The 109,606-nt window shown below is 65.1% G+C and carries 100 protein-coding genes and 3 tRNA genes; 50 read left to right on the top strand and 53 right to left on the bottom strand.

Annotation, left to right across the window (positions count from 1 at the left end):
• Positions 1–379 precede the first annotated feature (379 nt).
• Together acpA and VIF40_RS07695 are read right to left on the bottom strand one after the other, a co-directional pair.
• A complete protein-coding gene (gene acpA / locus VIF40_RS07700) occupies positions 380–1,831 on the bottom strand; it encodes an acid phosphatase (RefSeq protein ID WP_331936943.1) in 1,452 nt (483 codons plus the stop codon).
• Positions 1,832–2,027: 196 nt separating this feature from the next.
• Positions 2,028–3,092, bottom strand: a complete 1,065-nt coding sequence (locus tag VIF40_RS07695) for a cytochrome-c peroxidase (protein WP_331936942.1) — start codon at positions 3,090–3,092, stop codon at positions 2,028–2,030.
• A gap of 393 nt (positions 3,093–3,485) precedes the next feature.
• Between VIF40_RS07695 and VIF40_RS07690 the strand changes: the two genes are divergently transcribed.
• From VIF40_RS07690 to VIF40_RS07675, 4 genes are read left to right on the top strand one after another with little or no spacing between them, the layout of a single operon-like run.
• The gene (locus VIF40_RS07690) at positions 3,486–4,655 is read left to right on the top strand and encodes a cytochrome-c peroxidase (protein WP_331936941.1); all 1,170 of its coding nucleotides are present in this window, start codon (positions 3,486–3,488) and stop codon (positions 4,653–4,655) included.
• A 38-nt stretch (positions 4,656–4,693) separates the two neighbouring features.
• Entirely contained in the window at positions 4,694–5,767 is a 1,074-nt protein-coding gene (locus VIF40_RS07685; RefSeq protein ID WP_331936940.1) for a metallophosphoesterase family protein, read from the top strand.
• A gap of 12 nt (positions 5,768–5,779) precedes the next feature.
• Entirely contained in the window at positions 5,780–6,181 is a 402-nt protein-coding gene (locus VIF40_RS07680; protein ID WP_331936939.1) for a cytochrome C, read from the top strand.
• Between the two features lie 26 nt (positions 6,182–6,207).
• Positions 6,208–6,462: a hypothetical protein gene (locus VIF40_RS07675; protein ID WP_331936938.1), complete on the top strand. Its 255-nt coding sequence runs from the start codon at positions 6,208–6,210 to the stop codon at positions 6,460–6,462.
• A gap of 7 nt (positions 6,463–6,469) precedes the next feature.
• Here VIF40_RS07675 and VIF40_RS07670 read toward each other — a convergent pair whose 3' ends face one another.
• From VIF40_RS07670 to VIF40_RS07650, 5 genes are all read right to left on the bottom strand, one after another.
• Complete coding sequence (locus tag VIF40_RS07670) at positions 6,470–6,742, bottom strand: hypothetical protein (RefSeq protein WP_331936937.1); 273 nt, start codon at positions 6,740–6,742, stop codon at positions 6,470–6,472.
• A gap of 146 nt (positions 6,743–6,888) precedes the next feature.
• Entirely contained in the window at positions 6,889–7,272 is a 384-nt protein-coding gene (locus tag VIF40_RS07665; RefSeq protein WP_331936936.1) for a hypothetical protein, read from the bottom strand.
• Positions 7,273–7,400: 128 nt separating this feature from the next.
• Complete coding sequence (locus tag VIF40_RS07660; protein ID WP_331936935.1) at positions 7,401–8,321, bottom strand: ketopantoate reductase family protein; 921 nt, start codon at positions 8,319–8,321, stop codon at positions 7,401–7,403.
• Between the two features lies 1 nt (position 8,322).
• Entirely contained in the window at positions 8,323–9,813 is a 1,491-nt protein-coding gene (gene guaB / locus VIF40_RS07655) for an IMP dehydrogenase (protein ID WP_331936934.1), read from the bottom strand.
• A gap of 211 nt (positions 9,814–10,024) precedes the next feature.
• Complete coding sequence (locus VIF40_RS07650; protein ID WP_331936933.1) at positions 10,025–11,833, bottom strand: ABC transporter transmembrane domain-containing protein; 1,809 nt, start codon at positions 11,831–11,833, stop codon at positions 10,025–10,027.
• Positions 11,834–12,128: 295 nt separating this feature from the next.
• Between VIF40_RS07650 and VIF40_RS07645 the strand changes: the two genes are divergently transcribed.
• Positions 12,129–12,299 (top strand): hypothetical protein, encoded by a 171-nt coding sequence (locus VIF40_RS07645; RefSeq protein ID WP_331936932.1) that lies wholly within the window; start codon positions 12,129–12,131, stop codon positions 12,297–12,299.
• 223 nt (positions 12,300–12,522) lie between these two features.
• Here VIF40_RS07645 and VIF40_RS07640 read toward each other — a convergent pair whose 3' ends face one another.
• Entirely contained in the window at positions 12,523–13,239 is a 717-nt protein-coding gene (locus tag VIF40_RS07640) for a DUF1013 domain-containing protein (RefSeq protein WP_331936931.1), read from the bottom strand.
• A gap of 240 nt (positions 13,240–13,479) precedes the next feature.
• The gene (locus VIF40_RS07635) at positions 13,480–14,562 is read right to left on the bottom strand and encodes a hypothetical protein (RefSeq protein ID WP_331936930.1); all 1,083 of its coding nucleotides are present in this window, start codon (positions 14,560–14,562) and stop codon (positions 13,480–13,482) included.
• 303 nt (positions 14,563–14,865) lie between these two features.
• Here VIF40_RS07635 and topA point away from each other — a divergent pair, with 303 nt between their 5' ends.
• Positions 14,866–17,802 carry a type I DNA topoisomerase gene (gene topA / locus VIF40_RS07630; RefSeq protein ID WP_331936929.1) on the top strand — a complete coding sequence of 979 codons (2,937 nt, stop codon included), beginning with the start codon at positions 14,866–14,868 and terminating at the stop codon, positions 17,800–17,802.
• Between the two features lie 36 nt (positions 17,803–17,838).
• Here the strand turns inward: topA and VIF40_RS07625 are convergent, their stop codons facing one another.
• Positions 17,839–19,680, bottom strand: a complete 1,842-nt coding sequence (locus VIF40_RS07625; protein ID WP_331936928.1) for a TadE/TadG family type IV pilus assembly protein — start codon at positions 19,678–19,680, stop codon at positions 17,839–17,841.
• Between the two features lie 85 nt (positions 19,681–19,765).
• On the opposite strand from VIF40_RS07625, the gene rnr reads away from it, so the two are divergent.
• From rnr to VIF40_RS07585, 8 genes are all read left to right on the top strand, one after another.
• Positions 19,766–22,069: a ribonuclease R gene (gene rnr / locus VIF40_RS07620; protein ID WP_414684768.1), complete on the top strand. Its 2,304-nt coding sequence runs from the start codon at positions 19,766–19,768 to the stop codon at positions 22,067–22,069.
• Positions 22,070–22,188: 119 nt separating this feature from the next.
• On the top strand, positions 22,189–24,033 hold the full coding sequence (locus VIF40_RS07615) for a nitrilase-related carbon-nitrogen hydrolase (RefSeq protein WP_331936927.1): 1,845 nt from the start codon (positions 22,189–22,191) through the stop codon (positions 24,031–24,033).
• A gap of 268 nt (positions 24,034–24,301) precedes the next feature.
• Positions 24,302–24,469: a 50S ribosomal protein L33 gene (gene rpmG, locus VIF40_RS07610; RefSeq protein WP_108918013.1), complete on the top strand. Its 168-nt coding sequence runs from the start codon at positions 24,302–24,304 to the stop codon at positions 24,467–24,469.
• 526 nt (positions 24,470–24,995) lie between these two features.
• Positions 24,996–25,193 carry a hypothetical protein gene (locus VIF40_RS07605; protein WP_331936926.1) on the top strand — a complete coding sequence of 66 codons (198 nt, stop codon included), beginning with the start codon at positions 24,996–24,998 and terminating at the stop codon, positions 25,191–25,193.
• A gap of 31 nt (positions 25,194–25,224) precedes the next feature.
• Positions 25,225–25,626 (top strand): hypothetical protein, encoded by a 402-nt coding sequence (locus VIF40_RS07600; RefSeq protein ID WP_331936925.1) that lies wholly within the window; start codon positions 25,225–25,227, stop codon positions 25,624–25,626.
• Between the two features lie 59 nt (positions 25,627–25,685).
• Positions 25,686–26,432, top strand: coding sequence for a 3-deoxy-manno-octulosonate cytidylyltransferase (locus tag VIF40_RS07595; RefSeq protein ID WP_331936945.1), 747 nt, complete (start codon positions 25,686–25,688; stop codon positions 26,430–26,432).
• On the top strand, positions 26,429–27,298 hold the full coding sequence (locus VIF40_RS07590) for a prephenate dehydratase (RefSeq protein ID WP_331936924.1): 870 nt from the start codon (positions 26,429–26,431) through the stop codon (positions 27,296–27,298). Before VIF40_RS07595 ends, VIF40_RS07590 begins: the two co-directional genes overlap by 4 nt.
• A gap of 60 nt (positions 27,299–27,358) precedes the next feature.
• A complete protein-coding gene (locus tag VIF40_RS07585) occupies positions 27,359–27,790 on the top strand; it encodes an HIT family protein (RefSeq protein ID WP_331936923.1) in 432 nt (143 codons plus the stop codon).
• A gap of 6 nt (positions 27,791–27,796) precedes the next feature.
• Here the strand turns inward: VIF40_RS07585 and VIF40_RS07580 are convergent, their stop codons facing one another.
• From VIF40_RS07580 to VIF40_RS07540, 9 genes are all read right to left on the bottom strand, one after another.
• On the bottom strand, positions 27,797–28,960 hold the full coding sequence (locus VIF40_RS07580) for an acyltransferase (RefSeq protein ID WP_331936922.1): 1,164 nt from the start codon (positions 28,958–28,960) through the stop codon (positions 27,797–27,799).
• A gap of 135 nt (positions 28,961–29,095) precedes the next feature.
• Positions 29,096–29,386: a DUF3175 domain-containing protein gene (locus VIF40_RS07575; RefSeq protein ID WP_331936921.1), complete on the bottom strand. Its 291-nt coding sequence runs from the start codon at positions 29,384–29,386 to the stop codon at positions 29,096–29,098.
• A complete protein-coding gene (locus VIF40_RS07570) occupies positions 29,383–29,826 on the bottom strand; it encodes a CBS domain-containing protein (RefSeq protein ID WP_331936944.1) in 444 nt (147 codons plus the stop codon). The genes VIF40_RS07575 and VIF40_RS07570 overlap by 4 nt, the downstream gene beginning before the upstream one ends.
• A gap of 74 nt (positions 29,827–29,900) precedes the next feature.
• On the bottom strand, positions 29,901–31,166 hold the full coding sequence (locus tag VIF40_RS07565) for an MgtC/SapB family protein (RefSeq protein ID WP_331936920.1): 1,266 nt from the start codon (positions 31,164–31,166) through the stop codon (positions 29,901–29,903).
• 32 nt (positions 31,167–31,198) lie between these two features.
• The gene (gene ligD, locus VIF40_RS07560) at positions 31,199–32,074 is read right to left on the bottom strand and encodes a non-homologous end-joining DNA ligase (RefSeq protein WP_331936919.1); all 876 of its coding nucleotides are present in this window, start codon (positions 32,072–32,074) and stop codon (positions 31,199–31,201) included.
• 186 nt (positions 32,075–32,260) lie between these two features.
• Positions 32,261–33,847, bottom strand: coding sequence for a non-homologous end-joining DNA ligase (ligD, locus tag VIF40_RS07555; protein WP_331936918.1), 1,587 nt, complete (start codon positions 33,845–33,847; stop codon positions 32,261–32,263).
• Positions 33,848–33,909: 62 nt separating this feature from the next.
• A complete protein-coding gene (locus VIF40_RS07550; RefSeq protein ID WP_331936917.1) occupies positions 33,910–34,818 on the bottom strand; it encodes a Ku protein in 909 nt (302 codons plus the stop codon).
• A 29-nt stretch (positions 34,819–34,847) separates the two neighbouring features.
• Positions 34,848–35,747 carry a YihY/virulence factor BrkB family protein gene (locus tag VIF40_RS07545; protein WP_331936916.1) on the bottom strand — a complete coding sequence of 300 codons (900 nt, stop codon included), beginning with the start codon at positions 35,745–35,747 and terminating at the stop codon, positions 34,848–34,850.
• A gap of 136 nt (positions 35,748–35,883) precedes the next feature.
• The gene (locus VIF40_RS07540) at positions 35,884–36,060 is read right to left on the bottom strand and encodes a DUF1328 domain-containing protein (protein ID WP_331936915.1); all 177 of its coding nucleotides are present in this window, start codon (positions 36,058–36,060) and stop codon (positions 35,884–35,886) included.
• A gap of 144 nt (positions 36,061–36,204) precedes the next feature.
• Between VIF40_RS07540 and VIF40_RS07535 the strand changes: the two genes are divergently transcribed.
• Positions 36,205–37,425 (top strand): NADH-quinone oxidoreductase subunit D, encoded by a 1,221-nt coding sequence (locus VIF40_RS07535; RefSeq protein ID WP_331936914.1) that lies wholly within the window; start codon positions 36,205–36,207, stop codon positions 37,423–37,425.
• 12 nt (positions 37,426–37,437) lie between these two features.
• Positions 37,438–37,803, top strand: a complete 366-nt coding sequence (locus tag VIF40_RS07530; RefSeq protein ID WP_331936913.1) for a 4a-hydroxytetrahydrobiopterin dehydratase — start codon at positions 37,438–37,440, stop codon at positions 37,801–37,803.
• Positions 37,804–38,296: 493 nt separating this feature from the next.
• Here VIF40_RS07530 and VIF40_RS07525 read toward each other — a convergent pair whose 3' ends face one another.
• The 7 genes from VIF40_RS07525 to VIF40_RS07495 form a co-directional block, all read right to left on the bottom strand.
• Positions 38,297–38,920, bottom strand: a complete 624-nt coding sequence (locus tag VIF40_RS07525; protein ID WP_331936912.1) for a hypothetical protein — start codon at positions 38,918–38,920, stop codon at positions 38,297–38,299.
• Between the two features lie 546 nt (positions 38,921–39,466).
• Positions 39,467–40,000, bottom strand: a complete 534-nt coding sequence (locus VIF40_RS07520) for a hypothetical protein (protein WP_331936911.1) — start codon at positions 39,998–40,000, stop codon at positions 39,467–39,469.
• 684 nt (positions 40,001–40,684) lie between these two features.
• The gene (locus tag VIF40_RS07515) at positions 40,685–41,350 is read right to left on the bottom strand and encodes a hypothetical protein (protein ID WP_331936910.1); all 666 of its coding nucleotides are present in this window, start codon (positions 41,348–41,350) and stop codon (positions 40,685–40,687) included.
• Positions 41,347–43,389 carry an ATP-dependent DNA helicase gene (locus VIF40_RS07510; RefSeq protein ID WP_331936909.1) on the bottom strand — a complete coding sequence of 681 codons (2,043 nt, stop codon included), beginning with the start codon at positions 43,387–43,389 and terminating at the stop codon, positions 41,347–41,349. Before VIF40_RS07510 ends, VIF40_RS07515 begins: the two co-directional genes overlap by 4 nt.
• Positions 43,390–43,523: 134 nt before the next feature.
• Positions 43,524–43,976: a hypothetical protein gene (locus VIF40_RS07505; RefSeq protein ID WP_216281825.1), complete on the bottom strand. Its 453-nt coding sequence runs from the start codon at positions 43,974–43,976 to the stop codon at positions 43,524–43,526.
• Positions 43,973–47,017, bottom strand: a complete 3,045-nt coding sequence (locus tag VIF40_RS07500) for a VPA1269 family protein (protein WP_331936908.1) — start codon at positions 47,015–47,017, stop codon at positions 43,973–43,975. The genes VIF40_RS07505 and VIF40_RS07500 overlap by 4 nt, the downstream gene beginning before the upstream one ends.
• A complete protein-coding gene (locus tag VIF40_RS07495; RefSeq protein ID WP_331936907.1) occupies positions 47,011–48,621 on the bottom strand; it encodes a hypothetical protein in 1,611 nt (536 codons plus the stop codon). Before VIF40_RS07495 ends, VIF40_RS07500 begins: the two co-directional genes overlap by 7 nt.
• A gap of 257 nt (positions 48,622–48,878) precedes the next feature.
• On the opposite strand from VIF40_RS07495, the gene VIF40_RS07490 reads away from it, so the two are divergent.
• Positions 48,879–48,967 (top strand) — tRNA-Arg (locus VIF40_RS07490).
• 102 nt (positions 48,968–49,069) lie between these two features.
• On the opposite strand, the gene VIF40_RS07485 is transcribed toward VIF40_RS07490, so the two are convergent.
• Positions 49,070–50,056, bottom strand: coding sequence for a Tim44 domain-containing protein (locus VIF40_RS07485; protein ID WP_331936906.1), 987 nt, complete (start codon positions 50,054–50,056; stop codon positions 49,070–49,072).
• Between the two features lie 214 nt (positions 50,057–50,270).
• On the opposite strand from VIF40_RS07485, the gene VIF40_RS07480 reads away from it, so the two are divergent.
• Both VIF40_RS07480 and VIF40_RS07475 read left to right on the top strand, forming a co-directional pair.
• A complete protein-coding gene (locus VIF40_RS07480; RefSeq protein WP_331936905.1) occupies positions 50,271–50,780 on the top strand; it encodes a dihydrofolate reductase in 510 nt (169 codons plus the stop codon).
• A 92-nt stretch (positions 50,781–50,872) separates the two neighbouring features.
• Positions 50,873–50,949 (top strand) — tRNA-Pro (locus tag VIF40_RS07475).
• Positions 50,950–51,147: 198 nt separating this feature from the next.
• On the opposite strand, the gene VIF40_RS07470 is transcribed toward VIF40_RS07475, so the two are convergent.
• Entirely contained in the window at positions 51,148–51,963 is an 816-nt protein-coding gene (locus VIF40_RS07470) for a hypothetical protein (RefSeq protein WP_331936904.1), read from the bottom strand.
• 182 nt (positions 51,964–52,145) lie between these two features.
• On the opposite strand from VIF40_RS07470, the gene ybgC reads away from it, so the two are divergent.
• From ybgC to tolB, 5 genes are all read left to right on the top strand, one after another.
• Positions 52,146–52,571, top strand: a complete 426-nt coding sequence (ybgC, locus tag VIF40_RS07465) for a tol-pal system-associated acyl-CoA thioesterase (RefSeq protein ID WP_331936903.1) — start codon at positions 52,146–52,148, stop codon at positions 52,569–52,571.
• 236 nt (positions 52,572–52,807) lie between these two features.
• On the top strand, positions 52,808–53,545 hold the full coding sequence (gene tolQ / locus VIF40_RS07460; RefSeq protein WP_331936902.1) for a protein TolQ: 738 nt from the start codon (positions 52,808–52,810) through the stop codon (positions 53,543–53,545).
• A 16-nt stretch (positions 53,546–53,561) separates the two neighbouring features.
• The gene (locus tag VIF40_RS07455) at positions 53,562–54,011 is read left to right on the top strand and encodes a biopolymer transporter ExbD (RefSeq protein ID WP_331936901.1); all 450 of its coding nucleotides are present in this window, start codon (positions 53,562–53,564) and stop codon (positions 54,009–54,011) included.
• Positions 54,012–54,020: 9 nt separating this feature from the next.
• Positions 54,021–55,343, top strand: a complete 1,323-nt coding sequence (locus tag VIF40_RS07450) for a cell envelope biogenesis protein TolA (RefSeq protein ID WP_331936900.1) — start codon at positions 54,021–54,023, stop codon at positions 55,341–55,343.
• A 53-nt stretch (positions 55,344–55,396) separates the two neighbouring features.
• Positions 55,397–56,710, top strand: a complete 1,314-nt coding sequence (gene tolB, locus VIF40_RS07445) for a Tol-Pal system beta propeller repeat protein TolB (protein WP_331936899.1) — start codon at positions 55,397–55,399, stop codon at positions 56,708–56,710.
• A 133-nt stretch (positions 56,711–56,843) separates the two neighbouring features.
• Here tolB and VIF40_RS07440 read toward each other — a convergent pair whose 3' ends face one another.
• From VIF40_RS07440 to VIF40_RS07420, 5 genes are read right to left on the bottom strand one after another with little or no spacing between them, the layout of a single operon-like run.
• On the bottom strand, positions 56,844–57,875 hold the full coding sequence (locus tag VIF40_RS07440) for a biotin-dependent carboxyltransferase family protein (protein ID WP_331936898.1): 1,032 nt from the start codon (positions 57,873–57,875) through the stop codon (positions 56,844–56,846).
• Entirely contained in the window at positions 57,872–58,597 is a 726-nt protein-coding gene (locus VIF40_RS07435) for an allophanate hydrolase subunit 1 (protein ID WP_331936897.1), read from the bottom strand. The genes VIF40_RS07440 and VIF40_RS07435 overlap by 4 nt, the downstream gene beginning before the upstream one ends.
• A 4-nt stretch (positions 58,598–58,601) precedes the next feature.
• Positions 58,602–59,369, bottom strand: a complete 768-nt coding sequence (locus tag VIF40_RS07430; RefSeq protein ID WP_331936896.1) for a 5-oxoprolinase subunit PxpA — start codon at positions 59,367–59,369, stop codon at positions 58,602–58,604.
• Positions 59,366–59,839, bottom strand: coding sequence for a nucleoside deaminase (locus tag VIF40_RS07425; protein ID WP_331936895.1), 474 nt, complete (start codon positions 59,837–59,839; stop codon positions 59,366–59,368). The genes VIF40_RS07430 and VIF40_RS07425 overlap by 4 nt, the downstream gene beginning before the upstream one ends.
• A gap of 39 nt (positions 59,840–59,878) precedes the next feature.
• Positions 59,879–62,650, bottom strand: coding sequence for a histidine kinase dimerization/phospho-acceptor domain-containing protein (locus VIF40_RS07420; RefSeq protein WP_331936894.1), 2,772 nt, complete (start codon positions 62,648–62,650; stop codon positions 59,879–59,881).
• 380 nt (positions 62,651–63,030) lie between these two features.
• Here VIF40_RS07420 and VIF40_RS07415 point away from each other — a divergent pair, with 380 nt between their 5' ends.
• Entirely contained in the window at positions 63,031–63,390 is a 360-nt protein-coding gene (locus VIF40_RS07415; protein WP_331936893.1) for a phasin, read from the top strand.
• A 148-nt stretch (positions 63,391–63,538) separates the two neighbouring features.
• Positions 63,539–64,153: a phasin family protein gene (locus VIF40_RS07410; RefSeq protein WP_331936892.1), complete on the top strand. Its 615-nt coding sequence runs from the start codon at positions 63,539–63,541 to the stop codon at positions 64,151–64,153.
• Between the two features lie 51 nt (positions 64,154–64,204).
• Here the strand turns inward: VIF40_RS07410 and VIF40_RS07405 are convergent, their stop codons facing one another.
• From VIF40_RS07405 to VIF40_RS07390, 4 genes are all read right to left on the bottom strand, one after another.
• Positions 64,205–65,047, bottom strand: a complete 843-nt coding sequence (locus VIF40_RS07405) for a shikimate dehydrogenase (RefSeq protein WP_331936891.1) — start codon at positions 65,045–65,047, stop codon at positions 64,205–64,207.
• 147 nt (positions 65,048–65,194) lie between these two features.
• Positions 65,195–66,181, bottom strand: a complete 987-nt coding sequence (bioB, locus tag VIF40_RS07400) for a biotin synthase BioB (protein ID WP_331936890.1) — start codon at positions 66,179–66,181, stop codon at positions 65,195–65,197.
• Positions 66,182–66,206: 25 nt separating this feature from the next.
• A complete protein-coding gene (locus VIF40_RS07395; RefSeq protein ID WP_331936889.1) occupies positions 66,207–66,740 on the bottom strand; it encodes a hypothetical protein in 534 nt (177 codons plus the stop codon).
• A gap of 123 nt (positions 66,741–66,863) precedes the next feature.
• Positions 66,864–67,493 carry an NYN domain-containing protein gene (locus VIF40_RS07390; RefSeq protein WP_331936888.1) on the bottom strand — a complete coding sequence of 210 codons (630 nt, stop codon included), beginning with the start codon at positions 67,491–67,493 and terminating at the stop codon, positions 66,864–66,866.
• Positions 67,494–67,782: 289 nt separating this feature from the next.
• Between VIF40_RS07390 and ppc the strand changes: the two genes are divergently transcribed.
• Both ppc and VIF40_RS07380 read left to right on the top strand, forming a co-directional pair.
• Positions 67,783–70,542, top strand: a complete 2,760-nt coding sequence (gene ppc / locus VIF40_RS07385) for a phosphoenolpyruvate carboxylase (protein WP_331936887.1) — start codon at positions 67,783–67,785, stop codon at positions 70,540–70,542.
• An 88-nt stretch (positions 70,543–70,630) separates the two neighbouring features.
• A complete protein-coding gene (locus VIF40_RS07380; RefSeq protein ID WP_331936886.1) occupies positions 70,631–73,708 on the top strand; it encodes an autotransporter outer membrane beta-barrel domain-containing protein in 3,078 nt (1,025 codons plus the stop codon).
• Between the two features lie 16 nt (positions 73,709–73,724).
• Here the strand turns inward: VIF40_RS07380 and VIF40_RS07375 are convergent, their stop codons facing one another.
• Together VIF40_RS07375 and galE are read right to left on the bottom strand one after the other, a co-directional pair.
• Positions 73,725–74,633, bottom strand: coding sequence for a hypothetical protein (locus tag VIF40_RS07375; protein ID WP_331936885.1), 909 nt, complete (start codon positions 74,631–74,633; stop codon positions 73,725–73,727).
• Positions 74,634–74,803: 170 nt separating this feature from the next.
• Complete coding sequence (galE, locus tag VIF40_RS07370) at positions 74,804–75,799, bottom strand: UDP-glucose 4-epimerase GalE (RefSeq protein WP_331936884.1); 996 nt, start codon at positions 75,797–75,799, stop codon at positions 74,804–74,806.
• A gap of 197 nt (positions 75,800–75,996) precedes the next feature.
• Here galE and VIF40_RS07365 point away from each other — a divergent pair, with 197 nt between their 5' ends.
• The 3 genes from VIF40_RS07365 to VIF40_RS07355 all read left to right on the top strand — a co-directional run bounded on the left by VIF40_RS07365 (position 75,997) and on the right by VIF40_RS07355 (position 77,919).
• Positions 75,997–76,881 (top strand): UTP--glucose-1-phosphate uridylyltransferase, encoded by an 885-nt coding sequence (locus VIF40_RS07365; RefSeq protein ID WP_331936883.1) that lies wholly within the window; start codon positions 75,997–75,999, stop codon positions 76,879–76,881.
• Between the two features lie 266 nt (positions 76,882–77,147).
• The gene (locus VIF40_RS07360) at positions 77,148–77,426 is read left to right on the top strand and encodes a DUF4160 domain-containing protein (RefSeq protein WP_331936882.1); all 279 of its coding nucleotides are present in this window, start codon (positions 77,148–77,150) and stop codon (positions 77,424–77,426) included.
• Entirely contained in the window at positions 77,380–77,919 is a 540-nt protein-coding gene (locus tag VIF40_RS07355) for a helix-turn-helix domain-containing protein (protein ID WP_331936881.1), read from the top strand. Before VIF40_RS07360 ends, VIF40_RS07355 begins: the two co-directional genes overlap by 47 nt.
• A gap of 66 nt (positions 77,920–77,985) precedes the next feature.
• On the opposite strand, the gene irrA is transcribed toward VIF40_RS07355, so the two are convergent.
• A complete protein-coding gene (irrA, locus tag VIF40_RS07350; protein ID WP_331936880.1) occupies positions 77,986–78,468 on the bottom strand; it encodes an iron response transcriptional regulator IrrA in 483 nt (160 codons plus the stop codon).
• Between the two features lie 198 nt (positions 78,469–78,666).
• Between irrA and VIF40_RS07345 the strand changes: the two genes are divergently transcribed.
• Both VIF40_RS07345 and VIF40_RS07340 read left to right on the top strand, forming a co-directional pair.
• Positions 78,667–79,851 (top strand): lytic murein transglycosylase, encoded by a 1,185-nt coding sequence (locus VIF40_RS07345; RefSeq protein ID WP_331936879.1) that lies wholly within the window; start codon positions 78,667–78,669, stop codon positions 79,849–79,851.
• Between the two features lie 145 nt (positions 79,852–79,996).
• The gene (locus VIF40_RS07340; RefSeq protein ID WP_331936878.1) at positions 79,997–80,665 is read left to right on the top strand and encodes a cyclic nucleotide-binding domain-containing protein; all 669 of its coding nucleotides are present in this window, start codon (positions 79,997–79,999) and stop codon (positions 80,663–80,665) included.
• Positions 80,666–80,705: 40 nt separating this feature from the next.
• On the opposite strand, the gene VIF40_RS07335 is transcribed toward VIF40_RS07340, so the two are convergent.
• The 6 genes from VIF40_RS07335 to VIF40_RS07310 form a co-directional block, all read right to left on the bottom strand.
• Positions 80,706–80,927 (bottom strand): formate dehydrogenase subunit delta, encoded by a 222-nt coding sequence (locus VIF40_RS07335; RefSeq protein ID WP_331936877.1) that lies wholly within the window; start codon positions 80,925–80,927, stop codon positions 80,706–80,708.
• A complete protein-coding gene (gene fdhD, locus VIF40_RS07330; protein WP_331936876.1) occupies positions 80,917–81,747 on the bottom strand; it encodes a formate dehydrogenase accessory sulfurtransferase FdhD in 831 nt (276 codons plus the stop codon). Before fdhD ends, VIF40_RS07335 begins: the two co-directional genes overlap by 11 nt.
• A gap of 223 nt (positions 81,748–81,970) precedes the next feature.
• The gene (gene fdhF, locus VIF40_RS07325; protein WP_331936875.1) at positions 81,971–84,841 is read right to left on the bottom strand and encodes a formate dehydrogenase subunit alpha; all 2,871 of its coding nucleotides are present in this window, start codon (positions 84,839–84,841) and stop codon (positions 81,971–81,973) included.
• Positions 84,842–84,852: 11 nt separating this feature from the next.
• Positions 84,853–86,406 (bottom strand): formate dehydrogenase beta subunit, encoded by a 1,554-nt coding sequence (locus VIF40_RS07320; protein WP_331936874.1) that lies wholly within the window; start codon positions 86,404–86,406, stop codon positions 84,853–84,855.
• Positions 86,403–86,879 carry a formate dehydrogenase subunit gamma gene (locus VIF40_RS07315; RefSeq protein WP_331936873.1) on the bottom strand — a complete coding sequence of 159 codons (477 nt, stop codon included), beginning with the start codon at positions 86,877–86,879 and terminating at the stop codon, positions 86,403–86,405. The genes VIF40_RS07320 and VIF40_RS07315 overlap by 4 nt, the downstream gene beginning before the upstream one ends.
• A 126-nt stretch (positions 86,880–87,005) precedes the next feature.
• Positions 87,006–87,908 (bottom strand): LysR family transcriptional regulator, encoded by a 903-nt coding sequence (locus VIF40_RS07310; RefSeq protein ID WP_331936872.1) that lies wholly within the window; start codon positions 87,906–87,908, stop codon positions 87,006–87,008.
• Positions 87,909–88,519: 611 nt separating this feature from the next.
• On the opposite strand from VIF40_RS07310, the gene VIF40_RS07305 reads away from it, so the two are divergent.
• Positions 88,520–89,200 (top strand): class I SAM-dependent methyltransferase, encoded by a 681-nt coding sequence (locus tag VIF40_RS07305; RefSeq protein WP_331936871.1) that lies wholly within the window; start codon positions 88,520–88,522, stop codon positions 89,198–89,200.
• Positions 89,201–89,234: 34 nt separating this feature from the next.
• Here the strand turns inward: VIF40_RS07305 and VIF40_RS07300 are convergent, their stop codons facing one another.
• Positions 89,235–90,545, bottom strand: coding sequence for an acyltransferase (locus VIF40_RS07300; protein WP_331936870.1), 1,311 nt, complete (start codon positions 90,543–90,545; stop codon positions 89,235–89,237).
• Between the two features lie 240 nt (positions 90,546–90,785).
• Here VIF40_RS07300 and proS point away from each other — a divergent pair, with 240 nt between their 5' ends.
• The 16 genes from proS (at position 90,786) to VIF40_RS07220 (ending at position 105,286) form a co-directional block, all read left to right on the top strand.
• Positions 90,786–92,333 (top strand): proline--tRNA ligase, encoded by a 1,548-nt coding sequence (gene proS / locus VIF40_RS07295; RefSeq protein WP_331936869.1) that lies wholly within the window; start codon positions 90,786–90,788, stop codon positions 92,331–92,333.
• A gap of 192 nt (positions 92,334–92,525) precedes the next feature.
• The gene (locus VIF40_RS07290; RefSeq protein WP_331936868.1) at positions 92,526–92,867 is read left to right on the top strand and encodes an antitoxin Xre/MbcA/ParS toxin-binding domain-containing protein; all 342 of its coding nucleotides are present in this window, start codon (positions 92,526–92,528) and stop codon (positions 92,865–92,867) included.
• Positions 92,867–93,439 (top strand): RES family NAD+ phosphorylase, encoded by a 573-nt coding sequence (locus tag VIF40_RS07285; protein WP_331936867.1) that lies wholly within the window; start codon positions 92,867–92,869, stop codon positions 93,437–93,439. Before VIF40_RS07290 ends, VIF40_RS07285 begins: the two co-directional genes overlap by 1 nt.
• A 146-nt stretch (positions 93,440–93,585) precedes the next feature.
• Positions 93,586–93,828: a hypothetical protein gene (locus VIF40_RS07280; RefSeq protein WP_331936866.1), complete on the top strand. Its 243-nt coding sequence runs from the start codon at positions 93,586–93,588 to the stop codon at positions 93,826–93,828.
• Between the two features lie 173 nt (positions 93,829–94,001).
• Complete coding sequence (locus tag VIF40_RS07275; protein WP_331936865.1) at positions 94,002–94,394, top strand: hypothetical protein; 393 nt, start codon at positions 94,002–94,004, stop codon at positions 94,392–94,394.
• A gap of 23 nt (positions 94,395–94,417) precedes the next feature.
• Positions 94,418–94,792, top strand: a complete 375-nt coding sequence (locus VIF40_RS07270) for a hypothetical protein (RefSeq protein ID WP_331936864.1) — start codon at positions 94,418–94,420, stop codon at positions 94,790–94,792.
• A 48-nt stretch (positions 94,793–94,840) separates the two neighbouring features.
• Positions 94,841–95,242 (top strand): hypothetical protein, encoded by a 402-nt coding sequence (locus VIF40_RS07265; protein ID WP_331936863.1) that lies wholly within the window; start codon positions 94,841–94,843, stop codon positions 95,240–95,242.
• Positions 95,243–95,576: 334 nt separating this feature from the next.
• Entirely contained in the window at positions 95,577–97,154 is a 1,578-nt protein-coding gene (locus VIF40_RS07260) for a serine hydrolase (protein WP_331936862.1), read from the top strand.
• Positions 97,155–97,161: 7 nt separating this feature from the next.
• A complete protein-coding gene (locus VIF40_RS07255) occupies positions 97,162–98,349 on the top strand; it encodes a GTP-binding protein (protein WP_331936861.1) in 1,188 nt (395 codons plus the stop codon).
• Positions 98,350–98,379: 30 nt separating this feature from the next.
• Positions 98,380–98,958, top strand: coding sequence for a pyridoxamine 5'-phosphate oxidase family protein (locus tag VIF40_RS07250; protein WP_331936860.1), 579 nt, complete (start codon positions 98,380–98,382; stop codon positions 98,956–98,958).
• 12 nt (positions 98,959–98,970) lie between these two features.
• Positions 98,971–100,836, top strand: coding sequence for a potassium transporter Kup (locus tag VIF40_RS07245; RefSeq protein ID WP_331936859.1), 1,866 nt, complete (start codon positions 98,971–98,973; stop codon positions 100,834–100,836).
• A gap of 2 nt (positions 100,837–100,838) precedes the next feature.
• Positions 100,839–101,594: a ComF family protein gene (locus VIF40_RS07240; RefSeq protein WP_331936858.1), complete on the top strand. Its 756-nt coding sequence runs from the start codon at positions 100,839–100,841 to the stop codon at positions 101,592–101,594.
• Positions 101,595–101,662: 68 nt separating this feature from the next.
• Positions 101,663–101,935: a glutaredoxin 3 gene (gene grxC, locus VIF40_RS07235; protein WP_331936857.1), complete on the top strand. Its 273-nt coding sequence runs from the start codon at positions 101,663–101,665 to the stop codon at positions 101,933–101,935.
• Positions 101,932–102,366, top strand: a complete 435-nt coding sequence (locus VIF40_RS07230) for a DUF1178 family protein (RefSeq protein ID WP_331936856.1) — start codon at positions 101,932–101,934, stop codon at positions 102,364–102,366. The genes grxC and VIF40_RS07230 overlap by 4 nt, the downstream gene beginning before the upstream one ends.
• Before the next feature lie 165 nt (positions 102,367–102,531).
• Positions 102,532–105,045 (top strand): TonB-dependent receptor, encoded by a 2,514-nt coding sequence (locus VIF40_RS07225; protein ID WP_331936855.1) that lies wholly within the window; start codon positions 102,532–102,534, stop codon positions 105,043–105,045.
• A 165-nt stretch (positions 105,046–105,210) separates the two neighbouring features.
• Positions 105,211–105,286: transfer RNA gene (locus tag VIF40_RS07220), tRNA-Phe, on the top strand.
• A gap of 671 nt (positions 105,287–105,957) precedes the next feature.
• Here VIF40_RS07220 and VIF40_RS07215 read toward each other — a convergent pair.
• From VIF40_RS07215 to VIF40_RS07190, 6 genes are all read right to left on the bottom strand, one after another.
• Positions 105,958–106,551: a hypothetical protein gene (locus tag VIF40_RS07215; protein WP_331936854.1), complete on the bottom strand. Its 594-nt coding sequence runs from the start codon at positions 106,549–106,551 to the stop codon at positions 105,958–105,960.
• A gap of 2 nt (positions 106,552–106,553) precedes the next feature.
• Positions 106,554–107,264 (bottom strand): glycosyltransferase family A protein, encoded by a 711-nt coding sequence (locus VIF40_RS07210; protein ID WP_331936853.1) that lies wholly within the window; start codon positions 107,262–107,264, stop codon positions 106,554–106,556.
• 55 nt (positions 107,265–107,319) lie between these two features.
• Positions 107,320–107,694 carry a hypothetical protein gene (locus tag VIF40_RS07205; protein ID WP_331936852.1) on the bottom strand — a complete coding sequence of 125 codons (375 nt, stop codon included), beginning with the start codon at positions 107,692–107,694 and terminating at the stop codon, positions 107,320–107,322.
• A 56-nt stretch (positions 107,695–107,750) separates the two neighbouring features.
• Positions 107,751–108,491, bottom strand: coding sequence for a lytic transglycosylase domain-containing protein (locus tag VIF40_RS07200; RefSeq protein WP_331936851.1), 741 nt, complete (start codon positions 108,489–108,491; stop codon positions 107,751–107,753).
• Complete coding sequence (locus tag VIF40_RS07195) at positions 108,488–108,901, bottom strand: hypothetical protein (RefSeq protein ID WP_331936850.1); 414 nt, start codon at positions 108,899–108,901, stop codon at positions 108,488–108,490. The genes VIF40_RS07200 and VIF40_RS07195 overlap by 4 nt, the downstream gene beginning before the upstream one ends.
• 143 nt (positions 108,902–109,044) lie before the next feature.
• On the bottom strand, positions 109,045–109,500 hold the full coding sequence (locus VIF40_RS07190; protein WP_331936849.1) for a hypothetical protein: 456 nt from the start codon (positions 109,498–109,500) through the stop codon (positions 109,045–109,047).
• Positions 109,501–109,606 lie beyond the last annotated feature (106 nt).

Below are 109,606 nucleotides of genomic sequence, written 5' to 3'. Positions count from 1 at the left end.
ACGAATTCTTTCGAAATCGCCGCGCGAAACGAAAACCCCGAACGCCCTCGCGCCTCCCAGCGCCAAACCATCCGAAACGCCCTCGTTCGGCGAGGCGCAACCATTTCCGTTCCGCCCAATAATGACAATATCCAATAGGGTGGGTCAAAACAATCTATAGAGTAGTAGATGGCGCTCTTACAGGTAGTTTATGCGGCGCCGCAATTTCGGGCGGTCCTATCCGCGCCGGAACCCCTCCGAATCCCGTGCGACGATATGAACTGAGCATTATTCAGAATGTTGTGGCATGAGCTGCGCCTATCGATCAGGCGCCGCTGCCTCGAACACACCTCCCCGGCCGGGCTGTGACAGAATGACTTGAGCCGCAGCGCGGCGCCGTTCAGCGGGTGGCGCTTCCCGGCGCTGCAATGGTCGTCTCGAGCGCATTGCGCAGATCCGCCGCGCCTCTGTCGCGCGCGGTGAGCGGCGCCAATCCGAAACGCGTCTCGATCGTCGCCAGAATCGACGCCGTGTCATAGATCGTGCGATCGACGAATCCCTTTTTCGCAAAGGGTGACAGAATCAGCGTCGGCACGCGCGTTCCGGGACCGAAGCGGTCGATGGTCGGCGGCGCGACATGATCCCAGGCGCCGCCGTTCTCGTCGGCGGTGACGATGATCAGCATGTCCTTCCAATTCGGGCTGCGCCGCAGCCGGGCGACGACCTCCGCGAGATGCGCGTCGCCGGTCTTCAGATCGGCGTAATTGGGATGCTCGTTGAATTTGCCGACCGGCTTGTAGAAGGACACGGCGGGCAGCGTCCCCTCCTCCGCGGCGGCGAAGAAGTCGTCGGCGTCCTTCAGATGCCGCTCACGCGCCTGCGTGCCGTCCGCGAAATTCGCGAAATAGAGGAAGGGCTGGTGATGCGTCTGGAAAAACTCCGGCGCGGCGCGCTGGCGAATGCGCCCGGCGCGCATTTCGTTCCAGCCGCCGGCGTACCAGGCCCATGACACGCCCGTTTCGGAAAGTCGGTCGCCGATCGTCGGCAGCGTCTGCGGCGGCAGGCCGAACCCGGGCGGCGTGGCCGCATCGAGCGGCGACAGCGGCGTCGGCGGCTGCAGCGTGCTCACCGCATAGCCGTCGCTGGTCACCGGGCCGGGCTTTCGATAGCGCGGCGCGCCGAGCCGCGCGCTGCTCGGCGAATCCGCGGCGCGGGCGAGCAAGCCGGTCGTCTCGTCGACCTCGGCGATCAGCGACGGCGGCGCCGCGGGAAACGTCGGCGTGCAGGCGCAGACGAGGAACATATGATTGACGAAGGAGCCGCCGAAGGCGCCGTGGAAGAAATGATCGGCGAGCGTGAACTCCTCCGCGAGACGCCATTGCGCGAGCGAGCGGCCGTCGTAATAGCCCATGACCAGCCCGCCGGCTCCGGAAACGGCGGCGAAACGGTCCATCTTGCCGCCGTCGATCTGCTCCTTCTCCTGGAAGAAGTCATGCGTCAGATCCGGCGTCTTCTCGGCATTGGGCAGAAAGGCGTCGATCGGGAAAGGCGCATTGGGAAGCACCGCGGGAAAGCGGCCGTCGACGCCCTTCTCGCCGCGAATGGGCGGCAGCTCGCCGAACGGCTTGCCGTCGACGTCGATCTGGGCGAAGCGATCGGCGCCGATGCCGAGCCCCTCGGCGCCGGGATAGAGGCCGAAGACATTATCGAAGCTGCGGTTCTCCGTGTAGATCACGACGATATGGCCGATCGCGGCGAAAGGATTCGACGCCTCCTGTGCGAGAGCGGAGCCGCCGAGGCCGAGGAGCAGCGGCCAGACGGAGGCTTTGGCGAAAACTCGTGAGAGCGTCATGCGCGGCTCCGTTTCGAAATGGCCGTGTCGAAGCATAAGAACACAAACGTACGATTTCGTGACTGCAAAGGCGTGACCGCAAGAAAAATTCATGACCTTGCAAGAAAAAAATTCGTGACCTTGCAAGAAAAAGCCTCCGCGCGAGACTGCGCGGAGGCTCTGCCTATGCTCGGGCGAGGAACGCTCCGAGGAGCGCTCAGTGAGCCATTTTCATGCCGAAATCCTGCTGCGGATGCGGCGTCGCATTGGTGCGCGCCGGCAGGAGCGGATAGTCGACATGCGGCTGCTCGCCGGTCAGCGCGCCCAGGAAGGCGACGATCGCCGTGGTCTCGTCCGGCGCGAGCTCGACGCCGAGCTGGCTTTTCGCCATGATCGAGACCGCCTCCTCCAGCGTCCACACCTGGCCGGTGTGGAAGTAGGGAGCGCGCAGCGCGACATTGCGCAGCGGCGCGACGCGGAAGGAGAACACATCCGCCGGGCTCTTGGTGACGGCGAAGCGTCCCTTGTCGGCATCCGGCAGAACGGCCGGCGCCGGCTTCTCCACCCCGCCGAACTGCATGTAGCTGCCGCCGCCGACGTTCACGCCGTCGTGGCAGCCGCTACACCCCTTGTCCATGAAGAGGCGCAGGCCCTTCTTCTGGGTCGCGTCGAGCGCCGCCTCGTCGCCGCCGAGGAATTTGTCCAGGCGCGAGTTGGGCGTCACCAGCGTCGATTCGAAGGCCTCGACCGCCTTGGCGAAATTGTCGAAATTGGCGGCCTTGCTATCGCCGGGGAACGCCTTCTGGAAGGAGGCGACATAGCCCGGGATGCTGTTCAGCGTCGCCTCGACATTGGCGGGCGTGTTGTTCATCTCGACGCCGGCCTGCACCGGCCCCTTGGCCTGCGCCTTCAGATCCTCGGCGCGGCCGTCCCAGAACTGGGCGACGTTGAACACGGCGTTGAGAACGGTCGGCGCGCGACGCGGGCCCTTCTGCCAGCCATGGCCGACAGAGGTCGAGCCGGCGTCGACGCCGCCGAGGCTCAGATTGTGGCACGAGTTGCAGCTGATGAGCTGGCTCGAGGAGATGCGCGGATCGAAGAACAGCTGCTTGCCGAGCTCGATTTTGGCGGGCGTGAGGTCGTTGTTCTTGACGGCCTTGGCGGCCGCGGCCGGGGTGATGGGCTTGAAGACGGCGTTGGCGTCCGTCCGCAGATCGCCGGCGATGGCGGCGAACGGGAACAGCGCCAGCACGCTCAGCGTGGCGATGAATGCACGTGACATTTTCCGAGGGCTCCTCCGATTGGGAAACGAGCGTGCGCTGCGAAACAGCCTCGGCCCGAACCGCCGCCCGCCTACCACAAGCTGGGCTCTCGGGCAAAGGCGATTATGCAGCAAATTACGAGAAATCATGTAATTGCAACTATAACGCTGCTATTTTCGCGAATATGTCGAATTGGCGACACCTCTGCCGCCGCAGATATTGCTTTCGCCCCGGAGCGCGCAAATATTTTTGCGCTGCACAGCTCCAGTTGCTGGCCGAGGCGAAGATGAAATCTCTCCGCGAATCGTGAGAAGCCTTGCCGATTAGAAAAATTCCAGGCAGGATCGAGACCATCGCGCCGATGAAAAGAAGCGGGTCCATCCGACAGGGCGCGACGAGTCGGGGAGGAAGACATGGCCGTGCGCAAGCGCGCCGCGACGATGCTCGCGGCAATGCTCAGTCTTTCGAACGCGGGTTTCGCGAACGTGGGTTTCGCGGGCGTCGCTGTCGCCGAGCCGCTGGGCCTGCCTCCGGTCCCCATCCCCCCGGACAATCCGCAGTCGAGCGACAAGATCGCCCTCGGCAATCGGCTGTTCCACGATCTGCGTTTCTCCTCGGACGGCGCGGTCGCCTGCGCCACCTGCCACAAGGACGACCACGCCTTCACCGACAGTCCGCTGCGCACCTCCGAGGGGATCCGCGCCTCCGACGGAATCGGCAAGAAGACCGGCACGCGCAATGCGCCGACGATCATCAACTCGGCCTATTTCACGACGCTGTTCTGGGACGGACGCTCCGCCTCGCTCGAGGATCAGTCGCAGCACCCTTTCCTCAATCCCGTCGAGATGGGCTTGGCCACGCATGAGCCGATCCTCGCCATAGCGCGCACCGATCCCTTTTATGTCGAGCTTTTCAAAAAAGCCTTCGGCAAGACCGGCGACGGCGTGACGATGGAGGAGGTGAAGAAGGCCATCGCCGCCTATGAGCGCACCATCGTCTCCGCCGATTCGCCTTTCGACCACTGGCGCTTCGGCCATCAGGAGAATGCGATATCGGAGGCCGCCAAGCGCGGCTTCGAGGTGTTCGTCGGCCAGGGCCGTTGCGTCTCCTGCCATGTGATCGAGCAGGATCAGGCGCTGTTCACCGACAATCGCTTTCACAATATCGGCGTCGGCATCAATCGGGCGCAATTCGACGTGCCGCGTCTCTCCGCCGAATTCCTGACCGCCAAGGCGAAAGGCGCGGACGTCGACAAGGCCGTGCTGACCGACCCTAAAACCTCCGAGCTCGGACGTTTCGCCGTCACCGACCAATTCGACGTCATCGGCGCCTTCAAGACGCCGACTCTGCGCAATGTCGCGGTGACCGCGCCCTATATGCACGACGGCTCGCTGAGGACGCTGAAGGATGTCGTCAAGCATTATAATAATGGCGGCCGCAGCGAGGGCGATCCGGCCCAGGTGAATGATTATCTCTCCGGCGGCATTCGCCCGCTGAACCTCACCGAGCAGCAGATGGACGATCTCGTCGCCTTCATGGAGACGCTCACCACGCCGGCCTATTTCGGCGCCAAAACGAGATGAGCTGAACGCGGCGCGATCGCGAAAAGGGAGCCGAGCAGATGAGCGAATTCGTCACCAGACGCAGCGTGCTCGCCGGAGCCGGCGCCGGCGCGGCGCTGACCACTCTGCCGATCAGCATGGTCACGCTCGCCTTCGGCGGCGAGCGGGAGGACTTCACCTTCACCTATATTTCCGACGCGCATATCCAGCAGATCAAAGGCGCGAGCTTCGTGCGCAATTGGGACCAGGGGCTGAAACGCGCCGTCGCCGAGGCCAATCTGGTGAGGCCGGAATCCGATTTCGTCATCTTCGGCGGCGATCTCGCCCAGCTCGGCAAGCGCGAGGAGCTCGACCACGGCGCCGAAATGCTCTCCAAGCTGAAAGGCAGACTGCACGCCGTCATGGGCGAGCACGATTATTATCTCGACCTCGGCGATTATTGGAGCAAGCTCTACGGCCCGCATTATTACAGCTTCGATCATAAGGGCGTGCATTTTGTCGTGCTGAACTCGATTTTGACCAGCGAGCAATGGACCTTCCATCGCTGGCCGACGGCCGAGCAGCGCATGCTGGAGATGGCCGGGCTCGACAATCCCAATGGCTCGCCCTTCATGGTCGGCGACAAGCAGCGCAAATGGCTCGCCAATGATCTCGCCAAGCTGGACAAGAAGACGCCGCTCGTCGTCTTCTCCCATTCGCCGCTGCAAAAGATCTACAAGGGCTGGAATTTCTGGACCGACGACGCCGAGGAGGTGCAGGCGCTGCTCGCGCCCTTCGACAGCGTCAATGTCATCTACGGCCATGTCCATCAGATCCAATACAATCAGATCGGCAACATCAGCTTCAATTCGGTGATGGCGACAGCCTGGCCCTGGCCCTATCCGCAGAGCTATGCGCAGGCGGAGAGCCATCTGCCCGTGCTCACCATTCCGATGAACCGCGCCGATCCCTTCTTCGAGCGCGACGCCACCGGCTGGCAGCTGATCGACATGGGCTCTGGCCGCGTCACCGCGCGCTATCAGCTCTGGGACAATGATCAGCGCACCGTCGCCTTCGATCACAAGGCCGGGCATCCGGTCGATGTCGCCTATCAGGAGCCGACGCAGCGTCGTCTGCCGCAAAATCAATATTGATCGGAGTTCGCAATGCTTCGCTCGACACTGCTTCTCGCTCTCGGCCTCGCGACGATCGGCGCGACGGCGACGCGCGCCGACGAATTCACCAAGACCGATATCGAGCGCTATCAGAAGGAATTCGATCTGGTGGCGGCGAAAGGCCGCGAGCTATGGACGAGCGGCGCGCTCGGGACCAATGGCGTCGCCTGCGCGCAATGTCACCCCAACGCCGCCAACACGCACCCCGAGACCTATCCGAAGTTCCAGAAGCAGCTCGGCAAGGTGGCGCAGCTGTTCGAGATGGTGAATTGGTGCATTCGCAATCCGCTCCAGGGCGCCAATCTCGCGCCCGACGATCCGCGCATGACGGCGCTCGTCTCCTACATCACATTCGAGCGGCGCGGCGTGAAGCTCGCGCCGGGTCAGCATTGAGGACGGCGGGATCGAGGAGACGCGCCATGTCGAAATCCTTCGCTCTCGCCCTGCCCGCTCTGCTGATCGCGGGCGCAGCCTTGGCCGCGGCAAGCGACCAGCCGGGCGCGGACGCGGCCGGCGTCGCCGGCGCATCGGCCCCGGTCGAGGCCGCAGCGGCGCCGTCGCCCTGCGCGGGCTGCAGCGGTCACGACTGCGCCAAATGTCCGATGGCGCTCGCAGCCGCGGCGGCGCAGGAGAGCGCGCCCGCGCCCGCGCCGATCCGTTGCAGCGTCGACTGAAGCGTTTCTACTCCGACGCCGTCGCCACGACCGGCGAGGCGACGAAGGGAATGCCGAAAAAGCTCTCGTCGTCGGCGCCCGCGGCCTTGTGCAGCTCGAAGGCGTCCTTCCAAAAGGCCGTCTCCGAGTCATCGGCCGGGCGGTAGGTGCATTTGGCGTCAGATTGGCCGGCTTGGAGCCATTTCCGGCTGTTGCGCACGAAGCGATCGAGCGCTTTCTGATCGGTCGGGCGAATGACGCATCTGGGGACGCCATCGACCATGACGACTTGCGGCAGCATGTCCGATCTCCGACAAAGGGCCGAGTCCCCGTGAAAGGACCGAGGCCCGTCTGATTGCTTGTCTCAGAATTAGATAGCAATCGACGTGCCATGCGCCGGCCAGCGCAGCCCATGCCCCCTTCGGCTCAGCCCATTTCCCCTTCGGCTCAGCCGATGTAATCCTGCACCACATTGCTGAGAATGCGGTTCACATCGTCGACGGTGGAGAGGTCGTAGCGGCTGGTTTTCTCGCCCGTCGCCTCGTCGTCGCGCTCGAATTTCGGATGGCCGAAACGGATCGTCGTTCCCTCGATCTCGAAGGGAATCGGCAGCGGCTCCTTCAGCGGGCGCGAAACGAAGAGCAGACCCATCGCCTTCTGCTCGACGGCGCTCGCCTTCAGCGCCAGATCGACGCCGAACTTCGGGCCGATATCCTTCTTGATCGAATCGTCGAGAAAAGCGATCCAGCGGAAAAAGCTGTCGAAATTGCGCCGCGCAGCGGCGAGCACCTGCTCCTCCGCCTTGGCGAGGCTCGCGCTCGGATCGGTCATTTGTCTTGTCCCCGGTCGCCGGCGCCCGTCGCCTGGCAGTCCGGGATTTACGCGAATTTCGTGCCGCTAGCGCGCTTTCTACGTCAACGGAATCGTTCCGGCGGTGAAAACTCGCTCCGAATGAACGGCTAGACCGCGCGGGCGATCTCATAGGCGTGAACATGCGTCGCGGCGATCTCCAGAACGGGCGCCTCCACGCCGGCCCGATGCGCGCGCGCGAGCATGTCGCCGAGTATATGCTCGCCCTCCGTGCGCCCTCCCCGCTCGATGTCGCGCAGCATGGAGGATTTGAGCGGCGAGCCGCGCCGCATCAATTCCACGCGGAGCGCGGCGAATGTCTCCGTCTGCGGCGCGTGGCGCTCGGCGCGCGCGACGCTCTCGCATTCGGCGAGAAGGCGCAGGATCAGCGCCTCGCCCGCGGGCGTCTCCAGCACGGTCCCTATGCTCGCGCGCATGAGGCTGGTGATTCCGGCGAACGTCGCCAAAAACACGAATTTATCCCAGAGCTCCTGCTCTATCTCGCTCGAAAGACGCGCCTCGACGGGCGTCTGCGCGAAAGCGGCGTGCAATTCCGCGAGCCGGGCGTCCGTCCCGCCGTCGCGCGCGCCGAAATCGATGCGGTTCAATTCGCCGAAATGCCGGATGACGCCACCCTCGTCGAGCGTCGCGCTGATCCGCGCCACGCCGCCGAAGACATGCGCCTGCGGAAAGCGCGACGCGATACGATCGAGATGCGCGAGACCATTGAGCAGCGGCAGCACGCCCGTGCCCGGACCGACCGCTCCCGCGATCGTCTCCAGCGCTTCGTCCAGATCATAGGCCTTGCAGGTCAAGATCACGAGGTCGAAGGGCGCGAGCGTCCTCGGATCGAAGACCGCTTTCGCCGCGAGCCGCGCGCCGCCGAGCGCGCTCTCGATCGCGAGCCCGTGCTCGGCGAGGAGCCGCGCCCGCGCCTCCCGCACGAAAAAGGTCACATCCGCGCCGGCCTCCACGAGCCGTCCGCCGAAATAGCCGCCGACGGCCCCTGCTCCGAGGACAAGCGAGCGCATGTCAGGCGCCGGTCGGATAGTTCGGGCTCTCTCTCGTGATCGACACGTCGTGGACGTGGCTCTCGCGCAGGCCGGCGTTGGTGATGCGAACGAATTCCGCCTTGGCCTGGAACTCGGGGATGGTCGGCGCGCCGACATAGCCCATGGCCGCGCGCAGCCCGCCGGCGAGCTGATAGAGGATCGGCGCCACTGGCCCGCGGAACGGCACGCGGCCCTCTATGCCTTCCGGCACCAGCTTGAGGCTCTCCTTCACATCCTGCTGGAAATAGCGGGCGGCCGAGCCCGCCTCCATCGCGCCGACGGAGCCCATGCCGCGATAGGATTTGAAGGAGCGGCCCTGATAGAGGAACACTTCGCCGGGGGCCTCCTCGGCGCCCGCGAGCAGCGACCCGATCATCACGACCGAGGCGCCGGCCGCGATGGCCTTGGCGAGATCGCCCGAATATTTCACGCCGCCATCGGCGATGACCGGCACGCCGAGCTTATGCGCCTCCTCGGCGGCGTCCATGATCGCCGTGAGCTGCGGCACGCCGACGCCCGCCACGATGCGCGTCGTGCAGATGGAGCCGGGGCCTATGCCGACCTTGACCGCATCGGCGCCCGCGTCGATCAGCGCCTTGGCCGCTTCCCGCGTCGCAATATTGCCGGCGACGATCGAGACTTTATTGGAGACTTTCTTGATGCGGCCGACCTGATCGAGCACCGCCTGCGAATGGCCATGCGCCGTGTCGATGACGATGAGATCGACGCCGGCGTCGATCAATTGCAGCGCGCGCTCATAGCCGCGATCGCCGACAGTCGCGGCGGCGGCGACGCGCAGGCGGCCCTCGCCGTCCTTGGCGGCGTGCGGATGCAGCGTCGCCTTCTCTATGTCCTTCACCGTGACGAGGCCGACGCAGCGATAATCCTCGTCGACGACGAGCAGCTTCTCGATGCGGTGCTGATGCAGCAGGCGGCGCGCCTCCTCCTGGTCGACGCCCTCGCGCACGGTGATGAGCTGCTTGGTCATCAGCTCGGCGACCGGCTCGCGCATATTATCGGCGAAACGCACGTCGCGATTGGTAAGAATGCCGACCAGTCTGCCGGCCTTCTCGCCATGGCCGCGCTCGACCACCGGAATGCCGGAAATGCCATAGCGCGCCATCAGCGCCAGCGCATCGGCGAGCGTCTCGTCCGGATAGATGGTGATCGGATCGACCACCATGCCGCTCTCGTAGCGCTTGACCTTGCGCACCTCGGCGGCCTGGGCGGCGGGGGTGAGGTTTTGGTGGATGACGCCCAATCCGCCGGCCTGCGCCATGGCGATGGCGAGCCGCGCCTCGGTCACCGTGTCCATGGCCGAGGAGATGATCGGCAAATTGAGCGTGATGTCGCGCGTCAGCCGCGTCGAGATATCGACCTGCGACGGCATGACCAGCGAATGGCTCGGACGCAGCAACACATCGTCGAAGGTCAGAGCCTCGTGCAACGGCGGTCGTGCGTAAGATGTCATGGAGCCAACTCCCTCGGGGGCGCAAAAACCGGCCATGCTCGAGGCCGGACGACGAAAAAACGGCGACGCGAGCCGTCTTCCGGGTTGGCGCGTGCTCATAGCACCAATGTGACGGAAGGCAAAATCTGCGCGAGACGGCGGTGGACAACTCGATCGCAGCCGCCGTCGCCGCCTCCCCGCTCTCCCCCACTTCGCAGGAGAGAGCGCCCTGTCAGACCTCCTCCAGCGCCGCCGCTTCCGCGCTCGTATCGAATTGCAGACGCGCCAGCCGCGCATAGAGGCCGCCGTCGGCCACGAGACTGGCGTGTGTCCCCTCCTCGACGATGCGCCCGCCGCTCATCACCAGAATGCGAGACGCCTCCAGCACGGTGGCGAGCCGATGGGCGATGACCAGCGTCGTGCGGCCGCGCATCACATCATGCAGCGCCTCCTTCACCAGCGCCTCATTCTCGGCGTCCAGCGCCGAGGTCGCCTCGTCGAGCAGCAGGATCGGCGCATCGGCGAGAATGGCGCGGGCAATGGCGAGGCGCTGGCGCTGGCCGCCAGAGAGCGTGACGCCCCGCTCGCCGATCTCGGTGTCATAGCCCTGCGGCAGAGCCTCGATGAATTGCGCCGCTTGCGCGCGCTCGGCCGCCGCGACGATCGCGTGTCGCGGAACGCCTTCGCGGCCATAGGCGATATTTTCCGCGACCGTCATGCCGAAAACGACGGGGTCCTGCGGCGCCAGCGCGATGGCGCGACGCAATTCGAGCGGATCGAGCGCGCGCAGATCCACGCCGTCGATGGTGATCGCGCCCGCCGACACGTCATAGAATCGCTCGAGCAGCTGGAAAACCGTCGACTTGCCGGCGCCCGACGGGCCGACGATGGCGACGCGCTCGCCCGGCGCGACGGAAAAGCGCAACCCCTCGACGGCCGGGGCGCCCGCGCTCGCCGGATAAGAAAAGCCGACGTCGTCGAAGACGATGCGGCCGCTCACCGGCGCAGGCAGATGCAACGGAACGGCGGGCGGCTCGACGGCGGGGCGAACGGCGAGAATCTCGCCGATGCGGCCGGCGGCCCCAGCGGCCGCGGACACCTCGCTCCAAACCTGCGACAGTTCTCCGAGCGAGCTCGCCGCCAGCACGGCGTAGAGCACGAATTGCGAGAGAACGCCGGTGGTGATGCGGCCCGCCAGCACATCCTGCGCGCCGAACCACAACATGGCGACAACGCTGCCGAAGGCGAGAAAAATCGTCACCGAGGTGACCAAGGCGCGCGTCTGCGTGGCGTCGCGCGCGGCCGTATAGGCCCCTTCGGCGGCCTCTGCGAATCGCTCTGCCGCGACCTGCTGCGCATTGCAGGCCTGCATGGTGCGCACGGCCGCGAGATTTTCGGTGGCGTAGGCGCTCGCCGCGGCCAGCCGATCCTGCGCATGGCGCGAACGCCGCCGCATCACGCGTCCCGAGGCGATGAGCGGCAGGATGATGAAAGGAATCGCCGTGAGCGCGACGCCGGTCAGCTTCGGACTCGTCAGAATCATCATCGCCACCGCGCCGGCGAACATGAAAATATTGCGCAATGCGATCGAAACGGAGGAGCCGAAGACGGATTTCAGCTGCGTCGTATCGGCGGTGAGGCGCGAGGTCAGCTCGCCCGTTCTCGACTTGTCGTAGAAGGAAGCGTCGAGCAGTGTGAGATGGCGGAAAAAATCGCCGCGCAGATCGGCGACGATTCGCTCGCCCAATGTCATCACCAGATAATAGCGCGAGCCCGAGGCGAGAGCCAGAATCGCGACGACGACCACCATCGCGCCGAAATAGGCGTTCACGGCGGAAGGATCGTCGCTGGAAAATCCGTGATCGATCATGCCGCGCACGGCGAGCGGCAGGGTCAGCGTCGAAAGCGCCGCCACGCCCAGCGCGACCAGGGCGAGCGCGATTCGGCCCTTGTAGCGAAGGGCGTAAGGAAGGAGGGGCGCGAGCGCGTCGAACGCGCGGCGCCAGGAGCGAGACTCGGGGGAGGCGGTTTCGGCTGTCATAGCGCGGGATATAAGCGCCGAGGCGGAGTCATTCCAAGCCGGATCGCGCCGACTCGCCGATTTTGCGATATCGCGGGCCTCGGCACGCGCGGCGCCAAGCGATTGAATCGGTTCGATATGGGAAAAAACGCCGCATTTTCTTGAAAATCGGCGCGCGGAGCGAACTGGACAGTCGACAAGGTTATGTTAGGCTCGCCATCGTCGACAAGACAGCCCCGCAGAGAGGGGCAGGAGCGCACCCGCCACCGAGCAAACGATAAGGCGGGACGTTCTGGAAACCAAAGGAGTGACACCAATGGCTGAACGCGAATTCGAACTCAACACCACCGTCTATATTTTCGCGGGCGTCGGCGCCCTTCTGCTCGGCGGCCTCGGCGCTGCTGGCCTCGGCGGCGTCGCCAATACGCTTTCCGCGGCCATTGTCGGCGCGCTCGCCGGCGGCATCCTCGGCTTCTACTTCAAATAAAAGCACGAGCCGTTCGCTTCTCCCCCTTTGGGCGCAACACCGGGGTCCAGTCTGCAGGCTCCCTGACGACACGTCCGAATAGCAACGCCGGCGACCGCCAGTCGCTGGCGTTGCTTTTTGTCGACCCGCCTCTGCGTGAGACGCCGCGAGCGGCTCGACCTGCGCGCAAATAATCACAAGGCGCCGCCTGCGGTAAATGCGCCAGATTGTCGCGCCCCCCTCCTCAGTCGTCGAAGTCGAGGCTTTTCAAGCGGCCGAACACGCGGTCGGCGTCGAAGTGATCCTCCTCCTCGACCGGCGCCGGCGGCGGGCGCTTGCCGAAGACGTCCTCGGTCGTCGTCGGCTCGTGACGGGGCGCGGTCGTGATCTCGGCGGGCTGCAAGGTCTGGCCCTGCTCCTCGGGCATGGCGGGGCGGTCCTTGGCGGCGCGATTGACCTCGAAATCGAGATCGATCTGCGAGCAGAGGCCGAGCGTCACCGGGTCCATGGGCGCGAGCGCCGCGGAATTCCAATGGGTGCGCTCGCGCACCGCCTTCAGCGTGCTCTTCGTCGTGCCGACGAGGCGCATGACCTGCGCATCCTTGAGCTCGGGATGGTTGCGCACCAGCCAGAGAATGGCGTTGGGCCGGTCCTGGCGGCGCGACAGCGGCGTGTAGCGCGGCCCGCGCTGACGCTTGACCTCCGGAACCTTGACCTTGGAGACCAGGAGCGACAACCGATGAGCGGTGTCTCTCTCACCGCGCGCGATCTCCTCGCGCGAGAGCTGGCCGGAGGTGATCGGATCGAGCCCGCGAATGCCGGCGGCGACCTCGCCATCGGCGATGCCCTTCACCTCGAGCGGGTGGAGCTTGCAGAAATCGGCGATCTGGTCGAAGGCGAGCGACGTGTTCTCGACGAGCCAGACGGCGGTCGCCTTGGGCATGAGCGGAGCGTTGCTCATCGATCGATTCTCCTTCAGAGGTCAATGCGCCGCATGGCCCATGCGCGGATAAGCCGCGCCCGCGCCGCGGGGCCGAAGCCGCGATATTTACGGATAACCATGCGGGGAATGTTCTCCATATAGACCGGCCGCCCGCGAAGCGCAATCGCCGATCAGAGCGCTTTCGCGCCGCTCGGGCCCCCTCCCCGCGCCATTTTCAAACCGCTTCCCGCGCCAATTCAAACCCCTTCCCGCGCGATTTCAAACTCCTTCGCGCGCATGGGCTGGCCGCAATCCCCGCACGTAATCCGGCAGGGCCGCGCCGATCGCCGCGCCGAGCCGCGCGCCGTGACGATGAAACAACAGGCCGGCGGCGATCACCGCGACGCCGATTCCCGACAGAGCGAAGGGAAAGAGAATCGAATCCTTGAACACCTCCGCCGCCAGATGGCCGAGATAGAGCGTGACCCCGAAAGCGCCGAAAACGGCATAGGCGCGGCGCATGAACACCAGCGACAGCAGCAGCAGCCCGAGATTGATCGCGCAATAGAGCGCCTTGCCGATCTCGTCGCCGCTGTGCTGCGCCGTCAGCCCGCCCCAGAAGGCCAGAAGCCCGGAAAGATGCAGCCAGAAGGCGAAGTCCCCGCCCCGCCACCGCTTCAGATCGACGAGCCAGGCCACAGCGATGACGAGCGCGCCGAAAGCAAGGCTCACATTGGCGCGCTGCTGATAGGAGAAATGCTCTTCGCCGACCAGCCAGGGCGCCAGATCCATCGACATGAACCACAGAGCGAAGGCGATGATCATGGTTAGGAAAGGAAAGGGGAAAAAGACGAGGGCGACGAGCGCCGCCGCAATGGTCCCGAGCTCCATGGGCAGCCAGCTCGAGCTGATCCAGACGTAAAAATCACGATAGGGCGCGGCTTCGGTCGGATCATGGCCGCCGAGCAGCTGGAGGGCGAAGACGAGCAGCGGCGCCATGGAGACGGCGCAGGTCACCAGCAGTCCCGCGGGCGTGCGCAGGCCGCGACGCCGCCACAGCCAGGCGCCCGCCGCGGAAAAGCCGAGGCCATAGGCCAGCGAGGTGAGCATGAGCGCGCGCGGGCCCCAGAGGCCGAAGGCGGTCGTGCTGAACAGGCTCATCGCGCCCATCACGATCAGCGCGCCCATATACCAGAGCACATTGACGACATCGAAGCGCGCCGCGCCCTCCGGCGTCGCGCCCCGCTCGGCCGATTCGCGCTCTGCGAGAAATCGCGTGAGCCGCTCATGGGCGGCGGCGTCTATGATCCCCGCCTCGCGCGCCGCGCCGAGATCGTCGGTGGTGAATTTCGATCGGGCCATTGCGAATTCTTTCCGTAAGAAAAGCCTTCGGGCGCGGACGCGGCCTCGGCTGCGCTTTCTCACGCGGACTATAGCCGTCCCGCCCCGATTTCGCCCCTGCATAGAGCGCCGATGGGGACGAAAATGTGTGGCGCCGCAATCGGCGGTCGAGGTCGGGCGCGCGGCGGGCGGCCGCGGGATCGTCTCACCCCCTATTTGACAGGACGCCCCCCTTTTGCCCATGTTCGCGCCCCAACCGCGGGCCGGGCCCCCGGCAACGCCCCAGGCGGGCCGCCCGCGACCGGATTTCTGAAGGACTGCTCGATGAATGTCGTCATCGTCGAATCGGCCGCCAAGGCCCAGACGATCAACAAATATCTCGGCCGCGATTTCAATGTGATCGCCTGCTACGGCCATGTGCGCGACCTGCCGCCCAAGGACGGCTCGGTCGATCCGGCCGAGGATTTCGCGATGAAATGGGAGAGCGACGCCAAATCGGCCAAGCGCATCTCGGCGATCGCCGAAGCCGTCAAAAACGCCGACAAGGTCATTCTGGCGACCGATCCGGATCGCGAGGGCGAGGCCATCTCCTGGCATCTGCTCGACATATTGAAGAAGAAGAAGGCGCTCGGCGACAAGCGCGTCGAGCGCGTCGTCTTCAACGCCGTGACCAAGGACGCCATTACAGAGGCGATGGCGCATCCGCGCGAGATCGACCAGGCGCTGGTCGACGCCTATCTCGCGAGACGAGCGCTCGACTATCTCGTCGGCTTCACGCTCTCGCCGGTGCTGTGGCGCAAGCTGCCGGGCGCCCGCTCGGCCGGCCGCGTGCAATCGGTGGCGCTGCGCCTCGTCTGCGACCGCGAGCTCGAGATCGAGAAATTCGTCACCCGCGAATATTGGTCGCTCGTCGCCCATCTCAAAACCAAGGCGGGCGACGCTTTCACCGCCCGCCTCTCGGGCGCCGACGGCAAGAAGATCGCGCGACTCGACATCGGCTCCGGCCAGGAGGCCGAGGACTTCAAAAACGCGCTCGAGAGCGCGAGCTTCACCATTCGGTCGGTGGAGGCCAAGCCGGTCAAGCGGCACCCTTACGCGCCCTTCACCACCTCGACGCTGCAGCAGGAGGCCTCGCGCAAGCTCGGTCTCGCCCCCGCGCAGACCATGCGCATCGCGCAGCGCCTCTATGAGGGCGTCGACATCGGCGGCGAGACGGCCGGTCTCATCACCTATATGCGAACCGACGGCGTCGATATGGCCCCCGAGGCCATCGCCTCGGCGCGCAAGGTCATCGCCAAGGAATATGGCGAGCGCTTCGTACCGAAGGTTCCGCGCAAATATACGGTGAAGGCCAAGAACGCCCAGGAGGCGCATGAGGCGATCCGCCCGACCGACCTCTCGCGCCTGCCCAAGCATGTCGCCAAGCATCTCGAGCCGGAGCAGGCCAAGCTCTATGAGCTGATCTGGACCCGCACCATCGCCAGCCAGATGGAGTCCGCCGAGCTCGAGCGAACCACTGTCGACATCGACGCCCTCGTCGGCAAACGGAGCCTCGAGCTGCGCGCCTCCGGCCAGGTGGTGCGCTTCTCCGGCTTTCTCGAGCTCTATCAGGAAGGCCGCGACGACGAGGCCGACGAGGATGGCGGCCGCCTGCCGCCGATGAGCCCCGGCGAGCCGGCGACGCGCGAGAAGATCGAGGCAGGCCAGCATTTCACCGAGCCGCCGCCGCGCTTCACCGAGGCGACGCTGGTCAAGCGCATGGAGGAGCTCGGCATCGGCCGCCCCTCCACCTACGCCTCGACGCTCGCCGTGCTGCGCGAGCGCGATTATGTGCGCCTCGACAAGAAACGCCTGGTCCCCGAGGACAAGGGCCGCATCGTGACGGCCTTTCTGGAGAGCTTCTTTTCCCGCTATGTCGAGTTCGACTTCACCGCCGATCTCGAGGAGAAGCTCGACAAGGTCTCCAACAATGAGATCGACTGGAAAGAGGTGCTGCGCGACTTCTGGGCCGCTTTCTCCGGCGCCGTCGACGGCACCAAGGAGCTGCGCACCACCCAGGTGCTCGACAGCCTCAACGATCTTTTGGGCCCGCATATCTTCCCGGCCAAGCCCGACGGCTCGAACGCCCGCGCCTGCCCGGCCTGCAGCGCCGGGCAATTGTCGCTGAAGCTCGGCAAATTCGGCGCCTTCATCGGCTGCTCCAACTATCCGGAATGCCGCTTCACCCGCACATTGTCGCCGCCCACGGGCGACGCGGCGGAGGGCGCGCGTCCAGGCGTGAGGGTGCTGGGACAGGACCCCGACAGCGGCGCCGAGATCACGCTGCGCGGTGGCCGCTTCGGCGATTACGTGCAGGAGGGCGAGGCGACCGAGGAAGGCGAGAAGCCCAAGCGCTCCTCCATCCCCAAGAGCATCAAATCCGACGAGCTCACGCTCGAGCAGGCGATCCGCCTCTTGTCGCTGCCGCGCGAGGTGGCGAAACATCCCGAGAGCGGCGAGCCGATCCTCGCCGGCATCGGCCGCTTCGGCCCCTATGTCCAGCATGGGAAGACCTACGCCAATCTCGGCCGCGACGACGATATTCTCTCGATCGGCGGCAATCGCGCCATCGATCTGATCGTCACCAAGGAGAGCGGCGGCGGCGGCTCGCGCTTCGGCCGCGCCTCGGACCCGGGCCGCGCGCTCGGCGATCATCCGCAAGGCGGCGAGATCAGCGTGAAGAGCGGACGGTTCGGCCCCTATGTGAATTGGGGCAAGGTCAATGCGACGCTATCCAAGGGAACCGATCCGACGAGCCTGACGATAGAGCAGGCCGTCGAGCTGCTGGCCGCCAAGGCGAGCGGCGCCGCCGCCGCCAGCGGCAAGTCGCTCGGCGACCATCCGCAGGGCGGCGCCATCACCGTGCGCGCCGGCCGCTACGGTCCTTATGTGAATCACGGCAAGGTCAACGCCACGCTTCCCAAGAGCATGGGCGTCGAGGATGTGACGCTCGAGGACGCGATTCGGCTGATCGAGGAGAAGGGCGGCCCCGTGAAGGCGAAGAAGGCGCCGGCCAAAAAGGCCGCCTCCCCCGCCTCCAAGACCAAGGCCCCGGCGAAAAAGGCGGCCGTCAAGAAGGAGGTTGGCAAGAAGGACATCGAAGAGAGCGACGAAGTTCCCTTCGCCGATTCCGAGCCTGTGAAAAAAGCCCCCGTGAAAAAGGCCGCCGCCCCGAAGGCGCCGGCCAAGAAGCCCGTGAAGAAAGCCGCCTCGGGAAAGTGAGAAGCGCAGCCGCCGGACGGGCGGCCGCGCTGTCCCTCACTGCGACAGCCGTAGCGAGCCGAGCCCGGTGCCGATCGTCGAGAAGGCGAGGTTGAGGCTGGCGACGTCGGTCGCCGCGAAATAATGCGCCGTATTGGTGGCGCAGTTCTTCAGCAGCGTCAGACCCTGATCGTCGATCGGATCGCTCGGGATCGAGAAGCCGATCGTGAAAATCTCGACACCCGCCGCTTTGGCGTTCGTGCAGGCCTCAAGCGTCAGATCATCCTCGGCGACACGCGAGGTCGAGAGATAGCTGTATTTGCTACCGGCCGCCACGGTCAAGGCCGTCTGATAATTGACCCTGTCGCCTGACGTGCCATCTGGAAGCCGCGCGTTTGCCGAGCCATTATAGGTGTAGTAGCCGAGCGATTCATAGTCCGATCCGACGACGGTCCGGGTCTGCGTTCCCCAATTGTTGAATCCGTCGGTCATGAAAACCATGATTTTGTGATTTCCGGATGCGCTATAGGCCCTGCCCTGCGAGAGCGGCCCCACCGGAGAGATCGTCCGCCATCCCCACATGAAGCCGGCATGCAGGTTCGTATTACCGTTGGCGGCGAGCTGGCTGATCTTGCTATTAACAGACGTCTGTGTGGATGTGAGCTGTAGAACCGTCTGAGTCGAGTTGTCGGGGCAGAACTGGTTTGGACCGTAGAAGTCCGTTGGACCATAACTTCCGCGAAGCGAGCCGGTCGCGGAATATTTGCACACATGCGTAAGCTCGCTCCAATCGTCGTTTGCACTCTTGCTGCTGCAAGAACCATTGTCGTCCAGATAGCTATTCCCGTAATAGTTCCATCCATAGTCAGAGGCGTCCGGCTCGTCTGGAGCGAGATACGGGACGAAGAGCGTTTCTGCATTGGTCGTAGAGACCGACAAATCTTGAACATTGTACGGATAGGCCGGCTCTTCGAAACATCCGCGCCAATCGAGCGCAGAGTTACGGCTCTTGAGCTTGTTGAAAATGTCGAATCGGGTCTTGAATCCCGCAGCGGTGGCTGCGGTCTTGCCCCCGAAAGCGACCCAGTGCTGAGAATTGGCCCCGTTCAGATCGATCCACGAGAGTGCGCGGTTGGTCGACACAGTAGGGTCAAGGGCGACGACGCCACCCGCAAAGGGCGCCACCGAGAATTTCACCCGCCCCGGCGCCTTGGTGAACAAGGTGCCGACGAAGCTCGTCGCCGCAGTCTGCAACGCTTTGATCTTCGTCGTGCCGCTGGTGCTCTCACTCATCGAGCCGGAATTGTCCAGCACCAGCGCGATCTCGTAGGTGTCGGTCGAGCTGATGCCGCCCTGCAGCGCCGCGCAGGCGGTCACTTGCGTCGACATCGTGCTCGTCCGGGCGATCTGCATGATGGTGGTCGCGACCTGGGCCTGCGCCGAGATGCAGAGCGACAGCCGATCCGTGGCGATGGTCGCCGATGTCACCGTCGCCGTGGCGTTGCGGTAATTGGCGGTGAGATAGACCTGCGCCTGGCTGCGCGCCTGCTGGTCGGTCGTGGCGGTGACGATGCCCTTGGCCACGGCGAGCACAGCGGCGTCCGCCGCCTGCTGCAGCGATCCGCGCGCCGCGGCGATGCGGCCGTAATCGATGCCCGCGCCGATCATCATGATGACCGGCACGAAGCTCAGACCGAATATGATCGCGATATTTCCGCCGCGATCCTGAGCGAAAGAGCGAGCCGATTCGGATACAGGCTGCATTTTGGGGCTCTCGAGGTTTGTGCAAACAGAACAGCTTATGCTTACGAGAAATTTCTCATCCGGCCCTAAATCGATCCGGACAATTACGATTGACGTCCGATAACCTCGAGAAAGCGTAAACGGAGCGCGAAACATCGACGCGCGCCGGCCGGCGCTCAGTGTATATATCGACGTCCCGGCGCCCGTCGGCGGGACGATTCCGCGGCCCTCGAGACCCACTTTGACCAGAAAGCCCCGCGAGCTCGTCTCGCCTCCGCCCGCCCTTCCGTCCCGAGAGGACATTCTCGCCTTCATCGCCCGCGAGCGCGAGGCGATGAGCCGCGCCGGCAATACGGGAAAAATCGGCAAGCGCGAGATCGCGCGCGCTTTCGGCGTCAAAGGCGCCGATCGGATCGGGCTGAAGCGCCTCTTGGCCGAGCTCGAGTCCGAAGGCGCGCTGGAGCGGCGCGGCAAGCGGCTCACCCGCCCGGGCGTGCTGCCCGCCGTGGTGCTGGCCGACATAGTGGGACGCGACCACGACGGCGAGCTGATCGCCGCGCCGGCCGAATGGGACGCCGACGAGCTCGGCCCCCCTCCCCGCATCCGCATCTCCGCGCCGCGCCGGCCCAAGCCCGGCGAGCCTCTGCCCGGCGTCGGCGACCGCGCGCTGGTGCGCGCCGAGCCGGACCGCGACGCCGGCCCGAATGATCCGCCCTACGCAGGCCGCGTCGTGAAGCTGCTGTCCAAGGCGCGCGCGCGCATCATGGGCGTGCTGCGCATCGCCGCCAATGGCGTCGCGCATATCGAGCCGGTCGAAAAGAAGCAGGCCGGCCGCGAGCTCGCCATAGCGGCGGAGGATCGCGGCGACGCGAAGGACGGCGATCTGGTCTCCGTCGATCTCGTCGGCAAGACGCGGCTCGGCGCGCCGCGCGCCCGCGTGCGCGAGACGCTCGGCTCGCTGGCGACGGAAAAGGCGATCAGCATGATCGCGCTGCGCGTCCACGGCATTCCGGACGAGTTCCGCGCCGAGGCGATCGCCGAGGCCGAGGCGGCCAAGGCCGCGCGCCTCGAGGCGCATCGCGAGGATTGGCGCGAGCTGCCGCTCGTCACCATCGATCCGCCCGACGCCAAGGACCATGACGACGCCGTCTTCGCCGAGCCGGACACCGCGCCGGACAATGACGGCGGCCATATCGTGACGGTCGCCATCGCCGACGTCGCCTATTATGTCCGCCCGCATTCGGCGCTCGACAAGGATGCGCTGGAGCGCGGCAATTCGGTCTATTTCCCCGACCGCGTCGTGCCCATGCTGCCGGAGCGCATCTCCAACGATCTCTGCTCGCTGAAGCCGCACGAGGATCGGCCGGCGCTCGCCGTGCGCATGCGCATCACGGACAAAGGCCATAAGCTCGACCATACGTTCCATCGCGTGATGATGCGCTCCAAGGCCAAGCTCAATTACGCGCAGGCGCAGGAGGCGCTCGACGGACGGCCGGACGAGATTTGCGCGCCGCTGATGAGCAGCGTGCTGGAGCCGCTGTTTCGCGCCTATAAATCGGCCGATCAGGCGCGCGAGCTCCGCGCGCCGCTGGAGCTGGAGCTGCCCGAGCGCAAGATTCTATTGAAAGCCGACGGCACGGTGGATCGCATCGTCGTGCCGCCGCGCCTTTCGACGCATCGGCTCATCGAGGAGTTCATGATCCTCGCCAATGTGGCGGCGGCGGAGGTTCTCGAGGAGAACCGCCAGCAGCTCATCTACCGCGCCCATGACGAGCCCTCGCGCGAGAAAGTGGCGGCGCTCTCGGAATTCCTCTCGACGATCGGCGTGAAGCTCGCCAAGGGCCAGGTGCTGCGGCCCTCGCATTTCAACGTCATTCTCGCCCGCGTGCGCGGCAAGGAGCATGAGAACATCGTCAATGAGATCATTCTGCGCACGCAGGCGCAGGCCGAATATACGCATGAGAATTACGGCCACTTCGGCCTCAATCTGCGCCGCTACGCGCATTTCACCTCGCCCATCCGCCGCTACGCCGATCTCGTCGTGCATCGCGCGCTGATCCGCGCGCTGAGCTTCGGCCCCGGCGCCATGCCGGATATTTCGGCCGGCGAGCTCGCCGAGGTGGCGGCGCGCATCTCCGGCGCCGAGCGGCGCGCAATGGCGGCGGAGCGCGAGACCATCGATCGGCTGATCGCCACCCATCTCGCGGCGCAGATCGGCGCGCGCTTTCCGGCGCGCATCTCGGGCGTGACGCGCGTCGGCTTGTTCGTGCGGCTGCTCGACACCGGCGCCGACGGCTTCATCCCGGCGGCGACGCTCGGCCGCGAATATTTTCGCTACGACGAGGCCGGCCATGCGCTGACCAGCGGCTCGGGCGAGAGCTTTCGCCTCGGCGACATTATCGAGGCCAGGCTCGTCGAGGCGACGCCGATCGCCGGCGCGCTGCGCTTCGAGGTGGCGAGCGGCGCCCGCAGATCGACGCCGACGAAGAGCGGCCGGCTCTCGGGACGCGGCCGCGTCGAGCGCGCGAAGCAGAAGCGGCGCTGACGAGACGACCTCCCGTTCGGTGAAACTTTCGCCACGAGCGCGGTCGCAGCGCTCCAGCGCCCGATATCTCCACGCGAACGACCGGCCGCTGCGGCCGGTCTCGTCCGGCGGGGATTCGCATGAAGTGGAAGACGGCCGTCGCTCTGCTCTTGGTTCTGCTCGGCGCAGGAAGCGCCGCCGCGCAGACCCCGCCCGCGCGCTCCGTCAAAGTGGCCGCGGTGGATTTCATCCCCGCCTGGGGCGATCTCGACGGCAATATTCGCCGCCTCGTCGACGCGGCCGAGGAGGTCGGACGGCAAGGCGTGACCTTCGCCGTTTTTCCGGAGACGGCCGTCTCCGGCTATTTGTTCAGCGATCCGTCACAGATCGCGCCCTATCTCGACACCATCCCCGGCGACACGACGAAAGCGCTGCTGCCCGTCCTCGCGCGGACGGGCCTGTATATGAGCGTCGGGATCGCCGAGCGGGATGCGGAGACCGGCCTCGCCTATAATACGGCCGTGCTGCTCGGCCCGAAGGGCCTCATCGGCAAATATCGCAAGAACGGCCTCAATCCGCAGGACCAAAAAGTCTTCGCGCCCGGCGACACCGGCGTTCCGGTCTTCGACACGCCGCTCGGCCGCATCGCGCTGCTGATCTGCTACGACGACACCTATTGGCAATATGCGCGCCTCGCGGCGTTGCGCGGGGCAAAGATCATCGCATGGCACTCGGTCTCGGACCGCGTGACGCCGGGGACGCCGGCCGCGCAATCCAAGGGCGATCACTCGACCGTCTCCAACGTCCAATATATGAGCGCGCAGAACGGCGTCTTCGTGATCGGCGCGACCCGCAGCGGCGTCGAGACCAACCCCATCACCGGCGGCGCGCTCTATTACAATGGCGGCTCGAGCATATGGTCGCCGCAGGGCCACAAGCTCATTCAGGCGCCCGTCGTTCCGCCGGAGGAGCTGCCGCCCGGGCTCCACGGCGTCTACGCCACGGAGATCGCCCCGGCGGACGCCGACGAGATCCGCACGGAACGGCTGGCCCTGCGCCGGCCGGAGCTCTACACGCCATGGCTCGCGCTCCATCGCAGCCCCGTGGACCCGAACGCCGCCAAGACGAGGCGCAAGGCGACGCTGGTCGCCGCGCAATGGCCCGAGGGGGCGTCGCTGATGGACAAGACGAAGCCGCAGAAGGGCTCGCTGACCGTGCTTCCCGAGCTGTCCAGCCTTCCCTCCGGCCTTCCGCCGGACGCGATCAAGGCCCGCGCGGAAGAACGAGACGGTCCCTTCGAGCGCGCGCTCGGCGCTCTCGCCCGCACGCATAAGGCCTATGTGGCGGGGAGCTATCCCGAGCGTGCGGGTGAGCGCGTCTTTCATACGGTCGCGCTCGCCGGGCCTGATGGAGCCATTCTCGGCCGCTATCGCGCGACGCATCCGGATGCGGCGCGACGCTGGGCGACGCCGGGCGACGAGATCGCCGTCATCGAGACGCCGCTCGGCCGTATCGGCCTCGCCACGGCGGACGAGCTGGCGACGCCGGAGCTCGGCGGTCTCTATGGGGTCCAGCGAGTCGATATTCTCGCCGCGCCGGCTGGCGCGCCCTCGCCGCTGAAGGTCGAGATCGATTCGGCCCTGTTCGGCGTTCCCGATCCGCCCACCGGCCGCGCCGATTTCTTCCCCTATGCCGCGGCGAAGCAGAATCAGCTCTGGCTGGTGAGCGGCGGCCGTCGCGTCGGCGACGCCACGGCCGCGGGAATCTATGGGCCGGAGCCGGTCGTCTCCACGCCGACCCTCACCGCGGCGCCGGGCGCCGCCGATGTGCGCCATCAGACGGAGATTCCGGCGGTGGGCACATGGATCGATCAGAGCCAGCTGATCGACGGCCAGCAGGCGCAATGGTTCATTCCTCTCACCCAGCCGAAGGACAGCGCGTGCCTGAAACGCTGGCGAGACGGCGGCGCCTGTCCGGGGCGCTGACGCGCGGCGACTCGCTCAGACGCGCGCCGAAAAGCGGCGGGCGGAGTCGGCGCGCATCAAAATCTCCGGCATTTGCGTCTCCGACGCCGAATATGCGGGTGATCGGGCTTGAAACGGCCCATTATAAGCGAATTCGGAGAGATCGCGCCGACCCGCCCGCCTTGACAAAGGCGCCCGCGTCCTTATGGTGCCGGCCAATTCGCCGCCGGGTTCGTGAGGATCGGGACCGGAGCGAGAGTGTCCCCTCACAAGTTCAGGACTGACGGCAATGGCCAAATCCGCCATGATCAAGATCAAGCTTCTGTCGACGGCCGACACGGGCTCCTTCTATGTGACGAAGAAGAACGCCCGCACCAAGACCGAGAAGCTCGTGTTCAAGAAATACGATCCGGTCGTGCGCAAGCATGTCGAGTTCAAGGAAACCAAGATCAAGTGAGGCGAGGCGGGCCTTCCCGCCTCTTCCCTCTGCGAAACGTAACGGGTCTCGATACGAAGCCGAGCCCCGAAACGATACCGAGCCTGAAAACGAAACCAAGCCTGGAAACGAAACGAGCCCGGAACGGAAAAATCCGTTCCGGGCTCGTTTCGTTTCCAGGCCGAGAGGAGGAGATTATTTCCCCCTCCTCGTCTCGCCCTCCGGCTGTCGGCCGCCTTCGTTTCCCCTGAAACGAAGGCGGCCGACTGGCGCTGGCTTTAAGGAGGCCACTCCAACCAACGCCAGCCGGCCAACCCCACGGACCCAGGAGATGCGGCGGACCTGAGCACTCCGCAGGGTATTCGAAGTTGTTTGCCGATACGCACCGAACACAAAGCACGCGCTGGGGTCTTGTTTTTCTTACCCAGCGACGCTGCCTGACGCGCACCTCGTTTTGGCATGGCTGAGGTTAGCTCAGCTGTATAAAAATGCAACCTTCTGGCAAGATTTTCTACAAGTTTCGGGATGTTAGGGAAAAAACAGTGGGTTGCGAATCGCCATCGCCGCCCTGCGCCCCGTCTGTCCGGTTCGGGCGCTGCTGATTTTCACGCCGCCTTTGCTCGGGATCGAGCTTTGTGGCAAACCCACCCGGCCGGGCGCCTTCGAAAACGACAGGCGGCCGGCCACCAAGCAGAGCGCCGGCGCCGGCGCGGGAGGAAATATCGATGACGATGCCAGGTCTTGAGATGCCAGGTCTTGAAAAGCGCGATCTCGGGATGCGCGGTCTCGGATTGGCGCTGGCTTGCGCGGCGGCCCTGGCGCTCGCCGCCTGCAACGGCGGCGGCGAGCCCAATGACGCCATCGGCGCCAAGGTGCTGCGCAATCTGTTCTCCAAGCAGGGCGTCAGCGGCAAGCTGATCTCCTTCCGGAAGACCGACGGCCGCGCGCTGAAAACGCCGAGCACGGAAGCCTATGAGCTCTGGTACGAGGCGGAGGTGCAATTCCCCGACGCCTATGAGGTGAATTGCACGGACGAGCGCGCGCGCGGCCGCTGCGCCTATCTCGGCCTGGCGCAGAGCCAGAGCTTCCAGAAGGGCGAGGTGCTGAAGGCCGAAGGCACGCTGCATTTCGTGCGAACCGACAAGGGTTGGATCGGCGAGGACCAGAACGCCTACTGAAGGCTGCTCGCGAGAGCCGCGGCGCGACGAAGGAGAGCCGCCCCATCATGGCCCGTCCCATGGCCCGTCCGCTCGTCGTCATCCCCGCCCGCATGGGCTCCTCCCGCCTTCCGGGCAAGGCTCTCGCGCCGATCGCCGGCCGGCCGATGATCCTGCATGTGCTGGACAGAGCGCTCGCCGCCGCCATCGGCCCCGTCGCGGTCGCGACCGACTCGGCGCAGATCGCGCGCATTGTCGAGGCGGCGGGCGGGCGCGTGGTGATCACCGGCGGCGATCACGCCTGCGGCAGCGACCGCATCGGCGAGGCGCTCGGCGCGCTCGATCCGGCCGCCGTCCATGACGTCATCGTCAATCTCCAGGGCGACCAGCCCGATATCGCGCCCGGCGCGCTCGCGGCCGCGCTGGAGCCGCTGGAGGACCCCTTGGTCGACATCGCCACGCTGGCGGCCCCGGCCGGCCCGGGCGAACGCGACGATCCCAATGTCGTCAAGCTGATCGGCGCCGAGGTCGCGCCGCGGCGGATGCGCGCGCTCTATTTCACCCGCGCCCCCGCGCCGCATGGCGAGGGCCCGCATCTGCATCATATCGGCGTCTACGCCTTTCGCCGCGCGGCGCTGGCGCGCTTCACCGGCCTGCCGCCCTCCCCGCTCGAGATTCGCGAGCGGCTGGAGCAGCTGCGGGCGCTCGAGGCCGGGATGCGCATCGACGCCATGATCCTGGACAAAGCGGCGCGCGGGGTGGATACCAGCGCCGATCTGCAACGCCTGCGCGAGGCGCAGGACCAAGTCGAACGGAGCCGTCGATGAGCGAGCGGCCGAAAATCGCCTATCAGGGCGAGCCCGGCGCCAATTCCGACATCGCCTGCCGGGACGCCTTTCCCGATTGCGAGCCGCTGCCCTGCGCGAGCTTCGAGGACGCCTTCGCCGCGGTCACCGAGGGCGTCGCGACGCTGGGGATGATCCCGATCGAGAATTCGATCGCCGGCCGCGTGGCGGATATTCATCATTTCCTGCCCAACGCCGGGCTCTACATTCTCGGCGAATATTTTCTGCCCATCCATTTTCAGCTGATGGCCCCGCGCGGCGCGACGCGCGAGACGCTGCGCGGCGTCTATAGCCATGTGCATGCGCTCGGCCAGTGCCGCAGGATCATCCGCCAGCTCGGACTCGCCGCCCATACGGCCGGCGACACTGCCGGCGCCGCGCGCGAGGTCGCCGAATGGAACGACGTGACCAAGGCCGCGCTGGCGCCGCGCCTCGCCGCGGACATTTACGGGCTCGACATTCTCGCCGAGAATGTCGAGGACGCCGCGCATAACACGACGCGCTTCGTCATATTGTCGAAGACGTCGAAATGGGCGGCGCCGGGCAATGGCCCGACGATGACGAGCTTCGTCTTCCGCGTGCGCAATGTGCCGGCGGCGCTCTACAAGGCGCTCGGCGGCTTCGCCACCAATGGCGTGAACATGACCAAGCTGGAGAGCTACATGGTCGACGGGGAGTTCGCGGCGACGCGCTTCCTCGCCGATGTCGACGGCCATCCGGAGGAGCCGCCGCTCGCCCGCGCGCTCGATGAATTGCGGTTCTTCTCCAAGGAGCTGGAGATCATCGGCGTCTATCCGGCGCACCGCTTCCGCCTGGAGAACAAGCGCCCGTTCGAATATGGCGATTAGACTTGGCGACGCGCGTCGGGAATGACGGCCGACCGAAGCATTTCAGCCGGGAGACAACCCATGCCCGCTTATGACAACGACAATGTGTTCGCCAAAATCCTGCGCGGAGAGATTCCCGCGCATAAAGTCTACGAGGACGATGTCGCGCTCGCGATGATGGACATCATGCCGCGCGCCGAAGGCCATGTGCTGGTGATCCCGAAGGTCGCCGCGCGCGGACTCCTGGACATAGACCCGGCCGCCCTTTCCGCGCTGGTCACGCGCGTGCAGCATGTCGCCAAAGCCGCCAAGGAGGCCTTCGCCGCCGACGGGCTGACGCTGCAGCAGTTCAACGAGAGCGCCGGCGGACAGGTGATCTTTCACCTGCATTTCCACATTCTGCCGCGCTTCGAGGGCGTCGCCCTGCGGCCGCCGGGAACCATGGCCGACAGCGAGAAGCTGAAGGCGCAGGCCGCGAAGATCAAAGCCGCGCTCGGCCCGTTCCAGGGCTGAGCCGCTTCATTCCAGCACCAGCGCGGCGAAGCGCCGGCTGGCCGCATGGGCGAAACGCTCGACGGGCTGGAAGAGCACGGCCGCGACGACCGAGAGAAGGATCGTCGCCGCCGAGATCGCGATGGCCAGCGGCAGAGTGATCCGGTTTCCGGCGAAAACGATCAACGCCGAGGTCGCCGTCGCGATCACCACATAATGGACGAGATAGAGTGGGAAGGAGATTTTCGCGAGGAAGCGCGACACCGCGTTTTCGGCGAGGAAATCCGAGAGCCTGCGCCAGCGCAGCGCCACAGCGACGATCGCGACGGCGAGGATCACATGCGCATGAGGGGCGGCCCCGGCCGTCATCGACCAGGCGGCGAGCGCATAGAGCGCCGCGGCAATGACGATCTTCGCCGCGAGCGTGTCGAGAAAAGCGAGACGTCGCGGCGCCGGCGCCGCCAGCGCGCCCGTCAGTCGCGCCTTTCCGATGAGCGCGCCGAAGAGAAAGGCCGCGAGATAGGGAAAGAGCAGCATCAAAAAGCAAGCGCCGATCGCGATGGAGCGCTCGGGCCGTTTCATCGCCGGATAGCAGGCGAGCAGCAGAAACAGCGCCAGCGAGCCGACCATCTCCCAGGGCATGGTCCACAGGAAGGGCAGCACCGGCCCCCATTCGAAAGGCTTCGTATAGACGTTGCAGAACGCCCATTTCAGCGCCTGCGCGAGGCTCAGCCCCGTCTCACCGGCGATGGCGGCGAGGCCCGACGCGATATGCGAGGCCTCGCCGAGCCGCGCCAAGCCCAAGCGCTCCGCGAGAATAAGGAGCAGAACCGTCGCGACGATCGGCGTCGTCAGGCGGATATAGCGGCGCAGCGCCGCCGAGAGAATGTATTCGCCGCCGCCGCCCGCAAAGAAGGGCGCGCTCAGCGCCGCGCCGGAGACGACGAAGAAGACGCTCACATCGAGCGAGCCGTCGACGAGCCCGGCCGTCCATGAATTGCGGAGAACGGCGAAATTCTCGCCGAAGGTCTGCCATGTCGAATGGAAGAGCAGCACGGAGAACGCCGCCCAGCCGCGCAATCCGTCGAGCTCGCGAAGCCGCAGGCGCGACGATCGCGCTTCGGCTCGCGCAGAGGAGGCCGATGAGGAATAGACGTGAATGTCGTCGGAGCTCTGAAGTATGTCCGACATGAGGGTTCCTGCCGCTGCTACGGTCGATGCGACAGATTAGAGACGGCTGTCGCAGCCAGCAATGGCTTTGCCGTTTTATGTATAAATTTTATGCAATGTGTTTAATAGCTTAGACTTGGCGATAACGGCGACGTTTCAGGCGCGCCGGAAGAGCTTTCGCAGCTCGATCTTGGCCTTTTCCAATATGCGCAGGCGCTCCGCCGGCAGGCCGCGGCCGGCGCGATTGATGTAGAAATTCAGCATGGACATCGCCGAGCGGAAGGGCGCGCTCTTGCGGCGCAGGCTCGACTCCGCCGATTGCTTCAGCGAGCGCGCTATGGCGCCGGGATCGTCGAGCGTGAAGACGTCGGGCTCGAGGTCCAGCGCATTGCTCTCGCGCCCGACCTCGGCCGACCAATAGGATGATTTGGCTTTTTCGCCGCTCACGCGGCGCGCGCGCTCTGGCAATGATGGCCGCCGGGCTGGGAAACGCCGCGCAAGGCCGCGCCGCTGAGGCCGGCGTCGCGATCCATGGCGAGATCGGCGAGCGAGACGATGCCGACGAGGCGCTTGCGGCGATCGAGCACCGGCAATCGGCGCAATTGCTGCTCGGCCATGTTCTGCGCGACATCCTCGACGTCGTGATCCTCATAGCAATAGCGAACGTCTCTCGTCATGATGTCGCGAATCTTGGTCTCGGCGCCCTTGCCCGCGGCCACGGCGCGCAAAGCGATGTCGCGGTCGCTGACCATGCCGACGAGCCGGTCGTTCTCACCGACCGGCAGAAGGCCGACATCGAGATCGGCCATGCGTCGCGCCGCGTCGCAGATCGTCTGATCGGGTTCGACGAGACAGACTTCGCGCGTCATTATGTCCTGAACTTTCATCATTCGCCTCCATGGTAGGAAAGGGCCTGGTTCCGCGAGGGAAACGGGCGGGCCCGGCGAAGGTTCCGCGCGTCTCAGCGCGCCAGCAGCGCGATCGCGACGCCGCAGGCCAGCGCCAGCGCCGAAGCGGCGGCGACGCGGAAGCCGAGGCCCGAGCCGGCGATCCACCAGGTCAGCGCCGCCTTGGCGAGCGTGTTGACGGCGACGGCGAGGCCGATCGAGGCGGCCGCGACATCGAGCGCGAGCGTCGCGCGATCGAGCCGCGCCACCGACAACGTGATGGGATCGACATCGACGAGGCCGGAGATCGCCGCCACCGCGAGCGCGCCGGCGCCGCCGGCCATGCGCATGGCGAGACGCGACAGGATCGCGATCACGGTGAGCAACGCGCCGAATTCGAGCACGGCGCCGAGATCGAGCGGATTCTTCGGCGCGAAGCCCGCGCCGGCCGGAACCGCCGTTGCGCGGCGCATGAAGGCGGCCGCGCAGAGCAGCATCACGACCCCGCCTGCGGCCAGCGGCGGCGCGAGCGCGCCGAGCAGCTCGGCGTCGATCAATGCGACAATGGCCAGCACGCGGAACACCATCGTCGCGTTGGCGAACAATGCGCCCGCCGCAAAGAGCGACGCGCCGCCGCTCTGCTCGCGGGAGAGCCGCGCCATCGTCATCGTGGCGGCGGTGGAGGAGACGAGACCTCCGGCGATTCCGGTCAGCGCCACGCCGCGCGCGCCGCCCGCGGCCTTCATGACGACATAGCCGAGGAAGGAGATGACCGCGATCAGCACGGTCATCAGCCAAATCTCATGCGGATTGACCGCCTGCCATGGATCGACGGCGCGGTCGGGCAGCAGCGGCAGCAGAATGACCGTCATGGCGGCCAGCGTCAGGCCGGAGCGCAGCTCCTCCCAGCTCAGGCGCCGCAGCCAGCCATGGGCGGCGGCTTTCAGCGCCAGCAATCCCGCCGTCGCGACGCCGGCCGCCGCCGCGGCCTCGACATCGCCCACGACGGCGAAAGCGCCGAGCGCGAAGGCCAGCATCGCCGCGACCACCGTCGTCGCGCCGAAGGTGGCGTCGTGAACGATCTCGCGATAGCGAAACAGCATGATCGCGGCGGAAAACACCGCGAAGGCGAGGCCCAGCGCCACGGCGCCGCCTATGCCGGTCTGGTTCGAGATCGCGCCCCAGACGGCGCCGAGCAGCGCCGCCAGCGCATGGGTGCGGAAACCGGCGGCGCGCTCGCCCTCCTCGTCCTCGCGCGCCTGCCAACCGCGCTCCAGGCCGATCAACAGGCCGATCGCCAGCGCCACCGTCAGGCGGCGGAACAGTTCGGTCGTCTCCATGCGCCGGCCTTTCGAGAATGAAACCGTAGAAACTATAGACCGGCGCCGGCGAACATGCGCAGCGCCGCCGGCGAGACGCCTTGTCGCAGATCGAAATAGCCGCTCCAAGGATCGGCGCGCAGCGCGGCGAGCCGCCGCTCGATTTTGTCGAGACAATAGCAATCGGCGCGCTCGATCCGGCCGAGCTCCTCCCAGGAGACGGGCGTCGCCACGGCGGGCGTCTCCCGCGCGCGCGGCGAGAAAGGCGCGACCGCGCTCGCGCCGCGCTCATTGCGCCGATAGTCGATATAGATGCGGCCGACGCGCCGCGCCTTGGTCGCCATGGCGGTGAAGCGGGCCGGATCGTCGGCGGCGAGTCGCGTCGCCACGCCCTTCGCGAAGCCGGTGAAGGTCGGCCAGCCGAGCGCCGCGTCGATGGGCGCGACGACATGCATTCCTTTGCCGCCGGTGAGCAGCGCGAAGCTCGCGAGACCCGCCGCCTCGAGCAGAGCGCGGAAATCGCGGGCGGCGCGCTTCACCTCCTCGAAGGAGACCGACGGATCTGGATCGAGATCGAAGACGAGCCGATCGGGACGCTCGAGAGCGCCGATATGGGCGCCCCGAATATGCAGCTCCAGCGCGTCCATCTGCGCCGCGCCTTCGAGGCCGGAGAGATCGTCGATGACGAGAAATTCTTCGGTCCCGATCGGCGCCGCCCGCAGTCCTGGCGGCAGGCCGCGTCGGTGATGACGCTGGAAGAAGCAGTCCTGCGCGGCGCCGTTCGGACAGCGCAGCAGCGACAGAGGACGCCCCGCTATATGCGGCAGAGCGAAAGGCGCGACACGGCGCCAATAGTCGACGAGCCGCTGCTTGGTGACATGGACGGCGGCCGGATAGAGCGGCTTGTCCGGGTTGGTGAGGCGGATCATCGGCGATCTCCCGGCTCCGGTCGCGGCGACAGGCCGAAGCTTTCCTGATCCCGAGGAGCGGCCGCAGGACGCGTCTCGAAGGACGCGGAAAGCGTTACGCGCCGCCTCATGGAGCTCGCCCTCGTGCTTCGAGACGGCTCCTGCGGAGCCTCCTCGGCATGAGGGCGAGGATGGTTGTCGCTCACCCTATTTTCCCCTCACCTCGCGCGCGGGCTTGTCCTCGCGCAGCGCGACGAAAACCGGATGACGCAGCAGGCCCTCCTTCGTGCGCTCCGTATAATCGATCTCGACCACGATCCGTGGCGCGACATAACGCGCCTGCCGCGCGATCTCCGCAGGCAGAGCGACAAAAGGCGATGTCTTGCGTTCGCGCGCGCGCAGCGCTGCGCCGATCCGGGCGAGATCGCCGTCGGAAAAGCCGGCGCCGACGCGGCCGCGATACTGCAAAGCGCCATCGACGAATTCGCCGAGCAGCAGCGAGGCGAAGTCGCGGCCCTTCTTCGTCGAAGGTCGGTAGCCGCCGACGACGAACTCGTCACGGCCCAGACATTTGACCTTGATCCAGGCGCGCGTGCGCCGCGAGAGATAGGGCCGATCGATGCGCTTGGAGACGACGCCCTCCAGCCCCATGCGGCGGCACTCGGCGAGACAGCGCGCGCCGGCGCCGATCACATGGCCGCTATAGCGTAGGGCGGACGGCGCCTCCTGCAAAAGCGCGGCGAGACGCGCCTTGCGCTCGAGCAGGCCCTCTCTCGAAATATCCTTTCCGTCGAGCTCCAGCAGATCGAAAGCGTAGAAGACGAGCGCGCGCGGGCGCTTCTCGAGCATCTTCTGCAGCAGGCCGAAATCGCTGCGGCCTGTTTCGTCCAGCGAGACGATCTCGCCGTCGAGCAGCGCGCTTCGCATCGGCAATTGCGCGGCGGCTTCGGCGATCGCTGAAAACCTCTTCGTCCAGTCGAGGCCGGAGCGCGTATAGACGCGGCTCTCGCCGCCGGCCGTGGCGACGAGCGCGCGATAGCCGTCGAATTTGATCTCATGCAGCCAATCCTCGCCCGCGGGCGGCTCGGCGGCCTGTGTCGCGAGCTGCGGCGCGCGGAATTTCGGCAAGGGCGGCGGGCGGGAAGCGCCCTCGGCGATCTCCTCGAAGCTGCGGCCGGTCGCGACGCTGCGCATCCATTCATGCATCGGATCGAGGTCGGCGTCTGCTTTCGCATCCTTCATTTTGACGAGCAGCCAATTCTCCTTCGTCTCGCCGCGGCCGCGCGGCATGCGCACCAGCGCGAAGCCGCCCCTCAGCCGCTCGCCGTCCAAAATGAACTCGAGACGTCCGTCCTCCAGGCCGCGACGGGAATCGCCCTTCGGCGTCCAGCGGCCGCGATCCCACAGCATGACCTCGCCGCCGCCATGCTGACCCTTCGGGATCGTCCCCTCGAAGCTTCCATAGTCGAGCGGATGATCCTCCGTGCGCACGGCGAGGCGCTTCTCGCGCGGGTCGAGGCTGGGGCCGCGCGTGACCGCCCAGCTCTTCAGCACGCCGTCCAGCTCCAGACGCAAGTCGAAATGCAGCCGGCGCGCGCGATGCTTCTGCACGGCGTAGGCGCCCTGCCCTTTCTCGCGCACGGCGCCTTGGGGCTCGGCGGTGCGCTGAAAATCACGCTTGGCCCGATAGGCGGCGAGCGTGTCGTCCTCGTTTTCTCCACGCGCACGCGAAGAAGAGGCGGCGGCGCGAGACGATGAGCGCGCGACTCTCGATAGCGCTCCCCGCGCGCTCATGCGCGCTTCTCGGCCACTAGCTCGCGCGCTCATGCGCGCTTCTCGGCCGCTAGCCCGCGCGCTCATGCGCGCTTCTTGGCCGCTCCCGTCTTGCTCTCGCTCGTCCGGGTCGCGCTCGCCTTCTTCGTCGGCTTGGCGGCGGGCGCGGCGGCGGCGCGCGCCTTGCCGCGCGCTGGCGGCGGCGCGCTCTCGCCGACGCTGCGCTTCAAGGCCTCGATCAGATCGATGACCTTGCCGGGGCCGCGGCGCTCTTCCTCGCCGGTGGTGACGATCGCATGGCCTTCGCGCTTGCGCTCGACCAGATCGCGCAGCGCCTCGGCGTAGGAATCCTTGAAAGCCTTCGGATCGAAGGGCGCGGTCTTGCGCTCGATCAGCTCGGTCGCCAGCGCGATCATCTCGGAGTCGCTCTCGGCCTCGCCGATCTCGGCGAAATAAGGTTCATAGCCGCGAAGCTCATTGGCGTAGCGCAAGGTCTCGACCAGCAGCCCATTGCCGAGCGGCGTCACCGCGACGATGCTCTCGCGTCCGCGCATGGTGAGACGGCCGACGCCGATCTTGTTGGCGCGGCGCAGCGCCTCGTGGATCACCACATAGCCCTCGGTCGAGACGTCGCCCTCCGGCGCGAGATAGTAGGGCTTGTCGAAATAGCGCGGGTCGATCTCGTCACGGCCGACGAATTGAACCAGCTCGATCGCCTTGCCGCTGTCGAGCTTGATCTCGTCGAGCTCGTCCGGCTCCAGCACGACATAAGAATCGTCGCCGATCTCGAAGCCTTTGACGATATCGGCGGAGTCGATCGGGCCGACGCCGGGCACGACCTTCTCATAGCGCACGCGCTTGCCCGTGGGCTTGTGGATCTGATGCAGCGCCATTGTCTGGGCGCTCGCCGTCGCCGCATAGAGCTCGACGCCGATGGAGACGAGAGAGAGCCGCAGATAGCCCTGCCAATAAGCGCGTGCGCGAGGAGCCATGTGAGTGAAGACCTCTTTTGCCCTCCCCCTCATCTAGCGTCGCGACGCGCGCGGACGATGGCGGCGTTGAGCTCGCCGCCATAGATGAAGATGACGCCCGAAAAATAGAGAAAGACCAGCGCGATCATCGCCGAGGCGAGACCGGCGTAAGTGAGCGCGTAGCGATCCGAGAAGGCCGCGAGATAGCGGCCGAAGGCGGCGCCGGCGACGAGCCACAGCAAAAGCGTCGCCAGCACGCCCGGCGCTATGTCGCGAAAACGCCGCCGCCCCGCCGGCAGCCTGGCGTGAATGGCGAAGAGCGTGAGCGCGAGGATCAGCGTCGCAAGGCCGTAGCGCGCCAGCGTCACCATCGACTCGAAGGGCTCGAACCAGTCGAGATAGCGGGCCGCCGCATCGGTGATGAGCGGGCCCAGCACGACCAGAACCGACAGCGCGAGCAGAGCCACGGCGCTGCCGATCACATAGAAGATCGACTCCAGCCGCAGCAGCCACCAGCTGCGCGTCTCCTCCGCCTCATAGGCGCGATTGAGGCCGATGCGCAGGCTCTCGAGGCCGCTGGACGCGAAATAGACGGCAAAGAGCGCGCCGAAGGTGAGCGTGCCGCCGCGCGGCGTCGTCGCGACGCGCCGAATCTCGCCGGCGATGGGCTCCGCGACCTCGGGCGGCCAGGCGTCGAGCAGCAGCCGGCCCGCCTCGTCGGCGAGGCTCTCCGAGCCGATGAGGCCGGCGAGCGCCGTCACCACGATGAGAAAGGGAAACAGCGACATCAGCGTCGACAGAGCGATATGGCTCGCAATGGCGAAGCCGTCGCGCTCGACGAAATGCAGGAAAGCGTCGAGCGGGACGCGCAACAGCGCGGGCAGGCGCTGCGCCCACGGGGCGAGCGGCCCGAGGGCGCGCCGGAAGACGGCTTTCTCGACTTCGTCCAAGGCGCTGCTTCCCCGCGCGTTCCGCACGAGAGAATATAGCGCCGCGGGCAGAAGGATGGACGGCAACTTTCGCCGCCGCTGGACGTTGACGACGAGAAGCGGCGGCGACGCTGCCGCGCCGCCGCAGCAAGCTCACTCAGACGCCGCGCCGCAGCACGCCGCCGACGAGGGCGACGATGAAGAGCACGACCGCCACCCAGAACAATATGCGCGCGGCGTCGACAGCCGTGCCGGCGACGCCGCCGAAGCCGAAGAAGGCCGCAATCAGACCGACCACCAGGAAGACGACGGCCCAGCGCAGAAGATCGCTCATCTCTTTCTCCCCTGACCGAGGATCGATCGGGGATAACGTCGGCGCGCCGATCCGGTTGCCCACAGAGCGCTTTCCGATCGAATGGAATCGTTCGATCGATCGGAATTCGCTCCGATGTCAGAGCGCTCGAGAGGGAGGACTCCGATGAGCCTCGGCCATAGGACGCAGCCCCGCCTTCGCCCCGACGGGGAGCGCAGCTTCACCCTGAACTTCGGCCCGGTGCATCCGGCCGCCCATGGCGTGCTGCGGCTGGTGCTGGAGCTCGACGGCGAGGTCGTCTCGCATGTCGATCCGCATGTCGGCTTCCTGCATCGCGGCACGGAGAAGCTCATTGAGGACAAGACCTATCTGCAGGCCCTGCCCTATTTCGACCGGCTCGATTATGTCGCGCCGATCAATCAGGAGCACGCCTTCTGCCTCGCCGCCGAGCGCCTGCTCGGCCTCGCGATTCCCAAGCGCGCGCAGCTCATCCGCGTGCTCTATTGCGAGATCGGACGGCTGCTCTCGCATCTGCTCAACATCACGAGCCAGGCCTCCGACTGCGGCGCGCTGACGCCCAATCTCTGGGGCTTCGAGGAGCGCGAGAAGCTGATGGGCTTCTATGAGCGCGCATCCGGCGCGCGCATGCACGCCTGCTATTTCCGCATCGGCGGCGTGCATCAGGATCTCCCCGCCGCGCTCCTCGACGATATCGACGCCTTTTGCGATCCTTTCCTGAAAGTCTGCGACGATCTCGAGGGGCTGCTCACCGACAATCGCATCTTCAAGCAGCGCAACGCCGATATCGCCGTGGTGACGATCGAGGAGGCGTGGCGGCTCGGCTTTTCGGGCGTGTTTCTGCGGGCCTGCGGCGCGCCATGGGATTTGCGCAAGGCGCAGCCCTATGAATGCTATGAGGAGCTGGATTTCGCCATTCCGGTCGGCCGCCACGGCGACTGCTACGACCGCTATTGCGTGCGCATGGCCGAGATGCGCCAATCCGCGCATCTGATGCGGCAATGCGTCGCCAAGCTGCGCGCGCCGGAAGGACGGACCCCGATCGCCGTCGACGACCACAAGGTCACGCCGCCCGAGCGCAGCGTCATGAAACGCTCGATGGAGGCGACGATCGAGCATTTCAAGCTGTTCAGCGAAGGGATTCACGTTCCTCCCGGCGAGGTCTACGCCGCTGTGGAGGCGCCCAAGGGCGAGTTCGGCGTCTATCTCGTCGCCGATGGATCGAATCGGCCCTATCGCTGCAAGATCCGCGCGCCCTCCTTCGCCCATCTCGCGGCGACCGACCGCCTCTCGACGGGCCATATGCTCGCCGATGTCGCGGCCATCGTCGGCTCGCTCGACATCGTCTTCGGAGAGATCGATCGCTGAAGGAGGCTCCACATGCCGACCACTCTCGCAGAAAAGACCTGCACGCCTTGCCGCGGCGGCGTTCCGCCGCTCGAACGCGCGAAGGCGGAGGCGCTGCTCGCAGAGGCGCCGGACTGGGCGCTTCTGGACGAGGCGCGCCGCATAGAGCGCGGATTCCGTTTCGGCAATTTTCGCGAGGCGGCGGAATTCGCGCGGCAGATCGGCGAATTGGCCGAGGCGGAAGGCCATCATCCGGACATCGCCTTCGGCTGGGGCTATGCGACGGTCTCGCTGCAGACGAAGAAGATTCGCGGCCTGCACGAGAACGACGTCATAATGGCGACGAAGATCGATCGCATCTTCTCGCGCTGGCAAGGCCTGCCGGCGGGACGCATGTGACGCGACACGGCTTTTCAAACGCCCTGCGCTCTAGTAGATGTCCGTGTCGCGGTCCCGGTAGCTCAGCAGGATAGAGCAAGATTTTATACCGACCGGGGTACCATGTATGTAGATCGCCTGGATTTCCGGGCCCCTGCTTGTCTCGCTCAACCGGTACCCCGTACCGCCGATCGCCGTCCGCAAGAATACGCCTTTTTAGGCAAGCCAAGTTCCTGATATCCAATAAAGAGTTCTGTCTCCGGCCCCTGACCTTCGGAGCCGCCCCCCACTCCGGTCGTTTTGGCACGGTCGTGCTCGCCCGCAAGGCATCCACACACGCTACGCGTGTGCGGACCCTCCTTGCGGGCTGCGCGCGCCCGCGCCATACGCCTCCGTGAGGGGCGGCTCCGAAGGTCAGGGAGGAACGGGGAAGGCATCCCGAGCGGGCACGCTCGGGTTTCTTAAGTTCGTTTCGGGGCTCTCCAAAGGTCAGGGGGCGAGGAATCCCGCTGCTCTACGAACGAGCCACCGATCTTTGAGCATTGACGACACTGGCAAGCCAACCATCGGATCCGTTTAAAAAATTGGAAACACCATTCATTACGTCCTTTAGATTTTCTATATCGACGTCCGAGTGTAGTAAGCTAATTACGGTGCCACGCTTGTTGGTGGCATACCGAAATGCCACCCCGTGCCGATCCCAGTCATGAAACTGTTTTATGATCTTACCAACGGCAAGTAGCTCCTCATCATTCATTTCTGCCCCGCAGGCTTTATTGATCTTAGCGAAGTGGCGCCATAGCTCTAACAGATTATGTGTGTCATTTAAATCTGGCGGTGACACACCAACGTGCGGACCATACTGTATAATTAGCCACTTAAGCCCAGTCTCCACAGCATGACGGTAACAGAATAACATCGGATATACCATCTCGAATCGTGAAGCTCTCTTGTCCAATATTAGGTCAGCGATGGCTTTTCCTGCCTGCATAAATCCTTCCATAATAAAAACCGTGCGAGATGGACCGTCCGCCGCCAAATTTCCAGCAGCTTCAACCGTCATCGCTTTCCGAAACGGCAGATCTCCTTTCTTAGGCCATCTATAAGGTTTGGGCGTAAGAAGATCTTCGAACTTCATGGCGCATGATATCCACTAGAGTTATCGTGGCCGGCCAGCGCAATGAACCCTATGCGCTGAGCTTCCTTGGTAATCAAATAGACCCACAAGAAGCGTTGGTGTCCGCAGAGGGACTCGAACCCCCGACCTAAGGTTTCATACCACTTCGGCTTTCGCCGCCGCCTTCCGGCGTTCGTGGTCTGGACTGTCCCTTCGTCATAGGCCCGAGGACCCTTAGACGCCGCCCGTCCAGTCTCTACACCTTCCCCTCGCGGGGCTTGGCTCGGGATCGGCAAGGCGCGAGATGGCCCCAGCTTTCCCCGACTTTGAGCGGATCCGTTGCGCCGTTTCCGAGCACAACGCCCAATTCAATAGGAAACCTTCGCTCTATCCTGCTGAGCTATGCGGACTTTCCTTTAGACGCCTGATTCGAGAAGGGCCTTCGCCCATCTCATGAGTCATCTTAGCGGACCAGCCGCGGCTCTACAACGGCGGTCCGTTGGGAACGGGTTGGTTAAAATTTCCGCGATCCTCTGAGGAGGCGTGACCTAGTTTACATAGACGACCTTAAAGGTCGCGCGGAGGAATTGGACCGCACAGGAATTTGATGAGTCGGCTCCTCAATGTGGCGGCTTTCTGTGCAGCAGCGTCGATATCGGAAATTCTAGAGTATTTTATTGTAACATCTAGTTTAGTGCGCGGAACGTGACGCGCCCCCAAGCCACTCTCGTCTATGAACCATGTTCCATGAGCTATTGGAACTCGCTCTTCATTGTTTAGCTTCATACAAGCATTTAAAATGTCCTCGATTTCTTTTCGGTCCTGCTCCTCACATCCGATTGTACGTAAAAAAATTGCCTTAGTGACATTGCAAAGCGTTATAAAATCGTAAGGTGAAGTTACGATGTCAAATGGGGCGTTCGCGCCGGTTTCGTTCAGGTCCAACGCGGCACCCAGTGCGTGACGAATGATGAATTCGAGCTGGGAAAACTCGAACATGAATTGACCGATTGCCATATAAAGCGACCGGGTCTTTTGCCTTTCGGCCTCGATCGTTTCGGGACTTTTTTTGCACATCGGTTTTTCTCTCATCGGCACCATGCCCCATGCACCTTGCGTCCACAGTCAACGGACGCGTCGAGGCGGAGTGCGTAACTGCATTGCTAGACTCTTGCCTTTCCTAGAGTGGGCTGGCAACTTCAATCGAATAGCGGAGAGTTTCTTATGCCACGACCGATCACTCCTAAAGGCCTAAGGACTTGGCCACGCAATCTTTGCACCTCACAGGGCGGTGGTTTATCCACATCTCAAGGTGGTGGTATGTCCACTTCGCAATACGGCGGGGCGTCCACTTCGCAATACGGCGGTATGTCTACCTCCGAATATGGAGGATTGTCGACTTCTCAGTATGGAGGATTGTCTACCTCCGAATATGGAGGGTTGTCGACTTCTCAATATGGAGGATTGTCCACTTCCCAATACGGAGGGCTATCGACCGCTCAGTATGGCGGCCTTTCTTCATCTCAAGGTGGTGGCATGTCCACTTCTTCAGTAGATATATATAGAAGTAATATTCCTCCTTGGCCGGTTTTTTTGAGAGAGCTTGAAGCGAGTGGGTATCAGCAGGCGGCTGATTTAATACGGAAGCACTTGCCTCGCTTTCTTTGGCCAGAAAATTGTTACTAGCTGATTATCTTGTCATGGACGCTCAACACGTTCATGTAATCGGCGCACCGCAATGTTTTACTTTGACCATCTCATAAACCTCTTGGCGCCCGCAATCGCTCAGCACAATGACTTCAGCACCTCGACGACTTCAGGCGGGATGACGACCCGCCCCGGCAAGCCGATGCGGGTAACACGCACACCGGCAGACTCCAACTTGAGCGGGCCGTCGTCAGAACTCAGCCCGTCCATCCATTTCTTCAGGACCGACGAAGACTGAAGGGGTAAGAGAGCCGGCGTCGCCGCCGCGACCATTTCATCCTCTCGCCGCGGTGCAGGTATCTCCTTCAAGATGATGCTTTTCAAACGATTGTTGTCGCTTCGCAGCTCTTCCAGAGTCTGCCGCAGCGTCTGGACGAGCGCCTTGCTGCTGCTGTCGAGATGCTCCAATGTGCTGCCGAACACCTCATCGGAGACCTTGAGCGCTTTCGGCGCCGTGACGCTCACGATCGCCTCGTACGCGCCCCGCCAGATGCGGAGAAGATCGCGGTAGCGGTTCTTCAGGGACTGCTTGGCCGGAAAACTCGGGTAGCGGACCGCTCCGGCTTCCGCGACGCGAATTGCCGATGGCTCCTGGACTGGCCGGGCCGTGAGAAGCTCCTTGCAGACCGCGACGACCAGTTCGGCGTTCGCGCGATGGGCTCCCCGGCTTTCGTCGATCTCGCCGATCAAATCCCTCGATCGCGCCTCGGCCTCGCGGACTATGTTGTCGACTTTCTTGTTCATTTCAACGTCTCCTGCCGCTCCAACGCGGCCAATTCGAACGGAAATCCGGTAATTCTCATCGTGCGCCGGCCGACAGCCGCTCGGAGCGACGACTTGGTGCCGACGAGGACGACCTGCTGGGTGGCCCGCGTAATCGCGGTGTAGAGCCACTCCCGTGTCATCGAATGAACGCCGTCCAAGGCCACGATGACCCGCCGGGCTTCCGATCCCTGCGCCCGATGGCCGGTGATGGCCCAAGCGGAGACGAGTTCGGCCAGCGCATCCCGGCCGACCTGTCTGGCCACCTCCTCGCCGTCGAACCTGATCGCCACCGGGTCGACGCTCTCGATCCTGCCCAGCAGCCCGTTCATCAACGCCTCTTCGTAGCGGTTCTTCGTCGCCATGACGGGGTCGCCGATCGCGACGAAGGGCGCGAGCGGGCCCAGCCGGGCGCCGGGCACGCCCGACGCCTCGCGCTTTTCCTGCATGTCCTTGCAGATGCCCCGGCAGGTCGCGTTGAGCGCGGCGAGAACGAGAACGTCTTCGCCCCCGTCGGCCCCGGCCATTTCGCTGCGAAGGCGTTCGACGACGTCCGCTATGCCCTCGGTCGGGCATTCGATCATGAAGACGCCCTTTCTTTCCGGCCCGGCGTAGACGGGCGGCGTCGGAACGAATCCGTCGCGCACCAGTCCTGCGGCGGCGACGATCGGATTGTCTTCCGCTTGGCGCATCACCCTCGTCAGCCGGCTGACGAGACAACCGCTCTCGACGAGATCGTGATAGACGCGCCCGAGGCCGACCGGCGGAAGCTGGGCCACGTCTCCAACCATCACCAGCCGTGCCCCCGTCGGCAGTCTGGCGAGCACCCGGCGCCAGGTCGCGAGGTCGACCATCGACGATTCGTCCACCACCAGCATCGTGTCGGGACCGATCCGCAGAAGATCCTCGGGAATGGGCCGGCCTTCACTCTCCAGCTCGGCGCGCCGCTCGAGGCCATGGAGGAGACGCGCCAGCGTGAGCGCAAGTCGCCCGGTGGACCGGGACAGTCGGAGCGCGGCCTTGCCCGAGAGCGCGGCCAGAACGACGCTTCCGCCGGCGCCGAGCCACGCGTCGACCACGACGCGGACCGTGGTGGTCTTTCCGGTGCCGGCCCCTCCCTGAAGGATCGCGACCGGCCTTTTGAGGATCTCGACGACGGCGCGCCTCTGTTCGTCGGTGAGGGGGTGCGTCAGGGGCTCATGGCGCCGCACCAGAAGCGGCCACTCCTCGATCGCCGCCGGCGCGGCGGCAAGGCGGGCGAGCTCGCCGGCGACGGCCCGTTCGAGACGCGCCGCGCCGGGCGCGCGAAGCACGCCGGCAACGCGAATAGCGCGGCGAGCGGCTATGCCGAGTTCCAACGCCTCCCCGGCGTCGACGTCCAAGCGTCCGAGCCTCATAGCATATTCTTCGGCATCCGCCGCCGTGCTGCCGCCGGCGAGTATCGCGCGCCAAGCGGCGTCGCACGCGCCGATCAATCGGTCCCGGTGCCGCAGCGGATCGACGACGTCCCCTCTGGCCCTCAGGAGCCGAACGCCGACATGATCGGCTGCGCGCCAGTCCAGCACCGCCGCGACCGCGTAGGGGTGCTCGAGGAGCTTGGCCCACGAATTCGTCGAACCCAGAAGCCGATAGATGGATCGCGCGGCGCGCCGGTCCGTCACGCCGTATTCCTCGAGCCGGGCGTAGAAGGAGCCCTCGTCCAAAGCCGTCGCCTCCGCGGCGCGCATCGCGACCCAGCGAGCTTGCAGAAGCGCGGCCAGCTTCGACCCGAGATGCGGACGCCCCGGCGCGAGAGCCTCCGCGAGTTCCGCGGATTGCGCCGGGTCTCCAAGGGCTTGGATCAATCCTGCGCCGAACCGCTCGACCAGCCGTCCAGCGCGCTCGGCGCCGACGCCGGGGAGCGAGCGCAGCCAAGGCCCGAGCAGCGAACCGGCGGCGCTCGCCCTTTCGACCGAGTCCGCCTCGATCTGCCGGCGCCTGCCGCCGCGCTCGTCGACGTATTCCCGCTCCGCCCCGGTCACGTCGTAGATTTCGCCGGGCGCCGGCTTCAGCGGCTCGCCGTGGCGGACGACGACCGGGCGGCCTTCCTCGGTCTTCGCCGAGAAGATGACGCCGTTCGATCCGGCCCAGAGAATGTTGGTGACGGCGACGCGCATCAGAATGGCGGAACGCCCCCGTCGTCGCAGATCCGCAAGCGGGCGCGCAGGGATTCGTTTTCCAACCGCAGGCGTTCGACCTCGGCTCTGGCGGCGGCGAGTTCGTCAAGCAGCACGGCGGCGGCGGCGGATTGTTCCGTGGCCGCTTGGGCGTCCCTTCTGGCCTGAGCCGCCGTCCTCGCGATGTTGGCATGGATCGCCTCGTCGGCGGCGTCGCGGTCGGCGCGGGCGCCGATCGGCGCCAGCCCCTGTTCCTCCGCCATCGCGTTCACCGCGACCTTCACCGCCTCCTTGCGGAAGAGATGCTGCGCGTCGGACGTCCTGAGGCCGAGCTCCCGGCACAAGGCGGCGACGTTGACCTTCCCGTCGTTCGTGCCGGGCAGCGCGCCACCCCTCGCGACGAAATGGTCGAGGGCATAGAGAATCTCGGCCTCGACGTCGCGCTTCGTCATCCGACCGGCTCCGAGCGACCGATCTGGAGAGGATCGCGCGGCTTTGCCGACAACATGAACGGCTGCCCGACCGCGGACGAGAGCACAGCGGCAGCTTCGCCGTCGAGACCGAGGTCCTGAAGCCGCAACGCTTTCGACGCGAAAGCGCGGATTTCCTCCCGCTCGGCACGTTGAAGAATGAGCTTCGCAAGAGCGTCGAACCCGCGTCGCTTAGCCTCTTCGGAAAGCGGGGCAAACGCGAGCGGAGTCCCGCCGCTGTTCCACAGCAGCGAATTGAGGAAGTGGTCGCGCGAGGCTTCCGCCTCTTGGTCATGCAATACCGGGTATATTCTGCTGGCGGCGGTGATGATCGCCGCCTGCTCGAACTCCGATACCTCGACGAATTCGACGACCGACGATCGGTCATGCGCTATGAGAGCGACGCCCTCTGTCTGCCCGTCGGGCGAAGGCGAGGCCTCGATCCCGTCGCAGATTTCCAGCAATCTAAACACGTTCCATATCGCGTTTCCGAGCAGCTCCCGGTCATGGCCGAGGCGGTTCATCTCGCCCTCGCGCCGCTCGATCTCGCGCGCAATTCGGCGCCCGTCCCCCTCGGCAGCCCCCTCGCGAAGGCGCACGACTTCCTCCTGCAACTCCACCATCCGTTGGGACTTGGAAGCAAGTTGCCGGGTGAGCTTGGTTCCGTAGAGCCAGAGGGGCGTGCGCCACGCCGGGCCGGAAATGAAGTGGCGGCAAAGGATGCAGTTCCGATCTCCGCCCTCGACGGGACCATAGAGGTCTCTGTTGACGCCGTTTGCTGTGTTTTTTCTAAGCCGTTGCCCACCATCGCCACATCGGTCTCCATCCCAAGGGCAGATTCCAAGGCCGGTGTCCGACCACAACATCTTGCCCGAGGCGTCCATTTGCGTCGCGGCCAACAAACCGTCCTCGGAAATGAAAGCGGCCTTTCGCTGAGCTTGCTCGAAGGAGGCCGTCTTGAGGTCCCGCAGGCTTGCCGCGATCATCGCGGCTTCCCTGGACTGGGCGGCGGTCTCGAGCGCCTCATGGACGGATGCGGGGTCGGCCTTGACGTAATATAAGGTCATCAGAATGGTCTTGTGGCCGGCGATGAGATTGCTGACGACCTCGATAGGCACCTTGGCCTGGACCATCAGGGTCAGCCCGGCCACGCGCAAGCCATGCGGATTGTATTTCGGGGCGCCGAGGGCGCCCTTATCGTTTACTGGCACTATCTCAATTCGGTCGTCTGGGTTATCCCGGTTCCAACGGCTCTCCACCTCGACCATGAGTTTCTGCCAGAATGCGTATGTTTGCTTTCCGCTCGGCGGACAGCCAGCCCGTTCATGCCCAGCATGAACGGGCAATCGGAAAAGGGGGAAAATGTCTGGATAGTCATTTTCCAGTTTGCCTTCATCCGCTTCATCCGCAGCGTCCACATACTGGGTGGGGATGATAGGACGGTCTATCGGATTGTAACGCTCCTGCCAAAGTCGAAGCTCGTACAGCATTTGGTGCAGACGCTCGTTCTGCCACGGGACGACATAAGGTTTGCCCGTCTTGTTCGTATTCACTGCGAAGCCGGTTATTGGAGGAGTTCCGTCCCGATGGGCGTAGCCGCGGTTGGGCCGTTTTCTGTCTTCCTTTTTCCAATAGCCCGCAGGCGAGGCTTCGTTGCGACCCCATGACATGGAGTTCCCATCGAAACGGTCGACGTCCCCTTCGCCGCTATCGAGCCTTTTCATCTGGCCGACCCTGAGGGGTATCTCGAACAAAGCGAGGAACAGCGTCGGATAGACAGGGCAATAGACGGTCGTGGCGACGCCATCGGTATCGATAACTGTCGAGCGACAAACCGACTGCGTTCCCGGCCACCCGGCCTCGCCTTCGGACAGGATTTCTTGAGTGAGCCGATAGAGCCTCATCGGGAGAGGTCTGGACACGGCTTCCGCTTTTCGCCCGCCGCCGTTCGCCTTCACCGCATTCCGCGCGTCGGCGATATCATTCTCTGTAATCAATGGATAAAACGTCTTACCGCATGACAATTCTTTTGCAATGAATTCAGAAAAACTCAAGGCATTCCGCGCAATCTCTGCACGAGATGATATTGACAAGTCTCCGTCAGTTATAAACTTATATAAAGTAATACTCCTATTATCTGACAACATAAACTCACTAACATCGTGTATTTCCTCTTCGTTAAAAGTACACAGCCAATCAGATAGCCAAACAAACATAATATTATACTTTTTTGAAATTGACGGCATAGACTTTCGCCATTCCAGAAACAGCGAAATCCACTGCTTAAATTTATCAGAAGTATTTTCTTCTATTTTCTTCCATCGGCTCAGGACCGGCGCGCCCCGTTTTATAAATTTTTTAACATCTTGCCCGGAAAATCTAGCATATGAAATGGCGACCTGCTTCAGACAAGCGCGTCCGATGTCGAAGCTGCCTCCCCACAAATCTTTACGCCACCCACCGTTTTTTGTATCACGAAAATAGTTTAGCCAGCATAAAAAAGCCTCATGTGGAAGATCTATGATGTTATCTACGCCATATACCGCCCCACACAGACTCGCCATGAGCGCAATTATACAGCGCCGACAATCTTTTTGAGTGGCCGCATGTTTCCTGCCCGCAATGAACTCATCCACGCCTTTCGGACCGAGCGCCTGCTCGAGCGAACGTCCGAATGGAGTACCGCGCACGAAGCCTTGGGCGACAAAATGAGGCAGATGCCTAGGCATTAACTCTTCGTGCTCGCCATAGGTGAAGCATCTTGGACTTAGTTGAAGAGACCCTTCTGCATGCCTTTCTAATAAATAATCCAAGGAAACCCTGCGTCTCCTGAACAATTGTCGCCTTTCAAATTTATCTCCAATATCAGGATTTGAAATATTATTCTCGCCTTTAGACATATCTGATAGCGACATTACATGAACTCGAGTATCAAACCACGAACCGTCATCTGAAGGAAACTCGATCTCGTCCGCGTCATTTACAAGAATCTTGCGCCCGCCGCTCTCAAAAATCTTTACCATCCTCTCCCCCTCGCCACGCTTCTAAGGTCTTCGAGCATCGTTTGCAGGTCTCGGAAAATCGGGCTTGTCTCGGGCACCGTCGTTGGAATTTGCTCGCCCGCAACAGTGGCGCGTATCCGTTGCGCCCCTTCTCGAAGATTTTTGTCGATGAACTCGTCTCTCGGCTTCGTATACGTCAGTGAGCTGAGCGGACTCAGGTGATGCATGCATTCCTGAATCAACTTTTCGCCGATCCCCAATTCCCCGAGCACCCCGCCATATAGATGCCTGAGTCCGTGAAGTGTCGTTCCCAACGCCTTGCGTACGATCAACGTCTCGTCTTCAGGGTATATTGCAGCCAATCGATTAATAGCTTGTTCCCAAGCTTTCCCATGCGCACCATGGCTATATGGCGAGCCTATGGGCAGGTCGTCGTCCCCTTGATGCGAGTCGCCAGACGAAACGAGAAGAAAAGGATGATCCTTGAATCCTCGCTCGAACCTCTCCCGCATCAGACGCGGCCTTACAAATCTCCTATATGTTTGATACGTTTCCCAGAACCATTCATTCAGGCCCTCGAATGGAAGGAAAAAGACGGGCGCCCACAAATCCTTATTGCATTTGATGCCCTTCCAGCCGGCATGGAGTTGCCCTGCCATTTTGTCTCTGGAGTCCAAATCGCAGTGATCTCGCAAAAATTTGGCGCGCGTCATCTTGGTAGAATTAAAATTCGTGATCGCATTGGGGTCATGAAGAAAGACAACCGCTCGCCCATCGACCCACTGGACATCATCGACCCAAATATGGAGAGGCTCGCTTCGCCGCAGGCCGCCGAACGCGCACAGCATCGACGCAAGCTTGGCCGTCATATTTTCTCGTTGCCAATCCGCTTTTGCTTTCGGACGGCTGATAAATCCGCGTTCGAACAGCGGAACGAGATAATGGACCGGGAAGCGGACGGTGCCGTCGCTTCTATACCAATCACGCCTGTCAGGTCCGACGATGGACCTGTCGAATGGCGTTTCCGTGCGCTTGCCTTGGTCAATATGCCCAAGAAATGAAAGCGTTTTTTGGAAGCGCGCGACATAGAGCAGGTGCATCAATTGCTTCCCGCTCGAGGGGATTTGGAAATCCGCCAAGCCGCGGCCCAAACGATCACCGTGCGGGCTGCCGCGAGTCCAATTGATAAACTCCTCGATCCCGCGGCACAGATCGACGACGATATCGGCGGACAACCGCGCCGACCAATAGAGCCCGGTCTCATCGACGCCATCGACGATCGTGCCCCGCCACAGGTGGTTCTGGAATTCGGACAACGCGACCCGGTGCAGGTCGACGCTCGGATCTTTCGCCGCAACTTCGAAATGCGCACGACGCTGGCGAACGTAGTCGTAGAAGAGACCCACTCCTCGCGCGCAAAGACGCATCCACCTCAAAGAGTATGCGGATCTGCTGACAAAATAATCCGTCAGGGCATGAAGAGGTCTCAGTTCGCTCCCGCCAGCTTCATCCATCTCATCGAGATAGAGAACCGGGACATACAGCGAGTTTTGATCCCGCACTTTCTGGACAACGATGGAATGATGCAACCCACGACGATAGGTTTCTAAATTTGCGCTGACCACGACCGCCCTCGAATCTCCGAGCACGGCGAAAGTTAGACGTGAGCGGATGCTCCCGACAACCAGGCATGGCCCGTAAGCTCAAGGCCGCGGCAAGCTTCACGTAAGGTCCGTTTCGCAATCGGACGGGGCACGACGAGATCGCGCATCTAGGGAAGAGAGAAATGGTCGGACATCGCCGCGCCAAAAATACAACTATCGCTGGTGGCGCCTGCGCGTGACAGTGCGCGGCGATCGCGTGACGCCGCACGCCCAATGTGGTACCGATGGGTACGATGTCTTCGGTATCAAAAAGAGCAACGGTTTCCTAAACCGTAGGTCAGGGGTTCGAATCCCTTCCGGGACGCCATACAGACCGCGCTTTTCCGCGAAGATTTTCGCCACTCGAAACCGCTGAAACGAATGCGCCCCTCGAAAGGGGCGCATCGTGTCGCGATAATCGCGGCGAGGATCAGGCGGTCTGCTGGATCGCCGAGAGCTTCCAGGCCTGCGGCCCTTCCCCGGCGGGACGATGGAAGGTCCACACCTCGGTCGATTGCGTCGGTTGCGAGGCGTCGCCCGAAACGACCTTGCCGGTCGCCCGATCGATGAAGAGATCGATCAGCGAGAAGCGCATGGCCACAGTGGCGTATTCCTCGGAGCCCTCGCGCCAGGCCTCGGAGAGATCGCCTTGCAGCAGCTTCACCTCCGAGATGCGGTTGATGACGCCCTCGCGCGCATTGGCGCGAATATCGTCCGAGAAATAGGAGACCATCTCCGGCATCGCGAGCTCGTGCAGCCGGCCGATGTCCTCCTGGCTATAGGCGGCCTGAGCGTCGCCGAGCACGCGTTCGAAGGCGGTGAAATCCTCCGGGCGCAGCGTCACGGGCTCGCTCGCGGCGTGGCGCGGCGGGGCCGCGGCGCCGAGACCCGCGCCGCCGCCGGTGAAGGCGAAGGCCCCGGGACGGGAGCCGCCCCCGGCGCCGCCCATGGCGCCCGCGAAACGACGGCCCGAGAACCATTGAAAGGCGAGCCGCGCCAGCACGACGATGATCGCGATCTGGAACAGCAGGCCGATAATCGAGGCGAGGCCGCCGAGCCCGCCCATCAGGCCGTTTCCGGAGAGCAGGCCGAACAGGCCGGCGCCGAGCAGGCCGCCGGCGAGGCCGCCGAGCAGACCACGGCCGAAGGCGCCGCCGGCCGGAGCGGCGGCCGGACGGGGCGCAGCGGGAGCGGCCTGCGGCTGCGGCGCGGGCTGCGGCGCGATGCTGCGCTCCACGGGCGCGGCCGGACGCGGCGCCGTCGTTGTCGCGGGCGGCGGCGCAAAGGTCCGCGAGCCGCGGCTTCCCGAGCTCGCGCCGCCGCCCATTTTGGCCTCGGCGAGCGCCGGGGCGAGGGCGATGAGCAGGGCGAGCGCGAGCGCCGGCAGAGATTTGGAGTTCGATGTCCAAGTCGACATGACTATCCTCGAGCGGTTCGCCCGAAGAAAGGAATCACTCGGGCGTGGTCTATATAGGAACGCTCCCACCTTGCGGCAAAGGGCCGCGCGGCGGGAAGGCTAGAACTGTTGCGACGCCATAGGATCGGAAACAGTTCTAATTTTTCATTTAGAGCGAAATCGCTCGAACGAATCGGTTCGAGCGGAAAACGCTCTCGAGGGGGCTTTGGAGCGCGTGAAGCCGAAACTGGTCTTCGTCGCCGCCGTGGCGCGCAATGGCGTGATCGGCGCCGATGCGCGCACGCCCTGGCGGCTGAAGAGCGATCTCGCGCGCTTTCGCGAGCTGACCTGGGGGCGGCCGCTTCTGATGGGAAGGCGAACGTTCGATTCGATCGGGCGCCCCCTGCCCGGCCGCGAAACCGTCGCTTTGTCGCGCGATCCGGAGTTTCGCCCAGCGGGCGCGCATCTCGCACGCAGTCTCGAGGAGGCGCTGGACCGCGCGACGCGGCTCGCCGAAGCGATGAAAGCGCCGGAGATCATCGTCGCCGGCGGCGCGCAGATTTATTCCGCTTTTTTGCCGCGGGCGGAAGTGATTCACCTCACCGAGGTCGCGCTGACGGTCGCCGGCGACGCCCGGTTTCCCGCGCTCGATCCCGGCGAATGGCGCGTCACCGCGCGGGAGACGCCGCTGCGCGCGGCCGAGGACGAGGCGGATTTCGAATATCTGCGGCTCGAACGCAAGTGAGAGGCGATGATGCGCAAACAGCTGTTGCAGGTCGCAGAACCTGAAGCTATAACCCGCCTCGACCAGCGGCGACCGCTTCGCGGCCGCCATATCGGAGTGTAGCGCAGCCTGGTAGCGCACCTCGTTCGGGACGAGGGGGTCGGAGGTTCGAATCCTCTCACTCCGACCAAACTTTCTGCTGCAATAGGTCGTTCTGGGCTATCGCGGGCGTTCCGCGCGTCGCCGACTGCTATCGGCTGTCGAAGCCGTGCAGGCGAGAGCGCCACGAGAGCCGGCGCATATCGCCCCGCGCCCTCGATCATCAGCAGCATGCCGCCGACCAGCGACGCGGCCCGATCCCTCGAATATGCGGCGTGCTATCTTGCGCTCAGCGCGCGCCGATCGAAACCGGGGTCCAGCCCCCCGTCTCCATCTCCACGGCGAAAGAGACGCCGCGCGCGATGAGCTTGTTGCGCTCGGCGACGCCGGCGACAGGCGCGCGATCGGAGGTCGCGATCTCCGCGATCGGCGCGCTGGGCAGCGCCATCTGCTCCGGGCGCGCCAGCCCGCTGATTCGCCCGGCGACCGGAGCGCGCACCGGCTCCTCGCCGAGAAAACCCAAAATCTCCTCGGCCTCGACGCGGTCGCCGATGGTCAGGCGCGAGACGAAATCGCCCTCGGCGGTCGCGATCACGTCCCAATAGTCGAGCGCGAAGCGATCGGCGCCGCGACGGCCGGCGACGTCGCCGGCGCGCAGCACCGCGCCCGGATCGAGCCCCTCGGTCGCGATGACGAGATCGCAATCGGTCCCCGCCACGAAGCCGGAGCCGACGCCGATCGTCAGCTCGGCCAGATTGCCGAGAGAGCGCGCCGGCCGCCCGTCATGGTCCGGCGCGGCGATGATGACGTCCCAAGGCCAGCGCTCCACCACCTCCTCGAGCGGCCGCAGCAGCAGCGGAAGAAACTGCCGGGTCTGCATGCCGCAGAGAAATTCGGAAGCCCGATCGGCGCGGCGCGCCTCGACGCCGCCCAGAGTGGCGATCCCGTCGTACCAGGCGTCCGCGTAGCACATGCGCCGCCGCAGAGCGCGCGGCGGCCGCTCCTGATGGAGCACCGTCGCATAGCCTTCGCCGATCAGCCGGCGCGCCACCGCCGAGGCCCTTTCCCCGACGCCGCAGACGAGAACGCATTGCTCTTTGTTCATCGATCCTTCTCAGCCTCGATACACGCCGTCGCATCATTGTGTATCAGAATTACATATTGCGGCGCAATCAGCATATTGCAGCGCAAACAGAGGCTGCGGCCGTCCACCCGGCCGACGGAAAGGGATGCGGGACGCCGGCGCCTGCTGTATAGCAGAGGTCCCTGCGATCCTGCGCGCGCGAAATGACCCATCCCCACAGCCTCACCGTCCGCGTCTATTACGAGGACACGGATTTCTCCGGCCTCGTCTATCACGCCTCCTATCTGCGCTTCATGGAGCGCGGCCGCACCGAGCTGCTGCGCGATCTCGGCCTCGGCCAGCGCGCGCTGCTGCAGGCGCAAGGCGGCGGCGGTCTGTTCTTCGTCGTGCGCGCGATGACGATCGATTTCCGAAAGCCCGCGCAGATGGACGATTCGCTCACCGTGGAGACGATCGTCCGCGCCGTGTCGGGCGCCTCCTTCGAGCTCGATCAGCGCGTCCTGCGCGGCGAGGAGGCTCTCGTTTCGGCTCGCGTGAAGATCGCCGCGGTGGAAGGCGACCGGCCGCGCCGTCTGCCGTCCGAGGTTCGCGAGAAATTCGCCTCCCTCGCCTGTCCTCACGGCGCTTGACCTTTACGGTCCCTTAAGCCTTCCGCTCATATTTCTGCTTGTGCGGCGCATCCAGGACAAAATCTCGGCGGATTCGCGCTTCATACCGCTCTGGCTCCGCAGCCTTCGGCTCGGCGTTGCGGGGGCGAGCGCGACCTGATTTTTCATAAGCCGCCGGTCCCCGGGCAGGAGCCGACGATTCCGCCGCGATCGATCCAGCTTCGCCGCCGACCCCGCGACTTCCGAGGACGACTTTCATGAATCCAGCCGAAATCGCCGCCCCGCTCTCCGGCGCCGCAACCGAAGTCTCGATCTGGGGAATGTTCTGGGGCGCGCATATCGTCGTGAAGGTGGTGATGGTCGGGCTGCTCCTCGCCTCCGTCTGGTGCTGGGCGATCATCGTCAACAAGGTTCTGCTGTTCTCGCGCACGCGCCGCGCCATGGATCGCTTCGAGGAAGTGTTCTGGTCCGGCTCCTCGCTCGAGGATCTCTATACCAAGCTTCAAGAGCGCCCGGCCGCGGGCATGGGCAGCCTCTTCATCGCCGCCATGCGCGAGTGGAAGCGCTCCTTCCAGAACGCCGGCGCCTCCTTCATGGGATTGCAGGCGCGCATCGACAAAGTGCTGGATGTCTCCATCGCCCGCGAGATCGAGAAGCTCGAGTCGAACCTCCTGGTTCTCGCCACCGTCGCTTCGGCCGGCCCCTTCGTCGGCCTGTTCGGCACGGTCTGGGGCATCATGACCTCCTTCCGCTCCATCGCCGCCTCCAAGAACACCTCGCTGGCGGTCGTCGCGCCGGGCATCGCCGAGGCGCTGTTGGCCACCGCCATCGGCCTCTTCGCCGCCATTCCGGCGCTGGTCGCCTACAATAAGCTGCAAGGCGACGTCGCCCGCTCGCAGGCGCGGCTGGAGAGCTTCGCCGACGAATTCTCCGCCATTCTGTCGCGCCAGATCGATCAGCACGCCGGCCAGTCCGGCCGCGATCGCGCGGCTTAGAGCGGGGGAGCGGAACATGGGAGCGTCGATGGCCAGCGGACGCAAGGGCTCGGGACGCCGCCGGCGCGGCACGCCGCGCTACAGCGCCATGGCCGATATCAATATGACGCCCTTCATCGACGTCATGCTGGTGCTGCTCATCATCTTCATGGTGGCGGCGCCCCTGCTGGCGACAGGCGTCGCCGTCGATCTGCCGCAGACCAAGGCCGGTCCGCTCAATATCGATCAGAAGCCGCTGTCGATCGCCATAGACGACAAGGGACAAGTCTTCCTCATGGACCAGCCGCTGGAGATCGGCCAGCTGCTCGACCGGCTGAAGGAGACCGCCAAGGCGGGCTTCGACGAGCGCATCTATATGCGCGCCTCCAAGACGGTGAATTACGGCCGCGTCGCCGAGATCATGTCGCTGGTGACGTCGGCCGGCTACAAGAAGGTCGCGCTCGTGACCGAAGTGGACAAGAAGTGAGGGAGCGGCTTGAAGCCCTCGCGTTCCCAACCCGGTATCATCGTCTCGGCGGCCGCCCATGCCGGGCTGCTGCTGGCGACGCTCATCGCCTTTTCGGACACGAAGAAATTCGATGACGCGCAGGAGGCCGTGCCGGTCGATATCGTCACGGATGCGCAGATCAATCAGGTGATGAAGGGCGAGAAGACCGCCAAGGAGGTCACGCCGCTCCAGCGCGTCGACAAGATCGCCGAGCAGCACGAGACCAAGCCGCTGCCGCCGCTCGCCGAGGCGAAGAAGGATGTCGCCGCCCCGCCGCCGCCGATGAAGCCGCGGCTCGAGGAGCCGGAGGACAAGCCCGAGGCCCCGCCCCCGCCCAAACGCATCGCCGCTCTGCCGCCGACGCCGGAGCCCCCCCTCCGCCCGACGCCACCCAAAGCCGAACCCGCCAAAGCCGAACCCGCCAAAGTGGAGCCCGCCAAAGCCGAGCCGCCCAAGGCCGAGCGCGCTAAGCCCGAACGCGCGAAGCCCGCGCCGACGCCGCCGGAGCGCGAGGAGCCCGAAGAGGCCGAGGTGGTGAGGCCGAAGCCGCCCGTGCGGCCGAAGCCCGAGAAGGAGGCGAAAGAGACGCCGCAGCCTCCTGAAAAGCCCAAGCCCAAGGACGAGCCCAAGCCCAAGGACGAGCCGAAGCCCAAGCAAGAGGCCAGGCCGAAGGAAGAGGCGAAGCCGAAAGAGCAGGCCAAATCCAAGGAGCAGTCCAAATCCAAGGACGAGTCGCGGTTGAAGGTCGACGAGGTGGCCAAGCTCCTGGAAAAGAAAAAGGCCGCCGAAAAGGGCGCGCCCAGCGATTCCGACGAGAAGAAGAAATCCGACAAGCCGCCGGCCAAGCCGAAATCCGGCGACGAGGCCGCGCCCAAATCGAAATTCGACGCCGCCAATATCGCCAATCTCCTGAGCCATGAGGCGCCGCAGCGGCGCGCCGCGACCGGCGCCGATCTGACCAAGACCGCCTCGCTCGGCGCGCCGACGGCGAGCGCGCCGCGCATGTCGCCGACGCTGCAAGCGCAGATCGACGCCTATACGGTGGACCATTATCGCCGCTGCTGGCAGGCGGCGCTGTCGATCAACGCGCACAGCTATGTGCCGCGCGTGGAATTCCACTTGACGCGGGAGGGCGCGCTCGAGAGCGCGCCGCGCCTGCTCAACCCCTCCTCCGATCCCGTCGAGCACAGCCGTGGCGAGCAGGCGCTCGGCGCCGTGCGACGCTGCAGCCCCATGCCGATTCCGGCCGCCTACGCCCCGTTTTACGATTATTGGCGCGTCACGGAATTGGACATGAAGGAAGATATGTAGCAGCGCATCGCTGCTCGCCTCTGAAATTCGAAAACGCCCAGGACCCGCCTCTCATGACGTCTCACATCACCCGCCGCACGGCCGCCCAGCTTCTCGCCGGCGCGGCCTTCTCCCCGCTCCTGGTCGCCCCGGCGCGGGCGGCGCGCGTGCTCGATCTGCGCGCCGGCGGCGGCTTTCAGCCCGTCTCCGTGGCGGTGACGAATTTCTCGGGCGACGAGGCGGCGCGCATCGTGACGAGCGTCGTCGTCAATAATTTCAAGCGCTCCGTCTTCCTGCGGCCGATCGAGCCGGGCGGCTTTCCCGAGTCCGCCGGCTCCGAGGCCGCGCCCAATCTCGATGTCTTCCGCACGGTCAATGCGCAATATGTGGTGACGGGCCGCTCGCAGCGCGGGCCGGACGGGCGCCTCAAGACCGAGTTCCGCCTCTTCGACGTCTCGACCGGCGAGCAGGCCGCGGGCCAGCAATATGTGACCGATTCCGCCAATATGCGCCGCGTCGCTCATCTGGTCTCGGACGCGGTGTTCACGCGCATCACCGGCGAGAAGGGTTTTTTCGACACGCGCGTGGTCTTCGTCGACGAGAGCGGGCCCAAGGAGCATCGCCGCAAGCGCCTCGCCATCATGGATCAGGACGGCGCCAATATTCGCTATCTGACCCGCGGCGAGGAGCTGGTCGTCACGCCGCGCTTCTCGCCCACCTCGCAGGACGTCACCTATATGTCCTTCGGCTCCGCCGATCCGAAGGTGCTGCTGCTGAACATAGAGAGCGGCCAGCGCGAGGTGGTCGGCAATTTTCCGGGCATGACCTTCTCGCCGCGCTTCTCGCCGGACGGGCAGAAGATCGTGATGTCGCTGTCGCAGGGCGCCGCCACCAATCTCTACGCCATGGATCTGCGCTCGCGCACGACGACGCGGCTAACCGACACCAACGCCATCGACACCTCGCCCTCCTATTCGCCGAGCGGCGGCGAGATCGTCTTCGAATCCGATCGCGGCGGCTCGCAGCAGATCTATGTGATGGGCGGCAATGGCGGCGGCGCCCGGCGCATCTCCTTCGGCCAGGGCCATTATTCGACGCCGGTGTGGTCGCCCAAAGGCGATTACATCGCCTTCACCAAGCAATCCTCCGGCTCTTTCGGCATAGGCGTGATGAAGCCGGACGGCTCCGGCGAGCGCATCCTCACCGAAGGCTTCCACAATGAGGGCCCGACCTGGGCGCCGAACGGGCTGTTCCTGATGTTCTTCCGCGATCCGGGCGGCGGATCGGGCGCGAAGATATTCATGGTCGACATTTTTGGCCGCGCGGAATTCCCGGTGCCGACGCCGTCCTACGCCTCCGACCCGTCCTGGGGGCCGCTGCAGGAATAGCCGCCCCGCGCCGGTCGGCCCCCTCCCCAGCCCGCCCCCGCTTCGCGGGAGAGGGAGCAGATTCCGCCCTTTTCGATGGTTTGCGCAACGCCGGCAACCTCCCTCTCCCGCGTAGCGGGGGAGCGTGCGGTCCCTACTCTTTCTCCATCGCCAGAAACGCATCGGCGACCCCGCCGATCAAATTGGTCGAAAGCAGCAATTCCGTCGACAGCTCCCCGGCGAGCGGCTGCAACCGCACCCCCGCCGCCATCGCCTCGCTCAGCGCCCTCCGCGCCGCGACGGCCTCCTCGATCGACGCCGCGACAAAGGAAAACGCCTCGCCCGGCCGCCGCTGCGCGAGGCGGCCGATATCGGCGCCGATGACATTGGCGATCTTCGGATAGCCGCCGGTCGGCTGGCGATCGGCCATCAGCACCAGCGGCGCGCCGTCGCCCGGAACCTGGATCGCGCCGAGCGCCACTCCGTCCGAGACGATGTCGTGACCCTTCGCATGGGACAGGCGCGCGCCTTCCAGCCGATAGGCCATGCGGTCGCTGCGTGGCGACAGCCGCCAGCGGGCGGACAGAAATTCGTCGATCGCGTCTTGCGTGAAATAATCGGCCTGCGGGCCGAGCAGCGCGCGGATCGTCTCGCCGCCGGCCGCGAGCCAGGGCGCGTCGAGCGCCAGCATTTCCCGCGGCGGCGATGCGAGCCCCGCGAGCGGCAGAACATCGCCGGCGCGCAATCCGCGCCCTTCGAGCCCGCCCATCGAGGAGCGCGCATGGGTGGCGAGCGAGCCGAGCGCCAACGGCAGATCGATGCGGCCGCCGACAGCGACATAGCACCAGGCTCCGCCCCGCCCCGCGCGGATCGAGAGACGCGCGCCCGGCTCCAGCGCGAGAGCGCAAGCGGCGGGAAGCGGCGCGCCATCGAGGCGAATGTCGAATTCGCCGCCGGCGATGGCGAGGCCGATCGTCTCGCCTTCCGCCGAAAGCTCCACACCGCCGAGCGAGACCTCGATCGCCGCCGCGCCGACAGCCGCCCCGACGGCGAGATTGGCGGCGGCGAAAGCGCCGGCGTCCATCGGGCCCGCCGGCGTGACGCCGAAGCGCAGGCTGCCGCGGCGCCCGGCGTCCTGCAGAGTGACGCCCGGCCCCGCCGCGCCTATGACGAGCCGCGCGCTCACGACGCCGTCTCGCGCCGCGCGATCCTCTCGCCGCGCGCGCTCCTCTCCTCGAGCGCGCGAAATGTCGCCGCGTCGATCGGCTCGAAGCGCAATGCGTCGCCGACCTCCACGAAGAAGGATGGATCGCGGCCCGGTGCGAACAGCCGCTCCGGCGTGCGGCCGAGGACATGCCAGCCGGTCGGCATGGGATCGGCGCCGATCAGCGAGAGTCCGCCGCCGATGAGCACGGCGCCCCGCGGCGTCGGCCCGCGCGGCGCGGCGCGGCGTGGAAGGGCCAGCGCCGCAGGCAGGCCGCCGAGATAGCACCAGCCCGGCGCGAAGCCATACATATAGGCGCGATAATCGGCGCCCGAATGAAGCGCGACGACGCGCTCGGGCGAAAGCGACAGCGCTTCGGCCGCCGCAGCGATATCCTCGCCATGCGGCGGATCATAGCAGCAGGGAATGATCCAGCGGACAGCCGATCGATTCTCCGCGACGCTCGTCTCCAGCGCCTCGACATGAGCCACCAGCGTGGCGCGCGCGAGCGTCAGCGGATCGTAATGAATCATCAGCGAGCGATAGGTCGGAACCGTCTCGACCAGTCCGCCGAGCGGGGACGCGCGCAATGCGGCGTCCAGCGCCAGCACATCGGCGTTGATCGAAGGATCGACGCTGTCGCCGAGCTCGACCACCAGCGCCGCCTCGCCGGCGTCGAGACAGCGCGGCGCGGCGTAGCGCATCGGCTCACGCCTCCGATGGCGCGAAGGGCAGCAGATGATAGCCGGCGCGTTCCAGCGCCGCGCGCAGACGCCGCGTCATGTCGACGGCGTGCCCCGTGTCGCCATGCACGCAGATCGAGTCGATCGGCGTGGCCAAGCGCTTGCCGCTCTCGGTGACGATCGCCTGCTCCTCGAGCATCGCGAGCGCGCGCGCGGCGGCCCAATCGGGATCTTCTATGACGGCGCCCTTCTGGTTGCGCGGCTTCAGCCGTCCGTCGTCGAGATAGGCGCGATCGGCGAACACTTCATGCGCGATGAGCGCGCCGACATGCTCGGCCGCCGCCACCTGCTCGCTGCGCGCGATCACCAGCAGCGTGAGCCCGGCGTCGACGGCGCGCGTCGCCCGCGCCACGGCGAGCGCGATCTCCGGCTCGACTTCCGCGACATTGGCGAGCGCGCCATGACATTTCACATAAGAAAGACGATGGCCGCTATAGAGCGCCAACGCCTGCGCCGCGCCGATCTGATAGGCGACGAGGCGCTCGACCTCGGCGGCGGAATAGGGAATGCGCCGGCGGCCGAAGCCCGCGAGATCGGGAAAGGACACATGCGCGCCTATGGCGACGCCGCGCGCCTTGGCGAGCGAGAAGCAGCGCGCCATAATGTCCGGATCGCCGGCATGATAGCCGCAGGCGACATTGGCCGAGGTGACGAGGTCGAGCATGGCCTCGTCGTCGCCCATGCGCCAGGCGCCGAAACCTTCCCCGAGATCGGCATTGAGATCGACTATCACTGTTTCCGGGCTCCTTCGCGCGCCTCGACCACGGCGATGTCCTCGCGCCAGATCGAAGGATGCGCTTCGATATAGCTCCGCATCAATGCACGACAGCGCGCATCGTCGAGCAGGATCACCTCGACCCCGTGGTCGCGCAAAAACTGCTCATTGCCGCCGAAATTACTGTTCTCGCCGACGACGACGCGCGGAATCTTGAATTGCACGATCGTTCCCGCGCACATCATGCAGGGCGACAGCGTCGTATAGAGCGTCGTCTCGCGATAGGACTCCCTGCGTCCGGCGTCGCGCAGGCAATCCATCTCGCCATGCAGGATCGGATCGCCCAGCTGCACGCGGCGATTATGGCCGCGGCCGAGAATGCGCGTCCCTTCGGCGAGGACGGAGCCGATCGGCAGGCCGCCCTCATCGAAGCTCTTCTTGGCTAAGCGAAACGCCTCTTCCATGCAAACGACATCCGACGCGTTCATCGACATCCCCTTTCCGGCGCGGCGCCGGAGGGGCTCGCCCTATTCCGCCGCGAGCACCTGCGGCGGCGGAAAGGCGACCTCGACCAGCGTGCCTTGGCTCTTGCGGCTCTTGATCGAGAAAGAGGCGCGATTGGCCTCGATCAGCGCCTTGGTCACCGGCAGGCCGAGCCCCGTGCCGCCGCGCGACGCGCCGATCTGGCGGAAAGGCTCGAGCGCCGTCTCGATCTCGTTCTCGGACATGCCGATGCCCGTGTCCTTCACGCGGATCACCACATATCCGGCGTCGGTCAAGGCGCTCGACACGATCACCTGCCCGCCGGCCTCGTTGAACTTCACCGCATTGGACAGGAGGTTCAGCAATATCTGCCGCAGCGACCTGCCGTCGGCAAGGATGCGCGGCAGGCGCGGCCATAGCGACAAGCGGATCACCACACGGCTGCGGTTCGCCTGCGGCTGCATGATCGACACGCATTCGGAGATGACGGCGTTGGCGTCGATGCGCTCCACGTCGAGCTCGAACTTGCCCGCCTCGATCTTGGAAAGGTCGAGCAGATCGTTGACGAGGCTCAGCACATGCTCGCCGGACGTATGGATGTCCTTGAGATATTCCTTGTAGCGCTCATTGGCGAGCGGGCCGAAGCGCTCCTCCATCATCACCTCGGCGAAGCCGATGATGGCGTTGAGCGGCGTGCGAATCTCATGGCTGACCTTGGCCAGAAAATCGGTCTTGGCGGCGCTCGCCCGCTCGGCCTCGCGGCGGGCCGCCTCGAGCTCGTCGTCCGAGCTGCGGCGGCGGATGACGTGCAGAACAGCGCAACGCCTCTGCTCGGGCGGCGGGCCCAGCGGCGACAGCGTCAGCTGCACGGGGAGCAATTGGCCTTTGCGCATGCGCGCCTGGACCTGAAGCCCCTCCCCCGCCTCGCGCCCTGCGGGACGGCGGAGAAAATCGGCGACCGCGCCTTGATCGGCGTCGCAGAACAGCGAGGCGAGGCCCGCGCCGAGCAGCGCGTGCGTCTCGCCGCCGACCAGCCGGACGAGCGCGGCGTTGACGCTGCGCAGCCTGCCGTCCGCATCGACGACGGCCACGGCGTCGCTCATCGCGTCGAGCGCGGCGCGCAGCTCCTCCGCCTCCTGCCGGCGCGTCTCCAGCTCCTTGCGCAGCGCGCCGGCGCGCTGCGCCTCGGGCGCCTTCGCCGCCGGCCGCGCGCCGCGCAAGGTGACCAAAGTCGCGGGGACGCCGTCCCATTCGATCGGCTCGAGCCGCACATCGGCCTCGAGCGCCTCGCCGTCGCAATCCATGACCGCGACCACGCCGCCCGCGGTTCCGTCCGGCGCGGTGGGCGGGCGACGCCCGGAAAAAAGCCGCGTCGCGCCGCCTTCGGCCGCCAGGGCGGCGGCGTCGTCATAGCCGAGATAGTCGAGCAGCGTGGCGTTGGCGTAGAGCACCTCCGCCCCGCGCGCGACCATCACCCCTATCGGCAGCCGGTCGAGCAGCGCGGCGGCGCGCGAGAGATCGCCGGGAAAGGCGACATTTTCATTGGACGGCGCATGCTGATCGAAAGGCGCGGGGTCCTCGGACGGCGCAAGCTCATCGGTAGGCGCCGGGTCCTCGGAAGGCGCGGGATCATTGGTCGCCGCCGGCTCGTCGATGCGCGCGGGCTCGAGCTCCGCCGAGGCCACGGCGGCCTGTCCCGTCGCCTGCTCGATCGTCTCGAAAAGATCGCGCACCGAGCCCTTGGCCGGCTTTTGCGCCACCGAGGCGAGCGCGCGCGCGATCTCGTCGAAGGCAGTGCGCTCGCTCGGCGACAGCGCCTCGATGGAGGCGGTGGCGTCCTCTAGCCGCGGCAGCGGCCGCAGCGCCACGATCTTGGCGCCGCCGGCGATCGCCGGCAGGGATTCCGTCTCGGCCAGCGCCGTAACGACCGGCTCCGACGGCTCGATCGCCGGGGCGGGCTCGGACGGCGGCGGCTCGGCCGATTCGGGCGCGCCGCGCAGCCGATCGACATGCAGCACGCCATAGCCCTGATAGCCGCCGAAACCGCGACCGTCGTCGAAAACAGGCAGAGCGCCGAGCGTCACCGGGACCCGCGCCGCGCCGCCCTCGAGCGGCCAGTCGAGCTCCACCCCGCTCCAGGAGCGGCGCGAGGCGAAAGCCTCGGCGACACGCTCGTCGGGGGCGAGCCGCAGCCGGCTCGCCAGCTCGAGAAACAGGCGCCCGGCGATGTCGCCATTCTCCCGCCCGACGACATCGGCGAGCGCGGAGGTGACGTCCAGAATGCGTCCCTCGGCGTCGGCGCGCCAGAGGAACCGCTCCGGCCGCCGCGCGGACGGCTGCGCCGGCTCGGGAACGGGAGCGGCCAGAACGGGAGCGGCGGGACTCGACTCGGCGACGACCAGCGGGCTCTCGGACGCGGCCGAGCGCATGCCGAGCAAGGCGATGAGGAAGAGTGGCGGCGCGCCCGAAGCGCCGGCCAGGGTGCGGCACAGCACCGTCGCCGTCTGCGCTATGGGGCCGAAGGAAAAGCGCAGCCGCTCGAGCCGCGCCGCCGCGGCATGGCTGCGCGCGCCGGCGAGCTCGCGGAGCCGCTGCGCGCCGGGCTCCTCGCCACGGAACAGACGCTCGCCGAGCGCATCGAGATCGGCGCCGAAAACGGCGATGGCGGATTCATTGGCGTGGACGACCGAAAGCGGCTCGCCCGCCGCCGCGACGATGGGCGCGCCCGACGCCTCCAGCGCGGCAAAGGCCGGATCGGCGCTGATTCGCGCGGCGACCGCCTCGCTCTCGATCCCCAGCCTGTCGTGCTCGCTCATATCGACAGCGCCTCTTCGGACGCGACAAGCGCCGGGAGTCCGGCGCGGAACAAAGCGGCGCGGAACACGCGACACGGCCGATCGAAGGTGAACGATCGGTTAAAAGAAACTTAAAGGTTCGACGCGGCTTGGTCTATGCGGCGCACGAGATTTTAACAAGCTTCGACGATTCATGATGAACGGATGCGCCGCCGTACGGCGACAAGTATGTTGCAATGCAACATGAGTTGAGCCATATTCGACTCGGCAGTTCATGTTGTTTCGCGACGCGCGATGATTTCCGATCGCGCCGCGCATGAACGGCGCCGCAGGCGATCGGCCGGCGCCCGTTCTGCGGCCGACGGGCGGTCAGCGGCCGACCCGACCAGAAGGAAGCATTCGTGAGCGATCCGATCTACCAGATACCGAACGAAGTCCGCGACTTCGCCGAAAAGAGCGTCGAGCAGGCGCGCAAGGCGTTCGAGGGATTCGCCGGAGCCGCGCAAAAGGCGATCGGCTCCGTCGACACCACGACCGCGACCTTCCATGTCGGGGCCAAGGATGTGAGCGCCAAGGCGCTCGGCTACGCCGAAGCCAATGTGAACGCCGCCTTCGACCTCGCTCAGAAGCTCCTGCGCGCCAAGGACCCGCAGGAGGTTCTTCAGCTGCAGGCGGAATATGTGAAGAGCCAGGTCGAGGCGATTCAGAGCCAGGCCAAGGATTTGGGCGCCGCGCTGCAAAAGGCGGCGACCGGCAAGTGACCGGCAGGTGAGTCCCGACGGCGCCGCGCCGATGACGCGCGGCGCCTCGACGAGACGCGTCACGGCGTGAGTTTGGCGACGTTTCCCCAGCCTCCCGCCGAGGCGATTCGGGTGGCGCGCCGGAACCAGAGCACAGGAGCCCGAAGCGATGGCCACGCATACGAGAGGTCCTTCCAAGCGCCCGCCGGCGCCGACGCCGAAGGAGCCGCCGATCACGCTCAAGGATGCGCTGGACGACGACGAGCCGGAGGCCCTGCCGCCGCAGCCCGCGCCGCCCGCCGAGATTGAAATCATCGCCGCGCTGGCGCCCGTCGACGTGGCGCTGACCGAGCCGGTCGTCGCGACGCAGATCGAGGCCGTCGCCGCCGAGCCCATCATCGAGACCGAGCCCGTCCTCGAGACCGAGCCCGTCCTCACGACTATGGCGGAGCCGGTCCCCGAGCCTGTGGTCGAAGCGCCGCTCGCGCCGGTGACCATCATCGCCGCGACGATCGAGACGACGGCGGGAAAGCCGATGGCGCTCCCGCTCGATCCGAGCCTCTGGTCGTTGACGACGATCGATGTCGTGAATGAGAACGCGACCGCGGTCTTCGATCTGGCGCTGGCGCTCGGACAGGCGCGATCGATGGGGGACGCCATCGAAGCGCAGTCGCGTTTCGCCAGCGAGCGCTACTCGACTTTCATGAAGCACGCCAACGAGTTCGTCGAGCTTTCGAGCCGCTGGTCGCCCTTTCGCTTCGCCGTCTCCGCCTTTGTGGCGTGACGCTGCGCGATTGCTCCATGCTCGACCGACTCCGGTCGGGCGGAGCGCTCGCTAGAGCGTCGCTTCGATCAGCGCGCGCAGCTCCGGCGTCGCCTCGGGCATGACGCCGAACCAGTCGCGGAAAGCCGGCCGCGCCTGATGGATCAGCATGCCGAGCCCGTCTACCGCGATATTGCCGCGGGCGCGGGCCGCGGCCAGCAGCGGCGTCTCCAGCGGCGCATAGACGATGTCGGAGACGAGCGCGTCCTCCGGCAGGCGGTCGAGCGGCAGATCGAGAGGCGGCTCGCCGACCATGCCCTGATTCGTCGTATTGACGACGAGCCCGGCGCCGGCGAGGCCCTCGGCCCGTTCGCCCCAGCCGAAGGCGGCGACAGGCGCCCCGAAATCGGCGGCGATTTTCTGCGCCCGCTCGCGCGTCCGATTGAACAGCCGCACCTCGGAGGCGCCCGCGTCGATGAGCCCGGCAATGACCGCCCGCGCCGCGCCGCCCGCGCCGATGACGACCGCCGGCCCGGCGTCCGCCCGCCACATGGGCGCGGCCGCATGGAGCGAGGCGGTGAAGCCGAAGCCGTCGTAATTGCGGCCGGAGAGCGTTCCGTCCTCCTCCACCACCACGCAATTGACCGCGCCGATGCGCTTCGCGCTCGCATCCAGCGTGTCGACGACGGCGAGCGCCGCCTCCTTGTGTGGAATGGTGAGATTGCAGCCGGAGAAATTCAGCGCCGGCAGAGAGCGCAGCGCAGCCTCGAGCCGGCCCGGCTCGATGGCGAGCGGAATATAGGAGCCGGCGAGCCCGTAGCGCGCGAGCCAGTAATTGTGGATTTTCGGCGAGCGCGAATGCGAGATCGGCCAGCCCATCACGCCGGCGAGGAGAAAACGGTCCTGCCCGTGCATCAGTCTCTCCCCGCTCGCTCCCCCGCCCTATGCGGAAATGGGATCCGGGACGTCGGCTGAAGCTCGCCTCATCCCGAGGAGCCGCAAAGCGGCGTCTCGAAGGACGAGGAAACCGTCATGCCGCCGCCTGGAACGCGCCTTCGGCCCCTACTGCTTCGCCGCGCAGGCGCTCTCCCCTTGCGCGGAAAGCGCCGAGAACAATGCGGCGTCGGCGTCGAGGCCGGGATTGCCGGCGGTCAGCAGCTTCTCGCCATAGAAGATGGAGTTGGCGCCGGCCACGAGACACAGGATCTGCGCCTCGCGCGAGAGGCCAGAGCGCCCGGCCGACAGGCGCACGCGCGATTTCGGCATGAGAATGCGCGTCGTCGCGATCATGCGCACCAGATCCAGCGAATCCACCGGCGGGCGGCCGGCGAGCGGCGTGCCCTCTATGGCGGCCAGCGCATTGATCGGCACGCTCTCGGGATGCGGATCGAAGGAGGCCAGCACCTGCAGCATATGGGCGCGATCGCGCACGCTCTCGCCCATGCCGATAATGCCGCCGCAGCACATTTCTATGCCGGCGCGGCGCACGGCGGCGAGCGTCGCGAGGCGGTCCTCGTAGCTGCGCGTGGTGACGATCTCGCCGTAGAATTCCGGCCCGGTGTCGAGATTGTGATTATAGGCGGTGAGCCCCGCCTCCACGAGCGACTGCGCCTGTCCGTCGTCGAGCATGCCGAGCGTGACGCAGGCCTCCATGCCGAGCGCGCGCACGCCGCGCACCATCTCCAGCACGGAGTCGAAGCGCTCGCCCCTGGGGGCCTGACGCCAGGCCGCGCCCATGCAGAAACGGTCGGCGCCCGCCTCCCGCGCCTGCTTGGCGGCGTCCAGCACATCGCCCACCTGCATCAGCTCGACGCGGTCGAGCTTGACCTCGCGGTGATGGGCCGATTGCGAACAATAGGAGCAATTCTCGGGACAGCCGCCGGTCTTTATGCTGAGCAGCGCCGCTTTCTGCACGTCATTGGGATCGAAGAAGCGGCCATGCAGCGCGCTCGCCCGCGCGACGAGCTCGAGCAGAGGCGAATCGTGGATGGCGACGATCTCCTCCAACGTCCAGTCGTGACGGAGGGTGAAATCGGCGGGAGCGTTCATCGAGCAGCCTCTCTGCGGCGTGGGTTCAGCGCGGTTTCTTAGCGGCGCGGCGTTCGTTGCGCGTGAGCGGGCGCTGCGGCTCGTCGTCCTGGTCGAGGATCGCCGGTCGACGCGCCTTGCGCTGGAGCGCCGGATCGGCGTCGCGCAGCACGGCATAGACGACATAAGCGGCGACCGCCAGATCGAAACCCGTGAGCCCGAGCGTGAACCACGTCGGCGCGAACTCGGCGCCCGTGCCGAGATAATGAAACTGCAAATGCCACAGCGGATGCAGAGCGAAGCCGATCGCGAGCCACCAGGGCGAGCCGACCAGACCGAGCAGAGCGAAAGAGCCGAAAATGGCGAAGCCGGTCATCTCGATGCCGAACCAGGCCTTGGGATTGTCCGAGGCGAAGGAGAGGCCGACATAGAGCGCGGCCGTGGCGATGAGCCCATAGGCCAGCGCGCGGCGGGAGCCGGCCTGCGGATAACGCTCCGACCAGCGCGCGAAAAAGGCGAAAGCCGCGCCGAGCAGCGCGCCGACGGCGGCGGGGATCAGAATCGAGGACGCGTCTTCCATCTGGACGAACTCGGTGAGGTTACGGCCGCAGCGAGGTCTATAAGTCGGACCGGCGGGCGGGACAAGGGAGGGGGCGAATCGAGGAGGATTGGTCCTGGCAGCCGACGTGGCGCGCAATTCGGCTCAGCTCGTCACGACGACGTCCGAATGCGCCCTCAATTCGGTTCGGACATTATGTCCGAGCGGATCCAAAATGACTTTGACGCCCTCGCGACGGGCAAATTTGAACGCCGGAACAAAATCCGAATCCCCAGTGACGACGACGACGGCGCGCACCGTCTCGCGCAGCGCGAGACGAGCCATATCGAGACCGATACGCATGTCGACGCCCTTCTGCGAGAGATCCAATTCGAAATCGTCATCGCCGAGCGCACGTTGTTCGGAAACGAGCGATCGCGCCACCCGCGGCTTGATCCGCCATTTGTCGGGCGACAGCCGCGTTTCGCCCATACGCAGCGCGAAGTGCGGCCGCAGAACCAGTTGATCGTAGAGCGACTGACTCAATCGAAAGCGTTCGGTCGTCGCGAGATTCATACGAGCTCGAGACACTGGTTTCGTCACCGAGTCCGCCGAAGGCGGAGCGTCGTAATAGTAGATACGAAGCAATTCATAATTCTGCACTGCCGGCAAAGCTTGCAACCGTTCGCATTCTACGACGATATCGTCCGCCGTGGGATGGCGTTCCAGCTTGGCGTAGAGCTTTTTGGTGAGGAAGCCGCCGTCCAGCAAAATTGCGTATAACGGCTGAAACAAAGAAATGATCCTGAAGATGGAGCCGGCTCACTCCCGAGGCTTGCGCCGACGCTTATGCGGCTTGTCGGAATGAGCCGGCTCGCTCATCTATGCCGTGGCCGTAGCTTCGACCTGTCCGATATATAGGCGGATCGACCGCCGAGGAGCAAGTCGAAACCGCACGAGACCCTCAGTCCTCCGAGCGCCATTTCCCGGAACGCCGCCCGCATCGTAATTTCGCCAAAATCTGCTATAGCTGCCCCCACCTGCCGCGCCCGACGGCGCCCCCCGCTCGAGGATCGACGCCCGAATGCAAGTCGAAACAGACGCCGCCAATTTCAGCTCCTCCGCCATGCTCGACGATCAGTCGCTGCTCGCCGACATCCGTTTGCTCGGGCGCCTGCTCGGCGACACGGTGCGCGAGCAGGAGGGCGTCGCCGCCTTCGAGCGCATCGAGACGATCCGCCGCCTCTCCGTCGCCGTCAGCCGCAACGGCGACATGGAGGCCGACGACAAGCTCGAGGCGCTGCTGCGCTCGCTCTCGGCCAGCGAGGCCGTCACCGTCATCCGCGCCTTCAGCTATTTCTCGCATCTCGCCAATATCGCCGAGGATCTGCATCCGCTGCAGGGCGACGAGGCGTCTGGCGCGCCGAGCCTCGCCAACACATTCGCGCATTTGCGCAAGGCTTCGATCGGCCCCGGCAAGGTGGCGCAGGTGCTCTCCAACGGCTGGGTGTCGCCGGTGCTCACCGCCCATCCGACGGAAGTGCGGCGGAAAAGCCTGCTCGACGCCGAGCACGCCATCTCCGCTCTGCTCGAGGCGCGCCCGCATGCGCGCAGCAAGGCGGAGCTCGCCCGCAACGAGCTGCAATTGCGCGCCCGCGTCTCGCAGCTCTGGCAGACCGAGCTGCTGCGGCAGGCGCGGCTCACCGTGCGCGACGAGATCGCCAATACGCTGAGCTATTATCGCAGCACGTTCCTGCGCCAGATTCCGCTGCTCTACGCCGACATCGAGGAGCGCCTGGGCGGCCTGCGCATTCCGCCCTTCCTGCGCATGGGCACATGGGTCGGCGGCGACCGCGACGGCAATCCCAATGTGCGCGCCGATTCGCTCGCCAATGCGCTGCGCATGCAGGGCGAGACGGCGCTGCGCTTCTATCTCTCCGAGGTCCATGAGCTCGGCGCCGAGCTGTCGATCTCACGCCGCTACGCCGGTTGCAGCCAGGCGCTGGAGGCGCTCGCCGCGCGCTCGGGCGACGACAATCCGCATCGCGACGACGAGCCTTATCGGCGCGCGCTGATCGGCGTCTACGCCCGCCTCGCGGCGACGCTGGAAATGCTGACCGGCCAGCAGGCGCAGCGCCATGCGAGGGCGCCCGGCGCGCCCTACCCCGACGCGCGCGCCTTCCTCGCCGATCTCGAGATCGTCGACGATTCGCTGCGCTGCCATCATAGCGAGGTGATTGCGACGCAGCGCCTCGAGCCGCTGATCCGGGCGGCGGAAGTCTTCGGCTTCCATCTCGCCACCGTCGATTTACGCCAGAGCTCTGACCGCCATGAGGAGACCATCGCCGCGCTGCTGCGCGAGGCCCGCGTCGCGCCGGACTACGCCGCCCTCACCGAGGAGGAGAAGCGCGCGCTGCTGATGCGCCTGCTCGGCGACCCGCGGCCGGTGCGGCTCGTCGACGCCTCCTATTCGGAGGATGTGGCGAGCGAGCTGGCGATCTTCGAGCGCGCGGCGGAGATGCGCAAGACCTATGGCCACGAGTCGATCCGCCATTACATCGTCAGCCATACGGAGACGGTGAGCGATCTGCTCGAGGTGCTGCTGCTGCAAAAGGAATGCGGCATGATGCGCGGCACGCTCGACCCGCGTGATTTGAGCGTCGTCGCCGCCGATCTCATCATCGTGCCTTTGTTCGAGACGATCGGCGATCTGCGCAACGCCGCCGTCATCATGCGCGAGTTCTACGCCCTGCCCGGCATCGTCAAGCTCGTCACCAATTCGGGCGCGCAGCAGGACATCATGCTGGGCTACTCCGACAGCAACAAGGACGGCGGCATTCTCGCGAGCATTTGGGAGCTCTATCGCGCCTCCACCGCGCTCGCGGACTTTTTCTCGGGCCTGCCGTCGATCGCCATGCGCCTCTTTCACGGCCGCGGCGGCACTGTGGGACGCGGCGGCGGACCGAGCTATGACGCTATTCTGGCGCAGCCGCCGGGCACGGTGAACGGGCAAATCCGCCTCACCGAGCAAGGCGAGGTGATCGCCGCCAAATACGCCAATCCGCAGATCGGCCGCATCAATCTCGAGCTGCTCGTCGCCGCGACGCTGGAGGCGACGCTGCTCTCGCACAGCAAGGCGCCGCCGCCGGAATTCCTCGAGGTCGCCGAGCAGCTCGCGCAATGGGGCATGGACGCCTATCGCGGCCTCGTCTACGAGACGCCCGACTTCGTCGATTATTTCTTCGCCTCGACGCCGATCTCCGAGATCGCCACGCTCAACATCGGCTCGCGGCCGGCCTCGCGCAAGCCGTCGCGCAAGATCGAGGATTTGCGCGCCATTCCATGGAGCTTCTCCTGGGGCCAGGCGCGCCTCGCCCTGCCCGGCTGGTACGGCTTCGGCGCCGCGATCAAACGCTTCCTCGAGGGCGACGACGGAACGAAGCTCGAGCTGCTGCGGCGCATGTATCGCGAATGGCCCTTCTTCCGCACGCTGCTCTCCAATATCGACATGATCCTCTCCAAGACCGATCTCTCGATCGCGCGCCACTATGCGGGCCTCGTGCAGGACCACGCGCTCGCCGACCGCATCTATGGGGAGATCGAGGCGGAATGGAGCAGAGCCAACGCCGCGCTGGCCGATCTCACCGGATCGAGCCAGCGGCTCGCCGACAATCCGGCGCTGGCGCGCTCGCTGCATCATCGCTTCCCCTATATCGCGCCGCTCAACTATCTGCAGGTGGAGCTCATTCGCCGCTTCCGCGGCGGCCAGACCGGCGACGACATTCGCCAGGGCATATTGATGTCGATCAATGGCGTCGCCGCGGGACTGCGCAACACGGGGTGAACAGAAGACGGCGACATTGCGGCGCTGTCGTCAAACCGTCATGCGCCTCACCCATTAGGGGTTCCGATCCAGCTGGAACGGAACCGCAATGTCACCTCTTCTCTCGCGCGTCAGCCCACTCGCGCTCCTGGCCTCTCTCTCGATCTCCTCCGCCGTCGTCGCCGCGGACGTCAATGTCCCGGCCAATACGACGGTCTCCGGCCAGAAGACATTCGGCGGGACCGACAAGGTCACGGTGGGCGCGGGCGGCAGGCTCACCTCCACCGCAAATCCGACGCTGAACCAGACATCGGCCTCGACCGGCGTCCTCATCGACAATTTCGGCACGATCGAATCGACCGGAACAGGCGCGCGCGCGATCCGCTTCAACAGCGGAACCACGATGAGCTTCACGCTCACCAATGAGGCGGGCGCGACGATCCAATCGCAGAATGACGCGTTGCAGGTCGGAACGGCCGTCGCCTCGGGGACGATCGTCGTCAACAATAGCGGGCTGATCCAGGCGACGGGCACGGGCTCGAACAATGGCCAGGCGATCGACTTCGGCAATATCGTCGCCGGAACGGCGTCGATCACCATAAACAATTTCGCGACCGGCGTGCTGCAGACCGCCGACGCCGACGGCATACGCCCCGGCAACAAAGCCACGGTGAATAATTACGGCCAGATCATCTCCAATAATTTCCAGACCAACAGCGGCGCCGACGGCATCGACTTCCAGACGAGCACGGGCGGAACGGTCAATAATTACGCCGGCGGCCTGATCTCGGGCGGGCGCCACGGAATCAACATCAGCTACGATCCGACGGCCAATGCGACGACCTCCTCGATCACCGTCATCAATTACGCCGGCGGGCAGATCATCGGCCGCAATGGCTCGGGCGTCGGCTCCGATGTCGGCGGGACGGTGATCAATTACGGCCTCATCTCGGGCGATATCGACAATATCGCCGGCGTCGCCAATGGCGACGGCGATGGCGTCGATATCGATTACATCGGCAACATCACCAATTACGGCACGATCCGCGGCACAGGCGCCAAGGGCGTCGGCTCCGACGGCAAGACCAACACCAGCCAGGGCGTCGCCATCGGCGGCGGCGTCATCGACAATAAGGCCGGCGCGACGATCATCGGCCAAGCGGACGGCATTCTCGTCGACAATAGCTCGGAAGGGCCGGCCTTCGGCGCGGTGACGATCACCAACGCCGGCGCGATCCAGGGAACGACGCGCTACGGCATTTACGTCAACAGCACGCTGAGCAACACGATCACCAATTCCGGAACCATCACCGGCGGCGGCGGACAGGCGATCGTCTTCGGCTCCGGCGACGACACGCTGAACATTCGCACCGGCTCGGTCATCAACGGCACGGTGGACGGCGGCGCCGGAAACGACCGCGTCTCGCTCTCTGGAACGGGAAGCTTCGCGGGCGCGATCAATTTCGAGACGCTGAGCGTCGACGATGGCGTGTGGACGCTCACCGGAACGCAGAGCTATTCGAGCGGCGTCACCGTCGCGAGCGGCGCCGAGCTCGTCGCTTCGGGCGCGATCGGCAATCTCGTCGCCATCGCCGCGGGCGGGCGTCTGTCCGGCTCGGGAACGCTCGGCGCGCTCGATCTTTCCGGCGTCGTCTCGCCCGGCTCGGGCGCCGGCGCGATCTCGACGCTCTCCATCACCGGCAACGCCACTTTCCGCTCGGGCTCGGTCTATCAGGTGAACGCCGACGCCGCCGGCGCGGCGGATAAGATCATCGTCGGCGGAACGGCGACGCTCGGCGGCTCTGTGCAGGTCACCGCCGCCTCCGGCAATTACGCTCCGGCCACCACTTATTCGATCGTGCAGGCGACGGGCGGCGTCAGCGGCTCCTTCGCATCGGTCTCCGCCGATCTCGCGTTTCTGACGCCTTCGCTCTCCTACAACGCCAACAACGCTTTTCTGACGCTCTCGCGCAATGGCGTGTTCTTCCAGAGCGTCGCGGCCAATCGCAATCAGCGCGCCGTCGCCGCGGCGCTCGACACGACGCCGACGGCGAGCCCGCTGTTCCTCGCCGTCGTCGGCAAATCGGCGGCCGGCGCGCGCGCGGCTTTCGACGGCCTCTCCGGCGAAGGCGTCGCCGGCGCGTTGAATGTCGGCCTCGAATCGAACCGCCTGTTCGGCTCGACGCTCTCCGACGCCGGACAATTCTGGCGCACGGGTGAGACGCGCGACCCCAATGGGATCACAGTGCTTTCGTCGCCGGCGCTCTCCTACGCCTCGCTCGCGACGAAGAAGGGCCCGATCGACCCGCGCCCGACGCAGGAGCCCGCGCATCTCTGGCGCATCTGGCTCTCGGGTTTCGGGCAGAGCGCGCGCATCGGCGGCGATGCGACGCTGGGCTCGGCGACGCAGCAGGCGAGCCTCGGCGGCGGCGCCATCGGCCTCGATGCGGCGTTGCTGCCCAATCTCCTGCTCGGCCTCGCGGGCGGCTACAGCGCCGGCGGAGCGACAACCAATCTGCGCTCGACGCATGTCGACACGCATGGCTGGCACATCGGCGGCTATGGGGTCTACACCTTCGATCCCAACTATATTTCCGCCTCGCTGAGCTTCTCGGATTTCGACAATTATTCGCGGCGCACGATCTTCGGCGTCGGAACGGGAGAGACGGCGAACGGAAATTTCGAGAGCCGCGTGCTGCGCGCGCGCGTCGAGGTCGGCCGAGACGTCGAGCTTCTCGATCTCCGCGTCACGCCTTTCGCGGCGGTCGAGACGGCGCATGTTTGGACGGACGGCTTCAGCGAGACGACGGCCCTCGTCCCGGGCGTCCCCGGCCTCGGCGGGCTGACTTTCGCGGCGCGCGAAACCGACTCTCTGCCCGTCTATTTCGGCGCAAGGCTTCGTCGCAGCATCGCGCTCGAAGGCGGCGGCCGGCTGACGCCCGATCTGTCGATCGCCTATGTGCATGAATTCGAGCCGGCGCGCGATCTGACGGCGACTTTCGGCTCGGCCTCGTCGGCCGCATTCACCATAGCGGGCGCGCGTCCCGACTCCAATTTCGTGCAGGCCAAAGCCGGCCTGCGCCTCGACATGAGCGCCTCTGTCGCCATATTCGCCTCTTTCGAAGGCGAATATGGCGGACACACGCAATCCTATGCGGGCAAAGGCGGCGTCAAGATCGTCTGGTGACGCCGCCCCGTCGATCTCACGCGCTCTGCGACGTCGATGTCGTCTGACCGCCCTGCTGCTGGGCGACGAGGTCCTTCAACAAGGCTTCGACGCTCGATTGCGCGGCGCTCGTGTCGCCGCTCTTGGCGGCGGTGATCAGCGTCTTCAAATCGTCGACGATCGTCGAAGACGAAGAGTCGGTCGAGGACGACGTATCGGTCGAGGTCGAGGCGTTGGTCGACGACAAGAGCGAATTGAGATCGCTCTCGAGACTGGTCGCGGAGCTCTTCTGCGTCGTCGCATCGCCCGACTGCACGGCGTTGAGCAGCGTCGCGAGATCGGAGACGAAGGACGAGGATGTCGAATCCGAACTGCTCGAGGAAGACGGCGGCGGAGGCGGCGGGGGCGCCTTCAAATGGCTCTCGATCTTGGTCGCGGTCGATTGCGCGGTGGTGGTGTCGCCGGACTGCACCGCCGAGATCAACGTCTGCAGATCGGAGAGGAAGCCCGACTTGCCGTCCGAGGACGACGCGGAGGACGCGCTCGACGAGTCCGACGTCGTCGAGGACTGCTGCAGCAGGCTCTGCAGGCTCGAGGCGGCGGTCTTGGCCGTCGCCGTGTCGCCGGAATCGACCGCCTTCAGCAGGCTCGCGACCGTCGAGGCGAAACTGGAATCCGAAGACGAGCCGTCGGTCTGATCGGTGGCGCTGGTCGATTGCGAATCGCTCGCAAACAGCAGCGCCGCGAGTTGGCCGGAGCCGGCGCTGCGGAAATCGATCGCCGAGGTCGAATCGACGGCGCTGGTCTGCGTCGTCGAGGTCGAGTTGGTCGACGACGCCGCGCTCGCGGCTGTCGCCGCTGTCGTGTCGTCGACGTCTTTCGTATGCCGGGTATGGTGATGAGCCGCGGTCTGAACCGCGCTGGAGGCGAGACTCGATATGGACATTCTGCGTTTCCCCGAAGGACGAGCGGACGCGCGCGACTGTCCGCTTGGGGGCTTACGCAAAGCTTACCGACAGCCTTCGCCCCGAGGCTATATCGAGCGGAAATACTTGTAAATTCGAGCAATTGCGCCCCATATCCGAAGCGTATCGAAATATTTCTGTAATATATGCGCTACGCTCCACTTTCGTCACGCGCGGCGAGCTTACGCTCCCAATCCAGCGCCTGCCGCACGATCGTCTCCAGATCGTCGTGACGCGGCGTCCAGCCGAGCCTGGCGCGGATACGGTCATTGGCGGCGACGATCGCCGCCGGATCGCCCGGCCGACGACCGGCGAATTCGACCGGGAAATCGACGCCGGAGACGCGCTTGACCGTCTCGATCACCTCGAGCACCGAAAAGCCATGCGCATAGCCGCAATTGCAGACGAGGCTCTCGCCGCCCCCGCGCAGATGGCGCAATGCGTCGAGATGGGCGCGGGCGAGATCGGTGACATGGATATAGTCGCGCAGACAGGTGCCGTCGGGCGTCGGGTAATCGGTCCCGAACACTTGCATGCCGGGACGCAGCCCCAGCGCCGCCTGCACGGCGACCTTGATGAGATGCGTGGCCTTGGGCGTCGACTGGCCGGAGCGGCCTTCGGGGTCGGCGCCGGCGACATTGAAGTAGCGCAGCGCTACATAGGCGAGGTCATGCGCGCGCGAGACGTCCTCGAGCATCCACTCGACCATAAGCTTGGAGCGGCCATAGGGCGAGACCGGCTTCAGGCTCTCGTCCTCGGTCACCGGATTGTGCTCGGGGTCGCCATAGACGGCCGCGGTCGACGAGAAGATGAAACGCTTCACGCCCGCGGCCACGGCGCTGGCCAGCAGAGCCCGCGCTTTCGCCGTATTGTTCGAATAATAGCCGAGCGGATCGGCGACGGACTCGGGAACCACGATCTTGGCGGCGAAATGAATGATCGACTGGACATCATGCCGCGCGAAAATATCGCGCAGCAGCGCCTCGTCGCCGAAATCGCCGATGATGAGCGGAACCTGCTCGGGAACCGCCCAGCGAAACCCTGTGGAGAGATCGTCGAGCACGACGACGCTCTCGCCGGCGTCGAGCAGCGCGAGCGTCATATGGCTTCCGATATAGCCGGCGCCGCCGGTCACGAGAATGGTCATTCCGCGTTCTTCCTGCTGAAGACGTCCTCACGGGAAATTAACGGGCAATGGTTAAGGACGAATCCTGGTCCGGCATGGGCTAGGCGGTCTTTCGCCGTTGCGGGATGTTCTCGGAAAATCGGCTTCGACCTTTCCGAAAAGCTGCCCGGGCGACGCCGTCTCGCGCCCGGGCCACACTCGCTCGAAATGGACTAATCATGAGCAAACGCATTCGCAAGGCTATATTTCCCGTTGCCGGCCTCGGCACGCGCTTCCTTCCGGCGACCAAAGCCGTGCCCAAGGAGATGCTCACCATCGTCGATCGCCCCGTGCTCCAGCATGTGGTGGACGAGGCGCGCGAAGCCGGCATCGAGCATTTCATTTTCGTGACCGGGCGCAACAAGGGCGTCATCGAGGATCATTTCGACATCGCCTATGAGCTCGAGGACACGCTGAAGAAGCGCGGCAAGATCAAGGAATATGACGCGCTGATCGCCGATCTGCCGCCCGCCGGCGCCGCCAGCTTCACCCGCCAGCAGGCGCCGCTCGGCCTCGGCCACGCCGTCTGGTGCGCCCGCGAGATCGTCGGCGACGAGCCCTTCGCCGTGCTGCTGCCGGATATGGTGACGCTCGGCAATGGGCCGCAGAAGAGCCGCTGCCTCGCCCAGGCCGTCGCGGCCTATGAGACGCATGGCGGCAATGTCATCGCCGTGGAGGAAGTGCCGCCAGAGGAGACGCATCAATATGGCGTCGTCTCGGTCGGCAAGGATTTCGGCGCGAGCTTCGAGATCACCGGCATGGTGGAGAAGCCGCCGCGCGGAACCGCGCCGAGCAATCTGATGATCTCGGGGCGTTATATTCTGCAGCCGGAGATTTTCGACATTCTGGCCAAGGGCGAGAAGGGCGCGGGAGGCGAGATTCAGCTCACCGACGGCATGGTGACGCTCGGCGCCTCGCAGGCCTTCCATGGCGTGCGCTTCGACGGCAAGACCTATGACACCGGATCGAAGCTGGGCTTTCTGGCGGCCAATCTGGCCTTCGGCCTGGCGCGGCCGGATATCGCCGAGGGGCTGAAAGCGGAGATCGCCAAGCTGCTCGGCTGAGCGGAGAGGCCCCCTCCCCGGCTTCGCGAGGCAAGCTCGGCGTTTCATCGCGCCGCGTCGAAAGACGCCGCGCGGCCGACGCGGAGTCGGCTTGCGCCGTCGCAGGGAGATCATGCGAGGTGGCCGAAAGAACGCGCCGAAGCCGGGCCGCCTCGAAGCGCGCGTGAGACAGCGCAGTTTTACCTTTTCTGCGGCGAGCTTGGCTCTGTCGCCTTGATATCCGCATTTTCTAGTGCAACTATTGCATTGAATTTCGAGGCCGCGCCGTGCCGACGTTGAAACAATTCGGTTCGGTCTCCATCCGCATGTCCGCCGACGATCACAGCCCGCCGCATTTTCACATTGTCTCGCCGACGTTCGAGGTCTTGGTCACGCTCGACGGCCTCGAGGTCATCGCAGGCCGAGCGAAACCCGCACAGATCGGCCGTTGGAGTGGGCGCGGCGGAACGGAGACGAGCTCGCAGCCGAATGGGCGCGGCTCAACGAACGGGGTTGAACATGCCGAGAAAGGTTTTGCCGCGCATCGTGGTCGTGAAGGCCGATAGCCGCAAACCGTGGACGCTGCGGCTCGAATGGAGCAACGGCGTGTCGAGCAGCGTCGATGTGTCCGGCCACATCGGCGCGTACAAGCTCTACCAGCCGCTCCGCCAAGCTCCAGAATTGTTCCGAGCGGTTCGGCTCGGCGACCTCGGGACCGATATCGTCTGGTCCGACGAGATCGATATGAGCGCGAGCACCCTTTGGCGGCTCGCGCAGGAACAGGCCGGCGCCACAATGTCGGCCGGCGAGTTCAAGAGCTGGCGCGAACGGCGGGCTTACACGCTGGACACGGCGGCTCGAGCCCTCGGGATCGGCCGGCGGACGGTCTCCTACTACGAGCAAGGCGAGAAGCCGATTCCGCGCGTCGTCGCGCTCGCGACCCGCGCGCTGGACGCGGACAGCCAGAGCCTATCGCGGCAGAAGATCGAGACGAGGGCGGAAGGCGCCGCCCGTACGAAACAGCGCGCGCCAAAAGCCGCAGCGCGGAAGGAGGCGTGAAAAGCCGCGCCCGGCCGGCGGCCTTTCTGAAACGATCACGCCGAAAGGAGCGCCCCCGAGAACAGCTTACGCCTTGCGCTTGGAGCGCAGGCGGATGATCACGTCGCAGCCGACGATCTCCATGCCCTCGGGCGGCGCGGGGAGCTTGGCGAATTCGACGGAGCCGTCCACCACGTCGAACATGCGCTTGCTCACCTCGTCCATGAAATGGTGATGCGGCGCGGTGCGCGTGTGGAAATAGGTGCGCGGGCCCTGCACGGCGATCTCTCGCAACAGGCCGGCGTCGGCGAATTGGTTGAGCGTGTTATAGACCGTGGAGAGCGACATCTGCAGCCCGGCCTCGCGCGCTTCGGCGTGAAGCGCCTCGGCGCTCACATGGCGGTCGCCATTGCCATAGAGCAGCTTGCTGAGCGATATGCGCTGCGAGGTGGGGCGAAGGCCGGCGGCGCGCAGCTTGGCCTTAAGCTCTTGCTCGTCCTTGATGGGGATCGCCTTCTTTCCGAGCTGGATCGGCGAACGAAAACTCGTAATCATGGGTTGATGCGTCATTTCCGTTCCGCCTTGGGTCCTGTCCTGTTCGCGGCTCCTTGTGGAAGTCGAGACATGTCAATTGAAAACGCAGCGCAGCGAAGTGTCAAACAAAATGGCCAAAAGTGTAAAGATTCCAAAGAATGCCCAAGCTCGCGGGCAAAAATGAGACAAGGTTTCGGCAACGCTCGCGCCAGTCGCCGCGATACGTCCAAAACATTGCCGGCCGTTTTCCTACTCTTTGTCCTGACGGCTTTTTTCGGTCCTTTCGCCGCCGCGCAGGAAAGCGCTGCGGGGTCTGACCTCGGCCATTTCCTGCAACGATTATGGCCCGCGGCGCAGGACGCCGGCGTCTCGCGCGAGATTTTCGATTCTGCGGTCGCCGGGCTGACGCCGGAGCCAGGATTGCTGCGGCGCCCACAGGCTCAAGCCGAATTCACCATTTCCATTCCCTCCTATGTCGCCGGCGCGGCGACGCCGGCGCGCGTCGCGCAGGGGCGCGCGCTCGCGGGCTCGCTCGCCGAGCCGCTGGCGACGATCGAGCGGCGCAGCGGCGTTCCCTCGGAAATCGCGCTCGCCATATTGGGTGTGGAAAGCAATTTCGGTTCCGCGACCGGCGGCGCGGACACGCTGCGCGTGCTGGCGACGCTGGCCTACGCCGGTCATAGGGGCGCGATCTTCTCGGATGAATTCGTCGCCGCGCTGGTCATGCTGCAGAGGGGCGACGTCACGCGCGCGCGGCTGCGCGGCTCCTGGGCGGGCGCCATGGGCCAGCCGCAGTTTCTCCCTTCGGCCTATCTGAAATATGCGACGCGCTACGCGGGCGACGCGGCGCCCGACATTTGGACCAACCGACTCGATTCGCTCGCCTCCGTCGCCAATTTCCTGAAATTCTCCGGCTGGGACCCGCGCCTGCCCTGGGGTCTCGAGGTCGTGCTGCCCAAGGATTTCGACTACGCCGCCTTCGACCTCGATTTCTCGCAATGGCGAGCGCTGGGCCTGGCGCCGGCCGCGGGCGGAGCGCTGCCGGCGAGCGGGCCGGCGAGCCTCTATCTTCCGGCCGGCGCGGCAGGGCCGGCCTTTCTCATCACCGATAATTTCGAGGTGATCCGCAAATACAACACCTCCGACGCCTATGCGCTGGCGATCGGCCTGCTCGCCGACCGAATCGCCGGACGACGCGCGCCCATCGCGCCTTGGCCGAAGAAAGTCGCGGCCCTGTCGACCGCCGATTGCAAGGAATTGCAGAGCCTGCTCACCGCGCGCGGATTCTATCGCGGCGCGATCGACGGTAAGCTCGGCCGCACCAGCCGCAACGCCGTGCATGCTTTTCAGCTGAGCGAAGGCGTGCAGCCGGCGGATGGTTTCGCGACGAAGGAGGCGCTGGCGAGGCTCCGACGCTGACCCCTCCGGCGGCGCAGCGGCGACACCGGGCGCGAGACGCTGTCGCTGCTGACTTCGGCGTGAGAAATGAGCTATCTGTGACTCCAAAGAGGCGTCGAGCCGCCCTCATGCGCGAGACAGGCTCCGCTTCCCTGGAGAATCACAAGTGACGAGCGATCATATTCTGTATCTGGTGATCGCGGCCTCGTGGATGCAATCGGCGGCGGCTGTGGCGTCCGCCTATTCGAAGACGATGATCCGGCTGCGGATCGCATCCACGATCGCGAATTTTCTCGGAGTCGTCGTCGGCGCGACGAGCGGCAACATCGCCGTCTTGAGCCGCCACATCGTGCTGTTTCCGCTCGACCTCATCCGTCTGCGCGAGATGCGCAAGCTGGTGGCGAGCGTCAAGCGCGCCGCAGACGGCGAGTTGAAGGTCGAATGGCTGAAGCCCTTCATGCACCCGTGCAGCGTGAAGGCGGGCGCCGTCCTGTTTCGCAAAGGAGAAGAGGCCGACCGCGCCTATATGCTGATCGAAGGCGAGATCGAGCTCTCGGAAATGGGAATCGGTCTACGGCCGGGAACGCTGTTCGGCGAAATGGCGCTGTTCACCGAGGAAGGCGTGCGCACGGCGACGGCGCGCGCGCTCGCCGATTGCCGGCTCCTGTCGATCTCCTACGAGGAGTTCGAGCAGCTCTATTTCCAGAACCCGCAGTTCGGACTCTATCTCGTTCGGCTGATCGTCCGGCGCCTTCACGCGAACGCGCAGCAGATCGAAGCGCAGCAGCTCGAAGCCTTGGCCAGTCCCCGAACGACGGAAGACGTTCGCGCCTGAGCCGAAGGGCTTTTGCGTCACGACGTCGCGACGCCCGCGGCTATTTCGCGGCGAGCTTCTGCACGGCCTGCAACGGCACGTCGTCGAGGCCGGCGCCGCCATGGGCGACATGATCGATGATGCCGGCGCGCATGCGCGGGTCCCAGAACTTCTTCAGATGCTCGGCCGTGCCGGCGACCGCGTCCGAATGTCTTTGCGCGGCGAAGAACTGGCCGATCTGATTGGCCATTTTGACGAGCCGGTCGGCCGAATTATGCGACATGGGTCGAGACCTGTTCCAGAATGCGTTCGGGGTGGGTGAAGATTTCAAAGTCGCGGCCGCGCACGACCGCGACCAATGTCATGCCACATTTTTCCGCCGTGCGCACCGCCAGAGCCGTCGGCGCGGAGACGGCGGCGATGATCGGCGCGCCGATGCGGGCGGCCTTTTGGACGAGCTCGACGGAGATGCGGCTCGTCATCAGCACGACGCCGGTCGAAGCGGAAACGCCCTGCCGCGCCAGCGCGCCGGCGAGCTTGTCCAGCGCATTGTGACGGCCGACGTCCTCGCGCACGACCAGCACGTCCGACTCGGGCCCCCAGAAGGCGGCGGCGTGGACGGCGCGCGTCTCGCGATTGAGCGTTTGCGCGCCCGGCAGGCGATCCATGGCAGCGATGAGCGCCGTCGACGACACGCGCAACGCATTGTCGAGAACCGGCAGCGGACGGCTCGCCTGCTCGAGGCTCTCGATGCCGCAGAGGCCGCAGCCGGTCGGCCCCGCCATGGAGCGCTTGCGCGCGGCATAGACCTCCTGGCGCCCACCGGCGAGCCAGCTGCGCAGCTCTATGCCGGCCTCCGAGGACACGATCTCGAATTCGCCGGCCTCGGCGATCGAATCGATCAGGCCTTCGGTGAGCGCGAAGCCCAGCGAAAAATCCTCGAGATCGGCTGGCGTCGCCATCATCACGGCATGCGTCGAGCCGCCATAGGTGAAGGCGATGGGGGTCTCTTCGGGGATGATGCGGGAGCCGTCCGACGCAACGTCGTCGCGCCGTGCGATGCACGGAACGCGAAGGCTGGCGGCGGGGAGGTCCTCGTTCATCCAGAATCCATCTCCAGCGCGAGCTCCTTCTCCCGCTTGCGGGAGAAGGTGACCCGGCGCAGCCGGGTCGGATGAGGGACCGTGACGTCGACCCACCACGTCGAACGCCGGCGGCGTCCAAACAATTGCAATGCGTCGAGCGCCCTCATCCGACCCCGCTTCGCGGGGCCACCTTCTCCCGCCATGCGGGAGAAGGAGTTGCGCACGACGATTCGGCCTAGGCTTACTCCGCCGCCGTCGCGATGCGACGGGCGTTCTCGGAAAGCTCGCGATATTGCTCCTGCCACTCGGTCGGACCGTTGGAGGGCGAGATCTGCACCGCCGTCACCTTATATTCGGGGCAATTGGTCGCCCAATCCGAATTGTCGGTGGTGACCACATTCGCCTGCGAGAGCGGGTGATGGAAGGTGGTGTAGACGACGCCCGGCGCCATGCGGTCGGTGACCTTGGCGTGCAGCGTGATCTCGCCGGCGCGGCTGGCGATGCGCACCCAATCCCCGTCGCACACGCCGCGCAGCTCGGCGTCGTGCGGATGGATCTCGAGCACATCCTCCTCGTGCCAACGGCTGTTCTCGGTGCGCCGCGTCTGCGCGCCGACATTGTATTGCGACAGAATGCGGCCCGTCGTCAGCAGCAGCGGGAAGCGCGGCCCGGTCTTCTCGTCGGTCGGGACATATTCGGTGATGACGAATTTGCCCTTGCCGCGCGTGAAGCCCTCGATATGCATGATCGGCATGCCTTCCGGCGACGCGTCATTGCACGGCCATTGCACCGAGCCGACCTCGTCGAGCATCGCATAGGAGACGTTCTTGAACGTCGGCGTCAGCCGCGCGACCTCGTCCATGATCTCGCTGGGATGCGAATAGTTCCAGTCGAGGCCGAAGGCCTTGGCGAGCATTTGGGTGATCTCCCAATCGCCATAGCCGTTCTTCGGGCTCATCACCTTGCGGATGCGCTGGATGCGGCGCTCGGCGTTGGTGAAGGTGCCGTCCTTCTCGAGGAAGCTCGCGCCCGGCAGGAACACATGAGCGTAATGCGCCGTCTCGTTCAGGAAGAGATCCTGCACGATGACGCATTCCATCGCCTCGAGCGCGCGGCTGACATGCTTCGTGTCCGGATCGGACTGGAGAATGTCCTCGCCCTGGCAATAGAGGCCCTTGAACTCGCCGGCGATCGCCGCGTCGAACATATTGGGGATGCGCAGGCCCGGCTCATTGTCGAGTTCGACGCCCCAGGCCTCCTCGAAGGAATGGCGCGCCGCCTCGTTGGAGATGTGGCGATAGCCGGGCAGCTCATGCGGGAAGGAGCCCATGTCGCAGGAGCCCTGCACATTGTTCTGCCCGCGCAACGGATTCACGCCCACGCCGCGGCGGCCGAGATTGCCGGTCGCCATTGCGAGATTGGCGATGGCCATGACGGTCGTCGAGCCCTGGCTGTGCTCGGTGACGCCGAGACCGTAATAAATGGCCGCGCGGCCGCCGGTGGCGTAGAGCCGCGCCGCTGCGCGAATCTCATCCGCCGGAACGCCGGAGAGCTTCTCGACTTCCTCGGGGCTGTTGCGCTCCTCGGAGACGAAAGCCGCCCAATCCTGGAACTCGTCCCAATCGCAACGCTCGCGCACGAAGGCTTCATTGACGAGGCCCTCCTTCACGATCACATGCGCCAGCGCCGTGACGATCGCGACATTGGCGCCGGGCTTCAGCGCCAGATGATAATCCGCCTCGATGTGAGGCGAGCGCACCAGATCGATGCGGCGCGGATCGACGACGATGAGCTTGGCGCCCTCGCGCAGGCGCTTCTTCATGCGCGAGCCGAACACCGGATGCGCGTCGGTCGGATTGGCGCCGATGACGAGGATCACGTCGCTATCGTCGACCGAGTCGAAGTCCTGCGTGCCGGCCGAGGTGCCGAAGGCCTGATTGAGGCCATAGCCGGTCGGCGAATGGCAGACGCGCGCGCAAGTGTCGGTGTTGTTGTTGCCGAAGCCGGCGCGGGTCAGCTTCTGGACGAGATAGGTCTCCTCATTCGAGCAACGCGAGGAGGTGATCACGCCGACCGAGCGCTTGCCGTATTTCTCCTGAATGGCCTTGAAGCGATCGGCCGCGAAGGCGATGGCCTCCTCCCAGGACACGACGCGCCACGGATCGGTCGCCTTGTCGCGGATCATCGGCGAGGTGATGCGCTCCTTGTGCAGCGCATAGCCATAGGCGAAGCGGCCCTTGATGCAGCTGTGGCCGTGATTGGCCTTGCCGTCCTTCCACGGAACCATGCGGACGATCTCCTCGCCGCGCATCTCCGCCTTGAAGGTGCAGCCGACGCCGCAATAGGCGCAGGTGGTGACTTCCGAATGCTCCGGCTGGCCGATGGCGATGACCGATTTCTCGGTCAAGGTCGCGGTCGGGCAGGCCTGCACGCAGGCGCCGCAGGACACGCATTCCGAATCCATGAAGGCCTCGGCCATGCCGGGCGAGACGCGGCTGTCGAAGCCGCGGCCGTCGATCGTCAGCGCGAAAGTGCCTTGAGTCTCCTCGCAGGCGCGCACGCAACGATTGCAGACGATGCATTTCGACGGGTCATAGGTGAAGTAAGGGTTCGACTCGTCCTTCGGCATCCACTCGAAATTGGCCTTGCCGTCCTTGCGGGCGAACACGTGATTGGCGCCGTCATAGCCGTAGCGCACGTCGCGCAGGCCGACCGCGCCCGCCATCGTCTGCAGCTCGCAATCGCCATTCGCGGCGCAGGTCAGGCAGTCGAGCGGATGATCCGAGATATAGAGCTCCATCACGCCGCGGCGGATGGACTTGAGACGCGGCGTCTGCGTATGGACGCTCATGCCCGGCAGCACCGGCGTGGTGCAGGAGGCCGGCGTGCCGAAGCGGCCGTCGATCTCGACGACGCACAGGCGGCAGGAGCCGAAGGCCTTCAGTGCATCGGTCGCGCAGAGCTTCGGAATCTCGGTCCCGAGATCCATCGCCGCGCGCATGATCGACGTGCCTTCCGGCACGGTGACGGATACGCCGTCGATCGTCAGCGTGACGTCTTTTTCGGACTTCGAGGCGGGCGTGCCGTAATCGGTGTCTTTGACGAGTGTCATGGCTGTGCTCCTCACTCGGCGGCGGCGGGAAGCGTCGCTTTGCGGAAATCTTCCGGATAATGACGAAGAGCGCTCTCGACAGGATAGGGGGCGAAACCTCCGAGCGCGCAGAGGGAGCCGAATTTCATCGTGTTGCAGAGATCGGACAGAAGCTCGATATTCGCATCCACATCGACGCCTTCGACGATTCTGTCGATCGTCTCGACGCCGCGTGTGGAGCCGATGCGGCAGGGCGTGCATTTGCCGCAGCTCTCGATCGCGCAGAACTCCATGCCGAAGCGCGCCATCTGCGCCATGTCGACCGTGTCGTCGAACACGACCAGGCCGCCGTGGCCGATGAGGCTGTCGTATTTCTGGAACGCCTCATAGTCGAAGGGCATGTGGAACAGCGACGGGGGCACATAGGCGCCGAGCGGGCCGCCGCATTGCACGGCGCGCACCGGCCGGCCGGTCAGCGTGCCGCCGCCGATGTCGTTGACGATCTCGCCGAGCGTCAGGCCGAAGGGCGTCTCATAGAGGCCGCCGAATTTCACATTGCCGGCGATCTGCAGCGGCATGGTGCCGCGCGAGCGGCCGACGCCGAAGGAGGCGTAATAGTCGCCGCCCTTGGCGAGAATGGCCGGAGCGGTGGCGAGAGTCAGCACATTGTTGACGACCGTCGGCCGGCTCATGAAGCCGACATGCGCCGGCAGCGGCGGCTTGGCGCGCACGATGCCGCGATGGCCCTCGAGGCTCTCGAGCAGCGAGGTCTCCTCGCCGCAGACATAGGCGCCGGCGCCGATGCGCAACTCGATGTCGAAGGCGAAGCCGGAGCCGCGCACATCGGGACCGAGCCAGCCGGCCTTGCGCGCCGCCGTGAGCGCCTCGGTCAGCACCTCGGCGCATTGCGGATATTCGGCGCGCAGATAGATGAAGCCCTTGCTCGCGCCGATGGCGTAGCCGCAGATCGTCATGCCCTCGATGAGGACGAAGGGATCGCCCTCCATCACCATGCGATCGGCGAAAGTGCCGCTGTCGCCCTCGTCGGCGTTGGTGACGACATAGCGGCGATCGGCCGGAGCGTCGGCGACCGTCTTCCATTTGATGCCGGCCGGGAAGCCGGCGCCGCCGCGGCCGCGCAGGCCGGATTTGGTCACTTCGGCGATCGTCGCCGCCGGGCCGATCTCGAAGGCCTTGGCGAGCCCCTGCCCGCCGCCATGGGCGACGTAATCGTCGAGGTCGACCGGATCGATGATTCCGACGCGCTCGAACGTCACGCGCGTCTGCTTGGCCCAATAGGGATGCTCCTCGACCTTGCCGATCGAGAGCGGATGCGCCCCGCCCGTCAGGAAGCCGGCGTCGAACAGCGACGGAACATCGGAGGGTTTCACATTGCCGTAGCCGATGCGCCCTTCCGGCGTCTCGACCTCGACCAGAGGCTCCAGCCACAGCAGGCCGCGCGAGCCGTTGCGGATGATCTGGATCGACTCGCCGCGGGCGGCGGCCTCTTTCTCGATCGCCGCGAGGACGCGCTTGGCGCCCACCGCGAGCGCGGCCATGTCGCGGGGAACATAGATCTTGGTCATGACCTTTGCGCCTCCGACGCCAGCTCGTCCAGAATTTCGGCGTCGACGCGGCCGATCGGCTCGCCGTCATAGAGCGCGCCGGGGCTGTGGGCGCACAGACCGAGGCAATAGATCGCCTCGACGGTCAGCGAGCCGTCATTGGCGGTCCCGCCCCATTCGAGCTTCAGGCGCTCGAGGAAATCCTTGGCGATCTTCTCCGACCCCATGGACTGGCAGGACTCCGCCCGGCACAGCTTCAGCACATGGCGGCCGGCCGGCGCGCGGCGAAAATCATGGTAGAAGCTGACGACGCCATGCATCTCGGCCCGGGAGACGTTCAGCGCCTGCGCGATCTGCGGCACCGCCGCCTCGGGCACATAGCCGAACTCCTCTTGGATCGCATGAAGAATAGGCAGGCCGGGACCCTCGAGCCCGAGATGGGCGTCGATGATTTCCTGGGCCCGCGCCTCGTTCCACGGAACTGCGCCAGACATTTCTTCCCCGTCCTTATAGAGCGGACCATCAAGGGCGATGGCCGCCCATTTTAGGTAATTGCCCCAACACTGCCGCAAAACGCCGGCGGGATCAATAATCTGGAACGGTTATATGATAGGCGAATCCTATAGATCGCCAACTCCCGGATTCCGCGCGAGCTTCTTTGCCTCGGCCACCAGCGCGGCCACTTGCGGAATGGTCGGCTCGCGGTGCGGAACGACCAATCCGATCTCGTGAACGGCCTCGGGCTCGACAATGGGGATCGAGCGCAATGGGGCGGCGACGCGCAGCGAGTCGACCAGCTTTTCGGGTAGGATGGTGGCCCAACGCCCTGTCTTCACATGGGCGAAGAGAACGATGACCGAATTCGATTCGAGCGCGGGCTCGGGCTCGCCGCCGGCGTCACGGATCAGCCGCTCGACGATTCGGCGATTCTGCATGTCGGGGGTGAGCAGGCAGAGCGGAATGCGGCCGACCTCCGCCCAGGTCACCTTGTCGCGATTGCCGAGCGGATTGTCGGCGGCGGTCAGCAGACGATAGCGCTCGGAGAACAGCGGCACCGTCCGCACGCGCCCCAAAGGCTCGTTGTCGAGATAGGTGAGGCCGGCGTCGATCTCGAGATTGTCCAGCATCGACAATATCTCGGTCGAGGAGCTGGTGAGGATGGTGAAGCGCACATTGGGGTGCTTCTCACGGAAGGGCGTGGTCAGCGACGGGACCATGGTCAGCGCCGTGGGAATGGCGGCGATCTTGAGCTGGCCGCCCAGCCCCTCCTTCAGCGTGCGCACCTCGAGACGCATCGCCCGCGTGTCGGCGACGATTCGCTTGGCCCATTCCAGCACGCGCTCGCCCTCGGCGGTGAGGCTGTGGAAGCGCGAGGAGCGATTGACGAGCAGGACGCCGAGACTGTCCTCGAGCTGCTTGATCCCGGCAGAGAGCGTCGGCTGCGTCACGCCGCACAATTCCGCGGCGCGGGAGAAGCTGCGCTCCTTGGCGACGGTGATGAAGAATTCCAGCTTGTCGATCACTTGGGGCCCGCTCTCCCGCCGCGCCCTCGAAGAACAAGAATGGGGACGCTCTCGCGACCATATACCGAAAGGCCTGGCCCGGCGAAATCATCGCACGAAAGAGGGACGCCAGCGTCCGCCCGAGCGACCGGCGCGTGCGGCGCGCGCCGGCCTATTGTCTCCATGCGCGATATTCTGCGGCAGTTCCATCTGCGACAGCACAGACGCCGAACAGGGGCTGACCATTCTGCCGCCATGCGCAAGACGATGATCGATACCGCGCCCCTCACGGGCGCGGATCTGTCAGACCGTGACTCCGATGCGCATCCCAGACGCAATGCGCCTCACGCCCCCCACGGGTAATTACCGAATTGGAATAAAAAACGGATAATAATACATTTTACGTGGATTAAACCGCTGGCGCGCTCGCCCGACCGGAGACATGCCGACCCAAGAGGGAATTCAACATGAATTCTTCTAGTAATTACGTCACAATTGCAAGAAATATTTTCAAAAATAGCTGGCTATACGATAAATTGAGACTCGCGAAGCGCGCCATTATAAAAAATTATCATGCGAGCGGCGCATACAGATGCTCCGCTTGCGAGTGTCGGGTAAGGCGGTTCCGGCCGTTGGATGCAGCATTTATCTCGCAGATGAAGGCATGCCGTTTCGATCTGGACCTTTATAGATTTGAGACGCTCAATGTCGATTCCTACAGCTGCCCGATCTGTGGGGCGAGCGATCGTGATCGGCTTTATGCACTATACATCGAAGAATATGCCGCACGGCACAACAAATCTGGCGTTATTATCGAGTTTGGGCCGTCTAGAAAATTGTATCGCGCAATTAATGACGGGTTTGCGGGGTGGCGCTACAGAACCGCCGATTTGTTCATGGCCAACGTAGACGACAAAGTCGACCTCTGCGACATGAAAGAAATCTATCCTGATAACTCGATAGATTTTTTAATCTGCTCTCATATTCTCGAACATGTGAAGGATGATTTGGCGGCTCTGCGCGAGCTGAGGCGGATACTCAAGCCCGGTGGGCAGGGAATTCTGATGGCGCCGTTGCAATTAGACCTGACGGCGACGCGCGAGGCGCCCATCGGCGCCACCGAGGAAGAGTGTTGGCGGATCGCCGGTCAGGGCGATCATCTGCGCCTGCATAGCAAAATGGATTTCGAAGCCCGTATCCGTGAGGCTGGGTTCGAGCTGGATATGCTGGACGTATCCCATTTCGGGATAGAGACGTTCAAAAAACATGGCGTCACGGCATCTTCCGTTTTGTATATCGGCCGTAAATTGTAGAATATATCTATATACTGAAGGTCGCATTGCAAATTTAAGAAATAGCTTCGTCGTCGACCGCGGAACGACTGGGCGAGACCCTGGAAGCGAAGCCATCGACGTTCGGGCGGGCCTCACCCCCGTCGCTTCGCCGCGCTTCGAGGCGGGGAGTCGCAATTCGAGCCACGACCTCTCGACCGAAGGCGATCCCCGGCGTCTCGATCGCGAGGAAGGTCGTCGCGGTCAGCGCGACGACGACAATGGCGACGAATGGCAGAAGAAGCGGCAGGCTCGCGGTTTCGACCGTCGAGAGCAACGGCGCCCCGAAGTCGAACAGGATGAACAGAACGATTCCATGGAATAGATAAATTCCATAAGAGCACTCTCCGAGCGCCAAAAATTCGCGTCTGCTCAAAAGGCCGAACACAGTGTTTCCGCAGGCGACGGAAGCGAAAAAAATCCCGAGCAGAAACGCCCAGGGCGCTCCATGAGCTTCGGGAGCGAAAGCCAGTGCGACAATGAGGCAGGCTATGGCGACGACCGTTCCGCCCGGCGAGGCGAATAATGCGCGCGCTCGGTCGAAGCTCGAGAGTTCATTCGCGAGCATTCCGATCGCAAAGAGCGGCAAGAACGCAAATATGTCGAGCGGCCAGACGATCCTCATCGGAAGGCAGGCGAAGACGAGCGCGAGCGGCGGCGCCCAAGTCGGCATTTTGCCGCGGACGACGTCGTGAGCCAATGTGATCAGCGGTATCCCGAGCAGGTAATATACCCACTCATATTTTAGCGACCGCAATACATAAGCATTGATGTGGCTGCTGTCGGCGTGACCGAGAAGAGGAGGCTGACCTCCGGCGAGGACCCATGTGAGCACAGGCTCGAAAACGGTCTCCGGCCGTATCGAATAGTCTTTTGTTAAAATTATGATTAGACAAATCACCGCAACGGAAGATGCCAGAAGCGGAGTCAACCGAAAAAACCGGCCGACCCATAGCGCCGCCATTCTCGAGATGCTGAACCCTCGCAGGGTATTTCTATGGAACAGAAACCCTGTAACCATAAAAAATATCGCAACGCTGCCGGCCCCCAGATTCTCCAGGAATAAAACCGTCGGCTTTTCCCACCGTCCGCCGAGCCTGGTCACCTGCATCCAGATCACATAATGGTGCATCATCACGGATAGAGCCAGCAATCCCCTCAGCCCGTCGATGTGACCGATCCGCTCGGCGGAGTCGCGGATCGGAAATCGGAAACGCAGGAGAAGGCGGGCCGTCAGAAACGCCGCGACATAGGCGAGCGCTATTCCGACGCCGATCATGCCCAATGGATAAGCCAATACCAACTCCTCGGACCCACGCACGGCCATAGGGCGTTTTGTCGAGATCGCCCGTCGCAAGCGCCGCGCTATCGACTGACTTTCGACCCAAACGCGAGGACAAGGCAACGTCCCGGCTCGCTGAGCGCCCGCGGAAATCGCGAATTGGGGCCTGCGCCGCGACGCCCGGCGGCCGAGCGCGGCTCCAAACGGCTCGGCCTCGCTCGCCATGACGGCGGGCTTGGGCTATCTCTCCGCACAGAGCCCCAGAATCACATCCCGAAGGCAAAGATGAAACGCGCCCTGTCGGTCACGAGAGACGAGAATTTCGCGCAATGGTATCAGGCCATCGTCGCCGAGGCCGATATGGCCGAGACGAGCCCGGTGCGCGGCTGCATGATCATCAAGCCCTGGGGCTATGGCGTCTGGGAGCTGATCCAGGGCGCGCTCGACCGGCGCATCAAAGAGACCGGCCACGACAATTGCTATTTTCCGCTGTTCATCCCGATGAGCTTCATCGCTCAGGAGGCGAGCCATGTCGAAGGCTTCGCCAAGGAGATGGCGGTCGTCACCCATCATCGGCTGAAGGCGGTGGACGGCAAGCTCGTCGTCGATCCCGACTCCAAGCTCGAGGAGCCGCTGATCGTGCGGCCAACCTCGGAGACCATCATCGGCGACGCCTTCCGCCGTTGGGTCTCCTCGCATCGCGATCTGCCCGTGCTCATCAATCAATGGGCCAATGTCGTGCGCTGGGAGATGCGCACGCGGCTCTTTCTGCGCACCAGCGAATTCCTCTGGCAGGAGGGCCACACCGCCCATGCCGACGAGGCCGACGCGCGGGAAGAAACCCGCAAAATGCTCGAGGTCTATCGGCAGATCGTCGAGGATGTGCTGGCCGTGCCGGTGATCGCCGGCGAGAAGCCGGAGAATGAGCGCTTCCCCGGCGCCGTGAACACTTATTCCATCGAAGCCATGATGCAGGACGGCAAGGCGCTGCAGGCCGGCACGTCGCATTATCTCGGAACCAATTTCGCCCACGCGCAGAACATCCGCTTCCAGAGCGCGACCGGCGAGCTGGAATATTGCCACACGACGAGCTGGGGCGTCTCGACGCGGCTCATCGGCGGCGTGATCATGACCCATGGCGACGATGACGGGCTGCGCCTGCCGCCGGCCATCGCGCCGCGTCAGGTGGTGATCGTCCCCATGCTGCGCGAGAAGCCCGAGGACGCCGAGGTGCTGGCCTTTTGCGACAGGCTCAAGGGCGAGCTGGACGGGCTCTTCGCGCTGGGCGCGCCTTTGCGCGCCATCGTCGACAAGAAGCCGGCGCGCGCCGCCAATAAGCGCTGGGATTGGGTGCGCCGCGGCGCGCCGATCATTCTCGAGATCGGCCCGCGCGACGCCGCCAACGACATGGTGACGCTGATCCGCCGCGATCGGCTGCGCGACGGCGACAAGATCGTCTCGACGGCGACGCCCCGCGCAGAATTCGTGGGCGCGGTCCCTGCCCTGCTCGCGGACATCCAGGCGGCGCTGTTCGCCGAGGCCAAGGCGCGGCTCGAGGCGAATATCCGCTCCGACCTGACGAGCTTCGCCGAGATCGCCGATTATTTCGGCAAGGCGGCCGAGGACGACGAGGCGGCCTCGGCCTTCAAAGGCTGGGTGCGCGCGCCCTGGGCGCGGCCGTCCGGCGCCGAGCTCGAGGAAGTGGAGACGCGGCTGAAGGCGCTGAAGCTGACGCTGCGCAATATTCCGCTCGAGCAGAGCGCGCCGAAGGGCGTTTGCGTCTTCACCGGCCGGCCGGCGGTGGAGGAGATTTTGATCGCGCGGGCTTATTAGCGCTTTCCGCTCGAACGGATTCGTTCGAGCGATCAGAATTCGCTCCAAACGAAAAAAGCGAGAACCGTTTCCGATCCGATCGGAGCGGAAACGGTTCTAGCGCGGGCGTAGCGCCGTAGGCAATTGCGCATTGATTTCAGGTATTGACTTTATGAAATCGATACGCAAATCTTTGATCTGGGAGAACCCGACATGGCCGCCACCGCAGTCAGCCGCATCCTCGATCACCTCAAGACCGACGGCGGTCTCCAGGGCAAGGATATCGCCAATATCGTCGCCGTGTCGCCCGCCACTGTGTCGCGATGGTCGAGCGGCAAGGCGACCCCGGATCTTCGGACACAAACCGTCATCGCCGAGCTGAGATATGTTGTCGATCGCTTGTCGGACTTCTACACCGCAGACGAAACGCGTCTGTGGCTGCACGCCAAGCATCCCTTGCTGAACGGCGAGCGTGCGATCGACCTCATCAATGAGGGGCGGACGCAAGCCGTGCTCGCCGTCATCGACGCTCTCGACTCGGGCGCCTACACCTGATGGCCGAGCTGCGAAAGGCGCGCGATCTCGCGCTTCTCGATGCGATCGACGCGATGGACCGCGAGCCGTTCGAAGGCCAAGTCTGGCGCGCCGTGAGGGACGGCCGCGATCCGACTCTCGGCTTTCCCTCGCAAAGCCGATGGTGCAATGGCGCGTTCGACATTCTCTACACATCGCTCGCGCGAGACGGAGCCATCGCCGAAATCGGCGCGCTGCTGTCCGCGCAGCCCGTGTTTCCTTCGAAGACGCGATGGGACTGCCACGAGCTGACGGTGCGGGCGACCAAGACGCTGCGTATCGCCGACATGCTGAAGCTGAAGACGCTCGGCGTCGACGTCGCGACCTATCAGGAACGTCGATACGACCAGACGCAAGCCATCGCCGACGCCGCATTTTTCCTCGGCTTCGACGGGCTGATCGCCCCGAGCGCGCGATGGACTTGCAGCAATCTGATGCTCTTCACGTCGCGATTGCAGCCGGGCGACATCGAGCTGGCCGCCGACGTGGGAGTTCCGATCGATTGGGCGGAATGGCGTCGCGCCAATCGCTTTAAGCCGCCCTCCGACGCCTGACAGGAGCAAGCATCGGAGCGACATGCCCTGCCCGTCGCAGCGCGCCATCTAGAGCCGATTGGACACGAGACCGACCAGAGGCCACTCTATGGACATCCCCCCCTTTCGATCCCGCCATCGCCGCCGGCGTCGCTCTTTCGACCGCTGTGACCGACGCCGTCTATGTGTTCTTCAACGCCGCGGTTTCGGCGCGACGTCGCGTGGCGGCGGCGAGCTGGAGCAGCGTCTGGTATCTGCTCTCCGCTTTCGCGGTCATCAGCTACACGTCGAACTGGACCTATGTCTTGTTCGCCGCGCTCGGGGCCTGGATCGGCGGCTTTCTGTCGATCACCGCGCTCAATCGCATCTCGCCGCTGAAGGGCGCTCTCCGCTCCGAACGGAAAGAATGAAGCGATCGACGGGAAAGCGAGCCGCGACGGCCGCGAATCTCATCCGTTGCACGCTCTTCGCGCTCGACGCATCCGCACATGATATTGACCGCGCTAAGCGTTCCGATATTCACTAGACAGCGAGGCGCCGGCGGCGAATTTCCAGCGCCGACTTTCGTTCGAGGATCGATACTATGAAAGCGGCGGCGTTTTTTGTGGCCTTTCTGCTCGTTCTTGCCGGGCCGGCTTCGGCCCAATCGCTCTTCGACGGCTTCGGCGGAACGGGAGACCCCGCGCAGGAGGCCGCCAGGGCGGAATACGAGCAATGGAAGAGGACGATCGCCCGTCAGGCCAAAGAGCACACCTCGCGCCTCTGGCTCGGACATGGGTCTGTGACCGTGCAATTCTGCGTCGACTCCGCCGGCCGAGTGGCCGATGCGAATGTCGTGAAAGCCAGCAATAACGAGCAGGCGCTCCTCGCCTTGAGCACGATTTCCTCGCTCAAATTGCCGCCGCCGCCGGCCTCGGCGCGCAAGGCGGCCGGCGGCAAGTGCCACTTATTCTCGCAGAGCTTCTACTATCCATGAGCCCGGCGGCGGGGAGTTGCATCATGTTTCGAGCAGTGATCGTATTTTGTCTGATCGGCGTGTCGCCGGCGGCGTTCGCGCAGTTCCTCTTCGGTCCCTCGGAGCGGCCCACTCTGGCCGCCTGCATGGCGACACCGGAAAACAAGGCTTGGATACAGAGCGTCACCCACCAGCTCCGCGAGCGCGCGCCGAAGCTGAATCTCGGAAGCGGGACAGTGACCATCAAATTCCATGTCGATTTCAGAGGCCATGTCACCAGAGCCTCTCTCGCGAACTACGACAATAACGCCCGAGCGCTGGTCGCCGCGGGCATGATCACCTCGCTGAAGCTGCCGCCGCCGCCCTTCGACATGGACGCCGACTGCCGCGACTTCGAGCAGACTTTCCATTTCCATTGACCGCTTCGGCGCGTCTCGCACGCCGCCAGGCGACGACACGGGGGCTCCATGCCTGACGAAACGACGACGGCTCTCACCCTGGTCAACAGCACAGCCGAGGTGCGGCTATCGCTTTTGGCGACCCAGCTGAAGCGGGGTCGCTGGCAGTCGCCGCCGCCCAAGCAGATCGGCCCCGGCGCGACAGCGGAGCTCAGCGTCGTCGGCAGCTATTTCATCGATCTGAAGGCGGCCTATGCGCGATATGGCGTCGAACGGGTCGTCGACGGAAAATGGCTCGGGGCCGGCGATCTCGGGCTCTTCGTCGTGAATGATCGAATATCGATGCCCGGCCACAATCCCGCCGACTCGATCTCGATCGCCCTGGCGCGCCTTTCGGTCGCATCCGGATTGAATTATTACGACCGATATGAGCTCTTCATTCTGCCCAATCAGAATTGGCGGCCCAGCTAGAGCGCTTCCAGCCGTAGTGAGCTCCCGCTCGGCGTTGGAAGCAGGCCAAAACAAAAGCTTAGAGTCTTTTTTCATGGTTCCGTGAAGCATGAGAGGATTCGCGCCCAGCTGCGGCCGCGAGCATGCGCCGCGCCTCCGCCGGCAATTGGAATGAATTTTGATCGTCCAGGCGTAATAACCGTTGTCCATAACGGCGCTTTTCGGCGTCTCGAAACGGCGCAGAGCGCGTTTACGCCACATTCGGCCCATATTCGGGCCGTCCTTGGAGCGAGACAATGTCTCGAATCGAACGCTCGGCCACAAAATGGCCCAGCCCGAGGCCGATCGGATGAAAATGAGCGCGAAACCGACCCTACGGAGCCTGTTCGTCGCCGCCGCCGCCCTCGCGGCGTCGTCCGCGTCGTCGGCGCCCTCTGTCGTCATCGATGTCGCCAGCGGGCAGGTGCTGGAGCAGGAGCAGGCCACACAGTCCTGGTATCCCGCCTCGCTGACCAAGCTGATGACCGTCTATGTGGCGCTGGACGCGGTGCGCTCGGGCCGCATCCAATATGACACGCCGATGCTGGTCTCGCCCCGCGCGCTCTCCATGGCGCCGTCGAAAATGGGCTTTCCGGTCGGCTCGGAGGTGACGCTGCGCAATGCGCTGGTCATGCTGATGGTCAAATCCGCCAATGACATAGCGGTCACCATCGCCGAGGGCGTCGCGGGCTCGGTCGAGGCCTTCGCCGATGAGATGAACCGCGCCTCGGCCAAGCTCGGCATGCGCGAATCCTATTGGGCGAACCCCAACGGCCTGCCGGACGACCGGCAAGTGACCTCGGCGCGCGATCTCGCCATTCTGGGCCGCGCGCTGCTGACGGAATTTCCCGAGTCCGCCGGCTTCTTCAACATCGGCGCGATGCAGCTCGGCCGGCAGATCCACCCCACGCACAATGGCCTGCTCGGCCGCTATCCGGGCGCGGACGGGATGAAGACCGGCTTCACCTGCCCCGCCGGCTATAATCTCGTGGCCAGCGCCACCCATGGCGGCCAGAAGCTCATCACCGTCGTGCTGGGCGCGCCCACGGCGGCGGCGCGCACGGCCAAGGCGGCGTCGCTGCTCGATCGCGCCTTCATGACCGGCTCGCCATCGGGCTCGATCGCCTCGCTGCCGACCTTCGGCGTCGCCCAGGCGCCGGACATGCGCGACAGCGTCTGCCGCCATCGAGGCAAGGCCAATGCGGAATATATGGCCGAGGTCGAGGATATGACCGTCGCCATACCGCGCGAGAACGGCTCGACCGATCAGGTCAATGTGAAGACGATCGCGGCGCTTCCTCGCGCGCGCTTCGAGCCGGTCCCCATCTTCCTCGGCCGCGCTCCCGGCTATGAGGGCCCCGTCGCCGGCGTGCGCGACCCGGGATCGCCGGTCGGCTCGCCCTCCACCGTCACCGCCTACGCCCATGAGCCGCCGGCCGCCGCCGCCTCGCCCATCAGCCGCCCGGCGCCGGACGCTCTGTCGATGCGCCATGGCCACAAGCATTCGGCCAAGGCCGCCAATGCGCCGGCCAAGGAGAAGCCCGCCAAAAACAAGCGTTCCACGGCGAGCAAGCCGAGCACGGAGAACACGCCGGAGCAGGACGTCACGGCCGAAAAGCCCGCCAAGCCCTCGCAGGGCAAGCATGTCGCCGCCAAGGCGGCGGCGAGCAAGACGCACGCCGACAAGGCGCTCGCCGACAAGGCGCACGCCGACAAGGCGCTCGCTGACAAGACGCCCACTGACAAGACGCCCGCGAGCAAGACGGCCGCCGGCAAGGCCCACGCGGCCAAAGCGTCGGCGACCAAAGCGCCCGCCGCCAAAAACGTCTCCGCAAAGAATGACAAGCACGCGATCGGCGACCATGCGCCGCAGCGCCAAGACAATGAGCAATAGACTGGCTATGACAGTGATAGAGCGTTCCGAGCCCCGTCGTCCGCCGCCGCCCATCCCTCTGACGATCCTCACCGGCTTCCTCGGCGCCGGCAAGACGACGTTGCTCAACCGCCTGCTCGCCTCGCCCGAGCTGGCCGACACGCTCGTGCTGATCAATGAATTCGGCGAGGTCGGCATCGATCATCTGCTCGTCGAGAATGTCGACGGCGACATGATCGTCATGAGCTCCGGCTGCATCTGCTGCTCGATTCGCGGCGATCTCGTCGCCGCGCTCGAGGATGCGCTGCGCCGGTTGGACAATGGCCGCATCCGCCCCTTCCGCCGAGTCGTGCTGGAGACCACGGGGCTCGCCGATCCGGCGCCGATTCTCCACACCATCATGTCGCATCCCTATCTGGCGCTGCGCTATCGGCTGGACGGCGTGGTCACGCTCGTCGACGCGGTCAATGGCGCGGCGACGCTCGACGCGCATGAGGAGGCGGTCAAGCAGGCCGCCGTCGCCGATCGGCTGATCATCACCAAGTCCGACCTTCCCGAGGGCGCCGCGCGCTTCGAGGCGCTCGACCGCCGCCTCGCGACGCTCAATCCGGCGGCGCGCCGGCTCGTCGCCGCGTCCGGAGAGGCGAGCGCCGCCGCCCTGCTCGACTGCGGGCTCTATGACGCCTCCGGCAAGATTCCGCAGGTCGCCAAATGGCTCAATGACGAGGCGGTCGCCGCGGCCCATGAGGCGCATCGTCACGATCACGACCACCATGGTCACGATCACGGCCATAGTCACGACCACGACCCTGCGCATCAGGACGTGAACCGGCACGACGCCCATATCCGCGCCTTCTGCGTCACCAGCGACGCGCCGCTCACCGCGCAGGCCTTCGACATGTTCGTCGAGATCCTGCGTCAGGCGCATGGCCCCCATCTCTTGCGCGTGAAGGGAATCGTCGGCCTCACCGACGATCCAGAGCGGCCCGTGGCCGTGCATGGCGTGCAGCATGTCTTCCATCCGCCGCACCGCCTCGCCGCCTGGCCGGACGCCGATCGCCGCACGCGCCTCGTCTTCATCGTCAAGGATCTCGATCCGACCTTCGTCGAGAAGCTCTATGCCGCCGTCGCGGGCATACCGGCGCCGGACACGCCCGACGCCGCCGCGCTCGCCGATAATCCGCTTGCCCCCAAAAACGTCGGCCTGCTAGGCTGACGCGGGGCCAGGACCGGAATCACACGCGTCATGAGCAAATTCTTCGCTTCGATCGAGCCGCAGCATCGCGACTTCATCGAGCAGCAGAGGCTCTTCTTCGTCGCCTCCGCCGCAGCCGGCGCGCGCGTGAACGTCTCGCCCAAAAGCGCCGATACGCTGCGCCTCCTCGACGAGCGCGCGGCCGTCTATATCGACCGCACCGGCAGCGGCAATGAAACCGCCGCGCATATGCGCGCCGATGGCCGCCTCACTTTCATGTTCTGCGCGCTCGACGGCGCGCCGCTGATCCTGCGCCTCTATGGCCGCGGCCGGACGCTGGCGCGCGGCGACGCCGCCTATGCGCGCCTGCTGCGCTCGGCGTTCGACGGCGTCGAGCCGCCGGGCGCGCGGCAGATGATCCTGCTCGACGTCGAATCGGTGCAGACCTCCTGCGGCTTCGCCGTGCCGCTCTACGATTACGCGGGCGAGCGCGACGGGCTCGACCGCTGGGCCGCCGCCAAGGGCGAGGAAGCGCTCGACGCCTATCGCCGCGAGAAGAACCGGCAGAGCATCGACGGACTGCCGACCGGCCTGTTCGAGAACGAAGATCGGGCCGCCGAAAAGGCGTGAGGCGAAGCTTTCATGACGAATTCGACCATGCATGCCGGCGAGACCGGCGTGAAAGCCCTGACGCTCGGCGCTCTCGGCGTCGTCTTCGGCGATATCGGCACCAGCCCTCTCTACACGATCAAGACGGCGATGGACTGGTCCGGCGGGCATGTGAGCGCCGAAACGGCGCTCGGCATGTTGTCGCTGATCGTCTGGACCTTGATCATCGTCACCTCGATCAAATATGTCGCCGTCATCATGCGCGCCGACAATGACGGCGAAGGCGGCATTCTCGCGCTGATGTCGCTGCTCGGCATGAAGCATGGGCGCCATCCGGCGATCATCGCGATCGGCATGCTCGGCGCAGCGCTGCTGTTCGGCGATGGCGCGATCACGCCGGCGATCTCGGTGCTGAGCGCGCTCGAAGGGCTGAAGGCGCCCCTGCCCGCGCTCGCGCCCTATGTGGTCCCGCTCTCCATCGTCGTGCTCATCGGCCTGTTCGCCTTGCAGCCGCAGGGCACGGAGCGCATCTCGCGCCTCTTCGGCCCGGTGATGGCGCTGTGGTTCGTCTCGATAGCGATCCTCGGCGCACGCGGCGTAGCCGCGCATCCGAGCGTTCTTGCCGCCGTCGATCCGCGCGTCGGGCTGCATTATCTCTTCACCCATGGGTTCGAGGGCTTTCTGCTGCTCGGCGCCGTGTTTCTCTGCGCCACCGGCGCCGAAGCGCTCTATGCGGATATGGGCCATTTCGGGCGGCGCCCGATTCGCCTCGCCTGGTACGGCCTCGTGCTGCCGTCGCTCGTCCTCGTCTACGCCGGCCAGACGGCGCTGCTCGTCGAGGGCTCCGTGACGGAGAATCCTTTCTTCGACCTCTGCCCCGCCCCGCTGCAATTGCCGCTGGTCGCGCTGGCGACGCTCGCCACCGTCATAGCGAGTCAGGCGATCGTCACCGGCGCTTTCTCCATGGCGCGGCAGGCGATCCAGCTCGGCCTGTCGCCGCGCCTCTCGATCACGCAAACGTCGGCGCACAGCTATGGCCAGATCTATGTCGGCTTCGTCAATTGGACGTTGATGGCGCTGACGCTGGTTCTCACCATCACGTTTCGCTCTTCGGAAAACCTCGCCGCCGCCTTCGGCATCGCGGTCTCGCTGACCATGCTGCTGACGACGGCGCTGATGTTCATCGCCATGCGCTCCATCTGGCGCTGGAGCCTGCCGCTCGCCCTCCTGGTCGGCGGCGTGTTTCTCGTCGTCGACGTCTCGTTCGTCGCCGCCAATCTCATCAAATTCTTCGAAGGCGGCTGGATTCCGCTGGTGGTCGCATCGCTCCTCTTCTTCCTGATGAGCTGCTGGAGCGACGGCTTCGAAGCCATGCGCAAAGCGCTCGAGCGCGACACTTTCCCGCTCGCCGACTTCATCGCCAAATTCCACGGCAAGCCGCGCATCGACGGCGTCGCCGTCTATCTGACCAGCCGCACCGACGTCGTGCCGGTCGCGCTGCTGCACAATCTCAAGCACAATAAGGTCCTGCATCAGAATATCGTTCTGCTGCATGTGGCGACGGCGAACACGCCGCGCGTCGAACCCGCGCGGCGCGTCGACACGACGACGCTCGAAGATGGATTCTACGCGATGACGTTGAACTACGGCTTCATGGAGCAGCCGAACATCCCCTGCGCCCTGTTGCTCGAATCCGTGTCGAGCCCACTGACCTTCAATATGATGAACACGTCCTTCTTCGTCGGCCGCCTCACTGTGACGCCGCTCGGCCGCTCGCGCTGGCGACGGCTGAAGATTCACATTTTCCAATTCATGCATCGCAACGCGCTGCCGGCGACCGAATTCTTCCAAATCCCGCCGGGCCGCGTCGTCGAGCTCGGCGGTCAGGTCGAGGTCTGACCATGCCGCTCGCACGCGCCGCCGGCCTGCTCGGGAGCATCGGCGCGCGTCTCCTCGACATCGTCTATCCGCCGGTCTGCCTCGTCTGCCGCAGAGCGGTGGCCAGCCATGGCGCGCTCTGTCCGCGCTGCTGGGGCGAGATGGGCTTCATCGAGCAACCCTATTGCGAGCGGCTGGGCACGCCCTTCGACCGCGATTTCGGCCCGGGCATGATCTCGCTCGAGGCCGCCGCCGATCCGCCCGCCTTCACACGCGCGCGCGCGGTCGTCCGCTATGACAGCGACCGCGCCCGCAGCCTCGCACATAGGCTGAAATATTACGACCGCCTGGAGCTCGCCGAGCCGCTCGGCCGCTGGATGGCGCGCGCCGGGGCCGAGCTTCTGTCCGACGCCGATCTGCTGGTCCCCATCCCCCTCCACCGAATGCGGCTGCTGTCGCGGCGCTTCAACCAGTCCGCCGCGCTCGCCCATGTGATTGCGCGGGAGAGCGCCGTGCCGGTCGACGCGCAGGCGCTGGAGCGGGTGAAGCCGACGCCGCCGCAGGTCGGCCTGACCCGCGGTCAGCGGGCGGCCAACATGCAGGGCGCCTTCCGGCTGCGCGACGAGAAAAAGCAAGAGATCGAGGGTCGCAACATCGTGCTCGTCGACGATGTGCTGACCTCGGGAGCGACCGTGAACGCGGCGGCCCGCGTCTTGCTGCGGGCGCGGGCGTCGCGCGTCGACGTGCTCGTCTACGCCCGCGTCGTCGGCCAGAGCTGAAGCGAAGGCCTCCGTTGAAACAATGCGCCGGAAGCGCCTATAAGAACGCGAGAGGTCACGAAACCATCATGCCGCAGATCGTCATCTACACCACGCGAACCTGCCCCTATTGCCGCGCCGCCAAGCAGCTGCTCGACATGAAGGGCGCAGCCTATGAGGAAATTTCCGTCGATGGCGACTCGGCCAAGCGCGCCGAGATGAGCCGGCTCGCCGAGGGACGCACCTCTGTGCCGCAGATATTCATCGACGGCCAGCCGATCGGCGGCTGCGACGATCTCTACGCTCTGGACGGCGCGGGCGATCTCGATCCGCTGCTCGCCGCCGGCGAGCGAACGCCGTGATCCTCTACCGTCTGATCTGCTCGCAGGGCCATGAATTCGAAAGCTGGTTCCGTGACAGCGAAGCCTATGATCGACAGGCCGCGCAAGGCGATGTGAGCTGCCCCTTCTGCCATTCGACCGAGGTGTCCAAGGCGATCATGGCGCCGCATGTGGCGCGCCGCTCCTCCCGCGCGGAGGACAATGGCGTCCCCGCGCTGCTCGACGAGCGCCATGCGGCGCTGCGGACGATGATCCAGGAGCTGCGTCAAAAGATCGCCGCCTCGACGGAAGATGTCGGCGACCACTTCCCCGACGAGGCGCGGCGCATGCAGGACGGCGAGGCCGAGACCCGCCCCATCCGCGGACGCGCGAGCTTCGAGGAAGCGAAGGCCCTGCTCGAGGAGGGCATAGAGATCCTGCCGATCCCCGGCCCGCCCGACGAGAGCCACTGAAGGCTCCGGTGCGGGAAGATCTCCCGAACTGTGTCAAAAATGTCCCAGTCGGACAATCATCGAGCGGCGACATCGAAGCGTCACTGAACTGTCAATTCCCGCGCCTACAGCCACGACCTAGCAGCGAGAGCTGATAAATCAAGGTCTTACGCGGGGAAACTGAGAATGAATTCCAATCTATTCGCACTGCGGCTGTCGCTTCTGGCGTCGGCCGCGGCCTTTGTTGGCGCCGTTGCGCCGTCAAGCGAAGCCTTGGCTCAGGCCGACATTGGCGCAGTGACTGTCGTCGCCCGCCACGCCAAGCCCAAAAAGACCAAGAAAGCGCCCTCGACGGCGCATCGCGGCGCTCAGCGGGTCGCGCTTTCGTCGCGGGGCGCCGGCGGTTCGCATGCGCCGGCTCGCGTCGCCTCCGGCGTCGCGCCGACAGGCTCCTCCGCCCCGGCCTCGCAAATCCCGATCGCCTCCGACGCCGCGATCGGCTCCAAGGCGCCTCCGGGCAGCGCTCCGGCGCTCTCCCCCTCGCAGGCGCCGCTCGATTCGTTCGAGCCCGGCTCCGTCGTCAGCGACAAGATCATCCAGGACGTCATCGCGCCCGGCTCCGATTTCAACGACGTCGTCAAATTCACGCCCGGGTTCTACAACAGCAACTCGAACGGCTCGCTCGGCGACTCCAAGGGCGGCTGGCGCGGCTTCAAGGATGGCCAGTACAACATCACCTTCGATGGCATCCCCTTCGGCGACGCCAATGATCCGTCACATCATTCGGCGGCGTATTTCCCGAGCTCCTTCCTCGGCAAGGTCGTCCTCGACCGTGGTCCCGGCGCGGCCTCGCAGGTCGGCTATGCGACCTTCGGCGGCACGCTCGGCATGTTCTCGCATGAGCTCAAGGACGAGTTCGGCGGCAACGTCCAATCGTCCTACGGCAATTTCAGCACATTCGTCACCAGCACGCAGGTTCAATCCGGCTACATCAAAGAGACCGGCACGCGGGCGCTGTTCGAATATTCACACGCGCAGACGGCCGGCGCGCAGCAATATGGCAATGTCGAAACCAATCAGTTCCTCGGCAAGGTCGAGCGCCAGTTCGAGGGCGTGACGGCGACCTTGTTCGGGACCTATGGCCGCGAGCATTACGACAATGTCATCAGCGTCACCTATCCGCAGCTCTATGCGGGCGGCTATCGTTATGGCGGCGTCAGCGGCAATCCGCTCACCCAGCAATATGTCGGCTATAACAATTCCGAAAAGCAGACCGATCTGGAATACGTCAAGCTGAAGGGCGACGCCTTCGGATTCCATTTCGAGGACAAGGTCTACACTTATTCCTACTGGTATCCGTCCCTGCAGAACAACGGCGCCGACCAGACGATCGAGGGCCTGGCCTCCGTCGCCAACAAGGGCACGATTCAGAACGTCTCGGTCCCGACGGCCAGCGGCGGAAAGACGTCCCTCGGGTTCAATGTTCCGAATGGCGACGTCACGGGCTATGTAAAATACAATAACTACCGCGCCTGGGGCAACATCTTCGATGTCTCGCGCGACTTCGAGGCGGGCCTCGCCAGCGGAACGCTGCACACCGGCGTATGGTGGGAGCGCGTCGACAATTGGCGCTACCAGGAATACATCGATTACACGACCGGCACGCTCTACCCATATTTGGCGAAGACCGCCCAGGGCGCCTATCAGGGCGCCTATAAGCTCGACCTCGGCTCGCATATTCAGAACGTGCAGCCCTTCGTCGAATATGAATGGCGGCCGATCGACGGATTGTCGATCACCCCCGGCTTCAAATTCGAATCCTTCACACGCAATCAGACTGCGCGCATCAATCAGACGACGATCTCGCCGCAATATTTCGAGAAGACCTACACGGCGAGTCTGCCCTTCTTCGCGGTCCGCTACAAGGTGACGCCGGAGGTCACGGTCTATGGCCAAGCGTCGCGCGGCTTCCTCGCGCCGACCGTCTCGGCCTATTACGTCCTCGACCCGACGCAGAATAATATTCAGCCCCAAACCACGACCAATTTCCAGCTCGGCGCCGTCTATAAGAGCGAAGCCCTCACTGCCGACATCGACGTCTATCAGATCACCGCCAACAACTTTCCGGTCACCAACACGACGACCACCGGACTGACGACCTATCAGAACGGCGGAACGGCGCGCTATCGCGGCGTCGAGGCGCAGGCGACCTACAAGATCATCCAAGGCCTCGCCGCCTACGCCAGCGGCGCTGTTTCCGACGCACGATATCTGGAAGGCCAGTTTTCGGGCCTCTATGTGGGCAACGCCCCACGCTATACCGTCGCCGGCGGCTTCATCTACGACGACGGAACCTTCTTCGGCTCCCTGCTCCACAAGGTCACGGGCGACCAGTGGGGCGCTCAGGGCCAGAGGTCGGCGACGTCGATCTACACGGGCGTCACCAACCCCTATCTCAACTACATTCCGGCCTATCACACGACCGATCTCGTCGTCGGCGCGCGCGGCGACTATTTCCGGCCGCTGGGATTCGGCAACAAGGTCGAGATTAAATTCGGGATCACCAATCTCTTCGACAATCACGGCGTCACCGACATAGGCGGCAAGCCGGACGGTCTCACGTCGATCGCCAATACGACGCTGACCTACTCGTTCCAAGCCGGCCGCATCATCTATGGCGGCCTCAAGGTCGACTTCTGAGTCGGCGACGAGGGATGGCGGGGCGCGCCTCGCCATCCTTCCTGCCGCGCCTCGGCCATCGCGCGTCGAATGGAAACGGTTCCGTTCGAGAAAAGCGCCGCGAGGGTCTGGACAAGGCCTGCAGCAGTTTCTATAAGCCCGCTCTCGGCGTCGTTCGGCGCCCAGGCCCAGGTAGCTCAGTTGGTAGAGCATGCGACTGAAAATCGCAGTGTCGGTGGTTCGATTCCGCCCCTGGGCACCACTCCCGCCTACGAAAATCCACGCTAGACTGCGATAAATCAACGAGCTAGCGACCCGCTCCGGCGGATCTGCTTTCGCAGTCTCTACGCCCGGATACGCTGCGACTTGCCTCCTCCTCACTTGCTGTCCCCTTGCTAGAAAGGGCTGTCGGCAGCGCCGCTACGAAGTTCATCTCGACGGGCGCAGGGCGTTGCCGCCCGAGACCATCGCCTATGTCGCGGCGCTGCTCCCTCTCATCGATGGAAATGGTAGCGCTCGACCTATCATTCGCACTGTCTCCGGTCTTTCACCGTGGACGAAAGCCGGGAGGAGAATGGTTTCCGCATCATGCCGTGCCGGGTCCGCTCGACGCGGGCGCCGTAGCCGAAGAGCTTGATAGCCCAAATTCTGAAGGCCGACTCTGCGACGCCGCATAGCGGCGCGCGATCCGCTGCCGGCGGCGCCGGCTTCGGGTGTGGGCGCGCCGCCTTCGGGCTCAGCCATCGTCCACGACATGAAGGGCGAAAACTGGCGGCTCACTGTCGGATTGTCGCATTTCGCGGGCAGAAGCTGGCGCGGCTTCCCCCCCGCAACCAGCGTGCGCTTCTGCCGATAGCTGAGCCGGGCATGATCCGTCGACTGCGGGACGCGGGGCGGAATTTCACGCACGCAGAAACGCGGCGGGCTAGCCGATCAAAACTGCCAGAGTTGATCGCCAATTTTCGTCAGCGACGTGAAGCTCGTCGAGCGGCCAACCGTCAGGCAAAGTTCGGCCAAAGGTCTGATCCAGTGTCGCGGCGCGCGCCTTTTCACCGGGACTCGCCGCCTGCGACTGCGTCTCACGCTCGTCGATAAGCTTTCGAGCGCTTCCGGGCCGAGGCAGGCGCGAACGGAATCCGCCCGGGTCTCCAGGCTCGTTTCGATATAGCGCGCGAGACTTTCGAACTGCTGAAAATCCGGATGGTCCGCATAGGACTTTTGCAGGCAAACGAGCGCGCTGACATAACGGTCCACGCCGATGCGCTCCACGAGCTCTTCGACGTGGTCGATCAGACGATCCACAACCGCACGCCAAGCGAAATATTCGGCTCTGAAAGCCTTGATCGGCGCAGCGCTATGGACGCCACAGAGTTCCGCATGGCTCGAAAATCCGTTTCCGCCGTGAATGCGATAAATGGCGAGAGGCGCGTCGATGAGCGCAGCGCTGTTCAAAAGTCGCACGCCTTTGTTCAGATAAGTATCCCCGTGGAAGCGAAGATCCATGAGAGGACCTTCGCCGAGAAGCAATGTCAGAGCGTCGCGTCTGAGACAATTGCCCGAGGTCGGCGCATAGACCCAGTCGTCCGAGCTGAGCGGGTCCACGAAGTGCACGCGGGATTCGATATCGTCGAGCGGCGCATGTTCGAACGGCCAAAGATCACATGCGGAAACGTCGACGCGACGCAGGTGCTTCTTGCGCAGTCCGCGCCCTGACACGACATATTCGCTGAGGGTGGTCCACGACGATCTGACGATGCGGCCATTCGTGACTGGAACATATCCGACGAGGTGAAGCCGACTGCGATCCGTAGCGAGAGATGCACGAAAAGATGCGTCTCGACGAACGTGGGAAGAAGAAGATCGTCGGCGTCGAGAAAGACGACATATTCTCCGGAGCTCGCCGTGAGGCCCGTTCTGAACGCGGTCGTCTGCCCAAAATTCTCTTCGTGCAATATTATGTCTACATTCGGCTTGTTACGACGAATGCTTTCGAGCACGGCTTCGCTATCGTCGGTCGAGGCGTCATCGACGATGATGCATTCGATATGCGGATAGGTCTGGGAGAAGACGGAATCGACCGCTTCGAGCAAGAAGCGACCATAATTATAATTGGTGATAATTACGCTTACCAACGGCAGGAAATCTGCGAGCTCGCGGCCAGACGCGCGCGGTTCGGCACGAGGGCGTAATTTATGATCGCTATTTTCTATCTTCTGAAATTGTGAGAAGTTTTCCAACATGACCAACTCTTTTCAGATTTACCCGTGCGCCTCGCATTCCCGGATGAGGGTGGCGTCAGCGTCGCAAGATCGACGATCCGAAGCCGACCGTCGGCTCACGGTAGGGGACAGCTGAAATTCCGAAATTCCGCCCATACTGCTGGCGTATCGCCGGCATGTTGACGACGCCGGTCTTCAGATCGGACGACCGCGCGTCCAAGGGCGGCGCCTCGATGATCGGGCGGACGCGCTCGACCTCTTGCCTGAGCTCCCGATTGAGGCAGCCGAACGCCAGATCGCTCCCGATCTGGACGTCGATGCAGCTGCGAGCGGCGGCAGTCCGCGGCGCTCCGCCGCCGATGATGATTTCGTCATTCGGTGGCGCGGCGTCGTTCGCATAGCATGGTGCGGCAAGAAAAATCGTGACGATAGCGATAGCGAGACATCTCATGTTCCGCACCTTACGAATGAGCGATCTCAAATCCGTTCCAGATCCACGAAGACGCCTCATCGCAGCCGCACGGCGCTGGCGCTCGCCTGTGCGACGATGTGATCGAGACGCGTGTTGATCATGCCGAAATCGAACGTGGCGCGGGCGGACGCCGCGAGACAGTTTCGGCGACATCCGACGACCAGCGCCGAGCCGAGGCGAGATGGCGACGCGTCGCCGAACGTCGCGATCGGCACGGCTCCGACGACTCGATAGCCGCGCGCCGTCAGCTTGGCGCGCACGGCGAGGCAATAATCGACCGAGCGATGCGAAAACCGCGTCTCGCCATGTCCGGCGCGATATTTCATGACCGCCGTGCAGAGATCTCCGCCGGCGAGCCGCCACGCCCCCGCGAGATATTTCACGCCGTAGCGAATATTGGTTTCGGGAACGGCGAGCCCCTCCATCCGACCCTCGAATCCCAGCGCGCGCGCCGTCGAAGGCAGCAGCTGCATGAGTCCGATCTCGCCGACCGAGCCGATAGCGCCGGAATTATAGCCGCTCTCGACGGCCATGACCGCGTCGGCGATCTCGCCCGGCATGCCGGCGCGGCGCGCTTCGGCCTCGGCCAGCGCGCGATAGACGGTGGGCGAGCCAGGCCGCGGCACGGCCGCTTCCGGCGCCTTCGACGCGCTCTGATCGCTCGCTTCTTCAGCCGCGACGGGCGCGGCGACCGCGAGCGCGCCGAGCGTCGCAAAGACGAGCAGGACGGCTCCACGTCCTACGTCTGCGCCCCGATCGTATGTTCCGCCGCTCAATTCTTCGCCTGTAGCGATAACTTCAAATGCAGCGGCTGCGGCATATCGGCCGGCGGCGGCGCGCCGACCTCCTGGCGCGCCAGAAGCGCGCGCAGCGCCTCTGCGTCGGCAGGATCATATCCTTCCAGCTCGACGCGCTCGACCGTCCCATTCGCCAGAATCCAGAGACGCACCAGGATGGTCGACGGCGCGACGCTCTGCTGCGAGAGCGCTTCCTGGAACATTCGCAGCCGCAGGGTCTGCTCTCCGTCCTGTCCGAGCCAGTCCTGAACACGGCGCCCGACAAGCACAGCGTAATCCCGCCATACGGCGGGCGCGCTGTCTGCTGTGTGGTAGACGGCAGCCTGCGTCGGCGCCGCCCCTTGCAGCGAGGCGCTCGCGGCCACGATCGCGAGGCCGAGCCGTTTCACGAGAGCTTCCGTCAATCGAACGAGGGACGATTGTTTCTGCTGCGACATTGAGACCCGTGTCGTGAATAGGGCCCGCGGTGGCGCGGGATCTATTCAAGAGACGATGCGTGACGGCCCAACCCGAAGCGTCACTTTAAAAAAAATCAGCGCTGCGCATTCTTGCGCGCGGTCCTCGTCGTAACGCGCCTCGTTTCGAACAAGGCGAATGTCTTGGTTCGCTCAGACTGCGCCAAAATGATCCGCGTAGGCTCAATTCCCGTTATTTGCCAACTACTTATGTCGTCGCCGACGCGCGCGGCGCGAACCTTGTCCATCGGATTGGGCCGGATGTAGGCGCGCGTCCCTCCCGCGTCGGTCAGCACGCCGAGCAGCACGACGGCGGGCGGCTCGGGCGGCGGCGGCTCGGCGTCATTATGCGCTGTCGCGGGCGGGGGCGGCGGCCGTCGGCTCGGCGAGAACAAGGGACGCTCGCGCGTCGCGGCGAAACGCTCGATCGGCTGGCGGGCGAGAGGATTGCCGTCGACGTGCGCCGGCGTCTCCTGCGCGGGGACCTGCGCGGCTGCGAGAAGGGCGAGCGCGACGAGCGGCGAACGTCTCATGACGCCGTCCGGCGCCAGTGGGCGCGAAGGTTCAAGGTGACGCGCAAAAGCGGCTGCGAGCCGCCGCGTCGCGCCCCGTCGAGCGGCTGGAGGGAGAGCGCCTCGA

The organism is Methylosinus sp. (assembly GCF_036560965.1).
In the GTDB taxonomy this organism is placed as follows: domain Bacteria; phylum Pseudomonadota; class Alphaproteobacteria; order Rhizobiales; family Beijerinckiaceae; genus Methylosinus.
Note: the sequence above shows the minus strand (reverse complement) of the source record. Positions and strands in the feature narration are given on the sequence as shown.

Coding starts and splice junctions, on each gene's coding strand:
- acpA (WP_331936943.1), bottom strand. CDS start 1,831: ATGACGCTCTCACGAGTTTTCGCCAAAGCCTCCGTCTGGCCGCTGCTC.
- VIF40_RS07695 (WP_331936942.1), bottom strand. CDS start 3,092: ATGTCACGTGCATTCATCGCCACGCTGAGCGTGCTGGCGCTGTTCCCG.
- VIF40_RS07690 (WP_331936941.1), top strand. CDS start 3,486: ATGGCCGTGCGCAAGCGCGCCGCGACGATGCTCGCGGCAATGCTCAGT.
- VIF40_RS07685 (WP_331936940.1), top strand. CDS start 4,694: ATGAGCGAATTCGTCACCAGACGCAGCGTGCTCGCCGGAGCCGGCGCC.
- VIF40_RS07680 (WP_331936939.1), top strand. CDS start 5,780: ATGCTTCGCTCGACACTGCTTCTCGCTCTCGGCCTCGCGACGATCGGC.
- VIF40_RS07675 (WP_331936938.1), top strand. CDS start 6,208: ATGTCGAAATCCTTCGCTCTCGCCCTGCCCGCTCTGCTGATCGCGGGC.
- VIF40_RS07670 (WP_331936937.1), bottom strand. CDS start 6,742: ATGCTGCCGCAAGTCGTCATGGTCGATGGCGTCCCCAGATGCGTCATT.
- VIF40_RS07665 (WP_331936936.1), bottom strand. CDS start 7,272: ATGACCGATCCGAGCGCGAGCCTCGCCAAGGCGGAGGAGCAGGTGCTC.
- VIF40_RS07660 (WP_331936935.1), bottom strand. CDS start 8,321: ATGCGCTCGCTTGTCCTCGGAGCAGGGGCCGTCGGCGGCTATTTCGGC.
- guaB (WP_331936934.1), bottom strand. CDS start 9,813: ATGACATCTTACGCACGACCGCCGTTGCACGAGGCTCTGACCTTCGAC.
- VIF40_RS07650 (WP_331936933.1), bottom strand. CDS start 11,833: ATGACAGCCGAAACCGCCTCCCCCGAGTCTCGCTCCTGGCGCCGCGCG.
- VIF40_RS07645 (WP_331936932.1), top strand. CDS start 12,129: ATGGCTGAACGCGAATTCGAACTCAACACCACCGTCTATATTTTCGCG.
- VIF40_RS07640 (WP_331936931.1), bottom strand. CDS start 13,239: ATGAGCAACGCTCCGCTCATGCCCAAGGCGACCGCCGTCTGGCTCGTC.
- VIF40_RS07635 (WP_331936930.1), bottom strand. CDS start 14,562: ATGGCCCGATCGAAATTCACCACCGACGATCTCGGCGCGGCGCGCGAG.
- topA (WP_331936929.1), top strand. CDS start 14,866: ATGAATGTCGTCATCGTCGAATCGGCCGCCAAGGCCCAGACGATCAAC.
- VIF40_RS07625 (WP_331936928.1), bottom strand. CDS start 19,680: ATGTTTCGCGCTCCGTTTACGCTTTCTCGAGGTTATCGGACGTCAATC.
- VIF40_RS07615 (WP_331936927.1), top strand. CDS start 22,189: ATGAAGTGGAAGACGGCCGTCGCTCTGCTCTTGGTTCTGCTCGGCGCA.
- rpmG (WP_108918013.1), top strand. CDS start 24,302: ATGGCCAAATCCGCCATGATCAAGATCAAGCTTCTGTCGACGGCCGAC.
- VIF40_RS07600 (WP_331936925.1), top strand. CDS start 25,225: ATGCGCGGTCTCGGATTGGCGCTGGCTTGCGCGGCGGCCCTGGCGCTC.
- VIF40_RS07595 (WP_331936945.1), top strand. CDS start 25,686: ATGGCCCGTCCGCTCGTCGTCATCCCCGCCCGCATGGGCTCCTCCCGC.
- VIF40_RS07590 (WP_331936924.1), top strand. CDS start 26,429: ATGAGCGAGCGGCCGAAAATCGCCTATCAGGGCGAGCCCGGCGCCAAT.
- VIF40_RS07585 (WP_331936923.1), top strand. CDS start 27,359: ATGCCCGCTTATGACAACGACAATGTGTTCGCCAAAATCCTGCGCGGA.
- VIF40_RS07580 (WP_331936922.1), bottom strand. CDS start 28,960: ATGTCGGACATACTTCAGAGCTCCGACGACATTCACGTCTATTCCTCA.
- VIF40_RS07570 (WP_331936944.1), bottom strand. CDS start 29,826: ATGAAAGTTCAGGACATAATGACGCGCGAAGTCTGTCTCGTCGAACCC.
- VIF40_RS07565 (WP_331936920.1), bottom strand. CDS start 31,166: ATGGAGACGACCGAACTGTTCCGCCGCCTGACGGTGGCGCTGGCGATC.
- ligD (WP_331936919.1), bottom strand. CDS start 32,074: ATGATCCGCCTCACCAACCCGGACAAGCCGCTCTATCCGGCCGCCGTC.
- ligD (WP_331936918.1), bottom strand. CDS start 33,847: ATGAGCGCGCGGGGAGCGCTATCGAGAGTCGCGCGCTCATCGTCTCGC.
- VIF40_RS07550 (WP_331936917.1), bottom strand. CDS start 34,818: ATGGCTCCTCGCGCACGCGCTTATTGGCAGGGCTATCTGCGGCTCTCT.
- VIF40_RS07540 (WP_331936915.1), bottom strand. CDS start 36,060: ATGAGCGATCTTCTGCGCTGGGCCGTCGTCTTCCTGGTGGTCGGTCTG.
- VIF40_RS07535 (WP_331936914.1), top strand. CDS start 36,205: ATGAGCCTCGGCCATAGGACGCAGCCCCGCCTTCGCCCCGACGGGGAG.
- VIF40_RS07530 (WP_331936913.1), top strand. CDS start 37,438: ATGCCGACCACTCTCGCAGAAAAGACCTGCACGCCTTGCCGCGGCGGC.
- VIF40_RS07525 (WP_331936912.1), bottom strand. CDS start 38,920: ATGAAGTTCGAAGATCTTCTTACGCCCAAACCTTATAGATGGCCTAAG.
- VIF40_RS07520 (WP_331936911.1), bottom strand. CDS start 40,000: ATGGTGCCGATGAGAGAAAAACCGATGTGCAAAAAAAGTCCCGAAACG.
- VIF40_RS07515 (WP_331936910.1), bottom strand. CDS start 41,350: ATGAACAAGAAAGTCGACAACATAGTCCGCGAGGCCGAGGCGCGATCG.
- VIF40_RS07505 (WP_216281825.1), bottom strand. CDS start 43,976: ATGACGAAGCGCGACGTCGAGGCCGAGATTCTCTATGCCCTCGACCAT.
- VIF40_RS07500 (WP_331936908.1), bottom strand. CDS start 47,017: ATGGTAAAGATTTTTGAGAGCGGCGGGCGCAAGATTCTTGTAAATGAC.
- VIF40_RS07485 (WP_331936906.1), bottom strand. CDS start 50,056: ATGTCGACTTGGACATCGAACTCCAAATCTCTGCCGGCGCTCGCGCTC.
- VIF40_RS07470 (WP_331936904.1), bottom strand. CDS start 51,963: ATGAACAAAGAGCAATGCGTTCTCGTCTGCGGCGTCGGGGAAAGGGCC.
- ybgC (WP_331936903.1), top strand. CDS start 52,146: ATGACCCATCCCCACAGCCTCACCGTCCGCGTCTATTACGAGGACACG.
- tolQ (WP_331936902.1), top strand. CDS start 52,808: ATGAATCCAGCCGAAATCGCCGCCCCGCTCTCCGGCGCCGCAACCGAA.
- VIF40_RS07455 (WP_331936901.1), top strand. CDS start 53,562: ATGGGAGCGTCGATGGCCAGCGGACGCAAGGGCTCGGGACGCCGCCGG.
- tolB (WP_331936899.1), top strand. CDS start 55,397: ATGACGTCTCACATCACCCGCCGCACGGCCGCCCAGCTTCTCGCCGGC.
- VIF40_RS07435 (WP_331936897.1), bottom strand. CDS start 58,597: ATGCGCTACGCCGCGCCGCGCTGTCTCGACGCCGGCGAGGCGGCGCTG.
- VIF40_RS07425 (WP_331936895.1), bottom strand. CDS start 59,839: ATGAACGCGTCGGATGTCGTTTGCATGGAAGAGGCGTTTCGCTTAGCC.
- VIF40_RS07420 (WP_331936894.1), bottom strand. CDS start 62,650: ATGAGCGAGCACGACAGGCTGGGGATCGAGAGCGAGGCGGTCGCCGCG.
- VIF40_RS07410 (WP_331936892.1), top strand. CDS start 63,539: ATGGCCACGCATACGAGAGGTCCTTCCAAGCGCCCGCCGGCGCCGACG.
- VIF40_RS07405 (WP_331936891.1), bottom strand. CDS start 65,047: ATGCACGGGCAGGACCGTTTTCTCCTCGCCGGCGTGATGGGCTGGCCG.
- bioB (WP_331936890.1), bottom strand. CDS start 66,181: ATGAACGCTCCCGCCGATTTCACCCTCCGTCACGACTGGACGTTGGAG.
- VIF40_RS07395 (WP_331936889.1), bottom strand. CDS start 66,740: ATGGAAGACGCGTCCTCGATTCTGATCCCCGCCGCCGTCGGCGCGCTG.
- ppc (WP_331936887.1), top strand. CDS start 67,783: ATGCAAGTCGAAACAGACGCCGCCAATTTCAGCTCCTCCGCCATGCTC.
- VIF40_RS07380 (WP_331936886.1), top strand. CDS start 70,631: ATGTCACCTCTTCTCTCGCGCGTCAGCCCACTCGCGCTCCTGGCCTCT.
- VIF40_RS07375 (WP_331936885.1), bottom strand. CDS start 74,633: ATGTCCATATCGAGTCTCGCCTCCAGCGCGGTTCAGACCGCGGCTCAT.
- galE (WP_331936884.1), bottom strand. CDS start 75,799: ATGACCATTCTCGTGACCGGCGGCGCCGGCTATATCGGAAGCCATATG.
- VIF40_RS07365 (WP_331936883.1), top strand. CDS start 75,997: ATGAGCAAACGCATTCGCAAGGCTATATTTCCCGTTGCCGGCCTCGGC.
- VIF40_RS07355 (WP_331936881.1), top strand. CDS start 77,380: ATGCCGAGAAAGGTTTTGCCGCGCATCGTGGTCGTGAAGGCCGATAGC.
- irrA (WP_331936880.1), bottom strand. CDS start 78,468: ATGACGCATCAACCCATGATTACGAGTTTTCGTTCGCCGATCCAGCTC.
- VIF40_RS07335 (WP_331936877.1), bottom strand. CDS start 80,927: ATGTCGCATAATTCGGCCGACCGGCTCGTCAAAATGGCCAATCAGATC.
- fdhD (WP_331936876.1), bottom strand. CDS start 81,747: ATGAACGAGGACCTCCCCGCCGCCAGCCTTCGCGTTCCGTGCATCGCA.
- fdhF (WP_331936875.1), bottom strand. CDS start 84,841: ATGACACTCGTCAAAGACACCGATTACGGCACGCCCGCCTCGAAGTCC.
- VIF40_RS07320 (WP_331936874.1), bottom strand. CDS start 86,406: ATGACCAAGATCTATGTTCCCCGCGACATGGCCGCGCTCGCGGTGGGC.
- VIF40_RS07315 (WP_331936873.1), bottom strand. CDS start 86,879: ATGTCTGGCGCAGTTCCGTGGAACGAGGCGCGGGCCCAGGAAATCATC.
- VIF40_RS07300 (WP_331936870.1), bottom strand. CDS start 90,545: ATGGCCGTGCGTGGGTCCGAGGAGTTGGTATTGGCTTATCCATTGGGC.
- proS (WP_331936869.1), top strand. CDS start 90,786: ATGAAACGCGCCCTGTCGGTCACGAGAGACGAGAATTTCGCGCAATGG.
- VIF40_RS07290 (WP_331936868.1), top strand. CDS start 92,526: ATGGCCGCCACCGCAGTCAGCCGCATCCTCGATCACCTCAAGACCGAC.
- VIF40_RS07285 (WP_331936867.1), top strand. CDS start 92,867: ATGGCCGAGCTGCGAAAGGCGCGCGATCTCGCGCTTCTCGATGCGATC.
- VIF40_RS07275 (WP_331936865.1), top strand. CDS start 94,002: ATGAAAGCGGCGGCGTTTTTTGTGGCCTTTCTGCTCGTTCTTGCCGGG.
- VIF40_RS07270 (WP_331936864.1), top strand. CDS start 94,418: ATGTTTCGAGCAGTGATCGTATTTTGTCTGATCGGCGTGTCGCCGGCG.
- VIF40_RS07265 (WP_331936863.1), top strand. CDS start 94,841: ATGCCTGACGAAACGACGACGGCTCTCACCCTGGTCAACAGCACAGCC.
- VIF40_RS07260 (WP_331936862.1), top strand. CDS start 95,577: ATGAGCGCGAAACCGACCCTACGGAGCCTGTTCGTCGCCGCCGCCGCC.
- VIF40_RS07255 (WP_331936861.1), top strand. CDS start 97,162: ATGACAGTGATAGAGCGTTCCGAGCCCCGTCGTCCGCCGCCGCCCATC.
- VIF40_RS07250 (WP_331936860.1), top strand. CDS start 98,380: ATGAGCAAATTCTTCGCTTCGATCGAGCCGCAGCATCGCGACTTCATC.
- VIF40_RS07245 (WP_331936859.1), top strand. CDS start 98,971: ATGACGAATTCGACCATGCATGCCGGCGAGACCGGCGTGAAAGCCCTG.
- VIF40_RS07240 (WP_331936858.1), top strand. CDS start 100,839: ATGCCGCTCGCACGCGCCGCCGGCCTGCTCGGGAGCATCGGCGCGCGT.
- grxC (WP_331936857.1), top strand. CDS start 101,663: ATGCCGCAGATCGTCATCTACACCACGCGAACCTGCCCCTATTGCCGC.
- VIF40_RS07225 (WP_331936855.1), top strand. CDS start 102,532: ATGAATTCCAATCTATTCGCACTGCGGCTGTCGCTTCTGGCGTCGGCC.
- VIF40_RS07210 (WP_331936853.1), bottom strand. CDS start 107,264: ATGTTGGAAAACTTCTCACAATTTCAGAAGATAGAAAATAGCGATCAT.
- VIF40_RS07205 (WP_331936852.1), bottom strand. CDS start 107,694: ATGAGATGTCTCGCTATCGCTATCGTCACGATTTTTCTTGCCGCACCA.
- VIF40_RS07190 (WP_331936849.1), bottom strand. CDS start 109,500: ATGAGACGTTCGCCGCTCGTCGCGCTCGCCCTTCTCGCAGCCGCGCAG.